Consider the following 112,697-nt stretch of genomic DNA (forward strand, 5'->3'; position numbering starts at 1 on the left):
GTAGTCGAGCTCGGTGAGCAGCGCGTGGATCCGGTCGAAGGTGCGGGCGATGGTGTTCGTCCGGCCCTCGATGCGCCGCTCCAGCTGCTGGGTGTCCCGCTTGAGGCGGTGGTAGCGCTCCGCCCAGCGGGCGTGGTCCTCGCGCTCGTCGCACCCGTGGCACGGGTGCGCCCGCAGCTCGGCCCGCAGCCTGGCGATCTCACGGTCGTCGGCCGCGGCCGCCCGGCCGCGCTTGTGCCGGTCCGGCGCTATGTGCCCGGCCTTGGCGCGCAGTTGGGAGGCCAGGTCCCGACGCGACTGCGGCGAGCGCTGGTTGAAGGTCTTGGGGATCCGCATCCGCTCGATGGCCTCGACCGGAACCGGGAAGTCGATCGCGGCGAGCCGCTTGACCTGCCGCTCCGCGGTGAGCACCAGCGGGCGCGGGCCCTCGGTGTACTCCTGGCCTCGGTGCCCGTTGACCCGCCCGGCCGGCATGCCCGGATCCAGCACCAGCGCCAGCCCGGCGAACTTGCCGGTCGGCACGTGGATGATGTCTCCCGGCTTGAGCCGCTCCAGCGAACCGGCCGCCTGCGCCCGGCGCTGCGCCGCGCCCTGCTTCGCCAGATCGGTCTCGCGGTCCTTGAGGTCGCGGCGCAGCCGCGCGTACTCCGCGAAGTCCCCGAGGTGGCAGGTCATGCCCTGCTCGTAGCCCTCCAGGCCCTCCTCGTTGCGCTGCACCTGCTTGGAGATCCCGACGACCGAGCGGTCGGCCTGGAACTGCGCGAAGGAGGTCTCCAGCAGCTCGCGCGAACGGTGCCGCCCGAACATCTGGACCAGGTTCACGGCCATGTTGTACGAGGGCTTGAAGCTGGACCGCAGCGGATACGTACGGGTACCGGCGAGCCCGGCCAGACCCACCGGGTCCATGCCGCGCTGCCACAGCACCACCGCGTGGCCCTCGACGTCGATGCCGCGCCGCCCGGCCCGGCCGGTCAGCTGCGTGTACTCGCCGGGGGTGATGTCGGCGTGCTGCTCGCCGTTCCACTTGACCAGCTTCTCCAGGATCACCGTGCGCGCGGGCATGTTGATGCCCAGCGCCAGGGTCTCGGTCGCGAACACGGCCTTGACCAGGCCCCGGACGAAGAGCTCCTCCACGACCTCCTTGAAGGTCGGCAGCATGCCGGCGTGGTGCGCGGCGATGCCCCGCTCCAGGCCTTCGAGCCATTCGTAGTACCCGAGGACGTGCAGGTCCTCGGTGGGGATGGAGGCGGTCCGCTCCTCGACGATGCCGCGCACCTTCAGGCGCGCTTCCTCGTTGTTGAGCCGCAGGCCCGCGTACAGGCACTGCTGGACGGCGGCCTCGCAACCGGCGCGGCTGAAGATGAAGTTGATGGCGGGCAGCAGGTCGTCGTTGTCGAGGCGGGCGATCACCTCGGGACGGCTCGGCGTCCAGATCCGGCTGCGCGAGCGCCGCTCGCGCTCGCGGTCGGCCTCGCGGACCATCTTGCCGCGCCGCCGGTCCTTCGGGTTGTACGTGCGGCTGTTCTCCTCGCGCGCCATGCGCAGCAGATCGGGGTTGACCTCCCGGCGGGCGGAGCCGCGGCCGCCGTGGTCGGACTCCTCCTCGAAGAGGTCGTACACCCGCCGGCCGGCCATGACGTGCTGCCACAGCGGGACGGGCCGCTCCTCGGAGACGATCACGTCGGTGTCGCCGCGGACGGTGTCCAGCCAGTCGCCGAACTCCTCCGCGTTGGACACGGTGGCCGAGAGGGACACCAGGGTCACCGACTCGGGGAGGTGGATGATCACTTCCTCCCAGACGGCGCCGCGGAAGCGGTCGGAGAGGTAGTGCACCTCGTCCATCACCACGTAGCCGAGGCCGCGCAGCGCCTGGGAGCCCGCGTACAGCATGTTGCGGAGCACCTCGGTGGTCATGACGACCACGGGCGCGTCCCCGTTGACGCTGTTGTCGCCGGTCAGCAGGCCCACCTTGTCGGCGCCGTAGCGCTTGACGAGGTCGGCGAACTTCTGGTTCGACAGGGCCTTGATCGGCGTCGTGTAGAAGCACTTGCGGCCCTGCGCGAGCGCCAGGTGCACGGCGAACTCGCCGACGATGGTCTTGCCCGAGCCGGTCGGGGCGGCGACCAGCACGCCCTTGCCTGCCTCCAGTGCCTTGCAGGCCTCGACCTGGTACGGGTCCAGGTCGAATTCGTACATCTCGCGGAAGGGGGCCAGGGCAGAGGCCTCTTCCGCGGCGCGGATCCGGGCAGCGGCGTACCGCTCGGCGGGTGAGAGTTCTTCGGTCATCTTGTAGTCGAGCCTACCCGCCGCCTCTGACAACAGTCGCGATCTTTATTCAGGAGGCCTTTACCCGGAATCAGGGCATCAGAAGCCTCAGGGCGGCGGGTACGCACTCGGCGGTCACGGGCAGCGGCCCCATCGGCTCGCCGTCCGCGTAGGCGGTGCTCCCGGCCGCCTCCAGCGTCACCTTCCGGGCCCGGTGGACGGTCACCTTCGGGTGGCTGAGATGGGTGCCCCGGTAGACGCGCGGGAACACCCGCAGGAGGGTGGCGCGGGTGCAGTCGCCGACCACCGTGATGTCGAAGAGCCCGTCGTCGGGCACCGCGTCAGCGCAGATGCGCATGCCGCCGCCGTACGAGGATCCGTTGCCCACCGCCACCAGCGTGGCCTCGGTCTCGATGACGGGGCCGTCGTCCAGGGTGATCCGGTACGGGAAGGGGCGGAAGGCGGCCAGCTCCGCGATCATGGCCAGGTCGTACGTGAAGCGCCCCGCGGGCAGCCGCATCCGGTTGCCCCGGTCGTTGACGCGCGAGTCGAAGCCGGAACACAGCACCGTCCCGTACCAGGTCCCGGAGCCGGTCCCGCCGGCCCGGTCGACGCGGCCCAGGTCGATCTCCCGGATCCGGCCCTCCTTGAGGGCCTCGCCGGCCAGCCGCCCGGCCCGCTCGGGATCCCGTACGGGCAGCCCCATGGCCCGCGCGAAGTCGTTCCCGGTGCCCACGGCGATCACGCCGAGCGGCACCAGCGTGCCCGCGAGGGCCTGGAGGGCGAGGGAGACCATCCCGTCGCCGCCGACGGCGAGCACCGCGCCGGTGCCCTCACGGACGGCGGTGCGCAGCTGGGCCAGCGCGTCCCCGGCGTCCGCGCCGGAGACGGTCCGCACGCAGAAGCCGGCGGCCCGGAGCGCGGAAGCGGCCGGCTGCGCGACCCGCGCGCCCCGGCCGCGTCCCGCGGTGGGATTGACGAAGAGGGTGATCTCGGCGCTCACCCGCCGGAATCTGCCGGTCAGGTCGCGTCGTCGTAACCGTTGATCCGCTGGCGCCCGCCGTCGTCCTGTCCGGGCAGCGCGTTCGGGGCCGGTACGGATTCGACGCCGCCGATCGGCGCGGGGGTGAGGTCCAGGTCGGAGGCCTCGTCGTCGTCGAGACCGGCGTCGGGGTTGGCACGGCTGCGACGGCGGTCGTTCAGCAGGCAGATCCCGAGGGCCAGGAAGTACAGGGCGACGATCGGGGAGGCCAGCGTCAGCATGGTGAGCGGGTCGCCGGTCGGGGTGGCGAAGGCCGCGAAGATCGTGATGCCGAGGACCATGGCCCGCCACCAGCTGCCCAGCCGCTTGGCGCTGAGCACTCCCGTGAAGTTCAGCAGGACCAGCATCAGCGGCAGCTCGAACGCGAGGCCGAAGACCACGACCATGCGCGTGACCAGGTCGAGGTAGTCGTCGACCGGGAGCAGGTTCTTGACGTGGTCGGGGGTGAAGCCGAGGAGGATCTCCGCGGTCTGCGGCAGGATCTTGTACGCGAGCACCGCGCCGGCGAGGAACAGCGGAGCGCCGACCGCGACGAAGCTCAGCGCGTACTTCTTCTCGTTCTTGTGCAGGCCGGGGGCGGCGAAGGCCCACAGCTGGTACAGCCAGACCGGGGCGGAGAACACGACGCCCGCGGAGAGTCCGACCTTGAGCGCGATGGAGAAGGGCGCGGTCAGGCCGTTCGTCGTCATCTCGGCGCAGGGCGCGCCGTTGCGCTGGAGGGTCGCGCCGGGGGTACAGCCGACCGAGGAGAGCATCGGCTCCAGCAGGAAGTCGATGATCGGCCTGTAGTAGTAGGCCGCGACGACGGTGATCACCACGATCGCCAGGACCGACTTCAGCAGGCGGTTACGCAGCTCACGCAGGTGCTCGACCAGAGGCATCCGCCCTTCGGCGTCCTTCACCTTCTGGACCTTCTGGTCCTGCTTCCCCTGCTTGCGGGCAGACTTGAGCAACCCACGTCCCTTGTCTCGTTGCAGATGACTGGCGTGACCTCGGCCGTGTGGCCGGGCCGGGGTCAGCCCTGGGTGGTGCGGTTCGGCTCGCTGACGGGCCGGGAGCTGGTCACGTCACCGGGCGCGGCCTGGATGGTGCGCGGGGCGACGGGCTGCTGCGGGGCCTGGTCGGCGACCGGAGCGGCGGCGGCGTCCTCCGCCTCGCCGTCCTTCTTCATCGCCTTGGCCTCGCTCTTGAGGATGCGCGCCGACTTGCCCAGGGAGCGGGCCATCTCGGGGAGCTTCTTGGCGCCGAACAGCAGCACGATGACAGCGATGATCAGAAGGATCTCAAGGGGCTTCATATTGCCGATCATGTGTGTCTTCCTTCTCACCGAAACGGCTGGTTGTGGAGGCGGCGGCCGGGGATGGTGATCCTGTGACCGCCTTGCAAAGGATCGTAACCCCCAGGGGTTAACGTCCGGCAATCCCCTCGGGTACCGCAGGGGTCCGAGCGTACGGCCCCGGCCTCGCGGTTTCTACGGCCGTACGGCGTTGCCCGCCCGCGCCAGATCGGCCGCGGCGCGCTCCAGATCACCCGATGCGTCGGTGATCCGGCGGCTGGCGTCGGCGACCTGTCCGGACAGCCGCCGCACCTCCAGCCAGACCCGCAGGGCGAGGACGGAGAGGACGGCGACCCCCAGGAACCCGAGGGCAATTGCGAGCATCGGCCAGAGCATGGGACCGAGCCTAGGCCACCGGCCGCCTCAGAGGCTGCGCAGGGTGCTCACGCCGCCACCGGTCAGGAGTTCCACGATCCGCTCACCCGCCGGTTTCCGGACAGGCACCCCGCACGCGGGGCAGGTGAAGGAGTAGAACGTGGTGCGCCTGCTGCCGCCGATCACCAGGCGCAGCGCGCCCGCCGCGAGCTCGAAGCGGCCCCGGCAGTCGGGGCACCCCGCCTTGAAGGTGACGGGCCCCGCCGGCTGCCCCGCACCGGCCGGGCCCCGGCCGGCCGCGCCCCGGCCCGCGGTCCCCCTGTCGGCCGTCCCCCTGGCGGCCGTCAGCCCCGGCGTCCCATCCGTCGGCGACATCACTCGGCGCTCCCCTCGGCCCAGCTCTCCGTAACCAGCCCAGCTCTTCGTACCCGCCCCGCCCGGCGGCCGGCGGCCGCCAGCGGCAAGGGCTCAGACCTGTTCCCCGTACCCGGCGAGCGCCTCGCGCGCCGCCTGCCGGGCGGCGTCAGCCAGCTCCACCGGCGCCACGATCCGGCCCTCCCGGCCCAGCCGCAGCGCGAGCCGGCGCAGCGAGGCCGGGTCCGGGCTGCGCAGCGTGATCCGCAGGCCGCCCTCCGCGAGCTCCTCCGCGCTGTCGTGGGGGTAGTACTCCGCGACCCAGCGGCCGCCGGGACCCACCTCGACCACGACCTCCGGGTCCTCGGCGGCCGGCTGGACCAGCCCCTCGGACAGGTCGCGCGGCTCGATCGCGGGCGGCTCGGCCCGCTCGTCGAGCAGCCGGATTTCAGCCACCCGGTCGAGGCGGAAGGTGCGCCGCGCCTCCGAGAGGTGGCACCACCCCTCCAGGTACGTGTGACCCACGGTGAACAGCCGGATCGGGTCGACGGTGCGCTCGGTGAGCTCGTCGCGCGCGGGCGAGTAGTAGCGCAGCCACAGCCGCCGCCGCTCCGAAATGGCCCGGTCCACGTCCGCGAAGACCCCGCCCTCGGCCTCGAAGGTCACCGACAGCCGGGAGCTGGCCCCGGCCGCCTCGCCCGCGGCCGCCTCCAGCTTCGCGGTCGCCCGCAGCAGCGCGTCCCGGTCGCTCTCGCGCAGCCCGGGCAGCGTCGCCACCGCGCGGGCGGCCACCAGCAGCGCGGTCGCCTCGTCGGCCGCCAGCCGCAGCGGCTCGGCGGTGGACTCCCCCGAGGCGTCGGGGTTGCGCCACCAGATGCGCTCCCCGTCGGTGTCGATGTCGAGCAGGTCACCGCCGCGGAAGCTGGTCCCGCACATGGGCAGCACGTCGAGGTCCGAGATCAGCTCGTCCTCGGTGATCCCGAAGGCGCGCGCCACGTCGGCGACGTGCGCCCCGGGCCGCTCGCGCAGATAGGTCACCAAGGACAGCATCCGGCGGGTCTGGTCAATGGCGTTCGCGGCCATGCTGGTACGTCTCCCCCTCAGGGCGTAACTCACGGATCTTGCGCGGTCGGTGCGCGGTCGGTCGGGTCAGCCCTTGGCGACGGCGCGCAGCCGGTCCACCACGTCCGCCCGCAGACCGGCCGGCTCCAGGACCACCACGTCCGGCCCGAACTCCACCAGCCAGGCGTCCAGCCCGTGCCCGTACGGGATCTCCAGCTCGTCCCAGCCGTCCCCGCACTCGCGCACGGCGGTGGCCTTGGCCCGCAGCGGGTACCCCGCCCCGGGGCGCAGCCGGATCAGCGCGGAGCGGTCCGCGCCCTCCCCGGCCCAGCTCGCCACGGTCTCCCGTACGGTCACCACGTCCGGGACCTCGGCGGTGTACTTCGCCGCCCGCGAGCGGACCTTGCCGGTGATCCGGGAGAGCCGGAACACCCGCTCCGCCCCTCGGTCGCGGTCGAACCCGGCCAGGTACCAGTGGCCGCGCCAGCACTCCAGCGCCCACGGCTCGACCTGCCGCGCCTCGGGCCGCGCGGCCGTGGACTTGCGGTAGTCGAACACCACCGGCCGGCGGTCCCGGCAGGCCAGCATCAGCGGCTCGAACGCCGCCTCGTGGACCGGGATGCGCGGCTCGATGGCACTGTGCTGGCCCTCGTACGGGTCCCCCGCCTCCGGCATCCCGCCCGCGCGCAGCTTCTGCAGGGCGCCGCTGGCCGCGCCCGCCAGCCGGGCCTGCTGCCAGACCTTGGCCGCCAGCCCCAGGGCCGCGGCCTCCTCGGCGTCCAGCGAGACGGGCGGCAGCCGGTTGCTGTCCCGGCGGGCCAGGTAGCCGGTCTCGCCGTCCAGGTTCTCCACCGTCTCGATGACCAGGCCGAGTTCGCGCAGATCGTCCTTGTCCCGCTCGAACATGCGGTTGAAGGACTCGTCGTTGCCGGCTTCCAGGTAGGCCTCGATGGAGCCGCGCAGCTCCCGCTTGCTGAGCGGCCGGCGGGTCCCCAGCAGACACAGCGCCAGATTCATCAGCCGCTCGGCCTTGGCAATCGCCATCGACGCCCTTCCGCCCTTCTCGACGTACACCCGAATGGACACACTCGTGACCGTTGACCGTACCGCCCCGGCGGTCGGGGACAAAAGCGAGGGCCCCTGCCTCACGGCAGGGGCCCCACGGCTGTCACAGCCCGACGGTCAGGCCGCCATCAGGTCGCAGACGAAGATCAGCGTCTCGCCCGGGGCGATCGCCTTGCCCGCGCCGCGGTCGCCGTAGGCGAGGTGCGCGGGGATCGTCAGCTTGCGGCGGCCGCCGACCTTCATGCCCTGGACACCCTTGTCCCAGCCGGCGATGACCTGGCCGACACCGAGCTGGAACTGCAGCGCGGAGCCGCGGTTCCAGGAGGCGTCGAACTCCTCGCCGGTGGAGAAGGCCACGCCCACGTAGTGGACGGAGACCCTGGAACCGGCCTTGGCCTCGGCGCCGTCGCCCAGCCAGATGTCCTCGATCACGAGGTCGGCGGGAACCGGGCCCTCGGGGAAGTCGATCTCGGGCTTTTCGAGCTTGTCGCTCACGGAACTGCTCCTCATACGTACGAACCGGTCAAGTGGAACGGAACAGTCTTACACTGCTCCGACGATGTCGACGACGAACACCAGGGTGGAGTTGGCCGGCAGGTCCTCACCCTTGGCCTGGTCCTTGTACGCCTGCCCCGGCGGGATCACCAGCAGCACGCGGCTGCCGACCTTCTTGCCCACCAGGCCCTTGTCCCAACCCTCGATGACCTGACCCTCACCGATCTTCGTCGAGAACGGAGCACCGGTCTTCCAGGACGTGTCGAACAGCTTCGCCGCGTCCTTGCCCTGGTTCGGCGCCCACGCCGCACCGCTGTACTGCATGTACACGGTCTGGCCGTTCTTGACCTCCGGGCCCTTGCCCTCGATCAGGACCTTGTCGACCAGCTCCTTCGGAGGGTCGCTCTTCGGGACCGTGATCGTGGCGGCCTCGTCCTTGTCCGCCTTCACCTGCGGCAGCTCCGACGGGATCGGCGCCTGCGTGCCCTCGGCCTTCTTCGGCATGACCGAGTCCAGGTCCAGGACGAAGATCAGGTTGTCGGTCGGGCCGACACCCAGCTGCGGCTGGCCCTGCGCACCGAACGCGGCCGCCGGCGGCGCGACGACCAGCACCCGGCTGCCGATCTTCTTGCCCAGCACCGCCTCGCTGAACATCGGGACGATCGTCGGCGAACCGGCCGGGACGACGAGCGGCGAGCCGTCCTTGTCATAGGACCCGGCCAGCTCCTTGCCGTCCTTCCAGATCTTGCCCGTGTACTTCGTGACGACGAGATCGTCCTTCTTGACCTCGGGGCCCGTGCCCTCCTTGAGCGTGTTCACCACGAACTTGCCGCTCGGCTCGCCCTTCGGCGCGGTGATCTCCGCCTTCTGGCCCACCTCGCCCTTCACCGCCGGCATCGGGTCAGCGGACGCGACCGCCTTCGGCACGTCCGGCTGGGAGGGGCTGGCCGACGGGGACGCGTCCTTCTTCTTCCCGGAGTCGTCGCCCCCTCCGCAGGCCGCGGTGAGCATCAGAGCCGGCACGATGAGCGCGGCAGCAAGTCGGCGTCGCACAGTGGTCCTCAGGGTCGCTGGAATGGTCCGTCCTAGCGGCCCACTCTACGGCCAACCCCCTCCGCGACAAGGCCGTGGCGTGCGAAAAGCCCCGTACACCACCGTGCACGGGGCCCTTCCACACCACGGCCCGACGCGGCATCACATGCCGGCGATGAGCTTCTCCACCCGGTCGTCCACCGACCGGAACGGGTCCTTGCACAGCACCGTGCGCTGCGCCTGGTCATTCAGCTTCAGGTGCACCCAGTCCACCGTGAAGTCCCGGCGCTGCTCCTGCGCCCGGCGGATGAAGTCACCGCGCAACCGCGCCCGGGTCGTCTGCGGGGGCACCGACTTGCCCTCGAAGATCTTCAGGTCGTTGCAGATCCGCGCCGCCTGCCCCTTGCGCTCCAGCAGGTAGTACAGACCGCGCCGACGGTGGATGTCGTGATAGGCGAGGTCTATCTGGGCGACCCGCGGGTTCGACATCGTCATGTCGTGCTTGGCCCGGTACCGCTCGATCAGCTGGTACTTCATGACCCAGTCGATCTCCGTGCCGATCCGGTCCAGGTCCTCCGACTCGATCGAGTCGAGGGTACGGCCCCACAGCTCCAGCACCTGGTCCACGACACCCGTACGGATGCCCCGGCGCTCGGCGAAGTCCACCGCCTTGTCGTAGTACTCCCGCTGGATCTCCAGCGCCGAGGCCTCGCGGCCACTGGCGAGGCGCACCTTGCGCTGGCCCGTGATGTCGTGACTGACCTCGCGGATCGCCCGGATCGGGTTCTCCAGGGTCAGGTCCCGCATCACCGTGCCCGCCTCGATCATGCGCAGCACCAGGTCGGTGGCACCGACCTTCAGCAGCATGGTCGTCTCGGACATGTTCGAGTCGCCGACGATCACGTGCAGACGCCGGTAGCGCTCCGCGTCCGCGTGCGGCTCGTCCCGCGTGTTGATGATCGGCCGGGACCGGGTCGTCGCCGAGCTGACGCCCTCCCAGATGTGCTCCGCCCGCTGGCTGACGCAGTAGACCGCGCCCCGCGGAGTCTGCAGCACCTTGCCCGCGCCGCAGATCAACTGCCGCGTGACAAGGAACGGAATGAGGATGTCCGCCAGGCGGGAGAATTCTCCGTGCCGCGCCACGAGGTAGTTCTCGTGGCAGCCGTACGAATTGCCCGCCGAGTCGGTGTTGTTCTTGAAGAGGTAGACGTCGCCCGCGATTCCCTCCTCGTGCAGGCGGCGTTCGGCGTCGACGAGCAGGCCTTCGAGAATGCGCTCGCCGGCCTTGTCGTGAGTGACCAGTTCGGTCAGGTTGTCGCATTCCGGTGTCGCGTATTCCGGATGCGAACCCACGTCGAGGTAGAGGCGGGCGCCGTTCCGCAGGAAGACATTGCTGCTGCGGCCCCATGACACAACACGGCGGAAGAGGTAGCGCGCCACTTCGTCAGGAGACAGTCGGCGCTGTCCCCTGAACGTGCACGTGACGCCGTACTCGTTCTCCAGCCCGAAAATGCGGCGGTCCATGACTGAACATTACGCCTTCTGCCCTCTTCTGAAACCGGGTTCGCGGGCGCGGTTCGATCAGATTCCCCACGAGCAGGCGAGAACCCGCCGGAAGAGCGCCGGAAAGCCGCCGCAACACGCACGGTCCGACACCTGTGCATACCCGGCCGGCCCCCCGCCGAAAACCCCTCCCCCGCCTCAGCCCTGACCCGCGGGGACATCCGCCGGCGCCGGCGCCGCACCGGAACCCGCCACCGCCCGCCCCGGAGCCACCACCGCCAGCACCCGCTGAGTGGCCATCAGGACCAGCAGCGCCGCCGCCCCGCCGACGCTCGCCACCCCGAAGCCCGCCGCCGTACCACCCAGTTCCACCACGGGCCCCGCCGCCGCCGTACCGATCGCCGCACCCACCCCGAAGAACGTCACCAGCCAGGAGAACGCCTCCGTCACCGTGCCCGCCGGAGCGTGCCGATCCACCACGATGAACGCGCACGCGATCGCCGGAGCCAGGAACACCCCCGCCAGCGCCGCCAGCGCCGTCATCGCCACCGGCCCCGGCACCAGCATCAGCGGCAGGTAACACACCGCCAGCAGCGCCACCAGCAGCCGCAGCCGCCGCTCCGGCGCCCCCGCCCACTGCCGGGCGCCGTACGCCACGCCGCCGGCCAGCGCGCCCAGACCCAGCGCCGCCATCAGCCACCCGTACACCGCCTGACCCCCGTGGTCATCGGCGTACGCCACCCCCGCCACCGTGATCGAACCCAGTGCCGTCCCCACGAAGAAGAACGCCCCCAGCAGCGCCAGCAGACCCCGGGAACGCAGCGCCCCCAGCCAGTGCGCCTCGCGCGGCGCCGACCGCCACGCCCGCGAAGGCTCCGAAACCACCACCGACAGCGCGCCCAGCACCCCGATCGCGTTGAGCGCCAGCAGCGCCCCGGCCGGCGACCACACCGCGACGAACAGCGTCACCAGCAGCGGGCCCACCGTGAACATGACCTCCTGCGCCACCGCGTCCATCGCGTACGCCTGGTGCACCCGCTCCTCACGGCCGCCCAGCACGCTCGGCCACAGGGCCCGCAGCCCGCCCTCCAGCGGCGGCGTGAACAACCCCGCGATCACCACGGCCGCGTACGCCACCGCGACCGACCCGGTGCCCGACAGCGCCAGCCACACCATGCCCAGCGCCGAGACCAGCGCCGCCGGCAGCTGCACCCGCGGCTGCCCGTACAGGTCCACGGCCCGCCCCAGCAGCGGCTGGCCCACCGCGTTGGCCACCCCGTACGCGGCGGCCAGCGCCCCCGCGAGGCTGTAGCTGCCGCCCTCGGCCCGCGTGAACAGCACGATCGCGATCGGCGCGGTGCCGTTCGGCAGCCGGCCGATCAGCGTGCCCACCAGCAGCCTCGCGGCGTGCCGGGTCCTGAGCAGTTCCGCGTATCCCGCGGCCATGTCCGCCCCCTTCCGCCCGGATCCCACCGGGGTAATACGTATAACTTGACTCGTCATACGTACCATGTCCGCAGCACGGGGGTCCACCCCGCGCACCCCGCCCCACCCCGCGACCTCGCACTTCAGGAGCCCCCTGTGACGAGACCCACCAGCCGCGACGTCGCCACCGCCGCCGGAGTCTCCCAGGCCACCGTCTCCCTCGTCCTCGGCGACAAATGGCGCGGCCGCGTCTCCGAACGCACCGCCGCCCTCGTCCGCGAAGCCGCCACCCACCTCGGCTACCGCCCCAACCTCGCCGCCCGCAACCTCCGCCTCGGCAGCACCCGCACCGCCCTCCTCGTCGTCCCCGCCCTCACCAACGAGTTCTTCGCCCGCGTCTACACCGGCGCCGCCCGCATCGCCGCCGAACACGGCTTCGGCGTCGTCCTCTACCCCTCCCCCGACGGCACCGGACCCGCCCGCGACCCCTTCGCCTCCGCCCGCGCCGCCCTCGACGGAGTCATCGCCTCCTCCATGGCCGCCGGCGCCCTCGACGCCATCGGCGGATCCGACCTCCCCCTCGTCATGCTCGACAGCGACCCCACCGCCGGCCGCGCCGCCGCCCACGTCAACCTCGCCATGGCCGAAGGCATGCGCCAAACCGCCGAACACCTCCTCGGCCTCGGCCACCGGCGCGTCCTGCACCTCGCCTCCGCCGTCGACTCCTGGACCTTCGACATCCGCGCCGAAGCCCTGGCCGCCCTCCTCGGCCCCCACGCCGAACTGCGCACCACCCGGTCCGCCCTCACCGTGGACGGCGCCCGTACGGCCACCGAGAGGGCCCTGACGGCCCCCCACGACCGCCCCACCGCCATCGTCTGCGACGACGACATCCTCGCCGCCGGCGCCTGCAAGGCCGCCCGCCGCCTCGGCCTGCGCATCCCCGAAGACCTCTCCGTCACCGGCTTCGACGACCTCGCCCTCGCCACCGCCGTCGACCCCGAACTCACCACCGTCCACCTCCCCGCCGAACGCGTCGGAGAACAGGGCATGACCGCCCTCCTCTCCGTCCTCGACGGCACCCCCTGGACCGCCCCCGACATCCCCGTCCACCTCGTCGTCCGCGACTCCACGGGCCCCGCACCCAGCTGAAACCCACAACCCCCTGAACGCGAAAAGGCCCCGACCCGCCCCACAGGGACGGACCGGGGCACCCCCCGTACGACGACCTACTCGGAATCCTCGGGCTCTTCGTCGTTCGACACGGCATCCGCCTGAGCCGCCGCCGGAACATCCGCCTCCAGCAACCGCGCCAGCTGCCGGCCCCGGATCCGCTTGAACTTCCGCTGCTGCGCCCGCGTCCGGTCCAGCACCGCGACCTCCAGCCGCTCCGCCGGAATCGCCTTGTCCGCACCGTTCGCCTGGCTCGACAGCGCCTGCACCGCCAGCTTCAGCGCCTCGGACAGGGTCATCCCGTCCTGATGCCGCTGATCCAGGAACGTACTGATCTGCTCCGCGTTCCCGCCCACCGCGACCGAGCCGTGCTCGTCCACGATCGAACCGTCGTGCGGCAGCCGGTAGATCTGGTCACCCGCGGCGGTCGTACCGACCTCCGCCACCACCAGCTCCACCTCGTACGGCTTCTCGCCCGCGCTGGAGAAGATCGTGCCCAGCGTCTGCGCGTAGACGTTCGCGAGCCCACGGGCCGTCACATCGTCACGGTCGTAGGTGTATCCGCGCAGATCCGCGTAGCGCACACCACCGATCCGCAGGTTCTCGTACTCGTTGTACTTGCCGGCGGCCGCGAAGCCGATCCGGTCGTAGATCTCGCTGAACTTGTGCAGGGCGCGGGACGGGTTCTCGCCGACGAACACGATGCCGTCGGCATACTGCAGCACGACAAGGCTGCGACCGCGGGCGATGCCCTTCCGGGCGTATTCCGCCCGGTCGGCCATGGCCTGCTGGGGTGAGACGTAGAACGGAGTCGACACCGGCTGTCCGTCCCTTTCTTCTGGGGCCTACAGGGCGACGGATGGTCAGAGCAGGGCGGCGCGCGGGCCGTCCGGCTGCTCCAGGCGACGGTTGGTGACCGTACGGGCGAGCTCCTGCGACTCCTCGTCGCTGAGCCTGCGGAATCCCTCGTCCGTGATGACGGTGACGATCGGGTAGATGTGGCGGTAGAGGTCCGGGCCACCGGTCGCCGAGTCGTCGTCGGCCGCGTCGTACAGCGCCTGCACGACCAGGGTGGTGGCCTGCTCCTCCGTCAGGTCGGGACGGTACAGCTTCTTCATGGAGCCGCGCGCGAAGATCGAGCCGGAACCGGTGGCGGCGAAGCCGTGCTCCTCGGAGCGGCCGCCGGTCACGTCGTAGGAGAAGATCCGGCCCTTCTCCTTGCCCTCGTCCCAGCCGGCGAACAGCGGCACGACCGCCAGCCCCTGCATCGCCATCCCGAGATTGCTCCGGATCATGGTGGACAGCCGGTTCGCCTTGCCCTCCAGGCTCAGCGTCGCCCCCTCCACCTTCTCGAAGTGCTCCAGCTCCAGCTGGAACAGCTTCACCATCTCCACGGCCAGGCCGGCCGTACCGGCGATCCCCACCGCGGAGTACTCGTCGGCGGGGAACACCTTCTCGATGTCCCGCTGCGCGATCATGTTCCCCATGGTCGCCCGCCGGTCACCGGCGAGCACGACCCCGCCGGGGAAGGTGGTGGCGACGATGGTCGTCCCGTGCGGCGCCTCGATGACACCCTCGGGCAGCTTCCGGTTCCCCGGCAGCAGCTCGGGCGAGTGCGCCCCGAGGAAGTCCATGAAGGACGAGGACCCCGGCGTCAGGAAGGCTGCCGGTAGACGCCCTGTGCTACGAGTGTTGGCTTCCACAGGTTTCCTTCCACGTAAGCGGCTGCACGCCTTATGACGTCCGGCCGATCCTTGAACTGCCCCAGCGCCGCGTTGCAGCTGAAGCACAGTACGCCTCGGACCTTACCCGTCTGATGATCGTGATCCACGTGCTCCGCGGGAGCCGTTCGGCAGAGCAAGCAGTTCCCGCCTTGCGCGGCGATCATCCCGTCGCGCTCGGCTTCGGTGATGCCGTATTTGCGTTTGAAGTAGCTGGCACGGTTGCGCTGCGCCCGACAGACACGGCAATAGCTGGCCCACCCGTCGGATGACGTCTTGTTCGGCTCCCATTCCGAGTAGGGCTTGATCTCCTCGCACTGGGGGCACCGCTTGTGGCCGGACGGCACGACGACCCTCGCCCGCACCGTCCGCCCCTTCGCTTCCTGGCGCACCCGGTGCTGCTCCGCCTGACACGCTCGGCAGTACGCCTGCAAGCCGTCCTTCATCGACCGATTGGCCGCGAATTCAGCCCGGGGCTTGCGCGTCTTGCAACGCGAGCAGCGCTTCGCCCCGTCGACAACGTCCATCCCCCACCCCCACACCCACCTTCAATTCGAAGGTGAATGCCCTTATTCGCCACCCTTTTGCACGAAGGACCTCACGAAATCCTCAGCATTCTCCTCCAAGACATCGTCAATCTCGTCCAGAACGGAGTCGACGTCGTCGGAGAGCTTTTCCTGTCGTTCCTTGAGGTCGGAGCTCGCCTCGGCGGTCGTCTCCTCGACCTCCTCGGTCGAGCGCGTCGCCTTCTGCTGTCCGCCGCCGGTGTCCTTGGTCGCCATGTCTACCTCACCCCGCTCGGTTCGCACGCTCATGTCGAGAGACCCCGGGTTCGGGATCTCCCAAGATCAGACCCTATGTCGGACCCTACAAGGAGGGTCCGACATTTGTACCCGCACTTTCGCAATGTGCGGCTGCCTTCATGATTCCCGGACCGGGGGCTTTTCAGCCCCCGCCCGGGATTCGGAATGGGCTCAGTTTCCGGACAGGACCCGGACCAGGTCCTCCGCCGTGCGGCAGCGGTCCAGGAGCTCCTTCACGTGGTTGCGGGTGCCCCGCAGCGGCTCCAGCGTCGGCACCCGCTGGAGCGAGTCACGGCCCGGGAGGTCGAAGATCACCGAGTCCCACGAGGCCGCCGCCACGTCGTCCGCGTACTGCTCCAGGCACCGGCCCCGGAAGTACGCCCGGGTGTCCTCCGGAGGCTTGCTCACGGCCCGCTCGACCGCCGCCTCGTCCACCAGCCGCTTCATCTTGCCGCGGGCCACCAGACGGTTGTACAGCCCCTTCTCGGGCCGTACGTCCGCGTACTGGAGGTCGACCAGGTGCAGCCGCGCCGCGTCCCAGTCCAGCCCGTCCCGCCGGCGGTAGCCCTCCAGGATCTCCCGCTTCGCGATCCAGTCCAGCTCCCCCGAAAGGCTCATCGGGTCGCTCTCCAGCCGGCCCAGCACGTCCTCCCACCGGGCGAGTACGTCCTTGGTCTGGTCGTCCGCGTCGGCCCCGAAGCGCTCGTCCACGTACTTCCTGGCCAGCTCGAAGTACTCCATCTGGAGTTGTACGGCGGTCAGCGTGCGGCCGCTGCGGAGCGTGATCAGGTGGTGCAGGTCGGGGTCGTGGGAGACCTGGTGCAGGGTGCGCACCGGCTGGTCCACGGCGAGGTCCACGTTGATGAACTGGTCTTCGATCATGGAGAGGACCAGCGCCGTCGTGCCGAGCTTCAGGTACGTCGAGATCTCGGAGAGGTTGGCGTCGCCGATGATCACGTGCAGCCTGCGGTACTTCTCGGCGTCGGAGTGGGGTTCGTCGCGGGTGTTGATGATGGGGCGCTTGAGGGTGGTCTCCAGGCCGACCTCGACCTCGAAGTAGTCGGCGCGCTGGCTGATCTGGAAGCCGTGCTCGCGTCCGTCCTGTCCGATGCCGATGCGGCCCGCTCCGGTGACGACCTGGCGCGAGACGAAGAAGGGGGTCAGGTGGCGCACGATCTCCGAGAAGGGGGTTTCCCGCTTCATCAGGTAGTTCTCGTGCGTGCCGTAGGAGGCGCCCTTGTTGTCGGTGTTGTTCTTGTAGAGGTGGATCGGCTGGGCGCCGGGCAGCTGGGCTGCGCGGACGGCCGCCTCGGCCATGATCCGTTCGCCGGCCTTGTCCCAGAGCACGGCGTCGAGCGGATTGGTGATCTCCGGCGAGCTGTACTCGGGGTGCGCGTGGTCGACGTAGAGCCGTGCGCCGTTGGTGAGGATGACGTTGGCGAGGCCGATGTCCTCGTCGGTGAGCTGGCTGTTGTCGGCGGCCTCGCGGGCGAGGTCGAAGCCGCGGGCGTCCCGCAGCGGATTCTCCTCCTCGAAGTCCCAGCGGGCGCGTCGCGCCCGGTGCATCGCCGCCGCGTAGGCGTTGACGATCTGGGATGAGGTGAGCATGGCATTGGCGTTCGGGTGCCCGGGGACGGAGATCCCGTACTCCGTCTCGATCCCCATTACTCGCCGTACGGTCATGCGGCCCTCCTTGCCCGGCGGCGCTCCCGTTCGGGAGCGGCGCTCAAGTACCGCTGGTGCTCCGGTGCGTGCTGTGCGGTGCCCGTCCCCGCACTGCGCGACCGGCGGTACGGAAGAGCCTAGAACCACTCCGCGCTGGTGGGGAGATCATTTCAGTCATTGACTATTCCCGTCTCCGGCTGAAATGCGGTCGGTAAAGCAGTCGGCTGCGGGTGCCCTGTGAGGGCATCCGCAGCCGCCCCGCTTTGTCAGAGGTACTGACCGGTGTTTGCCACCGTGTCGATGGAGCGTCCGGTGTCCGCGCCTTGCTTTCCGGTGACGAGGGTTCGGATGAATACGATCCGCTCGCCCTTCTTTCCGGAGATTCGGGCCCAGTCATCGGGGTTGGTGGTGTTGGGCAGGTCCTCGTTCTCCTTGAACTCGTCCACGCAAGCCTGGAGGAGGTGGGAGACGCGCAGGCCCTTCTGGTTGTGTTCGAGGAAGGCCTTGATGGCCATCTTCTTCGCACGGTCGACGATGTTCTGGATCATCGCGCCCGAGTTGAAGTCCTTGAAGTAGAGGACTTCCTTGTCGCCGTTGGCGTACGTGACCTCGAGGAAGCGGTTTTCCTCGGTTTCGGCGTACATCTGCTCGACGACCGTCTGGATCATGCTGTGGACGGTGCCGGCCGTGGAGCCCTGGTGTTCGGACAGGTCGTCCGAGTGGAGGGGCAGCGAGGCCTTGAGGTACTTGGCGAAGATGTCCTTCGCCGCCTCGGCGTCCGGGCGCTCGATCTTGATCTTCACGTCGAGCCGGCCGGGGCGCAGGATGGCCGGGTCGATCATGTCCTCGCGGTTGGAGGCGCCGATGACGATGACGTTCTCCAGGCCTTCCACGCCGTCGATCTCGGCGAGCAGCTGGGGGACGATGGTGTTCTCCACGTCCGAGCTGACTCCGGATCCGCGGGTGCGGAAGAGAGATTCCATCTCGTCGAAGAAGACGATGACGGGGGTGCCCTCGCTGGCCTTCTCCCGGGCACGCTGGAAGACGAGGCGGATGTGCCGCTCGGTCTCGCCGACGTACTTGTTGAGGAGTTCGGGGCCCTTGATGTTCAGGAAGTAGGACTTCCCGGCGGGCTGGCCGGTCACCTCGGCGACCTTCTTGGCAAGGGAGTTGGCGACGGCCTTGGCGATGAGCGTCTTGCCGCATCCGGGCGGGCCGTAGAGCAGGATGCCCTTCGGGGGCCGCAGTTCGTGTTCCTTGAAGAGGTCGGGGTAGAGGTACGGGAGCTCGACGGCGTCGCGGATCAGCTCGATCTGGTCGCCCAGACCGCCGATCTTGTCGTAGTCGATGTCCGGGACCTCTTCGAGGACGAGTTCCTCGACCTCGCTCTTGGGGACCACTTCGTAGACGTAGCCGGAGCGGGGTTCGAGCAGCAGGGCGTCGCCGGGACGGATGGTGATGTCCAGGAGCGGCTCGGCGAGCCTCACCACCCTTTCCTCGTCGGTGTGCCCGACGACCAGGGCGCGCTCGCCGTCTTCAAGGATTTCCTTGAGGGTGACGATGTCCCCGGCCCGCTCGTACTCCATGGCCTCGACCACGTTGAGCGCTTCGTTGAGCATGACCTCCTGGCCGCGCCGGAGGTCTTCCGGCTCGACGCTGGGGCTGACGTTCACGCGGAGCTTTCGGCCGCCGGTGAAGATGTCGACGGTGCCGTCCTCGTTCGCCTGAAGGAAGACACCGAACCCGGCCGGCGGCTGTGCGAGCCGGTCGACTTCTTCCTTGAGGGCCACGATCTGGTCGCGGGCCTCACGGAGGGTATTCGCCAGTCGTTCGTTTTGCGCGGAGACGCCGGCCAGATTCGTCTGGAGCTCGACGATCCGCTCTTCGAGAATCCTCGTGTGTCGCGGAGAGTCGGCGAGCTTGCGTCGCAGGACGGCGATTTCCTGCTCGAGATAGGCAACCTGGCCAGCGGGGTCCTCAGACCCTCGCCCGGGCCGGATGCCGCGGTTGATGTCGTCGTCGTGGGCTGCCACGGTCCTCACCTCCTCCAAGGGGAGCTGGACGCTTCCTGACCCTACCTGGGCTGGTGGTGATTGAAACCCCTAGATCACAAAGACGGTAGAGGTGTGTCCGATCTTCACCCTTGCGTACTCCCTCACGCCAAGGAAATACCCACCCATCAACATCGGAAAGCAGCCGGTTGTAAGGTCGAACTGTTCAACACCCGTCAGCGGTCGTGCGACTTGCCTTGAGTCGCGGCCGGGACGGGTCACTCAGCGCAGGGAACGGCAGGAGATATGACCGTGCAGCAGGAGGCTCCCACGGGCGGCGCCGGTGGGACCGGTGAGCCGCTTGAGGTCTGGATCGACCAGGACCTCTGCACCGGGGACGGCATCTGCGTGCAGTACGCCCCGGAGGTGTTCGAGCTGGACATCGATGGTCTGGCCTATGTGAAGAGCCCCGAGGACGAGCTTCTGGTGGAGGTGGGGGCGACCACTCCGGTTCCCCTGACGCTGCTCCAGGACGTGGTGGACTCCGCCAAGGAATGCCCGGGTGACTGTATTCACGTAAGGCGCGTTTCGGACAGGGTCGAGGTCTTCGGTCCGGACGCCGAGTAATGGCCTTGTGACGCTTCAAACCCGTGTGGGGGCCGAGTCCGTCAGCTCCTGGCGGAATTTCCCGTCGCTCCAGCGCCACTTGGCGAGGTGTTTCGTGTCGGGGCTGAAGCGCGGTATGTCCGGCGAGGAGTAGCCGAGGAGGCTCGCGGTGACGATCCCGTCGCGGACGGTGAGGTCGCTGACGGTCTGTCGCCGGGCGGTGTCGAGGAGGGTGGCGACGACGCGGGGCCGGGCGCCCTCGCCCCGGTCGCGGGTCACTACGTAGAGCGCGTGGGGCGGGGTCCCGGAGCCGGCGTCGCAGCGGACGGCGGCGACGGTCTCGGGGCGGCCGTCGCCGTCGAGGTCGCCCTGGGCGGTGTCGGTGACGACCTGCGGGGCGCCGTTGCAGTCGAGGGGGTACGAGAGCGCCCGCGCGTCGGGGGCGGCGGCCCGGGGGTCGTCGGCGGTGTCGGCGGGGGTGCCCGCGGAGGTCCGGGCGGTTTCTCCGGGTCCGGTGGCGGCGCCGGCGGAGGGCTGGAGGAGGCCCGCGGCGGCTATGACGGCGGCCATGGCGGATGCGGTGGCGAGCCAGTGGACGGCGCGGGTGTGGTGGTGCGCCAGGGTTTCCAACGTCGGCGCGAGCTCGGCGGCGGGGCTGTGCGGCACGCGGGGTGTCTCCTGTGCGAAGGGTGACGGGGAGCCAGCATCGTGCCACACCTCACACGGAGGTGGAACGGCTGGGTCCGGCCTGGGTGCGCGGCGGCCCGGAGGCAACGAAAAGGCGCTGCGGCGCAGTTCCCGGTCGGTCCGGGGAACTGCGCCGCAGCGCCTGCGTGTTGGTTGCCCGGGTGGGCTCGGCGGGTGGGGTCAGCCCCGGTCGCCGGAGGCGGCGGAGCCGCCGGACTGGCTGCCCGGTCCGTCGTAGTCCTCGCCGTAGGCGCCCTTGGCGGGGCGGCGGCGGCGCATCGGGGGCTCGACGCCGTCCGCGAGGCGGCGGGCGGTGACGAGGAAGCCGGTGTGGCCGATCATCCGGTGGTCCGGGCGGACGGCCAGGCCTTCGACGTGCCAGTTGCGGATCATCGATTCCCAGGGCTGCGGCTCGGCGTAGCAGCCGAACTCGCGGATGGATTCGACGGTGCGGGCGAGCTGGGTGGTGGTGGCCACGTAGCAGCACAGGATGCCGCCGGGGACCAGGGCCTTGGAGACGGCCTCCAGGCATTCCCAGGGGGCGAGCATGTCGAGGATCACGCGGTCGACGTCCGTGTCGGACAGGTTGTCCTGGAGGTCGCCGACGGTCAGCTGCCACGCGGGGTGGGGGCCGCCGAAGTAGCGCTCGACGTTGGCCGTGGCGATCTCGGCGAAGTCCGCGCGGCGCTCGTAGCTGTGGAGCATGCCCTGGTCGCCGATGGCGCGCAGCAGGAAGCTGCTCAGGGAGCCGGAGCCCACACCTGCTTCCACGACGCGGGCGCCGGGGAAGATGTCGGCGAAGGCCAGGATCTGGCCCGCGTCCTTGGGGTAGACCACGGCGGCACCGCGGGGCATGGACAGGACATAGTCGGGGAGCAGGGGACGCAGCGCGAGGTACGCGACGTTGCCCGTGGTACGGACAACACTGCCCTCGGGAGCACCGATCAGCTCGTCGTGCGGGAAGGAACCCTTGTGGGTGTGGAAATTCTTCCCGGCTTCGAGCGTGAACGTGTAGTGGCGGCCCTTGGGGTCGGTGAGCTGAACCTGGTCCCCGACCTCGAAGGGCCCGCGTCGGCGGGCGGCACCGGTCGGTTCGGACATGTGACCAGTGTATTGGCTTCAGGACTGGGGCCGCGCCATGGCCTTCACGAAGGCCTTTTCGACGTCGAGGGTGGACAGGACGCCGTAGATCTCGCCGCCGGTTTCGACGACGAGGTATTCGCTGGCGGGGGTGGCGCGGAGGTGTTCGAGGAGTTCTTCGCCGGTGAGTTCCGCTGAAACCTTCATGCCGTCGGTGAGGTCCTGGGCGAGGGTGCTGACGGCGACCCAGGGGCGGCGGTGTTCGGGGACGGAGGCGATGGCGCTCTCGCGGACGATGGCGGTGGGGTCGCCGTGTCCGTCGACGACGACGAGGGCGCGGGCGCCGGCTTCGTTGGCGCGGCGGAGGGCTTCGGAGAGCGGGGTGGCGTTCTCGACGGGGATGGCGCGCCGGGTGAGGGCGCGGGCCCGGAGTTCGGGGAGGTGTTCGCGCAGCCGGGCCATGCGGAGGCTGTTGCCGGCGCCGGTCCAGATGATGCCGGCGAGGATCGCGGCGAGGAGGGCGTCCATGACGGTGTTCATGCCGCCGATTTCGCTGCTGCGGTTGCCGAGGGTGCCGGTGTGGGTGAGCAGGGGCAGGCCGAGGAGGACGGCGACGGCGAGGCCTCGGCCGACCCAGGCGGCGGCGACGGTGCCGGTCATGGGTTTGCCGGTGATGCCCCAGATGACGGCGCGGAGCATGCGGCCGCCGTCGAGGGGGAGGCCGGGGAGGAGGTTGAAGGCGGCGACGAGGAGGTTGGAGATCATCAGGCCGGCGAGGAGGACGCCGGGGACGGTGGCGGGGTCGACGGCCTTCATGCCGAGGTAGAAGAGTCCGGCGAGGACGAGGGAGAGGAGGGGGCCGACGAAGGCGAGGACGAATTCGCGGCCGGGGGTCTCGGATTCCTTCTCGATCTCGGAGACTCCGCCGAAGAACTGGAGCTGGATGCGGCGCACGGGGAGTTTGAAGCGGAGGGCGGCGATGGTGTGCGCGAGTTCGTGGACGAGGACGGAGGCGTAGAAGGCGACGGCGAAGAAGAGGGAGACGAGGTAGCGGACGGGGCCGAGGTCGGGCAGGATCCGGTCGAGCTGGTCGCCGAAGACCCAGGTGATGAGGGCGGCGACGAGGAACCAGCTGGGCGAGACGTAGACGGGCACGCCGAAGGGGCGGCCCATGAGGAGTCCGCCGCCCGGGTCGGAGCGGCGGTTGGCGCGCTCGCCGGTCTGGTCGGTGTCTGCCACGGCTGTCCTTCGTTCGGTGCTGTCCGGCGGGTCGGTTCCGTCGGTGGTTCCCATTGTGGTTCCCGCGCGGTCGGGGTGCGGAACGGGGTCGTGTGGTGGCGCGGTGTGATGCTCCGATCATGCAGTGCGAGGGGGGTCGGCGTCGATGGTACGCACGGGCTGTCGGTGATGGGTCGTACTGTTTTGGGTATGACGACGCCCCCCGGTCCCGTTGCCGCCGCCGCTGCGGACGCTGCGGTGAGTGCTGCCCGGCCCTCTTCGCTGTCTCCTTCGCGGGCGGGTGATTTCATGCGGTGCCCGTTGCTGTACCGGTTCCGGGTGATCGACAAGCTGCCGGAGAAGCCGAGTGCGGCGGCGACGCGGGGCACGTTGGTGCACGCGGTGCTGGAGCGGCTTTTCGATCATCCGGCCGAGGAGCGGACGGCGCCGCGGGCGAAGGCGTTGATCCCGGGGCAGTGGGACCGGCTGCTGGAGGCGAAGCCGGAGCTGACGGAGCTGTTCCCGGAGGGTGACGAGGGGGCGGGGCTGGCGCGGTGGCTGACGGAGGCCGAGGCGCTGGTGGACCGCTGGTTCACGTTGGAGGACCCGACGCGGCTGGAGCCGGTGGAGCGGGAGTTCTTCGTGGAGACGGAGCTGGAGTCGGGGCTGCGGTTGCGCGGGATCATCGACCGGGTGGATGTGGCGCCGTCGGGTGAGGTGCGGATCGTCGACTACAAGACGGGCAAGGCGCCGCGGCCGGAGTACGCCGAGGGCGCGTTGTTCCAGATGAAGTTCTACGCGCTGGTGGTGTGGCGGCTGAAGGGGGTCGTGCCGCGCCGGCTCCAGCTGGTGTACCTGGGCAGTGGGGACGTGGTGACGTACGACCCGGTGGTGGCGGATCTGGAGCGGGTGGAGCGCAAGCTGCTGGCGCTGTGGGACGCGATCCGGGAGGCGACGGAGACGGGTGACTGGCGGCCGCGGCCGACGAAGCTGTGCGGCTGGTGTGATCATCGGGCGGTGTGTCCGGAATTCGGGGGGACTCCGCCGGTGTACCCGCTGGTGATCTCTCCGCGCCCCGAGCCGGTGGAGCCGGCTTAGCGGGTGGGGCCGGGGGCGGCGCCGGGGGTGCTCCCGGCGGGTTCTCGGTGGTCCGGCCAGGGCAGAATGGGCGGGTCTTGGAAGCCGTCCGACGAATACGAGGTATGACCCGTGGCGATCCGCGTCCTTCTGGTCGACGACCAGCCGCTGCTGCGCACCGGTTTCCGGATGATTCTGGAGGCAGAACCGGACCTGGCGGTGGTCGGTGAGGCCGGGGACGGTCTGCAGGCGCTGGACCAGGTGCGGGCGTTGCAGCCCGATGTGGTGCTGATGGACATCCGGATGCCGCGGATGGACGGGGTGGAGGCGACCCGGCAGATCACGGGGCCGGGGCGGGACGGGCCGGCGAAGGTGCTGGTGCTGACCACGTTCGATCTGGACGAGTACGTGGTGGAGGCGCTGCGGGCGGGGGCGAGCGGGTTCCTGCTGAAGGACGCGCCGGCCAATGAGCTGGTGCAGGCGATCCGGGTGGTGGCCGCGGGCGAGGCGATGCTGGCGCCGAGCATCACGCGGCGGCTGCTGGACAAGTACGCGGGGCACCTGCCGTCGGGTGAGGACAGTGTTCCGAACACGCTGGGGACGCTGACGGAGCGCGAGGTCGAGGTGCTGAAGCTGGTGGCCCGGGGGTTGTCGAACGCGGAGATCGCGGCGGACCTCTTCGTCAGTGAGACCACGGTGAAGACGCATGTGGGGCACGTGCTGACGAAGCTGGGGCTGCGCGACCGCGTGCAGGCGGCCGTGTACGCGTACGAGAGCGGTCTGGTCCGTCCGGGGGCGGGTCAGTAGGCGCGAGAACGGGCCGGCAGCCGCGTGGTGCGGCTGCCGGCCCGTTTTCAGTGGGTGCCGGGCGGGTCAGCCCTTCGCGATCTCCCAGAAGCGGAAGACGGTGGAGGCGTCCAGGGACCACTGGAGGCCGGTCACGTTCGGGCGGGTGACGGCGTACTGCTTGCCCTGCCAGAGCGGGAGGATCGGGATCTCCTCCGCGACGATGTCCTGGAGGCGGCCGTAGTCGACGGTCGCGGCCGTGCGGTCGGACTTGGCGGAGGTCGACGGGATGATGGTCCCGCTGATCTCCTTGTTGTCGTAGTTGTTGCCGAGGACGTTGTCCGGGCCGAAGAACGGCTGCGTGAAGTTGTCCGCGTCCGGGTAGTCGGGGACCCAGCCGAGCGCGTAGACGCCGTACTTGCCGGCCTTGATGTCCTTCTCGTACTGGTCGAAGGGCACCGACTGGACGTCGACCTCGAAGAGGCCGCTGTCGTTGAGCATCTTGGCGATGGCCTGGAACTCCTGGTCCATGGCCGGGCCGTAGCGGGTGGGCGTCGAGTGCAGGGTCAGCTTGACCTTGTCCTTGATGTTGGCCGCGCGCAGTACGGCCTTGGCCTTCTCGGGCTGCGGGGTGCCGCCGTAGCGGTCGAAGAAGGCGGTGTTGTGCGAGGCGATGCCGGCCGGGATGATCGAGTACAGGGAGGTCGCGGTGCCCTGGTAGACGCCCTGGACGAGGGCTTCGCGGTCCACGAGGTAGGCCATGGCCTTGCGGATGGGGAGCTTTCCGGCGACCGGGTCGCTCATGTTGAAGACGAGGTGCTGGACCTCGGCTCCGGTGCCCTGGATGACCTCGATCTTCTGGTCGCCGGTCTTGTTGGAGAGGTCGGCGATGTCCTTGGCGGCGAGGCCGCGGTAGGCGAAGTCGACGTCGCCGCTTTCCAGGACCTTCTTCAGGGCCGCCTGGTCGTCGGTGAAGAACTTCATGGTCACGCCGTTGTTCTTCGGCTTGGCCTTGCCGGAGTACGAGTCGTTGACCGAGAAGTTGGCGCTCTTGTCGTTGATCGAGTCGAGCTTGTAGACGCCGGAGCCGGTGGCCTTGCCGTCGGAGCGGAGCTTGTCGGCCGGGTACTCGGTGTGGTCGACGATGGAGCCGGCACCCGAGGCGATCTTGCTGGGGAAGGTCGCGTCGGACGTCTTGAGGTGGAAGACGACGGTCTTGTCGTCGGGGGCGTCGATGCTGGCGATCGACGAGAGCATGACGGCGGGGCCGTTCTCGTCGTTGATCTTCAGCGTGCGCTCGAAGGAGTACTTGACGTCCTTCGAGGTCAGGCTGTTGCCGTTGCTGAACTTCAGGTCCGAGCGCAGGACGCACTTGTACGTCTTGCTCTCGCCGCCCTCGAAGTTGCAGGACTGCGCGGCGTCGGGCTCCGGCGTCGTGCCGCCCTTGGGGAAGCTCAGCAGGGACTGGAAGACGTTGTTGAAGAGCAGCCACGAACCGGGGTCGTAGCCCGACGCGGGGTCGGTGGCCTTGACCTTGTCGGATATGCCCATGACCACGCCCTTGCCGCCGCCCGCGGCCGTGCCATCCTGCGAACCGCAACCGCTGAGCAGCGCGGCGGCGGTGGCTGCGCCGAGCGGGGCCGCCAACCACTGGTTACGTCTCATCACGCGAACGTCCTTCACAGTCGAACTGTTTCGTTGCGCCGGCCCGCGACATCCGCTGCCGGGTTGTTACCGGTCTCAGCCGCTTACGCCGCGGCCGAGTTCCCACAGCTGGAGGTCGGAGATGGCGTTGACAGACCACTCCACTCCGGTGATCCCGTCGCGTGCGGCGACGTACTGCTTGCCCTGCCACAGGGGCAGGACGGGCACGTCTTCGGCGACGATGTCCTGCATCTCCGAGATCGCGCCGGCGGCGACACCGCGGTCGGCCGCGCGACGGGATTCGGGGATGAGCTTGGTGCGCACCGTGGTGTTGGCGTACGGCGTGCCCAGGAAGTTGTCCTGCTCCAGGAACGGGGCGAGGAAGTTGTCGGCGTCCGGGTAGTCGGGGAACCAGCCGAGCCCGTAGGCGGCGTAGTCGCCCTTCTTCTGGGCGGGGCGGAATTCGGACCATTCCTTGCCCTGGACGGTGATGTCGAAGAGCTGGGTGGAGTTCAGCTGGGTCTTGAGGGCCTCGAACTCGGCGGCGGTGCCGTCGCCGTAGTGGTCGGAGGTGTAGCTCAGGGTCAGCTTGACCGGGGTCTTGATCCCGGCGTCCTTCAGCAGGGCGGCGGCCTTGGTGGTGTTGGCCTCGCCGTACTTGTTGAAGAACGAGTTGACGTGGCCGTTCACGCTGGCGGGGACCAGGGAGTACAGGGGCTGCGCGGACTTGCCGTAGACCTTGGAGATGACGGCGTTGCGGTCGACGGCGGCGGCGAGGGCCTGGCGTACTGCCTTGTCCTTGACGACCGGGGCTTCGGTGTTGAAGCCGATGTAGCGGATCTCCAGGCCGGGCAGGGGGGTCAGCTTGACGCCCTTGGGCGGCTTGGCGGAGAGCTCGGTGATCTGGGCGGGCGACAGGGTGCGGGAGACCATGTGGATGGATCCGGCGGCGAGGGCCTTGCCCATGGCGGCGGAGTCCTCGAAGGTGCGCAGTTCGACCTTGTCGTTCTGCAGCTTGATGTCGCCCTTGTAGTTCGGGTTCTTGGTGAAGACGGCGCGGACGAGGCGGCCTTCCTTGACTTCGGCCTTCATGGTGTACGGGCCGGAGCCGTCGATGCCGAAGCCCTCGCGGAGCTTCTTGGCGTCGTAGTCCTTCTCGCTGACGATGCCCGCGGCGGGGGTGGCGAGCTTGTACGGGAAGGTCGCGTCCGGGGTCTTCAGGTGGAAGACGACGGTGTCGGCGCCCTTGACCTCGACGGTGTCGAGGGTGGAGAGCAGCGAGGAGGGGCCGTTCTCGTCCTTGATCGCGATGACGCGGTCGATGGAGAACTTGACGTCCTTGGCGGTGAGGGGCTCGCCGCTGGCGAACTTCATACCGGGGCGCAGGACGCAGCGGTAGCTCTCGTTGCCGGTGTCGGTGAAGCGGCAGTCGGAGGCCGCTTCGGGGACGGGCTGGCCGCCGCCGCGCGGGGTGTGCATCAGCGTCTGGACGGTCTGGCGCAGTACGTTCCAGGCGCCGGCGTCGTAGGCGTAGGCCGGGTCGAACGGGGCGGGGGCGTAGTCGGCGGCCTCGAACCGGTCGGTGGTCCCGACGACGATCGCTCCGGAGCCCGCTCCTCCACCGGTCGCGGTGCCGCAGGCGGCCAGCGCGGGGGTGAGCAGTCCGGCCGCGGCCGTCAGCACCATGGTCTTGCGGTTCATGCTGGAAGTACTCCCTATACCGGCACTTGCTCAAAGCGGCGTAAAGGGCACTTCGCGACGGTCGCCCGTTCAGGGCGGAACGATCGGGCCGGTGTTGTGACGATCGGTCCACGCGATCCCGGCACGGTGGTGTGTGTCCGGGACTGCTGAGGTGCGGCGCGGTGCCCGGATTGACAGTAGTGGCCCTGAACGGGATGGCTGGAACTGCGCCGAGTTGGGGCGTAATCGCACGGTGATGGGCGGGGACTGCCTGTTCATCCCGGGGTGTCCGCAGATGGGGTCAGTAGCTGATCAATCCGGACACAAAGGAAGCCCCCGGGGGGTCCTGACAGGACCGCCGGGGGCTTCGCGCGTGACCAAGGTCACCTGGGACAATCGGCCCGGCGGAGGTGGAATTTCAGCCTCCGGGGCGTAGCACGGAAGATTCTTCCGCCGAGCGTGTTTTTATGCAGGTTCCGTTCGGTACGGAGCGTGTGCGGTCAGTTCATCGGAGTGATGAGGGAGCGCAGGAAGGACAGGTCCACGTCCTCCAGCGAGCGGACGATCGTACGGCCCGGGGCGGGCGGGATCACGCCGACCGAGGGGACGGCCACGACCCGGCAGCCGGCGGCCTCGGCGGCGGCGACTCCGGTGGCGGTGTCCTCGATGACGGCGCACCGCGAGGGGTGCGCGCCCAGGGTGCGGGCGGCGATCAGGTACGGGTCGGGGTGCGGCTTGGTGCGGGGCACCTCGTCCCCGGCGACGCTCAGCGCGAACCGCTCGGGGCCCAGGGCGCGCAGCACCCGGTCGATGACCCGGCGGTGCGAGGCGGAGACGAGGGCGGTGGGCACGTTGTGCCGGGCCAGCTCGGCCAGCAGGCGCTCGGCGCCGGGCATGAGCGGGACCTGGTCGGCGATGCGCGCCTCGAAGCGCTCGTTGAGCAGGACGCTCAGCTCCATCAGGGTGATGGCGGCGCCGGTGGACTCGATGAGGAAGGCGGCGCTTCGGGTCATGGGGCCGCCGACGACCACGTCGCGCCAGGCCTCGTCGAGGCGGTGGCCGAGCTCGCCGAAGACGTCCACCTCGATCTCCCACCAGAAACCCTCGGTGTCGACGAGGGTGCCGTCCATGTCCAGCAGCACCGCCTGGAGGGCATGTCCGTCGGCCGTGCGGGCGACGGGGGCGGGAACGGTGCTGGTCATCCGGCACACACCTCTCTGAGGGGACGAGAAGGCCGGTCACCTCTTCCCCATGGGCATTCCCCCGGGGAACAGGCGACCGGCCTGTATGGGACCGACAAGTGTACGTCGGTCCGCGTCAGCGTGCGTTGAAATACTTCGCTTCGGGGTGGTGGATGACGATCGCGTCGGTGGACTGCTCCGGGTGGAGCTGGAACTCCTCGGAGAGGTGGACGCCGATCCGCTCCGGCTGGAGGAGGTCGGCGATCTTGGCGCGGTCCTCCAGGTCGGGGCAGGCGCCGTAGCCGAGGGAGAAGCGGGCGCCGCGGTACTTGAGGTCGAACATGTCCTCGACCGCGGCCGGGTCCTCGCCGCCGAAGCCGAGTTCGGCGCGGACGCGGGCGTGCCAGTACTCGGCCATGGCCTCGGCGAGCTGGACGGACAGTCCGTGCAGCTCCAGGTAGTCGCGGTAGGAATCGGACTCGAAGAGCTTGGCGGTGGCCTCGCCGATCTTCGACCCGACGGTCACCACCTGGAGGCCGACCACGTCGGTCTCTCCGGACTCCTCCGGGCGGAAGAAGTCCGCGAGGCACAGGCGGCGGCCGCGGCGCTGGCGCGGGAAGGTGAAGCGGGTCCGCTCGTTCCCGGAGTCGTCGAGGATGATCAGGTCCTCGCCCTTGGAGACGCAGGGGAAGTAGCCGTAGACCACGGCCGCTTCGAGCAGGTTCTCGGTGTGCAGCTTGTCGAGCAGGCCGCGCAGCCGCGGCCGGCCCTCGTTCTCGACGAGCTCCTCGTACGTGGCGCCGCCGGCGCGGGCCTGCTTGAGGCCCCACTGGCCCTTGAAGAGGGCGCCCTCGTCGAGCCAGGAGGCGTAGTCCTTGAGGGGGATGCCCTTGACGACGCGGGTGCCCCAGAACGGCGGGGTGGGGACCGGGTTGTCGACGGAGACGTCGGAGCGGCCGCCCGGCTCCTGCTGTTCCTCCACTTGGAGGGCGGGAGTGTCGCGCTTGGCGACGCGGCGCTGCTTGAGCTCGGGGAGCGTGGCGCCGGGGACTCCGCGCTTGACGGCGATGAGGGCGTCCATCAGGCGCAGGCCCTCGAAGGCGTCGCGGGCGTAGCGGACCTCGCCCTCGTAGATCTCGTGGAGGTCCTGTTCGACGTAGGCGCGGGTGAGGGCGGCGCCGCCGAGGATCACCGGGTAGTCGGCGGCCAGCTTGCGCTGGTTCAGCTCCTCCAGGTTCTCCTTCATGATCACGGTCGACTTCACGAGGAGTCCGGACATCCCGATGACGTCGGCCTTGTGCTCCTCCGCGGCTTCGAGGATCGCGGACACCGGCTGCTTGATGCCGATGTTCACGACGTTGTAGCCGTTGTTGGTGAGGATGATGTCGACGAGGTTCTTGCCGATGTCGTGGACGTCGCCCCGGACGGTGGCCAGCACGATGGTGCCCTTGCCCTCGTCGTCGGTCTTCTCCATGTGCGGTTCGAGGTAGGCGACGGCCGTCTTCATGACCTCCGCCGACTGGAGGACGAAGGGGAGCTGCATCTGGCCGGAGCCGAAGAGCTCGCCGACGACCTTCATGCCCTCCAGGAGGGTGTCGTTGACGATGTCGAGGGCCGGGCGGGTCTGGAGGGCCTCGTCGAGGTCGGCCTCCAGGCCGTTCTTCTCGCCGTCGATGATCCGGCGCTGGAGCCGCTCGTCCAGGGGCAGCGCGAGGAGCTCCTCGGCGCGGCCGGCCTTGAGGGACTTGGTGTTGACGCCCTCGAAGAGGGCCATCAGCTTCTGGAGCGGGTCGTAGCCCTCCGCCCGCCGGTCGTAGATCAGGTCGAGGGCGGTGCCCACCTGCTCCTCGTCGAAGCGGGCGATGGGGAGGATCTTGCTGGCGTGGACGATCGCGGAGTCCAGGCCGGCCTTGACGCACTCGTCGAGGAAGACGGAGTTCAGCAGCACGCGCGCGGCCGGGTTGAGGCCGAAGGAGATGTTCGACAGGCCGAGGGTGGTCTGGACGTCCGGGTGGCGGCGCTTGAGCTCGCGGATCGCCCCGATCGTGGCGATGCCGTCCCCGCGGGACTCCTCCTGGCCGGTGCAGATGGTGAAGGTCAGGGTGTCGATGAGGATGTCCGACTCGTGGATGCCCCAGTTCCCCGTCAGGTCGTCGATGAGCCGTTCGGCGATGGCGACCTTGTGTTCGACACTGCGGGCCTGGCCCTCCTCGTCGATGGTGAGGGCGATCAGCGCGGCGCCGTGCTCCTGCGCCAGCCGGGTGACCTTGGCGAAGCGGGACTCCGGGCCGTCGCCGTCCTCGTAGTTGACGGAGTTGATGACGGCGCGGCCGCCGAGCTTCTCCAGGCCGGCCTGGATGACGGGAACCTCGGTGGAGTCCAGGACGATCGGCAGCGTCGAGGCGGTGGCGAACCGGCCGGCCAGCTCCCGCATGTCGGCGACGCCGTCGCGGCCCACGTAGTCCACGCACAGGTCGAGCATGTGCGCGCCCTCGCGGATCTGGTCGCGAGCCATCTCCACGCAGTCGTCCCAGCGGGCTTCCAGCATGGCCTCGCGGAACTTCTTGGACCCGTTGGCGTTCGTCCGCTCGCCGATCGCCATGTACGCGGTGTCCTGCCGGAACGGCACCGTCTGGTAGAGGGAGGAAGCGCCGGGCTCCGGTTGCGGCACCCGGGTGACGGGGCTCAGGTCACGGACCCGCTCGACGACCTGGCGCAGGTGCTCCGGGGTCGTGCCGCAGCAGCCGCCGACCAGGGACAGGCCGTACTCGCGGACGAAGGTCTCCTGGGCGTCGGCGAGCTCGCTCGCGGACAGCGGGTAGTGCGCGCCGTTCTTGCCGAGGACGGGCAGGCCGGCGTTCGGCATGCAGGACAGCGGGATCCGGGAGTTGCGGGCGAGGTAGCGCAGGTGCTCGCTCATCTCCGCGGGGCCGGTGGCGCAGTTCAGGCCGATCATGTCGATGCCCAGCGGCTCCAGCGAGGTGAGGGCCGCGCCGATCTCGGAGCCCAGCAGCATGGTGCCGGTGGTCTCGACGGTGACCGAGCAGATCAGCGGCACGCTGATGCCGAGGGCCTCCATGGCGCGCCGGGCGCCGATGATGGAGGACTTGGTCTGGAGGAGGTCCTGGGTGGTCTCGACGAGCAGCGCGTCGGCGCCGCCGGAGATCAGGCCCTCGGCGTTGGTCTGGTAGGCGTCGCGGATGGTCGCGTAGTCGATGTGGCCGAGGGTGGGGAGCTTGGTGCCGGGGCCCATCGAGCCGAGGACCCAGCGCTGCTGCCCGGTGGCGGTGGTGAACTCGTCGGCGACCTCGCGGGCGATGCGGGCGCCGGATTCCGAGAGCTCGAAGTTGCGCTCGGGGATGTCGTACTCGGCGAGGGCGGCGAAGTTGGCGCCGAAGGTGTTGGTCTCCACGCAGTCCACGCCGACGGAGAAGTACTCCTCGTGGACGGAGCGCACGATGTCGGGGCGGGTGACGTTGAGGACCTCGTTGCAGCCTTCGAGGTTCTGGAAGTCCTCAAGGGTGGGGTCCTGCGCCTGGAGCATCGTTCCCATGGCTCCGTCGGCGACGACCACGCGGGTCGCGAGCGCCTCTCGGAGGGCATCGGCCCGGTTCTGCGGGTCGGTGGGCAGGTTCGGCAACGAGGCCATGACTGAGCTCCCTGGAATGCGACGGCTGTCGGCTTTACACCCCTTCTGTGTCCAGGGTGCACGCGGTCAGGGTAACCGCGCGGCAACGGCCCCGGTGGAGGTGTCCCACGTGGCGGACTGCATTCTGGGCGTGGGGTCTTCCCGGCATGGCCGAAACCGGCTGTCCTGAAGAGCGGCACTTCGTGCGCGAGGTCGACATCGACCGATACTGTTCAGCATTGTCGAACTACGTCAGCAGGAGGCTGCACGATGGCACGGAACATCCAGTCGCTCGAACGAGCCGCTGCGATGCTGCGGCTCCTGGCGGGCGGCGAGCGCCGGCTGGGACTCTCGGACGTGGCGGGCGCCCTGGGCCTCGCCAAGGGCACCGCGCACGGGATCCTGCGCACCCTGCAGGCCGAGGGCTTCGTGGAGCAGGACCCCGCCTCCGGCCGCTACCAGCTGGGCGCGGAGCTGCTGCGCCTGGGCAACAGCTATCTGGACGTCCACGAGCTGCGGGCCCGCGCCCTGGTGTGGACGGACGACCTGGCCCGGGCGAGCGGCGAGAGCGTGTACGTGGGCGTGCTGCACAAGAGCGGGGTGCTGATCATGCACCACGTGTTCCGGCCCGACGACAGCCGCCAGGTGCTGGAGGTGGGGGCCATGCAGCCGCTGCACTCCACGGCCCTGGGCAAGGTGCTGTCGGCGTTCGACCCGGTGGCCCACACGGAGGCCGTGGAGGCGGAGCGCGAGGCGTTCACTCCCCGTACGGTCACGGACCCCGCCGGTTTCGAGGAAGTGCTGGACCTGACCCGGGCCCGCGGCTGGGCCTCGGACGTCGAGGAGACCTGGGACGGCATCGCCTCGGTGGCGGCGCCCATATACGACCGGCGCCGGATGCCCGTCGGCGCGGTCGCCGTCGCGGGGGCCGTGGAGCGGGTCTGCGGGGAGTCCGGCGAGCCCCGGCCGGCCCTGGTGGCCTCGGTCCGGGACTGCGCCCGGTCGGTTTCGCGCGACCTTGGCGCGGGCCGGTTCTGACCTTGCTTTGAGTGCACCCCTGGCCGATCCATGCGCCAATGGGGTGCATTTCGCCATTTTCTGATCATGGGATGGCCGATTTTGGGCGATCGTACCGTGTGGTAACGATCCGACTTTTGACCTGGTCAACCCTTGACGCGTTCTTCACCCGGGATGAAAACTGCCGTTCATCGGTCGGCATTGTCGAACAGCTACCGGCAATACGCGTTAGGCTGTGGCAAGGCCAAGGACCGGTGCAGCACTCACCGAGTGCGTGGACCACCGGAGGGACCCGGTGTCCGCCCACCCCTGGACGTAAGACAAAGGAGTCGCGGGTGTCCAGCTCCGACATCTTCATCGGCGAGACCATCGGTACCGCCCTGCTCACCCTGCTCGGTGGTGGCGTCTGCGCCGCCGTCACGCTGAAGAGCTCCAAGGCCCGGAACGCGGGCTGGCTCGCGATCACCTTCGGCTGGGGTTTCGCCGTACTGATCGCCGCCTACGTGTCCGCGCCGCTCTCCGGTGCGCACCTCAACCCGGCGGTCACCGTCGGCCTCGCCATCAAGAACAGCGACTGGAGCGACGTACCGGTGTACTTCGCCGGTCAGCTCCTCGGCGCCATGCTCGGCGCCGTCCTGATGTGGGTCACCTACTACGGCCAGTTCCTGGCGCACCTGTCGGACCCGGAGCACATCCGTGACGCCAAGCTCGGCCCGGAGGACCCGCACCCGCACGACCAGGCCGGCCCGGTGCTCGGCGTCTTCTCCACCGGCCCCGAGATCCGCAACGTCGTCCAGAACCTCGCGACCGAGATCATAGGCACCGCCGTCCTGGTCCTGGCGATCCTCACCCAGGGCCTCCAGGACGGCGGCAAGGGCCTCGGCGTCATCGGCGTCCTGATCACCTCCTTCGTGGTCGTCGGCATCGGCCTCTCGCTCGGCGGTCCGACCGGCTACGCCATCAACCCGGTCCGCGACCTCGGTCCGCGCATCGTCCACGCCCTGCTGCCGCTGCCCAACAAGGGCGGCTCGGACTGGGGATACTCCTGGATCCCGGTCGTCGGCCCGCTCGTCGGTGCCGTCATCGCCGGTGGTCTGTACAACATCGCGTTCGCCTGATCAGCATCGGCTCGTATCGCAAGATCCGCACCGCAGTCCTGATTCCGCCTACTTAGAGACCCTGCCAGGAGCAGCCACCATGACGCACAGCACCGGCCCCTTCATCGCCGCGATCGACCAGGGCACCACCTCCTCCCGCTGCATCGTCTTCGACCGCGACGGCCGCATCGTCGCCGTCGACCAGAAGGAGCACGAGCAGATCTTCCCGAAGCCGGGCTGGGTCGAGCACGACGCCACCGAGATCTGGACCAACGTCCAGGAGGTCGTCGCCGGCGCCATCGCCAAGGCCGAGATCACCGCCGCCGACGTCAAGGCGGTCGGCATCACCAACCAGCGCGAGACCACCGTCCTGTGGGACAAGAACACCGGCGAGCCGGTCCACAACGCGCTGGTGTGGCAGGACACCCGCACCGACGCCCTGTGCAGGGAGCTCGGCCGCAACGTCGGCCAGGACCGCTTCCGCCGCGAGACGGGCCTGCCGCTGGCGAGCTACTTCGCCGGCCCGAAGGCCCGCTGGCTGCTCGACAACGTCGAGGGCCTGCGCGAGCGCGCCGCCGCCGGCGACATCCTCTTCGGCACCATGGACTCCTGGGTCATCTGGAACCTCACCGGTGGCGCCCAGGGCGGTGTGCACGTCACGGACGTCACCAACGCCTCGCGCACCATGCTGATGAACCTGCACTCCCTGGAGTGGGACGCCAAGATCGCGGAGTCCATGGAGGTGCCGCTGGACATCCTCCCCGAGATCAAGTCCTCCGCCGAGGTCTACGGCCACGTCAAGGACGGCGTCCTCGCCGGTGTCCCGGTCGCCTCGGCGCTCGGTGACCAGCAGGCCGCCCTCTTCGGCCAGACCTGTTTCGCCGAGGGCGAGGCCAAGTCCACCTACGGCACCGGCACGTTCATGCTCATGAACACCGGCGACAAGGTCATCAACTCCTACAGCGGCCTGCTGACCACGGTCGGCTACAAGATCGGCGACCAGCAGCCGGTCTACGCGCTGGAGGGCTCCATCGCCGTCACCGGCTCGCTCGTCCAGTGGATGCGCGACCAGATGGGCATGATCAAGACCGCGGCCGAGATCGAGACCCTCGCGTCCTCGGTCGAGGACAACGGCGGCGCCTACTTCGTGCCGGCCTTCTCCGGCCTGTTCGCCCCGTACTGGCGCTCCGACGCCCGCGGTGTGATCGCCGGCCTCACCCGGTACGTCACCAAGGCGCACATCGCCCGTGCCGTCCTGGAGGCCACCGCCTGGCAGACCCGTGAGATCACCGACGCCATGACCAAGGACTCGGGCGTCGACCTCGCGGCCCTCAAGGTCGACGGCGGCATGACCTCCAACAACCTGCTGATGCAGACCCTCTCCGACTTCGTGGACGCCCCCGTGGTCCGTCCCATGGTCGCGGAGACCACCTGCCTCGGCGCCGCCTACGCCGCCGGCCTGGCCGTCGGCTTCTGGCCCGACACCGACGCCCTGCGCGCCAACTGGCGCCGCGCGGCGGAGTGGACCCCGCGGATGCCCGCCGAACAGCGGGACCGCGAGTACAAGAACTGGCTCAAGGCCGTCGAGCGGTCCATGGGCTGGATCGACGACGAAGACGCCAGCTGACCACACCAGCTGAGTCAATCGACGAGGAGCTAAGAGAGATATGAGCAGCCTGCAGAGCGTTCCCGCACTGGGTACGCACCCGACCGCCGGTGCCAACGCGAGCCGATCCGAGACCCGCGAGCAGCTGGCGAAGGCCACGTACGACCTGCTGGTCATCGGCGGTGGGATCCTGGGCACCTCGGTGGCCTGGCACGCCGCGCAGTCGGGTCTGCGGGTTGCCATGGTGGACGCCGGCGACTTCGCCGGCGCCACCTCCTCGGCCTCCTCCAAGCTCGTCCACGGCGGCCTGCGCTACCTGCAGACCGGCGCGGTCAAGCTGGTCGCGGAGAACCACCACGAGCGCCGGGTGCTGGCCAAGGACGTGGCCCCGCACCTGGTCAACCCGCTCACCTTCTACCTGCCCGTCTACAAGGGCGGTCCGGTGGGCGCGGCCAAGCTGGGCGCGGGTGTCTTCGCCTACTCCGCCCTCTCGGCCTTCGGCGACGGCATGGGCAAGGTCATATCCCCGGCCCGTGCCGTCGCCGACAACCCGGGTCTGAAGACGGACAACCTCAAGGCCGTCGCGGTCTACTACGACCACCAGATGAACGACTCCCGCGTCGCCGTCATGACGGTCCGCGCGGCCGTCGAGTCGGGCGCCGTCGTCCTCAACCACGCCGAGGTCACCGGTCTGCGCACGACGCGGGGCCGGGTCAGCGGTGCCGAGCTCAAGGACCGCCTCGACGGCACCGAGTTCGGGATCGACGCGCGCGTCGTGCTCAACGCCACCGGCCCGTGGGTGGACCACCTGCGGCGCATGGAAGACAAGCACTCGATGCCGTCGATCCGCCTGTCCAAGGGCGCGCACATCGTCATGAAGCGCAAGTCGCCGTGGAAGGCCGCCATGGCCACCCCGATCGACAAGTACCGCATCACCTTCGCCCTCCCGTGGGAGGACCAGCTGCTGCTCGGCACCACCGACGAGGTGTACGAGGGCGACCCGGCGGACGTGCGCGCCACCGAGGCCGACATCCAGCAGATCCTCGACGAGGCCGCCTTCTCGGTGAAGGACGCCGACCTGGACCGCTCGCTGATGACGTACGCCTTCGCCGGCCTGCGGGTGCTGCCCGGCGGCCCCGGCGGCGTCGAGAAGGCCAAGCGCGAGACGGTCGTCTCCGAGGGCGCCGGCGGCATGCTGTCGGTGGCCGGCGGCAAGTGGACGACGTACCGCCACATCGGCCGTGTGGTCATGGACAAGCTGGCCAAGCTCCCCGGCAGCCCGCTGACCGAGGACATGGAGCCGGTGAAGTCGCTCGTGCGCCGGATCGCGCTGCCCGGTGTCGCCAACCCGAACGCCGTGGCCCACCGCCTGCTGGTGGACCGCGAGCCGGGCTCCCGGATGGACCCGCTGACCGCCCGTCACCTGGCCTCCCACTACGGCTCGCTGGCCTTCGACATCGCGCGGCTCGCGAACGAGGACCCGGCGCTGGCCGAGCGGATCCACCCGGACGGTCCCGAGATCTGGGCGCAGGTCGCCTACGCCCGTGACAACGAGTGGGCCGAGACGGTCGACGACGTGCTGCGCCGCCGTACGACGGTGACGATCCGCGGCCTGGACGACGCCGATGTGCGCGGCCGGGTCGAGAAGATGCTGGGCGACAAGGCATAGCTCTCACGCAGGTGGGGAAGAGGGGCGGTTCCGAGGGGAACCGCCCCTCTGTCGTGGGCTGTGGCTGGTGTCGTCCCAAGGCTTAGGCTGGCCCACGTACACAAGGGAACTTCGGAAGGAGACCTGGGTGATCGAGCTTGAGGGCGTGCCCGAGCTGATCGACCCGGTCATGGTGGCCGCGTTCGAGGGCTGGAACGACGCGGGTGACGCGGCCTCCGGTGCGGTGGCGCACCTGGACCGGGAGTGGAAGGGCGAGGTCTTCGCGGCTCTGGACGCCGAGGACTACTACGATTTCCAGGTCAACCGGCCGACGGTGTGGCTGGACAACGGGGTACGGAAGATCACCTGGCCGACGACCCGGCTGTCGGTGGTGCGCATCGGCGGGGCCAAGCCGCGTGACCTGGTGCTGGTGCGGGGGATCGAACCCTCCATGCGCTGGCGGTCGTTCTGCAACGAGCTCCTCGGATTCGCGCACGAGCTGGGCGTGGAGATGGTGGTCATCCTGGGCGCGCTGCTCGGGGACACTCCGCACACGCGCCCGGTTCCGGTGAGCGGGGTGACCTCCGACGCGGATCTGGCGCGGACGATGGACCTGGAGGAGACCCGCTACGAGGGGCCCACGGGCATCGTGGGGGTGCTCCAGGAGGCCTGTACGCACGCGGGTGTTCCGGCGGTGTCACTGTGGGCGGCGGTGCCGCACTACGTGTCGCAGCCGCCGAACCCTAAGGCGACGCTGGCGCTGCTGAACCGGCTGGAGGACCTGATCGACATCCGGATCCCGCTGGGCGAACTCCCGGAGGACGCGCGGGCCTGGCAGCTGGGCGTGGACCAACTGGCGGCCGAGGACAGCGAGGTGGCGGAGTACGTCCAGACGCTGGAGGAGGCGCGGGACACTGCGGACCTGCCGGAGGCCTCGGGCGACGCGATCGCCCGGGAGTTCGAGCGGTACTTGCGGCGCCGGGACCCGGCCGGGCCGTCCTCGACGGAGCCGGGTGACGGTTCGTACCTGCGCGACACCTCGGGGGGCCTCCCCCGGCCCCCGAAGCGCAGGCCGGACCCCGAACCGGGCCCGTCGGGCGACAGCCCGGAGCCGGACGAGCCGGACACCCCGCCGGAGCCTGACGGGGCGTAGCCTCTCGGCGTCTCGTGGGGCTCGGCCCCACACCCCGGCGCCTCGAACGCCGACGGGGCTGAGAGATCAGCCCCGTCGGCGTTCGGGGCGCGGGGTTCCGGGGGCAGCGCCCCCGGAACCCGGCCCGCAGGCGGCTACAGGGCCACGCCCAGGAGGGCGTCGACCGTGCGGGAGACAAGGCCGGGGGCCGCCTCGTCGTCGCCGTCCGTGGCGATCTGCCGCTCGACCCAGCGGTCCACGGCCGCCAGCGCGGCAGGCGCGTCCAGGTCGTTCGCCAGGGCCTCGCGGACCTCCTCGACCATGGCGTCGGCGGAGATGCCGTCCGGGCGGGACACGGCCGCGCGCCAGCGCTCCAGCCGGGCCACGGCCTCGGCGAGGACCTCGTCGGTCCACTCCCAGTCGGCGCGGTAGTGGTGCGAGAGCAGCGCGAGCCGGATCGCGGCCGGGTCGACGCCCGCCCGCCGCAGCGTCGAGACGAAGACCAGGTTGCCCTTGGACTTCGACATCTTCTCGCCGTGCAGCGCGACCATGCCCGCGTGGACGTACGCCTTGGCCATCGGGAACTCGCCCGTCAGGACCTGTGCGTGCGAGGCGCCCATCTCGTGGTGCGGGAACGCCAGGTCGGATCCGCCGCCCTGGATGTCGAAGCCCATGCCGAGGTGGTCCAGGGCGATGGCGACGCACTCGATGTGCCAGCCGGGCCGGCCGCGGCCCAGCGATGCGCCGTCCCAGCTCGGCTCGCCCGGGCGGGCGGCCATCCACAGCATCGGGTCGAGGGGGTCCTTCTTCCCGGCCCGGTCGGGGTCGCCGCCCCGCTCCGCGGAGAGCAGCCGCATCGCCTGCGCGTCCAGGTTGGAGACCTGGCCGAAGTTCGGGTCGGATTCGACGGAGAAGTAGATGTCGCCGTCCAGCTCGTACGCCGCGCCGGCGTCGCGCAGCCGCTCCACCAGCGGCACGATGCCCGGTATGGCCTCGACGGCGCCGATGTAGTGCTGCGGCGGCAGCATCCGCAGGGCGGTCATGTCCTCGCGGAAGAGGGCGGTCTCGCGCTCGGCGAGCTCGGTCCAGTCCTGGCCGTCGCGCAGCGCCCGCTCAAGGAGCGGGTCGTCGACGTCCGTGACGTTCTGGACGTAGTGGACCTGCCGCTTGGTGTCGAGCCACACGCGCTGCACGAGGTCGAACGCGTTGTAGGTCGCCGCGTGACCGATGTGGGTCGCGTCGTACGGGGTGATGCCGCAGACATAGATACGGGCGACGGGACCGGGGGCGAGGGTGATCGTCCCCTGGGTCGCGGTGTCGTGGATCTTGAGGTCGCGGCCCTTGCCAGGAAGGGCGGGGACCTCGGAAGCGGGCCAGGCATGCATGTGTCGAGCCTAACCGGACGGGTGTTCCTAAAACGAACCGGACCTGCGCTGTTGGCGTGATGGAAGGTCTTGCGGTCCTGCCGGTTCTGTGCCTGTGGCGCCCGGCCGGTTCAGACCGGCGGCCAGGGAATGGCGGGCCACTGACCGGAGGGCCGCGGGTGCACTCCCGTGCGCAGCAGCTGCGCCACCCGGCCCCGTACGGCGGCCAGCTCGACGGGGGTGATCAGTTCGGCCAGCCGGGTGGCGAGGGGCTCCCCGTCGGCCAGCCGGGCGTCCAGCGAGGCCAGCACCTCGCGGGCCTCGTCGGTCAGCGGCTCCCCCGCCCACCCCCACAGGAGGGTGCGCAGCTTGTCCTCGGTGTGGAAGGTCACTCCGTGGTCGATGCCGTAGAGGCGTCCGTCGGGCGCGGGCAGCAGGTGGCCGCCCTTGCGGTCGCCGTTGTTGATCACCGCGTCGAGGACGGCGAGCCGGCGCAACCGGGGGTCGTCGGCGTGGACGAGGAGGGCGGTGCGGCCCTCGCCGACCTCGGCGAAGGCGACCGGCTTCCAGCCGTCGTCCGCCTCCTCGCCCTCGACGAGCGCGAGCAGTCCGGCCTCGGGGGTCTCGCCCGCCTCGATCCAGTGCTGGACCATGCCCTCGCCGTACGGGCCGTCGCGCAGCACGGTGGCGGGGACCAGGCCCCATCCGGTGGCCTCGGAGACGAGGTAGGCGGCGCGCTCGCGCTGGGCGAGGTTGCCGTCGGGGAAGTCCCAGAGCGGCCGCTCGCCCTTGACCGGCTTGTAGACGCAGTCGGCGCTGACGCCCTCGTACGTGACACTGCACAGCAGTACCGCGTTGGACGCCTCGCGGATCCGTCCGCGTACGGTGAGCTCACCTCGGGTGAGCAACTCCTCGATCGGGGTCACGGGGCTCACGCCTGGCGCCGGTACCCGTTCTGGCGCGGACACACGTGCCCCTCGGGGTCCAGCGGGAGGCTGCACAGCGGGCACGGCGGCCGGCCGGCGTTGACCACGTCCAGGGCCCGCTTGGCGAAGGCGCGGGCCTGGGCGCCGGAGAGGCGCACCCGCAGCATCGGCGGGCCGTTCTCCTCGTCCTGGAGCAGCCGCTCCTCGGCCTCGGCGAGGTCCTCCTCCGAGTCGGCGTCGACCTCGACCAGGGCCTGTGCCTCGACGATCATCCGCTGTTCCTCGCCGTCCCAGGCGAGGGCCATCGTTCCGACGCGGAACTCCTCCTCGACGGGCACGTCGAGCGGCGCGGTGTCGGCGGCCTCGGTGGAGGCCAGCGCGGGCACCGGGGCGTTGCCGCCGGTCCGCCGCACGACCTCGTCCAGCAGCTCGTCCATCCGCTCGGCCAGCGCCGCCACCTGGGTCTTCTCCAGGGAGACACTGGTGACCCGGGGGCCCGAGGACGCCTGTAGGAAGAACGTACGGCGCCCCGGCAGACCGACCGTACCGGCCACGAAGCGGTCCGGCGGGTCGTAGAGGAACACCTGACGGGGCACGTCCAGTCTCCAAGTCTCGGCGGCGAGGGCGGGGCTGCGCACTTGCGTGGGCCCGTCCACCCTACTGCGCCGTTCGATCACACCGCGCCCGCACCGCCTCCCACGACCGCGATCCCCCCGTCTTCGGCGGCTTTGTCGGCGGCCGGACCGGCGGCGGGCGGCTCGTCGCGGGGTACGAAGCCGGCGAAGTCCCCGGTGTCGCCGAGGCGGAGCACGAACGGGCGGCTGGGCGTGTAGCGGATCACGGTCACCGAGCAGGGGTCGACGTGGATCCGCTGGAAGAGGTCCAGGTGCATGCCCAGGGCGTCCGCGACAAGGGACTTGATGATGTCCCCGTGCGAGCACATCAGGAAGAGCGCGTCGGCGCCGTGCTCCTCCTCGATCCGCGCGTTCCACTCCCGTACGGAGTCGACCGCGCGGGCCTGCATGGCGCGCATGGACTCGCCACCGGGGAAGGCGGCGGCCGACGGGTGCTGCTGGACGATCTTCATCAGCGGTTCGTCGGAGAGCTCGGAGAGTTTGCGGCCCGACCACTCGCCGTAGTGGCATTCGCCGATGCGCTCGTCCGTGTGCAGCGCCAGTTCGGGGCGGGCGGCGAGCAGCGGCGCGAGGGTCTCCCCGCAGCGCTGGAGGGGGCTGGTGACGGCGGCGGCGAGCGGCACCCCGGCGAGCCTGGCGGGCAGCGCCGCGGCCTGCTCGGCGCCGCGCTCGTCGAGCGCCACTCCCGGGGTCCATCCGGCGAGCAGCCCTGCGGTGTTGGCGGTGGACCGCCCGTGTCGTACGAGGATCAGCGTGGCCATGGATCCACCCTAAGCGGTGGCACGGGTGTGCGGGTGGGCCCCGGGCAGGGAACAATGCCCAGGTGATTGTGGACTGCGCGATGTACCGGGACGGCCGTCGCTCGAACGCTCCCGAGGATTTCTCGGACGCCCTGGACGAGGCGCGGGCGACGGGCGACGCCTTCCTCTGGATCGGCATGCACGAGCCGACGGAGAAGGAATTCGAGCACGTCAGCCAGGAGTTCGGACTGCACCCGCTGGCGGTGGAGGACGCGCTGACCGCGCACCAGCGCCCGAAGCTGGAGGTCTACGACGACTCCCTCTTCGTCGTGCTCAAGCCCGTGTCCTACGACGAGGACCGGGACACGGTGACCGCCGGCGAGCTGATGGTGTTCATCGGAGACTCCTTCGTGGTCACGGTCCGGCACGGCGAGGGGGCCGCGCTGAGCGCCGTACGGCAGCGCCTGGAGCACGAGCCGAACGTGCTGCGGCACGGGCCGACGGCGGTGCTGTACGCGGTGTCGGACGCGGTGGTGGACCACTACATCGACGTCGCCGCCGAGCTCCAGGCGGACCTGGAGGAGCTGGAGGCGGAGGTCTTCGCCCCGAACGCCGCCGACACCAAGAACACCGCCGCCCGGATCTACGCCTTCAAGCGGCAGGTGCTGGAGTTCCGGCGCGCCACGACCCCGCTGCTGCTGCCGATGGACCGGCTCGCCTTCGGCGACGTGCCGTTCGTGCACGACCACGCGCGGCCGTTCTTCCGGGACGTCGCCGACCACCTGACCAAGGCGAACGAGTACATCGAGGGCCTGGACCGGCTGCTGTCGGACGCGCTGGCCGCGCACCTGGCGCAGATGGGCGTCCGGCAGAACGACGACATGCGCAAGATCTCGGCGTGGGCGGCCATGGCGGCCGTCCCGACGATGGTCGCGGGGATCTACGGGATGAACTTCGACCACATGCCGGAGCTCCGGCACGCGTGGGGCTACCCGGGCGTCATCCTGCTGATGGCGGGCGCTTGCCTCGGCCTGCACCGGATGTTCAAGAGCCGGGGCTGGCTGTAGCGCCGGTCGGCTGGGCGAATCCGGGCGCGGCCGTCGGTACGCCGCCGAGGGCGTCGCGCCGCTCGGGCATCCGCAGGCTGACCATGCGGTGCCAGCCGCTGAACCGCTCGTAGGCGTACATCCCGCGGATGCCGGCGGCGAGCAGGGCGGCCTTCGGCGCGGGCCAGCGCAGCAGCCGCCCCATGTGCCCCATGACGGCGAGGCTGACGTCCCGGTAGATGCCGATCTCGGTGAGCGCGCTCTCGCGCAGCACCCGCTGGATCGTCCGGCCGTGTCCCTCGCGGGCGAGCCTGAGCAGTTCCTCGTGGCAGTACGCGAGGTGGTTGTACTCGTCGTCGCTGATCATGCGGATGGCGTTGCCGAGTTCGGGGTGGTCCCCGAAGCACCTGACCAGCATCTCCATCTGGTCGGCGGCGCGCTGTTCGGTGACCCGGCTGTGCGCGAGGTAGACGACGACGTCCTGCTCGGTGAGGGGTTCCTCGCGGCGCAGCTTGTCGTGCGCGAGGCCGATGCCGCGCCGCTCCAGCAGCATCGTGTAGTCGGTCTCGGGCGGCACCGGTACGGGTTCCAGGCCGCGCTTGCGGAGCAGGGCGTTGAAGATCCGGCCGTGCTTGTCCTCGTCGGCGCCGTGCCGGACGATCTTGGGCCCGAGTTCGCGCATGGCCGCCGGGACCAGCGCCGCGATCCGGGCGTTTTCCCAGCCGCCCTGGGACTCCCCGCTGGCGGCAATGGAGCAGAACAGCTGGAAGGCGTCGTCGTGGTCGACGATCTCCTGGAACAGGCTGCGGGCAGAGAGCATGAACCGAGTCAAATGCTCTTTTACCGGACGGGCAACCGATACGTCGCACTACTCGGCCGAATGAACGAACCGAAGGGACGGCGCCGGAGGCGTAACCCGGCGGGCGCCCCGCGCGTTGTTGGCTGTGACGGCCGTGGCGGGGAAGACCCCCGAGCCCCCACCACGGCCGCAGAACCACTCCTCGGACCGCCCCCTTGAACCGGCCCTCGAACCGCCTCGCGCCGGGCGGGCCTTATGCCAGGCCGGCCCGCTCCAGGGCCTCCGTGCCGGCGCGCAGCGCGGTGAGCCGCTCTTCGAGGGTGAAGCCGGCCGGGGCCAGCGTGAGGGTGGTGACCCCCGCCTCGGCGTAGGCCCGCATCCCGTCGGCGATCCGCTCGACCGAGCCGAGCAGGGTGGTCGAGTCGATGAGGGAGTGCGGGACGGCCTGGGCCGCACCCGCCTTGTCGCCGCCCAGGTACTTGCTCTGGATCTCGGCGGCCTCCTTCTCGTACCCCATGCGCTGGGCGAGCTGGTTGTAGAAGTTCTGCTTGGGGCTGCCCATGCCGCCGACGTACAGGGCGGTGTACGGGCGGAACGTGTCCGCGAGCGCCGTGACGTCGTCGCCGACGGCCAGCGGGACGGTCGGGCAGACGTCGAAGCCGTCCATGGACAGCCCGGCCTTCTCCCGGCCCGCGCGGATGTGCCGCAGCGCGGTGTCCTCCAGGTGCGCGGCGGAGGGGAAGATCAGCAGGGCGCCGTCGGCGATCTCGCCGGTCTGCTCCAGGTTCTTGGGCCCGATGGCGGCGATGTAGAGCGGGATGTGCTCGCGCTCCGGGTGCACGGTGAGCTTGATCGGCTTGCCGGGGCCGCCGGGCAGCGGCAGGGTCCAGTGCTGCCCCTCGTACGAGAGCCGCTCGCGGCTCATGGCCTTGCGGACGATCTCCACGTACTCCCGGGTCCGCGCGAGCGGCTTGTCGAACTTCACGCCGTACCAGCCCTCGGAGACCTGCGGTCCGGAGACGCCGAGTCCGAGGCGGAAGCGGCCCTTGGTGAGGGAGTCGAGGGTGGCGGCGGTCATGGCCGTCATCGCCGGCTGGCGGGCCGGGATCTGGAAGATCGCGGAGCCGACGTCGATGCGCTCGGTCTGGGCGGCGACCCAGGCGAGGACGGTGGCGGCGTCCGAGCCGTAGGCCTCGGCGGCCCAGCAGACGTCGTATCCGAGGCGGTCGGCCTCCTGGGCGACGGCGAGGTTGTCGGCGTCCATGCCCGCACCCCAGTAACCGAGATTGATGCCGAGCCGCATGTGTCGTCCCCTTACCGGTTTACCGATCAGTAACGTTCGTTTCGGGGACTGTAGCGCGCCAAGGTCCGTTCCGTCAGCGCCCCAGTAGTCTCAGCGCTCATGGAGCAGAGGCATCTCGGCCGCACCGGCCTGCGCGTGTCCCGGATCGGCCTCGGCACCCTGACCTGGGGCCGTTCCGCGGGCGGACCGGACGAGGCGGGCGCCGCCGAGCAGATGAAGGCCTTCTGGGAGGCGGGCGGCACGCTCGTCGACACCGCCGACGTGTACGGGGGCGGGGAGGCCGAGTACGTCCTCGGGCAGCTGATGGACGGCCTGGTGCCGCGCCGCGACCTGGTGATCGCGACGAAGTCCGGATCGGTACGGGATCCGGACCGCCGCGTCGACTGCTCCCGGGGTCACCTGCTGGCCGCGCTGGACGACTCGCTGGCCCGCCTCGGCACGGACCACGTGGACCTGTGGCAGGTCCACGCCTTCGATCCGGCGACCCCGCTGGAGGAGACCCTCCAGGCGGTGGACCTGGCGGTGAGCAGCGGGCGGGCGCGGTACGCGGGGGTGGCCGGGTTCAGCGGCTGGCAGCTGGCGAAGGCGGCGACCTGGCAGCTCGCGGCGCCCGGGGTACGGACCCGGCTGGCGTCGACCCAGATGGAATACTCCCTGCTCCAGCGGGGCGTGGAGCGGGAGGTGCTGCCGGCGGCGCTGGACCTCGGCGTCGGGCTGCTGCCCTCCTCCCCGCTGGGGCGGGGGGTCCTGACGGGCAAGTACCGCGACGGCACCCCGGTGGACTCCCGGGCCGCGTCGTCGACCCTGTCCGCGTTCGTGGACCCGTACCTGGACGAGGCGGCGGGCCGGATCGTGGACGCGGTGGCGACGGCCGCGCAGGGCCTGGCCGTGACCCCGCTCCAGGTCGCGCTCGCGTGGATCCGCGACCGGCCGGGGGTGGTCGCGCCGGTCGTCGGCGCGCGGACCGCGGCGCAGCTCGGGGCGGCGCTGTCGGTGGAGGCCCTTAGTCTTCCGGAGGAGATCTGCCAGGCGCTGGACGACGTTTCGGCGCCGGTGCACCGCTACCCCGATCAGGACTGGAGCACGCTGTGAGCACGGACCGCCCGGACGCTTCCGCGGCCGACCCGACCACCCCCACCCCGGGTCCGTCCGCCCCGTCCCCGGACCCCGCCGCCTCCGGCCCAGCCGACACCGGATCCCCGGAAGCGGAACCCACCCCCACCGACTCCGCCGAAGCCGGGGCCGAGGCCGGGGACGGAGGCCCGGGGCCGGAACCCCAGACCCCCGACGCCGCGACGCGGCCCGACCCCGAGACGACGCCCGCCGACTCCGCCGAAGCCGGACCCGACGCCCCGGAGGCCGAGCCCGCCGCCGCACCGACGGCCGATGGCACCGAGCCGACGGTGGGCGACGCCCAGCCGGTGGACGGTGACACCGAGCCGGTGACGGCCGACGCCGAGCCGGCAGCCGACGGCGCCGAGCCGACGGTGGGCGACGCCCAGCCGGTGGACAGTGACACCGAGCCGGCGGCGGCCGACGCCCAGCCGACGGACGGCGACACCGAGTCGGCGGTGGGTGAAGCCGACGGAGTCGGGGACGAGGGGGCGGGGAAGAGTCCCGCGGGGGGTGAGACGCCCGCCGTGAGCGAGGCGGCGGCCGAGCTGGCCGCGCAGAAGGTCGAGCGCGAGCGCATCGCCCGCCGCAAGGCGGAGCGGCAGGCGCCCGTCGAGGCCGGCGGCAAGCTCAGCGGCAAGGCCGCCGACCTGCTGGCCGCCGTACGGGCCGTGGAGGGCGGCGAGAAGCCGCCCGCCCTGTACTTCGACGACGCACCGGCCGCGCCCCGCAAGGCCGTCGCCGCCACCGCTCCCCCGCCGCCCCGGAACCCGGAGCCCGCCGCCGGGCCCACGCCCGACGCCGTCGCCGCCGTGGAGGCCGTGCTCGCCCGCGGCGGAGCCCCCGCGGCCCTGGCCGGCGCCGCCGCGACCGCCCTCGGCGAGGACGCCGCCGACCTGCTCGCCGAAGACCCCTGGCGGCTCCTCGCCGTCGCCGGGGTCCGCCCCACCCAGGCTGACGGGTTCGCCCGCGCCCTGCTCGGCCCCGACACCGGCCCCGCCGACGAACGCCGCGCCGCCGCCCTCGTCGGCTGGCTGCTGGAGCAGGCCGCGCTCAAGGGACACACCGCCCTGGAGGCGCCCACCCTGGAGTCCGCCCTCGCGCAGTACGGCGTACCGGCACCGGCCGAGGCCCTGGAACGGGCCATCGGCGACGGCGCCGTGCTCGTCTTCAACGAGGGCGAGGAAGCGGAAGCCGAAGAGGCGGAAGAGGGCGAGGAGGCCGGGGAAGACGCCGGGCCCGTACGGGTGCTCGTGGGCCTGGAGGGGTACGCCCTGGCCGAGGAGAGCCTGGCCGACGGCCTCGCCCGGCTGGCCAACGGCTTCGACACCCCGGCGGACTGGGGCGACGGCTCCGAGCTGATCCGGGCCGCCGCGGGCCACGGCCTGGTCACCCACACCGGCGGCGAGGCCGCCCGCGCCGAGCCGCGGGCCCTGGCGGCGGCCGCCCGGGCGCTCGGCCTGCGCGTCTGCCTGGCGGCGCACGCCCCCGCCCCCGACGCCGTCACCACGGCCGGGCTGCTCGCCGGCACCGAGGGCCCCGGCCGCGACGCCGACGGACAGTTCGCGCTGGACCTGCTCATCGTCCTGGACGCCCCGCAGCTGGACGTGGAGACGGCGGCCGCGCTGGTCGAGTCCGTCCCCGACGGGGCCCGCCTGGTGCTCTCCGGGGACCCCGGAGTCCTCGGGTCCGCGGGGCCGGGGCGGGTGTTCGCCGATGTCCTGGCCGCCCGCGCCTGCCCCCAGGTGGTCTCCCGCGTCCCCGACCCCGGCCCGGTCGGCGAGCTCGTCTCCGGCATCGGGATCGGGGAGCTGAACCAGGTCGACGCGCCCGGCAAGGAGGTCGTCATCGTCCCGGTGCGCGACGCCGGGGAGGCCGTGCACCGCACCGTGCAGCTGGTGGCCGAGTCGGTGCCGCGCGCCTTCGGGGTCCCGGCGGACAGCGTCCAGGTCATCACCCCGGGCCACGGCGGTTCCGCCGGGACCCGCACCCTGAACACCGCCCTCAAGGAGCGGCTGAACCCCGGCCCGGGCCGGTTCGGCGGCTTCGACCCGGGTGACCGGGTGGTCCACGTACCGTCGCCCGGGCGGGCGGTCCCGGCGACGGTGGTCTCGGCCGACGCGCGGGGGCTGCACCTGGACGCCGCCGGCGCGCGGATCGTCGTACCGAAGGAGCGGGTGGAGTCGCAGGTCCGGCACGGCTGGGCCGTGACCGCGCACCAGGCGGTCGGCGCGCGCTGGCCGGCGGTGGTCGTCGTCCTGCCGGGGGACGCGGCGCAGGCGCTGTCGCGGGACTGGGTCTACACCGCGTTCGGGCGGGCCGAGCGGCACCTGTCCGTCGTGCACGGCGTGGACCAGGCGCTGGCGCACGCCGTCGCGCAGGTGCCGCCGAAGCCGCGCACGACCCGGCTCACGGGCCTGCTGAGCGCCCTGGCCGAGGCGGCGCGGGAAAAGCCCGGGGAGTGACGCGAGCGGCCCCCGCCCGGTGGGCGGGGGCCGCTCGCGGCAACGGCCGCCGGGCCGGGGCCGACGGGCCTCGAAGGGGGCCTAGGCGGGGGCGAGACCGGGCTCCACGGGCTCGTCGTCCTCCTCGTCCTCCTCCTCGGCCGCCTCGTCGTCCTCGTAGTCCTCCGACTCCTCGTCGAAGACGGAGCTCACGTCGAAGCGGTGCAGGACGTCCTGCGGATCGGTGTGCCCGAAGGGGGAGTTGAGCCACTCCCCCGGTTCCGCGACCTCCTCCGAGGTCGCGATCCAGAGCGTGGAATCGCCCTCCTCCAGACCGAACTCCTTGTACCGGGAGGCGATTTCATCGGGCTCGTACTCCCCGAAGAGCACCCCCAGCGCACCGGCGGAACCGGCGTCCTCATCGAGGTCGGCGTCGCGGTCGAGCGCGGTGAGGCGCTCGGCCTGGGCGATCAGCCGCTGCGGTTCCACGACGGCGTAGTCGCGGCGGATGAGCACGCTGAAGGAGGCGGGCTCGGCGGGCCCGGTGTACGGGACGGGGTCCTCGGGCGTGGGGATCTCGAACGGGGTGACCTCGTCGTACCGGTCGTAGAGGAGCTCGTCGTACTCCTCGGCGGCGGCGGCGAGTTCGTTGAACGCCGCGTAGACGGCCGGGTCCTCCTCCCCGGTCCTGCTCTCGACCGCGGCGAGGTGACGGTCGAGCGCGGCCTTGACCGCCTCGGCGGCGGCGCGTACCTCGGCAACAGTGGGCAGAGCGGCATCAGACATAGTGCAGACGCTATCCGTAGCAGGGCTCTGCTTGCACAATAGATGCGATGCCGGAATACGAATTCGTCGACGTGTACGTACCGCGCGGGGTTCCTCGCAAGGAGGCGACCCGCCTGCTGACCGATCATGCCGAGTACGGGAACTGGGAACTCGACCGGCTGAGCCTGCACCGGGACGGCAGCCGCCGGGTGCGGCTGCGCCGCCGGATCATCCGCCAGGTACGCGCCACCTGGTGACGCGGGCCCCGGGCGGGGCCCGCGTCGTACGAGCAGGTCAGGCGGCGTTGCGCGCCCGCCGGTAGAGCACGGTGCCGCCGAGCAGCAGGCCGCCGGCGAGCGGTACGCCCGCGCTGAGGACGTCACCGGCGCCGGTGGCCGCCAGCGACTGGCCGGGGGCCGTGGGGGTTACGGGCGTACTCGGAGTGGCCGGAGTGGCCGGAGTTCCCGGCGTGCCCGGCGTGCCCGGCTGCCCCGGAGTGCCGGGGTTTCCGGGGGTACCCGGGGTTTCGGGGGTACCGGGCGTGCCGGGGTTTCCGGGGGTGCCAGGTGTGCCGGGGTTCCCCGGGTGGCCGGGGTTCCCCGGGTGTCCCGGGTGGCTGGGGTGGCCCGGTGTACCGGGGTTCCCAGGGTGGCCGGGCTCATCGTCGTCGCAGGGCTCGTCCGGCTCATCGGGCTGGGCCGGGGTCCCGGGGGTACCGGGGTTCCCGGGGGTACCGGGGTTCCCGGGAGGGTTCGGCCTGTCCGGCCTCGTCGGCTGGGCGGTGTTCGCGCAGTGGTTGCCGAAGGCCGGGTTCAGCCCTCCCACCACCGTGACCGTGTTCCCGCAGGCGTTCACCGGCACGTCGACGGGCGCCTGCACATGGTTGCCGGACAGTAGGCCCGGCGAATTCGCGGCGCGCCCGGACGCCGCCGCGCCGGAGTCGGCGTGTGCGTAGCCCCCGCCCAGGGCGAGAACACCACCCGCCGCCGCCATCGTGACCAGCGTCTTCCTGGTGACCTGTCGCATCTGTACTCGTCCCCTGATGTGGTCGTTCGGTCGGCGTACCGGCCGTACCGGCTCCCCCGCGGCGCACGCCGAAAAGATCGGATTCCGGGCCTGAAAGCCCGGCGGCCCCGGAACGCTGGAATGCGCTCCGGGGCCAGAACTTCAGACGCGTCAGGCGTTGACGCAGGCGTTGCCGAAGGCCGGGTTCAGCAGACCGACGACGTTCACGGTGTTGCCGCAGACGTTGACCGGGATGTGGACCGGGACCTGAACGACGTTGCCGGACAGCACACCGGGGGAGCCGATGGCCGCACCCTGGGCACCCGCGTCGGCGGAAGCCAGGCCCGCACCAGCGAGCAGCAGACCACCGGTGGCAGCCGCAGCGGCGACAACCTTCTTGAGCATTGTTCCTCCTAGTAGGCAAGTGCGGTCCCAGCCGCGGACCGCACCACCTGTAACGAGGAGGGATCACCAGGGCTACGAGCGTATGAGCGCATTCACTCTTCTCAGTGGAATCCGCACACCCACCCGAATCTCAGGCGTTGTCAATGAATCGGTCGAGCACGCGCACGCCGAACTTCAGCCCGTCCAACGGAACGCGCTCGTCCACACCGTGGAACATCCCGGCGAAGTCGAGCTCCGGGGGCAGCCGCAGCGGCGCGAAGCCGAAGCAGCGGATCCCGAGGTCGTCGAAGGACTTCGCGTCCGTGCCGCCCGAGAGCATGTACGGGACCGCGCGCGCGATCGGGTCCTCGGCCTTGAGGGCGCCCTGCATGGCGTCCACGAGCCTGCCGTCGAAGTCCGTCTCCAGCGCCCGGTCCCCGTGGACGTCCTCCCGCTTCACGCGCGGGCCGAGGATCCGGTCGAGGTCGGCGAAGAACTCCTCCTCGTAGCCCGGCAGGAAACGGCCGTCCACGTGCGCGGTGGCCTGGCCGGGGATGACGTTGACCTTGTAGCCGGCCCCCAGCATCGTCGGGGCGGCCGAGTTGCGCAGGGTGGCGCCGACCATCTTGGCGATGCCGCCCAGCTTGGCGAGCGTGGCGTCCATGTCGTCGGGGTCGAGGGGGGTCCCGAGGGCGTCCGAGAGCTCGTCGAGGAAGGACCGTACGGTCTTGGTCACGCGCACCGGCCAGGTGTGGCGGCCGAGCCGGCCGACGGCCTCGCAGAGCTCGGTGATCGCGTTGTCGTTGTTCGTCATCGACCCGTGGCCGGCGGTGCCCTCCACCGTGAGCCGCATCCAGTGCATGCCCTTCTGCGCGGTCTCGACGAGGTAGAGCCGCAGGTTCTCGTTGACGGTGAACGAGAAGCCGCCGACCTCGCCGATCGCCTCGGTCACGCCCTCGAACAGCCCGGGGTGCTTGTCCACGAGGTAGCGGGCCCCGTGGATGCCGCCCGCCTCCTCGTCGGCGAGGAAGGCCAGCACGATGTCCCGCGGGGGCTTGCGGCCGCTGCGCATCCGGTCGCGCACGACGGCGAGCGTCATCGCGTCCATGTCCTTCATGTCGACCGCGCCGCGGCCCCACAGGCACCCGTCGGCGATCTCGCCCGCGAACGGGTCGTACGTCCAGTCCGCCGCGTTGGCCGGGACCACGTCGGTGTGCCCGTGGATGAGCAGCGCGGGCCGCGAGGGGTCCTCGCCCTCGATGCGCGCGATGGTCGAGGCGCGCCCCTTGTGCGATTCGAAGATCTGCGGCTCCAGGCCGACCTCGGCGAGCTGCTCGGCGACCCACTCGGCCGCCTTCCGCTCGCCGGGACCGGAATGGTCGCCGTAGTTGCTGGTGTCGATCCGGATGAGGTCCCGGCAGAGGTCGACCACCTCGTCCTCGCCGGATACGGTCCTGCCCGCGCTCGTCTCGCTCACGCTGCTTCCTCCCACTGATCGGTACCGGACTCCTCCCATCCTCCCGCTCCGGGCCGCTCTCCCCAAGGACGATCCCCGGCCGATGGGGGGTGTGATCGGGGCCCCGGAATGTTTGGTAATGTTTTCCACGTCGGAACGGCCAAGGGCCGCGAGACAGACACCTTGTCCGGGTGGCGGAATGGCAGACGCGCTAGCTTGAGGTGCTAGTGCCCTTTATCGGGCGTGGGGGTTCAAGTCCCCCCTCGGACACAGAAGAGAAGGACCCCGCTGCGGCGGGGTCCTTCTTCGTTGTGCCCGGAGCGCGGGCTGCCGGGGCTGCGAAAGGGCCCCCGGCTCGGGACGGATCCCGGCCCGGGGGCCCTTTCGCTGCCCGCTGCCGGGGTCAGCCGCGCGAGGCGGCGATCTCCGCGACGCGGCCGCGGACCAGGAACCAGCCTCCGACCAGGGCGGCGCCGATGACCGGGACGAAGAGGACGGTGGTGCGGCCGACCCCGCCGTCGCACCACATCAGGACCAGGACCGTCACGAGGAACACCAGGGTGACGATCTGCGTGTACGGGGCCCAGGGCAGCCGGTAGGACGGGCGTTCCAGGGTGCCCTGCTGCGCGCGGCGCCAGAAGTGGAGCGAGCAGAGCATGACCATCGCCCAGGTGCCGAGGATGCCGAGCGAGGCGAAGTTCAGGACGATTTCGAAGGCGTCCTTCGGCATGAAGTAGTTCAGGCCGACTCCGGCGATGCCGAAGGCGGCGGTGAACAGGACGCCGCCGTAGGGGACCTTGCCCTTGTTCATGACGCCGGTGAACTTCGGGGCGGAGCCGGACACGGCCATGGAGCGCAGGATGCGGCCCGTGGAGTAGAGGCCCGAGTTCAGCGAGGAGAGCGCGGCGGTCAGGACGACCAGGTTCATGACGCCGGCGGCGCCGGGGACGCCGAGCTTGTCGAAGACGGTGACGAAGGGGCTCTGGTCCCCGGAGTACGAGGTGTACGGGAGCAGCAGGGCCAGCAGGACGACGGAGCCGACGTAGAAGATGCCCACGCGCCACATGATCGAGTTGATCGCCTTCGGCATGATCTTCTCGGGGTTCTCGGTCTCACCGGCGGCGACGCCGCACAGCTCGACGGAGGCGTACGCGAAGACCACGCCCTGGATCACCAGGAGCATCGGCAGGACGCCGGAGGGGAAGAGCCCGCCGTTGTCGGTGATGTTGGCCAGGCCCGGGGTGTTGCCGCCGATGTCGTGGCTGGTGGCCACCAGGTAGATGCCGACGATCAGGAAGATCGCGAGGGCGGCGACCTTGACCAGGGAGAACCAGAACTCCATCTCGCCGAAGTACTTCACCGAGATCAGGTTCGCGGTGAGGACGACGGCGAGGGCGATGAACGCGAGGACCCACTGGGGGACGTCGGTGAACATCGACCAGAAGTGGGCGTACGTCGCGGCGGCGGTGATGTCGGCGACGGTGGTCGTGGACCAGTTGAGGAAGTACAGCCAGCCGGCCGTGTAGGCGCCCTTCTCCCCCATGAACTCGCGCGCGTACGAGACGAAGGCGCCGGAGGAGGGGCGGTACAGGACGAGCTCGCCGAGGGCCCGGACGACGAAGAAGGCGAAGACGCCGCACACCGCGTAGGCGATCGCGAGGGACGGGCCGGCTCCGGCGAGGCGGCCGCCGGCTCCGAGGAACAGGCCGGTGCCTATCGCTCCGCCGATCGCGATCATGTTGATGTGGCGGGACTTGAGGTCCTTGCTGTAGCCCTCGTCGCCGGCGTCGACATGGCGGGAAGACGCCGGGGCGGCGGCCTCGGTCAAGGTGCGGTCACTCATGTAGGGCTTCGCCTTCGTGGGTGGGACAGGCAGGTCGCGGACCGCCGCTCAGGGGAGCTCGGTGCTGTCCCCTGTGTCGCGTTCCGGTGGTTTTTATGCCCCAGGAGACCATGAGGCCCGCCCCTCGCCAAAACCCGGGCTGCGCATGCGGAAGCCCCCGGCGACCATGGAAACGGGTGCCGGGGGCCTCAGGGAAGCTGGAAAGCGTGGCGGTGCGGGCTATTCGGCCGGGTCGGATCCGGCGGCCTGGTCCAGGCGGAACGCCTCGTTCCCAAGGCCGATGCGGCCGTGTGCCGCCGGGTTGCGGCCGCGCAGCAGGAGACCGCTCACGAGGCCGGCGACGGCCGCCGCGGCGATGATCCCGGGGAGCACCCAGCTGAGCGCGGAGCCCCGCTCGGCGCCGACGAGGACGCCGAAGTCCTTGACGGTGTAGACGGCGATGCCGACGAGGGCGAGCCCGGAGAGGCCGGCCGCGACGAGCCGCCAGACCTGGGCGCCGGCGGTGCCGCGGCGGACGAAGAAGGCGATGACCGCGAAGGAGGCGGTGGCCATGAGGAGCGTCACACCGAGGGCGCCGACGCTGCCCATCCAGGTGAACAGGTGCAGGACGGGCGCGGTGGGGTCGCCGGCCGGCAGGTCGTCGGTGAGGGCGAAGGCGAGGACGACCACGGCGGCGATGCCGGTCTGCAGGAGCGAGCCGGTGCCGGGGGCGCCGGTGCCGGGGTTGGTCCGGCCGAAGGCGGCCGGGAGCAGCCCCTCGCGGCCCATGGCGAAGGCGTAGCGGGCGACGACGTTGTGGAAGCTGATCATGGCGGCGAACATGCCGGTGACGAAGAGCACGTGCAGGACGTCGGTGAAGGTGGTGCCGAGGCGGCTCTCGGTGAGCTGGAACAGCAGGCCGGGTCCGGCGTCCGCGGCGGTCTCGACCACCTCGGAGGGGCCGGTGGCGACGGTCAGGGCCCAGGCGCTGAGCGCGAAGAAGAGGGCGACGAAGCCGACGGCGAGGAACATCACGCGGGAGACGACGATGTGCGGCTTGCTGGTCTCCTCGGCGTAGACCGGGGACTGCTCGAAGCCGACGAAGGCGGCGATGCAGAAGCACAGGGCGGTGCCGAGGCCGGCGCCGCCGAGGGTGTCGGGGTTGAAGGCGTGCAGGGAGAGGCCTTCGGCGCCGGGCTTGGCGAGGGCGGCGAGGTCGAAGATGACGACGAGGGCGCACTCGATGAGGAGGAGGACGCCGAGCACCTTGGCGTTGAGGTCGATCTTCAGCCAGCCGAGGGCGCCGGTGGCGGCGACCGCGAGCAGGGCGGGGATCCACCAGGCGAGCTCCACGTTCAGGTAGGTGGCGAGGAGGCCGGAGATCTCGAAGCCGAGGATGCCGAAGACGCCGACCTGCATGGCGCTGTACGCGACGAGGGCGACGACGGAGGCGGCGGCGCCGGCGGTGGGGCCGAGGCCGCGCGCGATGTAGGCGTAGAAGGCGCCGGCGTTGTGGACGTGCCGGCTCATCTCGGCGTAGCCGATGCTGAACAGGGCGAGGACGGCGCCCAGGATGACGAACAGCAGGGGCTGGCCGACGATGCCCATGACGCCGAATGTGGTCGGCATGACCCCGGCGACGACCATGAGGGGCGCGCTGGCGGCCAGTACGGAGAGCAGCAGGCCGGCGGTGCCGAGGCGGCCCGCGCGCAGGGCCCGGTCCTCGCCCTTGTACGTGCGTATCTCGGCCGGGTTCGAGGCCGTGGTGGATCTGGCCGTCGGCATGGCGGCGTCCTTTCGCGGGGCGGTGGTTGCGGGGGCGGGCGGGGCTGACGCGGCCGGCGGTGGTGGAGCGGCGCCGGGGGCGGTCTGGGCGGGGCTAGGCGGAGCCGAGCGCGGCGTTGCGCGCGGCGAGGAAGGCCTTGTGCGGGTCGAGGTCCGGATAGGACCAGGGGGCGCGGGTGGCGTGGCGCCCGATGCGGTGGAACAGCGCGGCGGCCTCGGCGGGCCGGCCCTCGCAGAGTTTGGCGTGGGCGAGGAAGTTGAGGTCGACCCGGTTGCGGGGGTGGTCCTCGCGCTCCCACTCCAGCCACCAGTCGAAGGCGGAGCGCAGCACCTGGCGGGCGCGGCGGCCGGACCAGTGCTGGCCGGCGCTCTCGAAGGTGTGGCCGTGGGTCGCGGCGAGCACGCGGTAGCGCTCGGCGTGCGCGATGACGGGGAGCACGGCGAGCGGGGAGTCGGCCGGGGACTCCTCGGCGGCCCAGGCGGCGAAGTCGTAGACCTCGTGGAGCGGGTCGTGTCCGGCGGCGGGGGCGCGTTCGGCCAGCTTGGCGACCATCAGGTGGTGGGCGTGATGGTGCTCCCGGTGGCGGGCCCGGACCTGGTCGAAGTGGCGGCTGAACTCCTCCTCGGAGCCGAAGGCCCGGGAGAGCAGGAGCAGGCCGAGCCAGGGGGTGGGGTCCGCGGGGAGCAGGGCGGCGGCGCGGCGGCAGGCGTCCTCGGCGGCCTCGGGTGCGCCCTTGCCGCGCAGGGCGCCGAAGACGGTGGCGCAGGCGAGCAGGGTGGCGGCGTCGACGCTGTCGGGTTCGGCGAGCAGCCATTCGCGGGACCAGGCGGTGGCGGCGGGGGTTTCGGCGAGGGCGACGACGCGGTGCCCGCGGCGGTCCCAGTCGTCGGCGGTGGCGACGAGGAGGGCGCGGGCCTTGGACCACCGGCCCTGGGTGAACTGGCTTCTCACGTCGACCAGTTCGGTGTCACAGAGGGCGGAGTCGAAGAGCTGCGCGTCCCGCTTGCGGGCGCGCGGAAGGGGCGGCGGGGGCGGGGACACCGCGGGTTCCCTCCAGGACGCGGGCGCGGGCGGGCAAGAGGATCAGGCGGACGAGCGCATCCGGATGATCACGCACAGCAAAGCGGTACGCACAGCTCCGAGTCAAGGTCCAGGCCACCGGGTGGCGTGTTTCAACTGGTCCTCCGAGGGGGTGAGTTGGGAACCGCCGCAGGGCGCGGGGTCCGCGCGGGGGCGGGCGGGCGTCCGTCGTAAGGTCGACGGATGACCACCTACGAAGATCTCCCCCCGTTCCTGCTCGGCTTCCCCGGACCGCTGCGCGACCAGCTGGTGGCGGCGGTGCTGAGCGGCATGAAGACCGCGACGACGGGGCTGTTCCCCGAATACGAGGCCGAGGGCGAACCGCTGCCGGTGCCGGGTGAGCGCGGCCTCCTGCTGGATTCGGCGGAGCGGGCGGTGGCGGTGGTGGAGGTGACGGACGTACGGGTGGTGCGGCTCGCGGAGGTGGATCTGCGGCACGCGCTGGACGAGGGCGAGGGGTACGCGTCAGTGGCCGAATGGCGTACCTCGCACGAGCGGTTCTGGCACAGCGCGCCGGTGCGCGAGGCGCTGGGCGACCCGGAGTACACGGTGGACGACGACACGCTCGTGGTGATGGAACGGTTCCGGGTGCTCACCCGGCTCCCGGCGTCCTAGCCGTACTGCCCCTGCGAGGCCGGGGGCCCGGCCCGCGGGCGGGGCCTCCGGGCCGGCACCCGGCCCGGCTAGGAGACCGCTGCGGCGGCGGCCCGGCCGGCCGCGCGGCCGGAGAAGACGCAACCGCCGAGGAAGGTGCCCTCCAGCGCGCGGTAGCCGTGGACCCCGCCGCCGCCGAAGCCGGCCGCCTCGCCCGCCGCGTACAGGCCCGGCAGCGGTTCGCCGGAACCGGTGAGGACCCGGGAGGAGAGGTCGGTCTCCAGCCCGCCGAGCGACTTGCGGGTCAGGATCGAGAGCCGGACGGCGATCAGCGGGCCCGCCTTCGGGTCCAGGATCCGGTGCGGGGCGGCGGTGCGGATCAGCCGGTCGCCGAGGTACTTGCGGGCGCCGTGGATGGCCGTCACCTGGAGGTCCTTGGTGAAGGGGTTGGCGATCGCGCGGTCCCGGGCCACGATCTCGCCGCGGACGGTGGCCTCGTCGAGGAGGTCCTCGCCGGTGACCGCGTTCATGCCGCGCACCAGCGCCGTCAGGTTCCGCTCGACGACGAAGTCCGCGCCCTTGTCCATGAACGCCTTGACCGGCCCGGGCACCGCCTGCCGCGCGCGGTCGATGACGTCGCGGACGGACTTCCCGGTGAGGTCCGGGTTCTGCTCAGAGCCCGAGAGGCCGAACTCCTTGCCTATGACGCGCTGGTTGAGCACGAACCAGGTGTGGTCGTGGCCCGTCTTCATGATGTGGTCGAGGGTGCCGAGGGTGTCGAACCCGGGGAACAGCGGTACGGGCAGCCGCTTCCCGGTCGCGTCCAGCCACAGCGAGGACGGCCCGGGCAGGATGCGGATGCCGTGCTTGGCCCAGATCGGGTCCCAGTTCCCTATGCCCTCGGTGTAGTGCCACATCCGGTCCTTGTTGATGTGGCTGGCGCCCGCCTCCTCCGCGATGCCCAGCATCAGGCCGTCGACGTGCGCCGGGACACCGGAGAGCAGCCGGTCCGGCGGGGTGCCGAGGCGGGCGGGCCACTGCTTGCGCACCAGGTCGTGGTTGCCGCCGATGCCGCCGCTGGTGACGATCACCGCCTGGGCCCGGAGGGAGAACTCGCCGGTGCTCTCGCGGCCGCTCGCGGTACCCCGTACGGCGTCGGAGGGGGCGAGGACCTCGCCCGTCACGGTGTCCAGGGTGCCGGCGGTGCGTCCGAGGCCGGTGACCCGGTGACGGAAGCGGAGCTGGACCAGGCCGCGGGCCACTCCGGCGCGGACCCTGCGTTCGAAGGGCTCGACCAGGCCGGGGCCGGTGCCCCAGGTGATGTGGAAGCGGGGGACGGAGTTCCCGTGCCCGTTCGCGTCGTAGCCGCCGCGCTCCGCCCAGCCGACGACGGGGAAGAAGCGGATGCCCTGGGCGTGCAGCCAGGGCCGCTTCTCGCCGGCCGCGAAGTCCACGTAGGCCTCGGCCCAGCGGCGGGGCCAGGCGTCCTCCTCGCGGTCGAAGCCGGCGGTCCCGTACCAGTCCTGGAGGGCGAGTTCGCGGCTGTCCTTGATCCGCATCCGGCGCTGTTCGGGCGAGCCGACGAAGAAGAGGCCGCCGAAGGACCAGTGGGCCTGACCGCCGAGGGACTGTTCGGGTTCCTGGTCGAGCAGGATGACCTTGCGCCCCGCGTCGACGAGCTCGGCGGTGGCCACGAGGCCCGCCAGCCCGGCCCCGATCACGATCACGTCTGCGTCGTACGTCATGGGAACCCGTCCTCCGGTCGCTGTGGTGGGGCAGATCCTTTGCTACGGAGCGGTAACCAGTCAACAGCGGCGGTGGGAAGGCCGCGTGGTTGGATGACCGCCGTGAGTGCCGCTGATGAAGTACTGGACGTGGTGGACCGGGACGACCGGGTGACGGGACAGGCTCCGCGCGGGGAGGTGTACGCCCGCGGGCTGCTCCACCGGTGCGTGTTCGTGCTCGCCAGGAACGCCGAGGGGCGGATCTTCGTACACCGGCGGACGGCGTCGAAGCTGGTGTTCCCCTCGGCCTACGACATGTTCGTGGGCGGGGTGCTGGGCGCGGGCGAGGAGTACGCGCAGGCCGCGCTGCGCGAGGCCGAGGAGGAACTGGGGGTGACGGGGCTGGGGCAGCCGGAGCCGCTGCTGAAGTTCCTGTACGAGGGGCCGGGCGGGGCCTGGTGGTCGTACGTGCACGAGGTGCGGTGCGAGCTGCCGGTGTCCCCGCAGGTGTCGGAGGTGGCGTGGCACGCGTGGCTCACCGCGGAGGAGCTGGCGGCGCGGGTGGCGGGGGGCGAGTGGCCGTGGGTGCCGGACGGGCTGGAGGCGTACCGGCGGCTGCGCGCGCACCGGGAGTCCCGCCAGTAGATTGATCAGGTGATCGACTTCGTCAAGGACGTGCGGCTCTGGTTCGCGCCGCGGCTGCTGCGGGACGAGGGCGAGACTCCCGACTACCGGTTCTCGCTCGCCAACGAGCGCACCTTCCTGGCCTGGATCAGGACGGCGCTGGCGCTGGTGGGCGGCGGTTTCGCCGTCGACCAGTTCCTGCCGGACCTGCGCTGGGGCGTGCGGGTCGGGATGTCGCTCGCGCTGCTCGCGGTGGGCGCGGCCTGTGCGCTGCGGGCGGTGAACCACTGGGTGCGGTGCGAGCGGGCGATGCGGCGGGGCGAGGACCTGCCGCCGTCGCGGTTCCCGGTGCTGCTGAGCCTGGGGGTGGGGCTGGTCGCGGTGGCGATGATGGTGGTCGTCCTGCTCGGCTGGACGACGGGGCGGTGAGTTCCTCCGGGGCGGCGTCGCGGGATGCCGGGCTCCAGCCGGAGCGGACCCGGCTCGCGTGGCGGCGTACGACGCTGGCGTGCTCGGTGGTGGCGGTGCTGGCGCTGCGGCAGGCCCTGCGCGGGTCGGGCTCGCCGTCGGAGGTGGGCGGGGCGGCGGTGATCGCGCTGCTCTGGGTGGCGTTCCTGTGGGCGGCGCACCGGCGGATCCGGGAGCTGTCGGCGGAGCGGCCGCCGGGGCTGGCGCCGCGCGCGGCGCTGGCGGTGGTCGGGTGCACGGTGGCGCTGGCGGCGTTCGCGGTGGCGGTGATCCTCTGAACCGCTGATGTGATGGTCCGCCTTGTCGCGCGTGCCCGCGCCACTGGGGGACAGAACGGGCGATCTGGGGCAATCCGCACTAGCCTCGGCCGCATGACGACCTTGCACCACGAGCACCCCACGCACGAGCACGCGCACGGCCCCGGCTGTGGCCACACCGAGGTCGACCACGGCGACCACGTCGACTACGCGCACGACGGCCACCTGCACCGGGAGCACTCCGGGCACTGGGACGAGTGCGAGCCCTCGGGCCACACCGCCCACGAGGACCACGACCACGCCCACCGCCCGGGCTGCGGGCACGAAGCGGTCCCGCACGGCGACCACGTGGACTACGTGCACGACGGCCACCGGCACGCGGAACACGACGGCCACTACGACGACCACTGAGGACTCGCGACCCCGCACTCCCCCCGGCGTCGCGCGGGCTGGCAGGATGCCGACTGCCTGTCACAGCGAGCCGGGGAGAGCGCACATGACCGCCGATGAACCCTACGTCGTCCAGCCCGCCGCCGGGGTGTACGCCTACGTCCAGCCGGACGGCGGCTGGTGCCTCAACAACGCCGGCTTCGTGAGCGACGGCGGCCGGACGCTGCTGATCGACACAGCCGCCACCGAGCGGCGGGCGCTGGCGCTGCGTGACGCGGTGCTGGCGGCCGGGGTGCCGCTGCCGCGCACGGTGGCCAATACCCACCACCACGGCGACCACACCTACGGCAACGGCGTGTTCGCCCCCGGGGCACTGATCCTCGGCCACGACAACGCACGGTCCGAGCAGCTCGCCGCCGGGCACCAGCTGGAGATGATCTGGCCCGCCAACGACTTCGGCGCCGTGGAGATCACCCCGCCCGATCTGACGTACAGCGACCGCACGACCCTGCACCTCGGGGACACCGAGGTACGGGTCCTCCACCCGGGCGTCGCGCACACCACCGGGGACTCCGTGGTGTGGCTGCCCGAGCGGCGGATCGTGTTCACCGGGGACCTGATCTTCGCCGGGGGCACTCCGTTCCTGGCGATGGGCTCGCTGTCCGGGTCGCTGCGGGCGCTGGAGCTGCTGCGCTCGCTGGGCGCGGAGACCGTCGTACCGGGGCACGGACCGCTGACCGACCCCTCGGCCTACGAGTCCACCGAGCGCTACCTGCGGTACGTGGCCGAGCTGGCCGGGGAGGGCCGGGCGAAGGGCCTGACCCCGCTGGAGGTGGCCCGGCGGGCGGAGCTCGGCGAGTTCGCGGCCTGGCGGGAGAGCGAGCGCCTGGTGGCGAACGTACACCGGGCGTACGCGGAGCTGGCCGGGGAGCCGGAGGGGGCCCCGCTGGACATCGCGGCGGTGCTGAAGGACATGACCGTGATGAACGGCGGGACGCCGATCCTCTGCCACGCCTGAGCCCCGCGCCCGAGCAAGACGCCCGAGCATCACGCCTGATCCCCGCCCGTCCGGGCCGGACTCCCGCGGCGCGCCCGCCGCGGGGGTCCGGAACTCTTCCGGCCGAACCCTCTGGACGACATACCGACTGGTCGGCATGATGGCTTCCGTCCGTTCGTCATCGTCAACTCCGCACGGAGGCGCGCCCATGACCCCAGCGACAGAAGCCGGCCCGGCCGGCCCCCGCGGCCTCGACCCGGAGCGGCTGCGCGAGCACCTCGACGCCGCCCGGCCGGGGCTCGTCACCGGGGCACTGACCGGCCGGCTGATCGAGGGCGGCCGGTCGAACCTCACGTACGAGGTCACCGACGGCGCCTCCCGCTGGGTGGTGCGCCGCCCGCCGCTGGGCCATGTCCTGGCCACCGCGCACGACATGCGGCGCGAGCACCGGGTCATCGCGGCCCTGCACGGCACCGCGGTACCGGTGCCGCGACCGCTCCTGCTGTGCGAGGACGAGTCGGTGCTCGGCGCGCCCTTCTACGTCATGGAGTACGTGTCCGGGACGCCGTACCGGACGGCCGACGAGCTGGCCGCCATCGGCCCGGAGCGGACCCGGCGGGCGGTGCTGGGCCTCGTCGACACCCTGGTCGAGCTGCACGCGGTGGATCCGGAGGCGGTGGGCCTCGGCGACTTCGGCCGGCCCGAGGGCTTCCTCGACCGGCAGCTGCGGCGCTGGGGCAAGCAGCTCACGGCCTCGCGCGGCCGTGAGCTGGCCGGGATCGACGAACTGCACGGCGCGCTCGGCCGGACCCTGCCGCGCTCCCCCGCCCCGACGGTGGTGCACGGGGACTTCCGGCTCGACAACGTGCTGATCGGCGGCCCGGACGACACGATCCGGGCGGTGCTGGACTGGGAGATGTCCACGCTCGGCGATCCGCTGACCGACCTCGGGCTGCTGGTGATGTACAGCTCGGACCTGGGCCTGACCGATTCCCCGGTCAGCACGACGAGCGCGGCGCCCGGCCACCCGGCGCCGGCCGAGCTGATCGAGCGCTACGCCGCCCGCTCGGGGCGGGACACCGGGGCGATCGCCTGGTACACGGCCTTCGCCTGGTTCAAGCTCGCGGTGATCCTCGAAGGCATCCACTACCGCTACACGCTCGGACAGACGGTGGGCGCGGGCTTCGACCGGATCGGCGAGCTGGTCCCGGTCTTCATCGAGCACGGCCTGACCACCCTCAACGAACTCCAGGAAGGCTGAGACACACCCATGGACTTCGCATTCGACGCCCGGACCGAGGAACTCCGCGAGCGGCTGCTCGCGTTCATGGACGAGTACGTGTACCCGGCGGAACCCGTGGCCGCCGAGCAGCGCGCGCGGCTGGCCTCGCCCTGGGACACCCCGGCCGTCTTCGGTGAACTGAAGGCCGAGGCGCGCCGTCAGGGCCTGTGGAACCTGTTCTTCGTGGACGAGCACGGCTCGCCCGGAGCGGGACGGGGCGCGGGGCCCGGCGCGGGGCTGACCAACCTCCAGTACGCCCCGCTCGCCGAGATCACCGGCCGCAGCCCGCACCTGGCACCGATGGCGACGAACTGCGCGGCCCCGGACACCGGGAACATGGAGCTGCTCGCGCAGTTCGGCAGCGAGGAGCAGAAGAAGCAGTGGCTGGAGCCGCTGCTGGCGGGGGAGATCCGCTCCGCGTTCGCGATGACCGAGCCGGACGTGGCCTCCTCGGACGCGACGAACATCGAGACCCGCGTGGAGCGTTCGGCGAGCGGGGACGCGTACGTGGTCACCGGCCGCAAGTGGTTCATCTCCGGGGCGATGAACCCGGACTGCAAGGTCTTCATCGTGATGGGCAAGACCGACCCGGAGGGCGCCGATCCGCGCCGCCAGCAGTCGATGGTCCTGGTGCCCCGGGACACCCCGGGCGTCGAGGTGCGCCGGGCGATGACGGTGTACGGGTTCGAGGACCACGAGCACGGCGGCCACGCCGAGGTGGTCTTCGACGGGGCCCGGGTCCCGGTGGCGAACCTGATCGGCGAGGAGGGCGCCGGCTTCGCCATCGCCCAGGCACGGCTCGGCCCGGGCCGGATCCACCACTGCATGCGGCTGATCGGCATGGCGGAGCGGGCGATCGAGCTGATGTGCCGGCGCGCGATCGGCCGTACGGCGTTCGGCAAGGAGCTGGCCGCACAGGGCGTCGTACAGAACTGGATCGCGGACGCCAGGGTCACGGTGGAGCAGCTGAGGCTGCTGGTGCTGAAGACGGCCTGGCTGATGGACACCGTCGGCAACCGGGGCGCGCACACCGAGATCCAGGCGATCAAGATCGCGACGCCGCGGGCGGTGGTGGGGATCCTCGACCAGGCGGTGCAGCTGCACGGCGCGGGTGGTGTGAGCCAGGACTTCCCGCTGGCCGAACTGTGGGCGGCGGCGCGGACGTTGAGGCTCGCGGACGGACCGGACGAGGTGCACCAGCGCTCGCTGGCCCACCGGGAACTGAAGAAGTACGCGGAGCTCCGGTGAACGTGTGGGAATCGTGCGGGAGTTCGGGTGAACAGGTGTGCGCGGTGAAGGCGGTGCGGGGGGCCTTTTAAGAAACCTTGTTGAACGAGCCCGAACCGCCGGTACGTTCTTGATTTGCGCCTGTCAATCGGAACAGGGTTCTCCAGAAGCTTGACGCCCCACACGTCAACACGAGGAGAACTCTCCACAATGGCAACTCACAAGCGCTCCCGCGGTTTCCGGTACGCGACGATCGGCACGGGTGTCGCCGCCGCGGCCGCCATGGCCTTCATCGCCACCCCGTTGGCGGGAGCCGCCACACCGGCCGAAGGCACGGTGTACGGACTGGGCGCACCCGGCGCCATCAGCGGTAGCTACGTCGTCATCCTCGACGCATCCGCGAACAAGGAAAAGCTCGCCGACAAGTACGGCGGCGAGCTGCAGCGCAGCTATTCCTCCGGGGTCAACGGGTTCTCGGCCTCCGGGCTGAGCGAGACCGAAGCCAAGCGGCTGGCGGCGGATCCGGCCGTTGGCAAGGTCGTGCAGAACAAGAAGTTCACCATCAACGCCACCCAGGACAACCCGCCCTCGTGGGGCCTGGACCGGATCGACCAGACGGCCACGGCGGGCGACAAGAAGTACGACTACCCCGACAGCGCCGGCGAGGGTGTCACGGCGTACGTCATCGACACCGGCATACGCGTGACCCACAAGGACTTCGGGGGCCGCGCGACCTCCGGCTTCGACGCGGTGGACAACGACGACAGCGCCGACGACGGCAACGGCCACGGCACGCACGTGGCCGGCACCATCGCGGGGGCCTCGCACGGCGTCGCCAAGAAGGCGAAGCTCGTCGCGGTGCGGGTGCTGGACAACAACGGCTCGGGCTCCACGGAGCAGGTGGTCGCCGGGATCGACTGGGTCACCAAGAACCACTCGGGACCCTCGGTGGCCAACATGAGCCTGGGCGGCGGCGTGGACGAGGCGCTCGACGAGGCGGTGAAGCGGGCGATCGCCTCGGGCGTCACCTTCGCCGTCGCGGCGGGCAACGACTCGAAGGACGCCGGCCAGGGCTCCCCGTCCCGGGTTCCGGAGGCCATCACGGTGGCGTCTAGCACCATCGACGACGAGCAGTCCTCGTTCTCCAACTTCGGTTCGGTGGTGGACCTGTACGCGCCGGGCTCGGACATCACGTCCGACTGGAACGACAGTGACACCGGCACGAAGACCATCTCCGGCACCTCCATGGCCACTCCGCACGTGGCGGGCGCCGCGGCCGTCTACCTGGCCGGGCACCCGTCCGCGACCCCGGCGCAGGCCGCGTCCGCCCTCACGGCGGCGGCGACCTCGGGTGCGGTGACCAACCCGTCGGCGGGCACGGTGAACAAGCTCCTGAAGGTCATCCCGTAACCCCCGCGTAGCTCCTCCCCGCATCGGCCCGCTCGGCCCGCCCCCCGCACGCCCCCACCAGGGGCGGACGGGGGGCGGGCCGTCTCGGTCGCGGGTCGCGGGTCGCGGCCGGAGTCCTGGCGGCCCCCTCAGGGGCGCAGGGCTCGCAGCAGCAGGTCGGCGAGGTGGTCGGCGACCTGCTGGGGGGTGAGGGGGCCGTCGGCGCGGTACCAGGTGGACAGGTGGTGGACGGAGCCGAAGTGGTAGTCCACCACCAGGTCCGCCGGGGTGGCCGTGGAGAACACCCCGGCCTTCTGGCCCTCCTCGACCAGAGCGCGGAAGCGCTCGTGGTAGCGCCGGCGCTCCGCCCGCACCTGCTTGAACTTCTCCGGGCTCAACTGGTGCATCGAGCGGAAGAAGATCGCCGCGTCGTCGAGGTTCTCGATGGTGGTCACGACCACGTCGGCGGCCGCGGCCCGCAGCCGCTCCTCGACGGGGGCGTCGGAATCGGCCACCGCGTCCAGCCGCTGCTGCTGGAGCCGCAGCATCCGCGCGTACACCTCGTGCAGCAGGTCGTCCTTGGACCCGAAGTAGTGGTACAGCGCGCCCTTCGTCACTCCGGCCGCCTCGACGATCTCCTGTACGGAGGTGCGGTCGTACCCGCGCTCGGCGAAAAGCCTGGTGGCGACGGCGAGCAGCCGCTGCGGTACCGGGGCCTCGTGCGTGCCTTCGGTCTCCGTGGTGGTCCTGGCGGCCATGGCGCTCACCTTCCTTGTCTGATCCCTCGCCTGTACGGCGACCCGCGCGGGCGTCCGGCTGTTTTCAGCCACGCTCGCGCAGTTCCCGTCGCAGGATCTTGCCACTGGTCGTCTTCGGCAGAACAGGCAGGATCTCCACTTGTCGCGGGTATTTGTACGCGGCGATGCGCTCGGCGCAGTACGCGGACAGCTCCGCCGGCTCGGCGTGGACCCCGGGGCGCAGGCTGACGTACGCCTTCACGCTCTCCCCGCGGTAGGGGTCGGGGACCCCGACGACGGCCGCCTCGCGGACGGCGGGGTGGGTGTAGAGGACGTCCTCGACCTCGCGCGGCCAGACCTTGAAGCCCGACGCGTTGATCATGTCCTTCTTGCGGTCGACGACGTAGAGCCAGCCGTCGGCGTCCATGAACCCGACGTCCCCGGTGCGCAGTTCGCCGTCCGGGAAGGTCCGCGCGGTCTCGGCGGGCAGCCCCCAGTAGCCGGGCACGACCTGGGGGCCGCGGACGACGATCTCGCCGGTCTCGCCGAAGGGCAGCTCGGCGCCGTGCTCGTCGAGGACGCGCACGACGGTGTCGGCGCCCGGGACGCCGACGGAGAGGGTGCCGGAGACCGGGTCGACGGGTGCCTCGCGGTGCGCGGGCACGGTGGCGCAGGCCGCGGTGGACTCGGTGAGGCCGTATCCGCCCCGCAGGTAGAAGCCGAAGGCGGCGCGCAGCCGTTCCACGAGGGCGGGCGGGAGCGGGGCTCCGCCGCTGGAGAGCACCCGGAACGAGGCGAAGTGGTCCGGGGTGACGTCCGGGTGGGCGGCGAGGGCCATGAACGCGGTCGCCGGGCCGACGGCGTAGTCGGGGCGGTGTTCGAGGAAGGCGTCGAGGACGACGCCCGCGTCGAAGCGGTGGGCCAGGACGAGGGTGCCGGCGTTGGTGAAGCAGGCGGCGAGCTCGCAGACCATCCCGGTGATGTGGAAGAGCGGGGCGAGGGCGAAGTAGCGCGCGCCCTCGGGGATCGGGTGGCCGGTGACCTGCCGCAGGGCGTTGTGGGTGAGCGCCCCGTGCGGGTTCATCGCGCCCTTGGGGGTGCCGGAGGTCCCGGAGGTGTAGCTGATGAGGGCGGTGTCGGCGGCGGTGAGGCCCGGGTCCGGCGGGGCCGGGTGGCCGCGCCGGGCCACCGAGACGAGGTCGTCGGCATCGGAGTCGGCGTCGGAGTCGGCGCCGGCGGGCCGGCCCGGCGGGCCGAGCGCGAGGACCCGTATGTCGTTGCGGCTCTGGAAGTCCAGGTCGGAGGCGGTCAGCGTGGTCCGCAGGGCGGTCCCGTACGCGGCCTCGCGCAGGTAACCGGCCCAGGCGCGGGCCTCGCAGACCAGCGCGGCGGCCCCGGAGTCGCGCAGGATGTGCCCCACTTCGGCGGATTTGTACATCGGGTTGAGCGGGACGACCACCGCCCCGGCCTTCCACGCGCCGAGCACGGCGAGCGCGAAGTGCGGGGTGTTCTGGAGCATGACCGCGACCCGGTCGCCCCGGCCGATCCCCCGGCCGGCCAGGTGTCCGGCGACGGAGTCGGAGAGGGCGTCGGCCTCGGCGTAGCCGATCCGGCCGTCGAAGTAGGCCAGCGCGGTGCGCTCGGGGGCCCGGGCGGCGGCGGCCCGGAAGGCGTCCAGCACGCTGGGCGGGGGTGCGACGGGGGCCAGCTGGGCGGGACTGAGCCGCCCGAGCCAGGGCTTCGCCCCGTACCGGGACGGCGCGGCGGCGGTCACGGCCCCGGCCTCGGCGGCGGTCACGGCGGCACGCTCGGTCACGGGGTCTCCCAGGTGCGCTGGAGGCGGTTCATTCCGCTGAGCCAGCGGTCCGGGTCGGTCGCGCGGGCGGCGTAGAAGTCCGCGACCTCGGGGTGCGGGAGGATCAAGAACCGGCCCTTCTCCATGCCGTCGAACAGCGCGTCCGCGACCGCTTCCGGCTCGATCGCGGTCGGCGCCAGGACGAGGTCGCCCGCCGAGCCCGCGGCGGTCAGCATGTCGGTGCGCACCCCCTGCGGGCAGATCGCGTGGACCTGGACGCCCCGGTGGCGGTAGGTCAGCGAGAGCCATTCCGCGAAGGCGAGGGCACCGTGCTTGGTGACACTGTACGGCGCGGCCCCGATCATGGTCAGCAGCCCGGCGGCGGAGACGGTGGACACGAAGCGGCCGCTCCCCCGCTCCAGCCAGTCCGGCAGCAGTGCGCGGGCGGCGCGGACATGGGCCATGACGTTGACGTCCCAGGCCGCCTCCCACACGGCCTCGTCGGCGAACGCGTCGCCGCCCGAGGCGAGTCCGGCGTTGGCGCAGTAGACGTCCACCCGGCCGTCGAGGGCCTCGCGGGCCTCCCCGACGATCGCGGAGGCGTCACCGGGCACGGCGATCGCGCGGGCGCCGATGTCACCGGCGACGGAGGCGGCCTTGGCGGGGTCGAGGTCGTTGACCACGACGGTGGCCCCCTCGGCGGCGAAGCGCCGCGCGAGGGCGGCGCCGATGCCGCCGCCCGCTCCGGTGACGACGACTCGCTGGTCCTGGTACGCGCTCACGGGATCACCTTTCGGGGGCTGCTGCCGGATTCCCGGGCAGACTAACCAGTCGGTATGTCGGGGCGGAAGGGGGCTGCGCCCTAGCGTGACGGGATGACTCTGTCGCGACGGGGATTGCTGGGACTGGCGGGAACCTCGGGGGCCCTTGGGGCGATCGGGGCGACTTCCGCCGGCCCGGCAGCCGCCGGCACCGGGGCCGCGGCCCCCGTGATCGCGACCCCCGTGACCACGGCTCCGGAGGCCACGGCGCCGGATGTCGGCCGGGTGCGGACCGGGTTCGAGCGGCTCGCCGCCGACGGGTACGGCGTACTGGCCGGACAGCGGATCGGGGTGGTCACCAACCCGACCGGGATCACGGCCGACGCCCGGCACCTGGTCGACGTACTGCACGCGGACGAGCGGGTGGACCTGGTCGCGGTGTTCGGCCCGGAACACGGGTTCCGGGGGACGGCTCAGGCCGGCGGGTCGGAGGGCGCCGCGCGCGATCCGGCGACCGGCCTGCCGGTGCACGACACGTACGGCAAGAGCGGGCAGCAGCTCGCGGACGTGTTCACCGCGGCCGGGATCGACACGGTCGTCTTCGACATCCAGGACGTCGGGGCGCGCTTCTACACCTACATCTGGACCCTCTACGACTGCATGCGCGCGGCCGCGCTCGCCGGCAAGGCGGTGGTGGTCCTGGACCGCCCCAACCCGGTGGGCGGCCGACGCGCGGCCGGGCCGGTGCTGGAGCGGCCGTACGCGAGCTTCGTGGGCCGGGAGCCGATCGCGCTCACGCACGGGATGACGGCGGCGGAGCTGGCCCTGCTCTTCAACGGCGAGTTCCTGGCCGCGAACCCGGTCGCGCTGCGGACGGTACGGATGAGCGGCTGGCGGCGGGACCTCCACTTCGGTGCCACCGGCCTGCCGTGGGTGCCGCCGAGCCCGAACGTGCCGACGCCGGACACGGCCCTCGCGTACGCCGGCACCTGCCTGTTCGAGGGCACGAACCTGTCGGAGGGCCGGGGTACGACCACGCCCTTCGAGGTGCTGGGCGCGGAGGGCCTGGACCGGCGCTGGGCGGAGGCGGCGAACGCGCTGGAGCTGCCGGGGGTGTGGTTCCGGGAGGCGTACTTCACTCCGACCTTCTCCAAGTTCACGGGGAAGCCGTGCGGCGGGGTACGGCTGCTCGTGCACGACCGGGCGGCCTTCGATCCGGTGCGGGCGGGGATCGGGCTGCTGGTCACCGCGCGGCGCGGCTGGAGCGGTTTCGCCTGGCGCGCGGACCACTGGATCGACCGGCTGACCGGCTCGGACCGGGTGCGCACCCTCGTGGACGCGGGGGCCGGGGTGGAGGAGATCGCGGGCGACTGGGCGGCGGGGCTGGAACGTTTCGCGGCGGTGCGCGAGCGGTACCTCCTCTACCCGTGACGCGTTCACAGCACCGGTCACGTCACGGGGCTGGCAGGGCGGGCGCGGCAGCGGGATGCTGACCGCACCGGAGGCGCGGCGTGGAGGGGGACGTCATGGCGGACATCGGGGTCGGGGTCGGGGTCGGGCCTTACGAGGAGCTGACGTTCGACGCCGAGGGAGACGTGGACGGGGGCACCCGGGACGCGGTCGCCCGGATCGACGCCACCGACCTGGTGGTCTTCGCGCACGGCTGGAACAGCGACCGGTCCACCGCCACCCGGCTCTTCGACCGGTTCTTCGCCCCCTTCCCGGAGCTGGTGGGGCCTGCGGTACGACTGGGATACGTGGGGGTCGTCTGGCCCTCGATCCGGTTCTCGGACGAACCGATCCCGGACTTCGACGACCCGGGAGCGCTCGCCGAGCCCGGCTACGGGGCGGCGTTGGACCCGGCCACCCGGCGGGCGCTCGGCGCGTTCTGGCCCGGGCGGGAGGCGGAACTGGACCGGGTCGCCGAACTGCTGGAGGAGCGGCCCGAGTCGGAGTCGGCGCTCATCGAATTCGGGGCCCTGGTCAGGGAACTAGCGGGGGTGGACGCGGTGGACGCCGTGGATGCCGTCGGCGCCGTCGCCGGCGGCAGCGGCAGCGGTCTCGGCGTCGGGGTGCCGGCGATGTTCGCCGAGGACGCGCTGAGCGTGTTCCGCGCCTTCGCCGAGGCGCTGGCCTCGGCCGGCGGCCCCGCCGGGGACCCGGGATTCGCGGCGGGCGCCCCCCTGCGCGCCCTGTGGGGCGGGGCGAAGGAGGTGCTGCGGCAGGCGACGTACTACGAGATGAAGAAGCGGGCCGGTGTCGTCGGCGAACGCGGGCTCGGCCCGGTGCTGACGCAGCTCGCGGGCCGCCGCCCCGGCCTGCGGATCCACCTGATCGGCCACAGTTTCGGCGGCCGGGTGGTCTCGTTCGCCCTGCGCGCGGTGCCGGACGGGGCCCGGTACGTGAAATCGCTGACCCTGCTCCAAGGGGCCTTCTCGCACTACGCCTTCGCCGACCGCCTGCCGCACGACAAGGGCCGGGGCGGCGCCCTGCGCGGCCTCCAGCGGCGGGTGGACGGCCCGGTGGTGGCCTGCCACTCCCCGTACGACACCTCGCTGAAGCTCTTCTATCCGCTGGCCTCGCGGATGGCGCGGGATTCGGCCGGTCTGTTCGGCTTCGACGAGCGGTGGGGCGCGATCGGGCACGACGGGGTGCAGGCGGTGGCGGGCGCACCGCGCCTGGACCTCGCCGAGGTGCTGCGGGCGGGGCTGCCCGGGAGCGGGTGCGTCAGCGTGGACGCGGGCTCCGTGGTCCGCCGCGGCGGTGCCCCCTCGGGGGCGCACAGTGACGTCTGCCACGAGGAACTGGCCCGGGTCGTGGTTGCCGCGGGGCGCATGGGGCGGTGAGTTCCGGCCATGTGCCACCCGTACGCCTCGACCGCCCCCGCATGCGCCCACATCTTGCCGGGCATGTTGGGCACGTCGGAGCGTGTGGCGTCGTTCGACGTAGTACGACGCCGCGGTGCGGGCGTAGGCGTGGCATGGCGGAGGTGAAGGTGTGATGGCGGGTTTCCGGAGTCTGGCGTACCAGGTGCGTGACGCGCGGAACGACCGTGCCTTGCGGCGCCACTCGCTGCGCCGTTGTCTGGAGCGGTTCGCTCCGTACGGGCACCGGGCGACGTGGTGGCATCTGTGCGATCGGCACGGGATCGCCCCCGAGGACCGGGGCGCCGATCCGCTGCGGCTGGTCGCGGCGCTGGAGGAGCTGGAGGAGGCGCGGGCCGTCTGGCTGGAGTACGAGCGCCAGTTCGCGGCGCGGCGCAGGCGCGAGAAGCACGACGGGCTGCGCCGGCCCGATTGGGCGTGGGGCGGCACCGGGGACGCGGTGGTGCGCTGCGCCGATCCGGGGGTGCGGCCGGACGGGGCGCTGGGCGAGGTGCTGCGGCGGCTGGTGCGGGCCTTGGAGTCGGAGCCGGGGACGGCGTGCCCGGTCTGCGGGGAGCGGGAGCTGCGCTGGCCGGCGCCGGGCGCGGGGCGCGGGCGGTGGGCCGCCACGGCCGGGGCCTGGGCGTGGGACGGGCCGCTGTGCGGGGGCTGCGGGATCGTGGTGCCCAGACCGGCGCTGGCCGACGCGCTGACGCACACTCCTTCGGCGGGGGCGGCATGAGGCCTCCGCTCCAGGTGTCGTTGAACGGCTCGCGGGACGCGGCCGAGGGTGCCGCCGTGCCGATGTCCCCGGAGGATCTTGTAGAGGCCGCGCTGGCGGCGGTCGCCGCCGGGGCCGGGGAGGTGCTGGTCCACCCGAGGACCCCGTGCGGGCGGGAGAGCCTGTCGCCCCGCGTGGTGGGTCCGCTGCTGGAGGCGCTGCGGGGCGCGGGGATCGGCGTGCCGGTCGTGGTGCCGGCGGGGGTCGGGACCGAGCCGGATCCGGCCGGGCGGCTGGAGCGGGTCCGCTCCTGGGAGGTGCTGCCCGACCGGGCGGCGGTGCACTTCGGGGAGCCCGGAGCGGAGGAACTGGCGCGGACCCTCCTGAACCGTGGCGTGGCGGTGGACGCGGTGGTCCCCCTGGGCAGCGGGGTCGGCGGCGCCGGCAGCCCCGGTGCGGCCGGAGGCGGGACGGCCGGAAGAGGGACGGGCGAGGTGGAGCCGTTGGTGCGGTTCTTGGCCTGGCCGGCTCCGGACCACGCGCGGGTGCGGCTGGTGGCGGAGCCGGCGGCGGCCGATCCGGCGCTGGTGGCGGGGTTGCGCTGGCTGCCGCCGGTGCCGGTGCTGCTGTGCGGGCGGGAGGCCGCCGCCTGGCCGGTGCTGCGGCTGGCCGCCCGGTGCGGCGCGGGCGCGCGGATCGGCCTGGGGGACGTACGGCACCTGCCGGACGCGCGGCCGGCCCGGTCCAACGCGGAGCTGGTGGCGGCGGCCGTGGCGGAACTGGCCGCCACCGCGGCCCCGGCCGGCGCCGCTACAGCCGGGAGCCGGTGAGGCGTTCGCCGAAGACGTCGTCCGGGTTGGACAGCGCGCAGTTCTCCAGCGAGAGGCAGCCGCAGCCGATGCAGTCCGTCAAATGGTCTCTCAGGCGCCCGAGTTGCGTGATGCGCTGGTCGAGTTCGGCGCGCCAGGCCTGGGAGAGCCGGGCCCAGTCCTCGCGGTTGGGCGTGCGCTCCTCCGGCAGCTGGGCGAGGGCGTCGCGGATGCTGGCGAGCGGGATCCCGACGCGCTGCGCGGCGCGTACGAAGGCCACCCGGCGCAGCGCGTCGCGGCTGTAGCGGCGCTGGTTGCCGGAGGTGCGGCGGCTGGCGATCAGACCCTTCGCCTCGTAGAAGTGGAGCGCGGAGACGGCCACGCCGCTGCGCGCGGAGAGCTGGCCGACGGTGAGTTCGTGGATTTTTTCGGGAATCTGCGGCACCCGGCCGAGCGTAGTCGGAGGGCCGGGAATCCGTTGACAGATACATGTGGCCCCACCATGCTGAGCAGGCGCTGAGCAAGCGCTTATTCGTCCGGGAGAGGGAGACGACGCATGGTCGAGCCGAGGATCTTCACGTCCGCCGACGAGCTGAGCGCGGGGGTCGGCGCACCGCTCGGCCCCAGCGGGTGGCTGGAGGTGGACCAGAAGCGGATCGACCTCTTCGCGGACGCCACCGGCGACCACCAGTGGATCCACGTGGACCCGGAGCGGGCGGCCGCCGGACCCTTCGGCTCCACCATCGCGCACGGCTATCTGACGCTGTCGCTGCTGCCCAGCCTGGTACCGCAGATCATGCGGGTCGAGGGCATGAAGATGGGCATCAACTACGGGGTGAACAAGGTGCGTTTCCCGGCTCCGGTACCGGTCGGGTCGCGACTGCGGGCCACCGCGGTGATCACGGAGGTGACGGAGGCGGGCGGCGGCGTCCAGGTCGCGGCCACCGTCACCGTCGAGTGCGAGGGTGCAGCGAAGCCGGTGTGCGTGGCGGAGTCGGTGTCCCGCTACTACTTCTGAGCTCCGCCGGCGGGGGCGTCCGTCAGGCTGCCGACGGGGCGGGCGCCCACCATGCGGAGCACGAGGTCGGCGTAGAGCGCTCCGACCTCGTCGGGCGTGCGCCGTCCGTCCACGCTGAACCAGCGGGCGACGTCGATGCAGAGCGAGAGCACGGCGAGGGTGGTGCCGGGCAGGTCGGGGACGTCGAACTCCCCGGTGCCCACGCCGTCGGCCAGGATGCGGCGAACGGCGGCGTCGCTCCGGCGGCGCAGCGCCACGATCTCGGCGCGGTGTTCCGGAGCGAGGGCGTCGAGCTCGTACTGGACCACCCGCGCGGTGGTGTGGTGGGCCGCGTGCCACCCCACGAAGGAGCGCACGGCCGCGTCGATCCGCTCGGCCGCGCCGCCCGAGCCGGAGGCGGCCGTCTCCAGGATCTCCAGCGCCTTGTCGTGACCGATCCGGCTGATCCGGTGGAGCAGCTCTTCCTTGGTCTTGTAGTGGATGTACAGCGCGGCCGGGCTCATGCCCGCCCGTCCGGCGATGTCACGTGTGGTGGTCGCGTGGTATCCGCGCTCCGCGAAGGCGTCGACGGCCGCGACGAGCAGCCGCCGGGCCGCGTCGGGGGTGACCTCGGACCACGGCTGATAGCCGCCGGTCTCCGCCGCGCTCTCCATCGCTCGCTCACCCTCTTCGCCGTGTAGGAAAGGAACACCCTACCGGAGGGTGAGCAAGCGCTTAGCGTTCTTGCCGATCGCGGATCACCTTGGCGAGGGTGAAGGCGGAGGTGGTCAGGTACAGCACCCCGACGCCGAGGAAGGCGCGGACCCAGCCGTCCGCGTCCAGCCGGTAGATCCCGATGGCGACCGCCGCGACGGCGATGCCGAAGGAGGCGACGGCCTGACCGTAGTACGCCCCCGTGTTCTGCTGCTTGGCCGGTGTCTCGTTCATGGGTCCAGCATCCGGCGGGGGTGGCCCCGGTCACATCCGCGCGGGTACTCGGGTACGTACTCAAGCGCGCGGGCCGCGGGCAGCGTTCCGTACCCGGGGCTCAGAAGGCGGAGACCCCGGTACGGGCACGGCCGATGAGCAGCTTCTGGATCTGACTGGTGCCCTCGTACAGGGTCATCACCCGGGCGTCGCGCAGCAGCTTCCCGGCCGGGTACTCGTCGATGTAGCCGTATCCGCCGTGCACCTGGAGGGCGTTGCTCGCGGCGCGCACGGCGGCCTCGGAGGCGAAGAGCTTGGCGGTGGAGGACTCCGTGGCGAAGGGCAGGCCCCGGTCGATGAGGTCGGCGACGCGCCAGGTCAGCAGCCGGGCGGCGTCCACGTCGACCGAGATGTCGGCGATCAGCTCCTGGACCAGCTGGTGGTGGGCGATGGGCTTGCCGAACTGCTCGCGCTGGGCGGCGTACGAGACGGCCGCGTCGAGCGCCGCCTGAGCGATGCCGACGCAGCCGGCGGCGACCGACATCCGGCCCTTGGCGAGGGCCGACATGGCGACGGAGAACCCCTTGCCCTCCGGGCCGAGCATCGCGGAGGCGGGCACGCGGACGCCGTCGAGGACGAGTTCGGCGGTGGCCTGGCCGCGCAGGCCGAGCTTGCCGTGGATCTCGCGGCGGGTCAGGCCGGGGCTGTCGGTGGGGACCAGGAAGGCGGAGACCCCGCGGTGGCCGGGCTCGTCGTTGGTACGGGCAAAGAGGAGGACCACATCGGCCCAGGTGCCGTTGGTGATGAACATCTTGCTGCCGCTGAGGAGGTACGCGTCCCCGTCGCGCACGGCGCGGGTGTCGAGGTTGCCCGCGTCGGAGCCGGTGCCGGGTTCGGTCAGGCCGAAGCAGCCGAGCGCGTCGCCGGAGCACAGGCGCGGCAGCCAGGCGCGCTTCTGCTCCTCGGTGCCCCAGGCGGCGATGGTCTTGGCGACGAGGCCCAGGGAGACGGAGACGATGCCGCGCACGGCGGAGTCGCCGCGGCCGAGCTCCTCGGTGACCAGGACGTACGCGAGGTGGTCGCCGCCGGAGCCGCCGTACTCCTCGGGGACGGTCAGGCCGAGGAAGCCGAGGGCGCCGAGCTTCTTCACGATGGCCCGGTCCACGCTCTCCGCGCGGTCCCAGTCGGCGGCGTACGGGACGACCTCGCGCTCGGTGAACGCGCGGGCGAGCCGGCGTACGGCCTCCTGCTCCTCGCTCAGCTCCAGGTTCACCGGGCACCTCCGTGGGTCCGGCGCGGGGTCAACAGCGGGGTTAACTAGCGCCGGTAGTTTATGGCGGGCAGGCCCTACTATGTGGCGCATGGCCAGACCGCGCAAGCCCCTCCTCAGCAGAGACCTCATCGTCGAAGCGGCGGGCACGCTGGTGGACGCCGAAGGGCTGGAGGCCGTGTCGACGCGGCGGCTGGCGGCCGCGCTGGGGGTCAGCGGACCGTCGCTGTACAACCACTTCCGCACCAAGGACGAGATCCTGGAAGCGGTGGCGGACGCGGTGAGCGCCCGGGTCGACTTGTCGATGTTCGACGCGGCCGACGGCCGGGGATGGCGGGCCGCGCTGCACGACTGGGCGCACTCCTACCGCGGCGCCCTGTCCGACCATCCGAACATCGTGCCGGTGCTCGCGCGCGGCCCGGGCCGGCGCCCGGCCGGCCTGCGGGTGGCGGACGCGGTGTTCGGGGCGATGACGGCGGCGGGATGGCCGCCCGCCCAGGCGACCCGGATCGGCGCGCTGATGCGGTACTTCATCCTGGGGTCGGCGGTGGCCTCCTTCGCCAGGGGCTTCGTGGACGACGAGGCGGCGTACGACCCGGCGGACTATCCGCACCTGGGCCGGGCCCACCTGCTGGCGGAGCGCCAGCGCGAGGTGGACGAGGGCGCGTTCGAGACGGGGCTGGCGGCCCTGCTCGACGGACTGGCCCTCCAGTACGCGGCGCTGCCGGAGCCCTGACCCCTGGCGTGACCCGGCCTGACCCGGCCTGCGGCGGCGCCTTGCGGCGATCCCCGGGGCGTCGGCGTTCTAGGGCTGGAAGACGACCAGCGACCGGCCGCCCTTGCCGGCGAGCATCGCGTCGAAGGCGGCCGGAATGCCTTCGAGGGTGATGCGGTCGGTGACCATGGCGCTGAGGTCGAAGCGGCCCGCGCGGACGTGGTCCGCGATCACCGGGAGGTCGCGCGCGGGGTCGCTGTTGCCGTACACGCAGCCCGTGAGGGTGCGGGCGAAGTGGAAGATCTCCAGCGCGTGGAAGGTGACCTGCTGCTCCTTGCCGCCGATGCCGACGACCGTGGTGCGCCCGCCGCGGCGGCTGGACTCCCAGGCCGTACGGATGGTGTCCGCCCGGCCGACGCACTCGACGGCCACGTCCACGCCCTGGCCGGCGGTGAGCGCCCGGATCTCCTTGGCGGTGGTGTCGGAGGCGAGGACGAACGCGGTGGCTCCGGCCGCCCGCGCCAGTTCCTCCTTCGCCGGGGAGACGTCGACGGCAACGATCGGGCCCGCCTGGGCGATCCGGGCAGCCTGGATGGCGGCCAGGCCGACGCCGCCGACGCCGAAGACGGCCACCGACTCGCCGGGGCGGACCTGCGCGCTGTGGTGCACGGCCCCGTAGCCCGTCAGGACGGCGCAGCCGAGGAGGGCGGCCTCGGCCAGCGGGATCCCGGCGGGTGCGGGCAGCACGCAGTTGGCCGCGACGACCGTCTCCTCGGCGAACGCGGCCACGTTCAGCCCGGGATGCAGCTCCGTGCCCTCGGCGTCGTGGGCGTAGACGGCGCCGACCCCGGCGAGGGCCTTGGCGCAGAGCCAGACCTCGCCGATCCGGCAGTGGTGGCACTCCCCGCAGGACGGGGCCCAGTTGAGCACCACCGCGTCGCCGGGAGCGACATGGGTGACGCCCTCGCCGACGGAGAGGACCGTGCCCGCGCCCTCATGGCCGAGGACGGCAGGGACGGGGACCCTCATGGTGCCGTTGGTGAGGGAGAGGTCGGAGTGGCAGACCCCGGCCGCGGCGAGCCGCACCCGGACCTGCCCGGGGCCGGGCTCGGGCAGCACGATCTCCCTTACCTCCAGCGGGGCTCCGACGGCGGGCAGTATCGCGGCGCGGACCATGGTCGTCGTCTCCGTGTTCGCTGGGGTCGTGTGGTGCGGGGTGATGCGGGCCGTACGGTGCGGGGGCCGGGGCGGGACCGGTCAGGCCCGGCGGCCGGTGGCCGGCGGCGGCCGGCGGGTCAGAACTGGAGCGACTTGGTCTGGAGGTACTCCGCCAGACCGTGCGGGCCCAGCTCGCGGCCGACGCCCGACTGCTTGTAGCCGCCGAAGGGCGCGAGCGGGTTGAAGCGGCCGCCGTTGATGTCGACCTGGCCGGTGTCCATACGGCGGGCGAACGCGACGGCGGTCTCCTGGTCCGCCGCCCAGACGGCGCCGCCGAGCCCGTACACCGTGCCGTTGGCGATGCGCAGGGCGTCGTCCTCGTCCTCGTAGCGGAGGATCGAGATCACCGGGCCGAAGATCTCCTCCTGCGCGATGGTCATCTCGGGCGTGACGTCGGCGAACACGGTCGGGGCGATGAAGTACCCGCGTTCGCGCGGCGCGTCGGGGCCGCCCGCGACCAGGCGCGCGCCTTCCTCGATGCCCTTGACGATGTAGCCGCGCACCCGGTCGCGCTGCTTGGCGTTGATGACGGGGCCGATGCGGGTGGCCGCGTCGAGGGGGTCGCCGGCGGGGTACGCGGCGACGGCGGCGGCCGCGAGCGAGACGGCCTCCTCGTACTGGTCCCGGTGGACGAGCATCCGGGTGAGCGCGTTGCAGCTCTGGCCGGTGTTGTTCATGACGTGGCCCACGCCAGTCGCGACGGCCTTGGCCAGGTCGGCCCCGGGCAGGATGACATTGGCCGATTTTCCGCCCAGCTCCAGGGCGACGCGCTTGACCGCGGCGCCCGCGGTGGCGCCGATCTGCCTCCCGACGGCGGTGGAGCCGGTGAAGGAGACGAGGTCGACTCCCTCGTGCGCGGCCAGCGCCTGACCGGCGACCGGGCCGGTACCGGTCACCAGGTTGAAGACACCGGCCGGGATGCCCGCCTCGTGCACGGCCTCGGCGAAGAGCTGTGCGGTCAGCGGGGTGTCCTCGGCGGGCTTGAGGACGAGGGTGCATCCGGCGGCGAGAGCGGGCGCCACCTTTGCAACGACCTGGTGCAGCGGGTAGTTCCAGGGGGTGATGGCCCCGACCACGCCGACCGGTTCCAGCAGCACGGTGGAGTTCCCGAGCCGCTCCTCGAAGCTGTACGAGGCCGCCAGTTCGGCGAAGGAGGCGGCCACGGCGATCGGCGCCCCGGCGTGGACCTTCTCCGAGAAGCCCAGCGGGGAACCGAGCTCGGCGGTGATGGTCTCGGCGATCTCGCTCCTGCGGGCGATCAGCACGTCGCGGAGGGCTCCGATGAAGGCGGCCCGCTCGGCAGGCGGGGTCGCCGCCCAGCCGGGGAAGGCCGCCCGGGCGGCGCGTACGGCCTCGTCCACGTCCTCGGCGGTGCCCGCCGGGACCCCGCCTATGACCTGCTCGTCGGCCGGGTTCACGACCGCGATCCGCTCGCGTCCGGCGGCGGGGCGCCACTCCCCGCCGATGTACATCCCGTCGTGGGCCTTCATCGCATTCCTCCCGAGCACGCGCGAGCGCATTGACCGACCTGGTAGCCGCCGCTCCACCAGCCTACAAACTAGCGTCGGTAGTTTTGGGTGCGCCAGGGGCGGCGGCGGTCAGATGATGCCGAAAACCATCCCTGCCGCGAGGACGACGAGGCAGGTGAGGGCCGCCCATTTCACCGTGAAGCGGGTGTGGTCGCCGAACTCGACCTTGGCCATGCCGACGAGGACGTACACGGCGGGAACCAACGGGCTGGACATGTGCAGGGCCTGGCCGACCAGGGAGGCGCGGGCGATCTCCAGCGGGGAGACGCCGTGCGCGGCACCGGCCTCGGCGAGCACCGGCAGCACGCCGAAGTAGAAGCCGTCGTTGGACATGAAGTAGGTGAGCGGCAGGCTGAGCAGGCCGGTGACCAGGGCCATGTGCGGGCCCATGCCCTCGGGGATGGCGCCGACCAGCCAGTCGGCCATGTGCTTGACCATGCCGGTGCCGCTGAGGACCCCGGTGAAGACGGCGGCGGCGAAGACCATGCCGGCGACGTTCAGGACGTTGTCGGCGTGGGCGGCGATGCGGGCCTTCTGGTCGGGCATGTGGGGGAAGTTGACGGTGAGGGCGAGGGCCGCGCCGAGCAGGAAGAGCACCGGGATGGGCAGCAGCTCCATGATCATCGCGGTGAGCAGGGCGACGGTCAGGCCCGCGTTGAACCAGTACAGGCGGGGGCGGAGGGTGGCGCGCTGCGGGTCGAGCCCCTGGAAGCCCTCCTCCCCCGCGTCCCCTCCGGAGGCCGGCGCTCCGGAGCCGGCCGCGGGCACGGCCGTACCGGCCGGCACCTCGGCGGAGCCGGACCCGGCCGCCGTCCCGGCTGTGGTCCCAACCCCGGCTGCGGTCGCGGCAGTGACCCCAGCCCCGGCTCCGGTCCCGGTCCCCACGGTGACCAGCTCGGGCTCCTCGTCGGCCCCGGACGGGAGGACGAGCGTGCCGACGCGGCGGCGCTCCTTGAGGCCGAGGACGTACGCGAGGACGAACACGCTGAGCAGTCCGACGGCGAGCGCCGGGATCATCGGGACGAAGATGTCGGCGGCGTCGAGCTTGAGCGCGGTGGCGGCCCGGGCCGTGGGGCCGCCCCAGGGCAGGGTGTTCATGACGCCGTTGGCGGTGGCGGCGACGCCCGTCATGACCACCAGGCTCAGGCCGAGCCGCTTGTAGAGCGGGTACATGGCCGAAACGGTGATCATGAAGGTGGTGGAGCCGTCGCCGTCGAGGGAGACGATCGCGGCGAGGACCGCCGTGCCGACCACGACCCGCATGGGGTCGGCCTTGCAGAAGCGCAGGATGCCTTTGACGATCGGGTCGAAGAGTCCGACGTCGATCATCACGCCGAAGTAGACGATGGCGAACATCAGCATGGCGGCGGTCGGCGCGAGTTTGCCGACGCCGTCGATGACGTAGTCGCCGAGGTGGGCGCCCTTTCCGGCGAACACGCAGAACAGCGCGGGGATGAGGACGAGCGCCGCGATGGGCGACATTTTCTTCAGCATGATCAGGACCAGGAAAGTGGCGATCATGGCGAAGCCGAGGAAGGTCAGCATGGAGGGAACGTAGGGGCCGCGTCCTGGCGCCAACAAGACGTCAAGGCGTGAGCAATACGAGCAAAACCCCAGCTCAGGGCAGGGGCGCCAGTTCGACGGGGAATCCGTTGAGCACCGCCGTGCCGGAGAGCGGGTCGAGCCGGGTGCCGTCGAGGAGCTGGTTGACGTTGACGCCGGGCTCCGCGGAGGCCACCGAGAGCCGGGAGCCGGCACGGTCGTGGCCCCAGCCGTGCGGGAGGCTCACGACGCCGCGGCGGACCGCCTCGGTGACCTCGACGGGCACCTCCAGGCTGCCGCCGTCCGCGGTGACCCGGGCCCGGCCGCCGTCGGCGAGACCGAGCCGGCCGGCGTCCTCCGGGTGGACCTGGAGGGTGCAGCGGTTGGAACCTCCGATGAGGGCCGGGACGTTGTGCAACCAACTGTTGTTGGAGCGCAGATGGCGGCGGCCCACGAGCACCAGGGCGGCGGGGCGTTCGGCGAGCGCCGCGCGCAGCCTGGGGAGTTCGGCCGCGATCGGCTCCGGCAGCAGCTCGATCCTGCCGCTGCGCGTTTTCAGCACGCCGGGGAGCCGGGGCCGCAGCGGGCCCAGGTCGATGCCGTGCGGGTGCTGCCCGAGGTCTTCGAGGGTCAGGTCGTACGGTCCGAGGCGGAGCATCATGTCGAGCCGCCGCTCCGGCCCGGTGCGGCCGGACAGCATGCGGGCCCGCAGCCGCGGGTCGTCGCCGAAGAGCGGTGAGTGGGAATCGGCGGCGGCCCGGGCGAGGGTGTCGGCGATGACGCGGTCGTCGACGGCCTCGGGCGGAGCGCCGTGCTGCCCGGACACGGCGAGGATCAGGCGCGCGTGGATCTCACACTCGTCCATCCGCCCTTCCTCCAAGGGGACGGCGGGCGGGGAGTAGCGGGCCTGGTTGCGGACGGCGAAGGCGTTGAAGGCGAAATCGAAGTGGGCGCTCTGCGCGGGCGGCGGCGGGGGCAGGACGACGTGGGCGTGGCGCGCGGTCTCGTTCAGGTACGGGTCCACGCTGACCATGAAGTCCAGGCCGGCGAGGGCGGCGTCGAGCCGCCGTCCGTCGGGGGCGGACAGTACGGGGTTCGCCGCGATCGCGATCAGGGCGCGGATCCGCCCCTCCCCCGGGGTCTCGATCTCCTCGGCCAGGGCGGCGGTGGGGAGTTCGCTCTTGGCCTCGGGGTGGCCGCTGACCCGGCTGTGCCAGCGGCCGAGGGCGAACCCCTTGCCGGGGCCGGCCGGCCGGGGTGCGTGGTCGGTGGCGGAGAGCGGGAAGAGGGCTCCGCCCGGCCGGTCGAGGTTGCCGGTGAGGATGTTCAGTACGTCGACCAGCCAGCTGGTGAGCGTCCCGTACTCGGTGGTGCAGCTGCCGATCCGCCCGTAGACGGCGGCGGTCGGCGCGGCGGCGAGCTCGCGGGCGAGGACGCGGATCTCGGCGGCGCTGAGGTCGCAGGCGGGGGCTACGGCCTCAGGGGTGAAACGGTCGAGGGCGGGGCCGAGTTCCCCGATGCCCTCGGTCCACCGCGCCAGCCGGTCAGGGTCGGTGAGTTTCTCGTCGAGCAGGGTGTGCGCGAGGGCGGCGAGCAGGAGCGCGTCGCTGCCCGGCCGTGGCGCGAGGTGCCGGTCGGCGAGCCGGGCGGTGCGGGTGCGGCGCGGGTCGACCACCACCAGGGTGCCGCCGCGTGCGCGGAGGGCCCGCAGCCGCCCGGGGAAGTCGGGGGCCGTGCACAGGGAGCCGTTGGACTCGACCGGGTTGGCGCCGAGGAGCAGCAGGAAGTCGGTGCGGTCGAGATCGGGCACCGGGATGGCGAAGGGGTCGCCGAAGAGCAGGCCGCTGGAGACGTGCTTGGGCATCTGGTCCAGGGTGCTCGCGGTGAACAGGTTGCGGGTGCCGAGGGCCTTGAGGAGGAGCGGCGGGTAGAGGGCGCCGGCCATGGTGTGGGTGTTCGGGTTGCCCAGGACGACGCCGACGGACTGGGGGCCGTACTCCCGGACCAGGGCGGGGACCGCGGCGGCGACGGCCACGTACGCCTCCTCCCAGGTGGCTTCCCGGAGCCGGCCGGCTCGGCGGACGAGGGGGGTGCGCAGCCAGTCGGGGTCCCCGTCGACGGCGCCGAAGGCGGCGCCCTTGGGGCAGATGAAGCCGCGACTGAAGACGTCGTCGCGGTCGCCCCGGGCTCCGGTGACGGCGGAGCCCTCGATGGCGAGGGTGAGGCCGCAGGTGGCTTCGCAGAGGGGACAGACGCGCAGGGCGGTGCGGGGCATGGGCCCTCCCGGGGAGGCGGACTGCGACACGGGCACGCGGCAGCCCCGAGCATACCGACCGGTAGGCACGGCGGGGAGACCTGACGGGAGGGTCTGCGGGAAAGTCCGGCGGGCCTGCGGAAACTTCGGCGGGTCGGCGGGAACACCGGCGGGTCCGCGGAGACTCTGGCGGGGCGACGGGTCGACGGGTCGACGGAACCTCGGTCAGTCCAGGACGCGCGCCAGGTAGGCGTGCATCATCGCGCGGGTCTCGGCGACGATGTCGGGATCCCCGGCCGGATCGACCCGGAAGGCCAGCTTGGTCAGCGCGTCGGTGGCCTCGACGGCGACGAGGACGGCCCGGGCCAGCGCGGGGTCCGCGACGAGGCCGAGGTGCGCGGTGAGCAGTTCGGTGAGCCGGCAGGCGACCAGGTGGTTGGGGTCCGCGCCGGGGCCCTCGGCCGGGGGCGCGGGCACCCCGAAGTCGATGAGGGCGAAGCCGGGCACGCCCCGCTTCATGACCAGGTACTCGTCCAGTACGGCGTCCACGACGGGCCGCCACTCGGTGGCCGGGAGCTCGGCGAGCCGGCTCTCGATGCCGTCGGCGTAGCGGTCGAGGTTGCGGTGGGCGAGCGCGAGGGCCATGGCCCGCTTGTTCCCGAAGAAGCGGTAGACCGAGCCGATGGGCACTTCGGCGCGCGCCGCGACCGCCCGGGTGCTCAGGTTCTCGTACCCGGTCTCGTCCAGGAGTTCGGCGCAGGCGTCGAGGATCCGGGCGAGCCGGTCGGCGCTGCGCTGCTGGATCGGGGTCCGGCGCAGGGGGTGGGCTGGGGACACGGGGTCCATCATGCCGCTCCCGGCCGCGCGGTTCGGCGGCGGTCTCAATTCAGCAGGAGACCGATCCCCCCGATGGTGTACGTGATCATGAGCGCCAGCAGCGGGAGCTGGCCGGCCACGGCCCTGGCGGGCGGGAAGAGGCGCACGGAACGGTCGTGGGCGGCGATGACTCCCAGTACGTGCCCCGTGACGACGGCGGTGACCTGGAGGGTGGCCAGAGCCCCGGGGCCCAGTGGGGACAAGGGTTCTGGGGCGGTGTCAGTGCCGAGTGCCATGATTACCGTGCGTGGTCCTTCGGTGACGAAAAGGGAGAAGTAATGGGCGATGAGATAGCCGAGCGCGATCGGCACGAGTGAGTGCGCGAAGGCGGTCAGCGGGCCGGGGTGCGGGCCGCAGACGAGGCGGGTGGCCGCCGCGCACAGGCAGTACAGGGCGGCGACGAGGGCGACGGCGCCGAGGAGTCCGAGCGTGGCCGCGGGGGTGCGGCCGAGGGGGGAGGTCTGTATCGAGTTGATCCAGGCGGGGTTGTCGGAGAAGCCGTCGTACGCGGTGGATCCGAGCAGGACGCAGACGGTGGCGACGAGTCCGGGCCGCTCGGGCGTCGCGTCGAGTCCGTGGAAGGGGTTACGGAGGACCAGGCGGCCGTCGTCGCGGCGGCCGAGGGGGGAGAGCCGGGCGAGGAGGGCGGAGTAGGCCTCGAAGGCGTCTCCGTCGGCGAACCAGCGCTCGCCGAAGCGGGCGGCGAGCAGGAGTTGGGCGGCGGCGTAGGCGCCGAGGGCGATCAGGAGGGTGGTGGTGGATGCGGGATCAGGAGAGACGAGTTCGAGCCAGGTGAAGCCGAACAGCCCGACCGCGGCGGGCCATTGGCCGAGCCGGGCGGGCAGGGGGCGGGCCGCGGGGCGCCAGACCCCGGCGAGCAGGCGGTGCAGGGCGCGGAGCGGGCTGAGGAGGCGCCAGACGGGGCCGAGGAGGAGGGAGGCGGGCACGAGACCGACCCAGAGCAGGACGTAGACGGCGCCGGGAGCGGGGTTGCGGGCGGGGTCGTCGGGACCGAGGAGGAGGCAGAGCAGGACGGCGAGCGCGGCCGCGAGGCCCAGCCCGCGCAGGGTGGTGCGGGTGGCAGGCGCGTCTGCCACCCGCTGGAGCCCGGCGGGCAGGGCGAGGCCGGAGCGGTCGCCGCGGAACCGGGAGGTGGACCAGAGCAGGCCCAGGGCGAGGAAGGAGACGAACAGCGCGGCGAAGGCACCCGCGAAGGCGTAGAAGGGAGAGATGGGCAGATCGTGCTGGGACCCGATCCCGTGTGCGAGGGCGGTGAGCGGATCGGCCGGGTGAAGGACCACGCCCTGGCCGATGCCGCCGGCGCCCGCGCCGGGGGCGGGACCCGGCCCGGCCGGGGTCATCGGACGAGGAGCTGGGTCAGGACGAGGCCGGACTCATGGGTCTCGACCTCGAAGAGGCCGGTGCGGTCGGCCGTCAGGGTCAGGGTGGCCTCCTGCCCTGCCGGCAGGGCGAGTTCCTTGTCGTAGCCGTGGACGTGCAGGGTGTCCGCCCGGTCGCTGGTGACGCGGAGCGCCACGCGTTCCCCGCGCCGCAGCTCGGTGCGGCCCGGGGCGGGGGTGACCTTGCCGCCCCGGATCGCGATCGTGACCGTGCGGTCGGCCTGCGGGCTCTCGGCGGACGCGGTCCCGCCCGGTGGGGACGAGGCGGGCGGGGCGGGTGCGTGGGTATGGGCGCCCGCGCCCTGGCCCGGGGGGCCTCCGGTGAGGGGGACGGCGGCCTCGACGGGCTTGCCGGCGACCGCCCAGGCGGTGTGGTCGTCCGCGTAGAGGCGGACGGTCAGGGTGTGCGCGCCCTCGGGCACCTGCGCGGCGGGCAGGTGGAACCAGGGGCCGTACAGCCGGGCCAGCTTGCGTCCGTCCAGCTCCAGGTGGGCGTGGCCCGCGCCCGGGAGGGCGGCGCCGCCGGTGCTGTCGGGGGTGAAGCGGAAGTTTCGCACCGTCAGTTGCAGGTTCCAGCCGTCTTCGGTGTCGGGGCGGGCGCTGACCCGTACCTCCGGCGCGCCCTCGGCCGGGACCTCGCGGAGCCGGTGGCCTGCGCCGTCCTCGGTTTCGAGCAGGGTGCCCACGCTGCCGGAGGCCTGCTCGTGGCTGGTGCCGGGTTTGTGGTGGGTGGTCGCCCTGCCGCCGCAGCCCGTCGCGGCGCCGCCCGCCAGGAGCAGGAGGACGGCGACCAGGGCAGCGGTGCGCAGGGCCCGGCGGGGCCCGTGGGCCGCGCTGGGCGGCGTACCGCAGGCGTCGCACCAGGTACGGCCGCCTGCGGAGTCGACGGGGCCGACGGGGTTGGCGGGGGCAGCGGGGTAGGCGGGGCCAGAGGGACCGGCAAGGCCAGAGGGGGCGGCCGGGCCAACGGATCCGACGGGGCCAACGGGACCGGCAGGGCCGACGGGGTCGGCGGGGTCGGCGGGGTTGGTACGGCCGACGGGACCGGCTGGGTCGGCCGGGCCAGAGGGGTTGGCGGGGTTGTGCGGCAGGTCTTGGGTGGGGTCGGGGGTCATCGGGGGTCTCCCGCGGTGGCTGGGGGTTCGGGGGTGGCGGCCGTGCTCAGCGCCGGGGCGGGGCCGTCCGGGGCGGGGGCGCGGTCACCGTCGGGGTCGCCGCCCGGGCCGGCGGGGCGGGCCGGGGTGCCCGGCCGGGCCGAGGCGATCACGGCCCACAGCACCCAGAGCACGGCGACCAGGCCCCGTATCCAGGCCGGGCCGACGGGGATCCACGGGATCATCAGGACGGCCTTGTCGAAGGCGTCCAGCAGGGTCAGCCCGCCCAGCAGCAGGGTCAGGCGGGCGAGCCACGGGCGGTCGGGGCGCAGGGTCAGGCCGACGCCCGTCCACCACAGACCCGTCAGCAGCAGCGCGAGCGCCGGGACGGGGGTGGCGGTCAGCGGCATCGTGGAGCCCGCCACGTCCAGGACCAGCCCCGCCAGGCCCAGCAGGGACGCGGCCGTGCCCAGCCGGGACCCGCGCAGCCGGCGCCACCACAGCACCCCGCCGACCAGCAGCAGCACCGCCGCGACGGCCGCCGCCAGCTGGGTCTCCACCCGCGCCGCGCCACGCGCGCCGTACCAGTCGCAGCCCGCCGGGAGTTTGCGCGCCTGGACGTTGTAGTCGGCGCAGACCAGCAGCTGGGCGAGCTTCACCGGCTCGCCCACCAGGCGGGCGGAGGCGCCGGACACCGCACCCCGGCGGTCACCGCACTGCGGGACGGTGCCCGGGGTGGAGCCGTCGGGTCCGTCCTGCCAGCAGTTCGCGCGCCCCTGGCCGTCCCACCACACGTCCATGCCGTTGGGACGGGACGCGCCGGACTTGTCCTTGCCCAGCACGTTCCCGGCGTAGCGGTTGTGGTGGGAGGTGTCGGTCTGCTTGCCCCAGTCCTCCTCGCCGCGGATGAAGGCGGGGACGGCGCTGAGGAAGAACCCGGCGCGCCGGTGCCCGTACACCCAGTTGTTCTCGTACAGGTTCCAGTTGCCGCCCGCGGTGATGATGCCGGTGCCCGGCGGCATCGAGATCTGCGGGCAGACCACGCCCTGCTCGTAGCCGCGCTCGATGGGCGGCTTGGCGCAGGTGCCGTCGGCGACGAAGGGGTAGTAGTCCTGGTTGTTGTCGTGGATCAGGTTCCGCTCGAACTTGGCGTGGTTCTGCGGGAGTCCGGGGTGCCCGGGGAAGGCGCTGTCCATCGAGGCGCCGCCCATGTTCTGGTCGAACTCGTTGTCGTGCACCCACACCGAGTCGCCCGCGGTGCCGGAGTAGCCGACCATGTTGTGGTGGCTGCGGCAGCCGGTGATCTCGATGGAGTAGCGCGGGACCTCGTAGCCGCGGCCGTCGTTGATGTTTGAGGCGCTGCCGGGGTAGATGCCGGAGTCGCCGTTGCCGTAGGACTCGCAGTTCTTGTAGAGGCCGTGGTCGCTGGCGAAGGTCAGGAACCCGTACTCGTCGTTCCAGCGGGTCAGCACGTCGTCGATGACGAAGCCGTCGCCGGCGAGCACGTACAGCGAGTTGAAGGTGGTGCGCTGCGCGGTGAAGTTGCGGAAGTAGATGCCGTTGGACTTGTCGGCGCGGATGGCGTTCAGCTTCTGGTACTTGGCGTCGATGACCACGTCCAGCCGGGAGGCTCCGGTGCCCTCGATCTGGAGGTCGGTCTTACCGAGGATGGCCACGAGGTTCTGGTTGTGGCGGCAGGCGAGCTGCTGCTCGTAGCTGAGGATCTGGTAGCCGAGCGCGGAGTTGGGCGCCTTCAGCTCGGCGCACTCCCCGGTCGGCTTGGGGAGCGAGGGCTCCTCCTCGTACAGGCCGGGGAGGATGGCGATGTTCATCGCCGGCCGGTCCACGGCGTCGACGGCCTCCTGGAGGTGCCGGTAGCCGTTCTTCTCGCAGTGTTCGAAGAGGGCGAGGTTGCGCTGCTTCAGCTCCTCGGGGAATCCGGCGATACGGCGCTCGAAGGCGGGCCGGTCGGTCTTGCAGACGACCAGGTCGGGCTCGGCGTCGCGGTGGCGCGGGACCGATCCGGTGCCGTCCGGGAGGGCGACGGGCCGCTCCTCGTGGGCGCTGGCGGGGGGCGCGGCGACGAGCAGGGACAGGAAAGCGAGGAGGGCGGTGAGGGCGGCGAGGAGCGCCGCCGGCACGGCAGGGAACCTGCGGGTCCACGACATGCGCGTGAGAGTAGAGCAATGTTCATCTTTTCGGATCCCCTCTCGCAGCACGAAATACGGCGGAGGCCGGAGCCCGCGCCGGGCGGGCGGTCAGGGACCCCAGGCAGAAGCCCCAGCCGGAGCGACCGACCAGGGCGACCGACCAGAGCAGCCGAGTGGGTCGGCTGACCGAGACGACCGACCGGAGCGACCGACCGGAGCGGCTGGCCGGAGCGGCTGGCCGGAGCGGCTGGCCGGAGCGGCTGGCCGGGGCGCCCGAGTGGGGCAGCCGAGCGGAACGGACGCCCGACGAAGACGACCGAGCGGAGCGACCAACCAGGGCAGCCGAGCGGGCGACCGAGCCGGTCGGCTGACCGAGACGACCGACCGGAGCGGCCAAGCGGAGCGGCTGACCGGGGCGCCCGAGCGGGCAGCCGAGCGGAACGGCCGCCCGGGGCGACCGAGGGGGGCGGCCGAGCGGAACGGCCGCCCGACGAGGACGACCGAGGGGGGCGGTCGAGCGGGACGCCCGACGAGGACGACCGACCGGGTCGACCGAGCGGAGCGACCAAGCGGAGCAGCCGAGCGGGACGGCCGGGCGGGACGGCCGGCGGGACGGCCGGGCGGCGCGACCGAGCGGGACGGCCAAGCCGGACGGCCGGGCGGCGCGACCGAGCGGGACGACCGGGCGGAGCGACCGACGGGGGTGGCCGAGGGGGCGGGGAGGCTGGGCGGCCGGAGGGCCCCGTTGACGGGCGGGGCTGGGAATCCTACTGTCACCCATAGGATTCCTTCGACAGAGCGGGAGCAGCGATGAGCGAGCAGGCCAGGAAGACGGCGGAGGCGCTGGAGTACCTCACCGGCTTCGGCAACGAGCACAGCTCGGAGGCCGTCCCCGGCGCGCTCCCGGTCGGCCGGAACTCCCCCCAGCGCTCCCCCCTCGGCCTCTACGCCGAGCAGCTCAGCGGCAGCGCCTTCACCGAGCCTCGGCGCCACAACCGCCGCTCCTGGCTCTACCGGATCCGCCCGTCGGCCGCGCACCCGCCGTTCACCCGCGTCGACAACGGCGCGCTGCGCTCCGCGCCGTTCACCGAGGCCCCGGCGGACCCGAACCGGCTCCGCTGGAACCCGCTGCCCGACCCGGCCCCCGGCACGGACTTCCTCGCCGGTCTCTGGACCCTCGGCGGCAACGGCGACGCCGCCCAGCGCGCCGGCATGGCGATCCACCTCTACTCCGCCAACGCCTCCATGACCGACCGGGTGTTCAGCGACTCGGACGGCGAGCTGCTGATCGTCCCCGAGCGCGGCGCACTGCTGCTGCGCACCGAGCTCGGCCTGCTCGCCGCGCGCCCCGGCGAGGTCGCCCTGATCCCGCGCGGCGTCCGCTTCCGCGTGGAGCTCCTCGACGAAGACGCCCGCGGGTACGTCTGCGAGAACTACGGCCGCCCCTTCGAGCTGCCCGACCTGGGCCCGATCGGCGCCAACGGCCTCGCCGCCGCGCGGGACTTCCGGGCCCCGGTGGCCGCGTACGAGGACAGCGAGCGCCCGACCGAGGTGGTCAACAAGTTCTGCGGCAACCTCTGGTCCGCGACCTACGACCACTCCCCGCTCGACGTCGTCGCCTGGCACGGCACCCACGCGCCGTACGTGTACGACCTGCGCAAGTTCAACGTCATCGGCTCGATCAGCTACGACCACCCGGACCCGTCGATCTTCACCGTGCTGACCTCGCCCTCCGACACGGCGGGTCTGGCGGGCGTGGACTTCGTGGTCTTCGCCCCGCGCTGGCTCGTCGGCGAGGACACCTTCCGCCCGCCGTACTTCCACCGGAACGTCATGAGCGAGTACATGGGCCTGATCGAGGGCGCCTACGACGCCAAGGCGGAGGGGTTTGTTCCGGGCGGCGGCTCGCTGCACAACATGATGTCGGCGCACGGCCCCGACCGGGAGACCTTCGACAAGGCGAGCGCCGCCGAGCTGAAGCCGCAGAAGATCGACGACGGCCTGGCCTTCATGTTCGAGACCCGCTGGCCGATCTCCGCCACCGCCCAGGCGGCCGGCGCGGACCACCTGCAGCGCGCGTACGACGACGTCTGGCAGGGTCTGGAGCGCCACTTCCGGGCCTAACATGCGCTGAGCGTGCCGCCGACCCCACCCCGGCCGCCCCGGCCCCACCCCGGCCGCTCCGCCCGCCCCGCCGACGTCCATCCGTACGGAGAACGACCCGTGACCGCCTTCGCCCCCGACTCCCTGGTACTGAACCGGAAGCTGCCGCTCTGGTACCAGGTGTCACAGTCACTGCGCGCCTCGATACTGGGGCGCACCCCGGACGCCTCGCTGCGCCTGCCCACCGAGGAGCAGCTGGCCGAGCACTACGGGGTGAGCGTGCTGACCATGCGGCAGGCGCTCAAGGAGCTGGAGGGCGAGGGGCTGATCAGCCGCCACCGGCGGCGCGGCACGTTCATCGAACCGGGAGCGATGCGCGGCGCTCCCGTCCGGCTGCTGGGTTCGGTCGACGCGATCGTCGCCCAGCAGTCGGGCGACCGGACGACGGTCCTCGGCCAGGAGACGACGGCGGTGTCCGGGGAGCTGCTGGAGCACTTCCCGGACACGCCCGAGGTGGTCACGTACCGGCGGCTGCGCCACGACAGCGAGAGCGGCGAGCCGACCAACTGGGCGGAGAACGCGGTGCGCCCGGAGCTGGCGGGGGCCATCGATCTGGCCGATCTGGCGCGCTGGCCGATGACCAAGGTGATTCGGGACATCGTGGGCGTGAAGATCAGCCGGATCACCGACACCGTCGAGGCGCGGCTCGCCGACCCGGTGACGGCCGAGCTGCTCCAGGTGCCGCTGCTCAGCCCGATCCTGCACTACACGGGCGTGACGTACGACGAGGGCGGCCGGGTGGTGGACGTGGCGCGGATCCGGTACCGCGGCGACCGGTTCTCCTTCACGGTGACGGTCGACGCGCACTGACCCGACGGTCGACGCGCACTGACCGCACGACCGGACGGCCCGACGACCGGACGGCGCGACGGCCGGCCGGGCAGTCGGACGGCCGGAGGTCAGGCCTTCTCGTCCTCGTCCGTGCGGCGCTCGCCCTCCGCCTGCGAGGGCGTCGTCCGCATCGTCGCCGGGTGCCGTTGCGTCTTCTGGCTCTCGTCCATGTCCTCGTCGAGCCGCTCGCCCTCGGCCTGGGACGGAGTGGTGTATTCGTCGTACTGACTCATGGCCGTCTCCTCACGCGTACCGGGGCATACCCCTCTCTATGGAGCGTAACGCTTCGGCCTGGACAGGGCCCGGCCGCCGGGACCCGTCGCTACCATCGGCCGGGTGAGCGCTGACCCCACTCCGCCGAACCTGCCGCTGGACGACCTGATGCCGTGGTCCGTGGGCGCGCTGCGCCTGGGCCGGGACTGGGTGGCGGCGCCCGATCCGGCGATGCTGCGGGCCCGCTGGTCGGCCCTGACCGGCGCGGCGGGCCCCGACCGGGACCGGCTGTTCCGCCCCACGAGGACCCGTACGCCGACCGCCGGCGCCGCCGCGCTGCCCGGCCGGCGGGCCGGCTCCACGGCCCGGTTCGCCGACTCCCCCGGCGCGTTCCCCGAACCCGTACGGGTGCTGCGCGAGCCCTTCGACGAGCAGTGGCTGCTCCCCGACCAGCGGCTCATCGACCTGGCCCGCCCCGAGCTGTGGCGGGTCCGGGACGAGCACCAGTTGTTCGCCGTCGAGACCCCGGAGCTGCTGGTCACCGCGCATCTCCCGGCGGGCCGGCCCGGCCGGATCCGCCCCCTGCACCGGCGCCCCGGCGGCGCCGAGCCCAATCTCGCGCCCGGCCTGCTGCCGCTGCTCGGCGAGCGGTACGGGGGCTGGGCCACCCCGGAGGACGTGCTGTGCTGGATCCTCGCCGCGGGCCGCCCCGGGCCGCGCGGGTACGAGGTGCCGCTCGCGGCCGATCCCGAGCGCTGGCGGGCGGGCCTGGAGCTGGGGCACCGCCTGCTCACCGTCCAGTTGCGCGGGGCGCGCGGCGGCGAGCCGCCCCGGCTGCCCGGCGGCCGCAGGCCCTACGTCCGCTCCGCGCTGCCGGCCTGGCCGCGCGAGCTCGCGTACGACCCGCAGACGCAGACGCTGAGCCTGGGGAGCGGGGCCGTCTCCCCCGTCCCGGTCGGCGCCTGGGAGTACGAGGCGAACGGGGCCCGGGTGCTGGAGGCCTGGTTCGCCGCCCGGCAGGCGCACCGCGCGCCCGATGCCGACGGGCTGGAGGCGCTGGGGCCCGCCGAGTGGCCGCAGGCCTGGACCTCGGAGCTGCTGGCGCTGGTCACGACCCTGGCCCTGCTGGCCGATCTGGCGCCGGAGCGGGCGGCGTTCGAGGCCGGTCCGACGCTGACCGCCGAGGCGCTGGGGGCCGCCGGGGTGCTGCCGGCGCCGCGCTGGGCCCGGCGGCCGGCGTCGGTCCTGGACCATCAGGAGGAGGGCCCGGGCGGCCAGTTCGTACTGCTGTGACCCCCGGCTAGGGCGTGTGCGCCGGCTGCTCCCACGCCCCGAGCAGCCGGGAGACCGAGCGGTCGAACACGGCGTCCATGTCCGCCTCCGCCTCCGCCACCGGGTGTCCGCCGGTGAGCGCGGCCGTCAGCAGCGGGTACTCCCCCGTCGCCAGCCGAGAGCCCAGCCAGGCCGTCCGTACGCCCTGTTCGGCGGCCTCGCTCCAGGGCAGGGACCGGGTCCGCTCGGCCAGGGCCAGTTCGGCGGCGACGAAGGTCGCGACCGAGCCGTTGACGGCGGCGACGAGCTCCAGCTTCTCGCCGCCCGGGACGCCGAGGGGCGCCAGGCAGGCCAGGCAGTGCTCCAGGTAGCGCAGGGCGTTGGGGCCGAACCCGTACACCGGACTGAGCAGCCGGGGCAGCCAGGGGTGCCGGTGCATCAGCTCGCGCGTGCGGTGGGCGAGGGCCAGCAGATCGGCCCGCCAGTCGCCGCTGGGCGGGGTGAACTCGTACTCCCCGCTGACCGCGTCGACCATCAGCTCGTACAGGTCCTCCTTGCGCGGCACGTAGTTGTACAGGGACATCGTCCCGGCCCCGATCCCGGTCGCCACGCGACGCATGGAGACGGCCTCGATCCCCTCGGCGTCGGCGATCCGCACCGCCTCGGCCGCGATCGAGTCGCGGCTGTGCGCGGGGCGGGGGCCGCGGCCCGCGCGCTGCGGGCGGGCCCAGATCACTTCGGGTTCAGCGGAGCGGCCGCTGGGTGTCATCGCTCATCACCTCGTCCATCGCCACCATCCTAGTTACGTACACCGTACGGAGTCAGGTAGGGTTCCGCACATGACAACTACGTACGCTGTACTTAGCGAGGGTCTGGAGAAGAACTACGGGGAGGTCCACGCCCTGCGCGGGCTGGATCTCGCGGTGCCGGAGGGCACGGTCTGCGGTCTCCTCGGCCCGAACGGCGCGGGCAAGACCACCGCCGTACGGATCCTCACCACCCTCACCGGGCCCACCGCCGGCCGCGCCCGCGTGGCCGGCCACGACGTCACCCGCGAGCCCGCCGCCGTACGCCGGGCCATCGGGGTCACCGGCCAGTACGCCTCCGTGGACGGCGACCTGACCGGCCGGGAGAACCTGCGGCTCTTCGCCCGGCTCGCCGGACTGCGCGGGCGCGCCGGGCGGGCCCGCGCCGAGGAGCTCCTGGAGCGCTTCGGGCTGACCGAGGTCGCGGGGCGGGTGACCTCCACCTGGTCGGGCGGGACCCGGCGGCGCCTGGACCTGGCCGCCGGGCTCCTCACCCGCCCCCGGGTGCTGTTCCTCGACGAGCCGACCACCGGCCTCGATCCGGCGGCGCGCGAGCAGATCTGGGCGGCGGTACGGACGCTGGCCGACGAGGGCGCCACCGTACTGCTCACGACCCAGTACCTGGAGGAGGCCGACCGGCTCGCCGACGACATCGTGGTCATCGACGGGGGCCGGGCGATCGCCACCGGGACCCCGGCCGGCCTCAAGGCCCGGATCGGCTCCCGCGCCGAGGTCACGGTCGACGCCGCCGAGGCCCTCCCGCGCGCGGCCGCCGTGCTCGACCGGCTGACGGGCGGCCGGCCCGCGCTGGACGAGGAGCGGCGCACGGTCGGCGTCACCGTCTCCGACGCCGGACTCACCCTGCCCGGCATCGTCCGCGCGCTCGACGCCGCCGGGGTCCCGGTGACCGACGCGAGCCTGCGGCAGCCCACCCTCGACGAGGTGTTCCTGCGCCTCACCGGAACGGCCCCGGCCGCGACCCAGGCCGCACCCGCCACGCCGACCGCACCCGCCACACCGGCCACGCCGGCCACGCCGGCCACGCGCAAGGAGCACGCCGCATGAGCACCCTGCTGTCGGACGGCGGCGCCGTCCTCACCCGCCAGCTGCAGAAGGCCCGGCACGCCCCGGCGCTGCTGGTCCTCACCCAGACGATGCCGATCACCATGCTGCTGTTCTTCGGGTACGTGTTCGGCTCCGCGCTCGCCATGCCGGGCGCGGAGTACCGCGAGTTCCTGGTGCCCGGGCTGCTCGCCGCGACCGCCGCGGGCGGGCTGATGACCGGCATGTTCACCGCCGCGCAGGACGCGCACCGCGGGGTGACGGACCGGTTCCGGACGCTGCCGATGAGCCGGGCCGCGGTGCCGCTCGGGCAGACCGCGGCCGATCTGCTGACCACGGCGGCCGGCACCGTCCCGCTGATGCTGGTGGGCCTGGCGATGGGCTGGCGCGTCGAGAACGGGTGGGCGGGCGCGCTCGGCGCCTTCGGCGTGCTGCTGCTCTTCCGGTTCGCGATGGCCTGGGTCGGGACGTACCTGGGCCTGATCAGCGCGAGCGAGGAGGCGGCCGGGCAGCTCGGCAGCGCGACGTTCGTACTGCCGCTGCTGTCCAGCGCGTACCTCCCGACCGCGGGGATGCCGTCGTGGCTGCGGGCGGTCGCCGAGTGGAACCCCATCAGCGCCGTCGCGACGGCGGTACGGGAGCTCTGCGGGAACGCGGGCGCCGAGGCGGCGGCGGGCGCGGCCTGGCCGGCGGCGCATCCGGTGGCCGGGTCGGTCGCCTGGTCGCTGGCCCTGCTGCTGGTGTTCGTCCCGCTGGCCACGCGCCGCTTCGCGCGCGGCCGGGGCTAGGGCCTGCCTTTCGGATCATGCCGGGCTCGCCGCGCGAGGCGCCTCGGGCGCGGTGGCGGGTTTCGGGGCCCCGCCTGGTGACAGGGCGGGGTCCGAGCAGGTAGGGAGGCTGTCATGATCCCTGACACGCACCCCGCAGAGCCGCTGCCCCTCGACGGAGTCACCGTCATCGCCGTCGAACAGGCCGTCTCGGCCCCCTTCGCCACCCGCCAGCTCGCCGACCTCGGGGCCCGGGTCGTCAAGGTCGAGCGCCCCGACGGCGGCGACTTCGCCCGCGGCTACGACACCGCCGCGCACGGCCTCGCCTCGCACTTCGTGTGGTGCAACCGCGGCAAGGAGTCGATCGCCCTCGACCTGAAGGACCCGCGCGGCCTCGCGGTCCTGCACGGGCTGCTCGACGGCGCGGACGTGTTCGTGCAGAACCTCGCGCAGGGCGCCGCCGCCCGCCTCGGGCTGGACTCGGCGGTGCTGTGCGCCCGTTACCCGAGGCTGGTCGCCGTCGACATCTCCGGGTACGGCGCCGAGGGCCCGTACGCCCACAAGCGCGCCTACGACATGCTCGTGCAGTGCGAGGCGGGGCTGGTCTCGGTGACCGGCACCCCGGAGCAGCCCGTCAAGGCGGGGATCCCGGCCGCCGACATCGCGGCGGCCATGTACGCCTTTTCGGGGGTGCTCGCCGCCCTGCTGCGGCGCGGGGTCACCGGGCGCGGCGGCCGCGTGGAGGTGTCGATGCTGGACGCGCTCGCCGAGTGGATGGGGCACCCGCTGCACCACACGATGCACGGCGGGGAGCAGCCCGTGCGCACGGGCCTCGCGCACGCCGTCATCGCCCCGTACGACGCCTACCCGACGGCGGACGGGGACCGGGTGCTGCTGTCGGTGCAGAACGACCGGGAGTGGCGGCGCCTCGCCGAACAGGTGCTGGAGCGGCCGGAGTTGGCGCTGGATCCGGCGTACGCGACGAACGCGGCGCGCACCCGGGGCCGGAAGGAGACCGACGCGGTGGTGGCCGGGGCGCTGGGCCGGCTGGACGCGGACGAGGCGGTGGCGCGGCTGGAGGCGGCGGGGATCGCCTGCGCGCGGCTGAACTCGGTGGCCCGGCTGGCGGAGCATCCGCAGCTGACGGCCCGGGACCGCTGGCGGGAGGTGGGTTCACCGGCCGGACCGCTGCGCGCGCTGCTGCCGCCGATCGGGCTGCCGGGCGGCGCGGAGCCGGTCATGGGCGCCGTGCCCGCGCTCGGCGAGCACACGGAGGCCCTGCTGCGCGCCCTGGGGATGACGGGCGCGCAGATCACAGCACTGCGCCGGGACGGTGTGGTCGCCTGAGGCCGGGGATACCCCAGGGTGCGCGAACGAGGGGCCGGGTGCGGGCGTAGCCGGCGAACCGGCAGCCCTGCGGGGGCAGTTACGAGCGGCGGCTGCCGAAGAGCGTGCGCCGCAGCCGGCGCAGCGGCGCGAAGAGCGCGACCCGCGCGCTCCGGCTCCGCAGCACGTGCGTGTGGTCGCGGGATGTGAGCTCGCGCATCAGCAGGGTCGCCTCGGCCGCCTCGTGGTGCGGGACGGCGGGGCCGCCCAGCACGGCGAGATGGCGGTCGAGGCGCGAGCTGGTCGCGCTGCTGCCGCAGGTGATGGCAGGCACGCGAGGCGGCCTACTGCGCATTGCTATCTGTTCCATGTCTCTCCCCACCCGTACGAGGGCACCCGGCCCGGGCAGGTTAACCCTATCGCCCCCGCGTCGCGCCCGGGTATCCCGGTGGTGTGAATTACCCCTGCTTATACGGGGAGTTGACGATTACTCAGTGGAGTCATTCGTTACTCTCCGCACAAATCGGGCCCTCTGGGGACGGGTGCGGCGAACCGCGCCGTCCTGGGGGCCGAAAAGCCCGCTCTGCGCTAACTTGGAGTGATCGCCCGGTGGCACACATGGGGGTCTCGCGTGACGGAAGACATGGCTGGCGGCGGGCGTGTCATCGCCGGCCGGTACCGGTTGCTGGGCCCGCTGGGCCGCGGCGGCATGGGCATCGTGTGGCGGGCCCGGGACGAGGTCCTGGGCCGGGAGGTCGCCGTCAAGGAGGTCCGGGCGCCCGCCGGACTGGATCAGGCCGAGGTGGCCCGGATGTACCGGCGCCTGGAACGCGAGGCCTGGGCGGCCGCCCGGGTCTCGCACCGCGGTGTGGTCACGGTCTACGACGTGGCGACCGAGGACGGCCGGCCCTGGATCGTGATGGAGCTGGTGCGCGGGCTCTCGCTGGCCGACGTGCTGGAGGCCGAGGGGCCGCTCACCCCACAGCGCGCCGCGCACTTCGGGGAGCAGGTGCTGGCGGCGCTGCGCTCGGCGCACGAGGCGGGGGTGCTGCACCGGGACGTCAAGCCCGCCAACGTCCTGGTGGCCAATGACGGACGGGTGGTGCTCAGCGATTTCGGGATCGCGAGCCTGGAGGGCTCCTCGGCGATCACGATGACCGGCGAGGTGATCGGCTCCCCCGAATTCACGGCGCCGGAGCGGGCGTTGGGACGCGATCCGGGTCCCGAGTCGGACCTGTGGTCGCTCGGGGTGATGCTGTACCAGGCCGTGGAGGGGGTGTCCCCCTTCCGGCAGGACACCCCGCTGTCCACGCTGCGCGCGGTGGTGGACGAGGAATTGCCGCCGCCGCGCCGCGCCGGGCCGCTGGAGCCCGTACTGGAGGGGCTGCTGCGCAAGGACCCGGCCGAGCGGTTGTCCGCGGCGGAGGCGTCCCGGATGCTGCGGATCATCGGCGCGGGCGGGGACGTACGGACCCTGGGCGGGGCGGCGTCCGGTCCGGACTCGCCGACCGCCGTCGCCCGCCACCCGCAGGGCCGGGACCCGTACGGGACGCCGCGCGGCGCGGTTCACGGCGGGCCCACGGAACCGGTGCCCGCGCCCCCGTTCCCCCCGCCGCCCGCCGCCGGGCCGCGGGGCCAGGGGCGGGCCGGGGTGCTGCTGACCGTCGGGATCGTGGTGCTGCTGCTGGTACTGGCGCTGCTGGGGTGGCTGCTGTTCAGCGGCCGCGACGGCGGGGGCGCCGGCTCGACGGACGGGGCCGGCAGCCCGCGGTCCGCCCCGGAGAGCCCCTCGCAGTCCCCGTCGGACACCGCGTCCGACGCGCCGTCGGAGTCGGCGTCCGCGTCGGCGTCGGCCTCCGCGTCCGAGAGCGGGTCCGCGCAGCAGGTCGCGCTGTACGTCCACACCGTGCGCGACGGCTACCGCGGCGGCTGCCCGCCGCCCGCCGCGCAGGCGCCGGCCTTCGCGGCCACCATCGAGGTCACCCGGCTCCCGGTCGTGCTGGAGTACCGCTGGGCGGCGCGCTCCGGGGGCGCCTCCGGGCCGGGCTGGCAGTCCGTCACCTTCGAGGAGGGCGGGCCCAGGAGCCGGCAGCTGGAGCACACCGAGCCGGCCCACCACACCGGCGGCACCTTCGAGGACGCGGTCCGGCTGGAGGTACGGGCGCCCGAGCGGGCGGTGTCGGACTGGCTGGAGTTCTCCGTGACGTGCGAGGAGGAGACCCCGACGGGCGGGGCCTCCTCCCCCGGCGCGAGCGGTTCACCGGAGCCGAGCCCGTCCGGCGGCGGGGCGTCGAGCCCGGACCCGGAGACCAGCCCGTAGCCCAGCGCGTAGGCCGACCCGTAGTCCGACCCGCCCGGACCGGCGCGTGAGCTGATGCGCTGAGGGCCCGGCCCGTGCCGGACGCTGTTGGTCAATTCGGTCCTTGCTGTGCCCCGTCGAGCGTCAGCTCGGCGGGGCACAGTGCTGCGAAGTGGCTGGTGCGGGTGGGGGCTCGTGGTGTGTCGGTGAGGTGGGCGTCGATGCGGGCGAGGTTGATCGCAGCCGCGGTGAGTTGGTGCTGGAGGCTGGTCTTGGTCAGGCCCCGGTAGCGTGATCTGCGCAGGCCGCAGCGTCCTACGGCTTGGGAGATGGTTCCTTCGACGCCGGCGCGGATCTTGTAACGCTCTTTCCAGGCGTCGGTCTGTTGCTCGGCTCGCACGGTGCGGATGGTGTCGTGTTCGGCCTGCTGCTGTCGCAGCATGAGTTCCCTGCGGCGGCCGGTGGCCGAGCTGACACATGAGCGCAGGTCGGGGCAGTTTCCGCAGCGGCTGGCGGGGAACCGCACACGGATGACCGGCAGACCCTTGGAATCGGTGCGGGGATACCAGTCCGTGGCGGTGACCCCGCTGGGGCAGGACACATGCCGACGTTCCCAGTCGATGGTGAACGCGTCCAGCCCGAAGGCGCCCTTGGCCTGGGACGAAGTGTTGCCGGCCAGCGGCCCGTGCAGTGCGATGCCGTGCCCGGTGCGGGCGGCAAGGATGTGGGCGGCGGTGGGATACCCGGCATCCACCCAGTGCTCGGCGGGCAGGCAGCCCCGTGCGGCGAGGGACGTGTGGATCTCCTCGTTCATCGCGCTGTCCGCGACCGTGGCCACGGTGGTTGCCACGTTGGTGACCAGGTTCGGGGCGTCCTCGCCGCAGGACTCGGTGAGGTGGACCTTGTATCCGTCCCACAGGGTGTCCCGTTTGATCCCGGTGCGGGCGTCGGGGTCATAGGGAGTGAGCAGGCGCATCGAGGCCGACGCCCGGTCTTTTGGGCCCCGGCGCATCACCTCGCCGTCCACCTGGTGGAAGTGCTGGACCCAGACCTGACGCAGCGTCTCCACCTCCGCGAGCGCGCGCAGGGCCGGCGGGGCATCGGTGGCGAAGACCGCTGCCAGCAGGCGCGTCCCGTCCCGGCCGATCCGTGAGCCCACCGCGTCGCGTTTGGCGTGGGCCTTGGGGAACCGGGAGTCCTCGGCCCTCGTGGCGTAATGCTTGAACCAGTCCGGCTCCGCGATGCCCGCCAGCCAGTCACCAGCGGCCCGGGCGAGCGCGTTCAGCGCCGAGCGCAGGGTCTCGGCCACCATCTCCAGCCAGGACAGCTCGCGCGCCGACGAGAGCACATGCGTGGCATCGGTGCGGGCCCGGCCCGCCGTCTTGAGCAGGCCCTTCTCCCGGGCCGCACTCAGGACGCCGTCCAGCACCCGCCGCCCGGCATCCACCTCCACCAGCCGGTCCCGGAACTCCGACAGCACCGAGAAGTCAAACCCCGGATCGTCCAGCTCCAGGCCGAGGGCGTACTTGAAGTCGATCCGCGCCCGCACCGCCTCTGCGGCCTGCCGGTCGGTCAGCCCCTCGACGAACTGCAGCACCAAAACCAGCGCGAGTCGCCCAGGCGACCAGGCGGGCCTGCCCCGGGCCGCGAACAGGTCCGCGAATCCCTCGTCCGTGAACAGCGGCCCCAGCTCGTCCCTGACCCGGATCGCAAGACTCCCCTTCGGGAACGCAGCCCCCGCCACCCGCACCGTCTCCGCCGGAATCTTCCCCGAATCCTTCGGCTGCATCGACACCCGCACCCACCCCAAATAACAACGTCGGCCTTCAAGACCACAACCGGGTCTTGAAGGCCGACGTCACGCGAAGGGCCGAATTAACCAACAGCGTCCGGTGCCCCGGACCGGCCCCCCTCGGCGCGCGTCAGGCCGCGCTGGTGAACACCGGCAGGTAGCCGCCGGACTGCCCGGCCGCGGTCGGGTGGTAGGACTCCCCGATGTTGAGCCAGTTGACGCTGTGCAGCCACGCGCTGCCGGAGCAGATCTCGTGACCGGTGAAGGCGCCGGCGACCGAGGCGAAGGTGAAGCCGTGGTCGGCGGCGCGTTTGGCGATGGCGGCGTTGAGGTAGTCGGCGGCTCCGTTGATGGCGGAGCGTTCGCCCTCGGTCAGGCCGGTGACGCAGGTGCCGTTCAGCTTGTAGAAGCGGGGATAGCCGATGACGACGACCCGGGCGCCGGGCGCGCGGCCGTGGATGGCGTCGTAGACCTGGTCGAGCTTGCCGGGGAGGGTGGAGTCCACGTAGCCCTTGGCCTGGTTGACGCGGCCCACGCAGGTGGATTCGGACTGGAGCACGCACGTCGTCATGACGTCGGAGAATCCGGCGTCGTTGCCGCCGATGGTGATGCTGACCAGGTCGGTGCCGGAGTTCAGCGGGCCGAGCTGCCCGGAGAGGACGTCACCCGTACGGGCGCCCGAGCAGGCGGTGAAGGAGAAGCTCTGCGGGGAGTGCGCGGCGGCCCACAGGGCCGGGTAGGCGCGGCTGGTGCGCTTGCAGTCGCCGCTCCCGCTGTCGTAGTTGCCGGCGCCGACGCCGGAGGAGTAGGAGTCACCGAGGGCGACGTAGCCGAAGTCGGCCTGGGCGGCGGAGGCCTGGCCGGCACCGAACAGGGCGGCGGAGGCGGCGAGTAACAGGGAGGAGGTCAGGGCAGCGAGGCGCGGCATGTTCAAGCTCATGTGTGCGGCTCCTTGTGGGGGTTACTCCTGAGTCCGTGGTACAAGCAGCCGCGCTTGGCCGGAAGTGTTCATGCCAAGAATATTCGGGGTGGAGTTGTGGCCGGAATCTTCACTCCGACGGTGTTTCAAGAGGGAACTTGGGCACCCGATCCAGCGAAACACGGGTGCATGAGGACAGTTCGTGCCGGATCATGGGCGCCATGTCAGCCACCGCGGACGACCCGCACCACGCGCTGCCGATCCGGCTCAACGTCGATGACAGCGATTCGCCCTCGGATGTCGTCGACGCGCTGTTCCTCGGCCGGTTCGCGTCCGGCGAGCAGCCGTACTCGCGCAGCGTGACGATCGAGCGGGTGAAACCGGAAGCGACCCTGCTGCCGCCCGACGCCACCGTGCTGCGCTCGGCGCGCGACAGCGACCGCAGCGCCACGCTCGCCGAGGGCGAGGGCTGGACCATGCTGGTCTCGCGCTGGAGCCGCGGCGCGGACGTCACGGTGACGGCGGTCAGCGACGAACTCGCCTCCGGAGTGCTCGGCCAGGCCACGGACGGGGTGCAGGACGAGCCCGAACCGCAGCCGGAGAACGTCACGATGGGCTTCTGGTACGTCTCCCCGCGCCGCGGCCCGTACCGGACGACCCGCCAGATCGCGGCCGGGACCTGGGCGGAGGTGCGGCCCAACTACACCGCGCCGGTGGCCGGGGCGATGGACCGGCTGATGAAGGTCACCCCGGACGACATCGCGGGCCGGCTGCTGTTGCTGCACGGGCCGCCGGGGACGGGGAAGACCTCCGCCCTGCGCACGCTGGCCCGGTCGTGGCGGGACTGGTGCCAGGTGGACTGCGTACTGGACCCGGAACGGCTCTTCAACGACGTCGGCTACCTGATGGACATCGCGATCGGCGAGGACGAGGGCACCGCCAAGGGGCGCTGGCGGCTGCTGCTGCTGGAGGACTGCGACGAGCTGATCCGCGGCGAGGCCCGGCACACCGCCGGGCAGGCGCTGTCCCGGCTGCTCAACCTGACGGACGGACTCCTGGGGCAGGGCCGCAACGTCCTGGTCGGGGTCACGACCAACGAGGACCTGGAGCGGCTCCACCCGGCGGTGGTCCGGCCCGGCCGCTGCCTGGCCCGGATCGAGGTGGGCCGGCTGACGCACGACGAGGCGGTGGACTGGCTCGGCACCGACGAGGGCGTCTCCCGCGAGGGCGCCACCCTGGCCGAACTGTTCGCGCTGCGGCGCGGTACGGGGCCCGCGGCCCTGCTGCCGCCGCAGGGTCAGCCGAGCGAGGCGGGGCTGTACTTGTAGGGGGCGCGGGGAACGGCGGGGGGTGCCGTCCCGCGGGTCCCGCCGGGCACGCCGGGCACGCCGACGACAATGGGCCACGGCCGAAGGCCCCGTCCGGCCCCGCGCGCCACCGCGTACCGCCCCGCACCGCCGAACCTGGAGAGTCCACCGTGCCCGAACCGGCGCAGCAGAACCCGTACCCCGACAGCCACGTCCTCGGCGAAGGCCCCGAACCGCACCCGCAGCTCCGGCCGGTGCTGCCCCTGCTGGGGCGCTGGCACGGCCGCGGGCGCGGCGAGTACCCGACCCTGGAGCAGGGCTTCCGGTACGAGCAGGAGATCACCTTCAGCCACGACGGCAGGCCGTTCCTGCGCTACGAGTCGCGCGCGTGGCTGATCGACGAGTCGGGCACCGTCCTGCGCCCGTCGGGCCGGGAGTCCGGGTGGTGGCGGATCATGCCCGACGCCTCCGTGGAGGTCACCCTCGCCCACCCCACCGGCATCGTGGAGACGTACGTCGGCCGGGTGTCCGGTACGGAGATCGAGATCGCGACGGACAACGTGGCGCGCACGCCCCGCGCCAAGGAGGTCACCGGCATGCGGCGCCGGTACACCGTCCGCGACGGGGAGCTGACGATCACCCAGGACATGGCGGCGATGGGACTGCCCATGACCCACCACCTCAGGGCGGAACTGCGCCGGCACGGGGACTGACCCGGGGGCGGGGGGCTGCTTCCCGCTTCCTGCTTCCTACTTCCCGCCTCCCGCCTCCCGCCTCCCGCTTTCTACTTCCCGTACCGCGCCCGCAGGCCGTCGAGGGCGGCCGCCGTGGCCTCCTCGAAGCTGAGCCCCAGCCGCCGCGCCCGCTCCGCGTAGGCCTGCGCGGCGGCGGCCGCCTCCCGGGCGGCGGAGTCGCCCGCCGCAGCGACGAAGGTGCCGTTGCGCCCGCGCGTCTCGATCACCCCGTCGCCCTCCAGGGCCCGGTACGCCTTGGCGACCGTGTTCGCCGCAAGGCCCAGTTCCTCCGCGAGCCCGCGTACCGTCGGGAGCTTGTACCCCACCGGCAGCCGCCCCGCCCGCGCCGCCTCCGCGATCTGTGTGCGCAGCTGCTCGTACGGGGCGGCGGCGCCCGCCGAGCCGTCCATCCGGATGTTCAGGTTCGTCGAGGTCACGCCCCCGATTCTCCCCCATCGGCCACGGCCGCCGCGAAATTCGGCGGCGCTCGGGCGCCGCCCGGCCTACGGTCGGTCGCATGACCGCATCCCACACCATCGCCGTCACCCTTACGAAGGCCGGCCGCACCAAGATCCGCTACCCGGCCGAGCTGCTCACCGACACCGGCGACCGGGTCACGGTCCGCGCGCCCTGGGCGGCCGAGGGCGTACGGGACTTCGGCTTCGTGCGCTTCGAGCCGGGCGACGTGTTCACCGAGCACTTCTGGCGGAGCCGCTGGTACGCGATCAAGGAGGTCCGCACCGCCGGGGGCGTCCTCAAGGGCTGGTACTGCGACATCACCCGCCCGACGGTGGTGGCCGAGGGCGGGATCCTCGTGGAGGACCTGGACCTCGACCTCTGGGTCTCGGCGGGCGGCGCGACCGTGATCCGTCTCGACGAGGACGAGTTCGCGGCGAGCGGCCTCCCGGAAACCGACCCGGCGGCCGCGGCAGCGGCCCTGGCCGCCCTCATCGCCCTCGACGAACAGGCCCGCACCCCCGCCGGCCTCCCCGCGCTCCTCGCCTGACCGGCGGCGCCCGGAGCCAGGACATGCGCGGGGCCCGGGGCGCCCTTACGGTGAAGGGGCAATGTGCCGGTGCGTTGTGCGCGCCGGCTCCGTATCCGCACCGTAAGGCGGTCCGCGCATGGCCACTGCCTCTGACGCACCTGTCCTTGAGACGCTCGCCGCGATGACCCTGGACTCCATCGAGCACTGCACCATGGACCGGGAGACGCTGATCATCACCCGCATCGCCGCGCTCGTCGCGATGGACGCACCGGCGATCTCGTACCTGGCCCACATGGATCCCGCGATCAAGGCCGACATGACGGTGGAGAAACTGCAGGACGTGCTGGTCGCGATCGCTCCGGTCGTGGGCACCGCCCGCGTCATGTCCGCCGCGGGCCACATCGCCCAGGCGTTCGGCGTCGCGATCGCCATGGCCGAATCCGAGGCCGAAGCCATGGCCGAAGCCGGCTCCCGGAGCCGGGAAGGTTCCTGAGCGGCTCCGCTCCACTGACAACCCCGTTGGCCCCGCCGTCATGACGACGGCGGGGCCAACGGCGTTGTCAGTGGCTCCTCCTAGTGTGGAGACATCACTCGGGGAGCTGCGGAGAAGGAGCACAACCATGTCCACCAACAAGATCCAGCACAAGGTGAACCACGTCGCGCTGGTCGTGGACAGCTCGGGTTCCATGTATCAGCACCAGAGCCAACTCATCCGTGTCGTGGACGAGTTCGTGGCGGGCCTGAAGGCCGAGTCGGACAGCCTCGGCCATGAGACCCGGATCAGCCTCTACTCCTTCGACCACAGGGTGGAGAACCTGGTCTGGGACATGGACGTGAAGCACCTCCCGTCCATGCGGGGCCTGTACAAGGTCAACAACGGCGCCACCGCCCTCATCGAGGCATCCCTGAAGTCGCTGGAGGACCTGGGCCACATCTGGGAGGAGTACGGCGAGCACAGCTTCCTCCAGATCGTGGTGACGGACGGCGAGGAGAACGCCTCCGGCGGCGACAGGCGGCACGACGGCGACATGACCGTCCTGGGCCCCTGGCTCGACAAGATCGCGGCGAAGATGGGCGCGCTCCCGGGCCACTGGACCTCCGCGATCCTCGTCCCGAACTCCCTGGCGAAGCGCACCGCCCAGAACTACGGCTTCCCGGCCGGGAACATCGCCATCTGGGACGCGGATTCCAAGGAGGGCGTCGAGGAGGCCATCGGCACCGTGCGCGCCGCCGCCACCAGCTTCCTGCGCGGCCGCGAGAAGGGCGTGCGCGGCACGAAGAGCCTGTTCGCGGTCGGCCAGGACCTGTCCGTCGACGACGTCCGCGCGAACCTCGAACCGGTCCCGGCCGACAAGTACCGCCTGCTGGAGGTCGACGCGGAGGTCGCGATCCGGCCCTTCGTCGACTCGCAGCCGGATGTCACCTACGCGCGCGGCGCGTGCTACTACCAGTTGGGCACCAGGGTCCAGGTCCAGCCCGACAAGGAAGTCATAGTGGTCGAGAAGGACACCGACCGCGCCTACACGGGCGACGCGGCGCGCAGCCTCCTGTTCGGCGCGGGCATCCAGGGCACCGTCTCCGTGAAGGCGGGCCACAACCCCGCTCTGGAGGTCTACGTACAGAGCCGCTCGGTCAACAGGAAGCTCAAGCCGAAGACCCGCCTGCTCATCATGCTCTGACCCCCCGAGCGACCCCCTCCGCAGTCGTGTGGACTCTGTTTCTGAGGTGGCGCTTGTCCCTGGCTTAAGGGGAGCCTAAGGATCGGGGCGGGGGGCGGGAACGCGGCTGGGAGGGGGCGGGCGGCGGTTAGTTTGGCCGGGCCAGGGAGGGCTGGAGGTGGCGTCGGGACCCGTGAGGGCGGCGCCGCGCAGTCCGATTCCGTCTGTGAGGAGATCCACCCATGCCCGCACGCCGTACCGTGACCCGAATCGCCGCCGTTGGCCTCGCCCCGCTCGCGGTGGCCGCGTACGCCGCCGCGCCGGCGGTCGCGCACGGGTCGATGACGGACCCGGTCAGCCGGGTCGCGGCGTGCTACGCGGAGGGTCCGGAGTCGCCGAAGTCGGCCGCCTGCAAGGAGGCCGTCAAGGCGAGCGGCGCCCAGGCGTTCTACGACTGGAACGCGGTCAACATCGCCAACGCGGCCGGGAAGCACAAGGCGTTGATCCCGGACGGGAAGCTGTGTTCCGCCGGGAACGACAAGTACCGGGGGCTCGACCTCGCCCGCGGCGACTGGCCGTCGAGCCCGATGAAGGCCGGGGAACACACCTTCCGCTACAAGGGCACCGCCCCGCACAAGGGCTCGTTCGAGCTGTACGTGACGAAGGACGGCTATGACCCGTCCAAGCCGCTGAAGTGGTCGGACCTGGAGCCCGCGCCGTTCGCCAAGGTCACCGACCCGGGCATGCAGAACGGGGACTACGTGTTCAAGGGGACCGTCCCGAAGAAGTCCGGCCGGCACCTGATCTACAGCATCTGGCAGCGGTCGGACAGCCCCGAGGCCTTCTACACCTGTTCCGACGTGGTGTTCGGGAAGGACAGCGGGGGCACCGGTAGCGGGGGGGTCGTCGCGCCGAGCGCGAAGGCGAGCGCCGCGCCGTCCGCCGCGACGTCTGCCGCGCCGACCGCCGAGGCGCCCACCGCCGAGGCGCCGACCGAGCAGCAGATCGCCGCCGGGACGAGCAAGTCCTCCGTGGAGCACGGCGGGCACGGCGACAACGACCCCAAGACGAACGGGGAGTCGGCGCCGTCCCCGCTCGGCGAAGCGCCGTCCGAAGCCCCGGCGCAGGCCCCGGCGCGGTCCGGCAACCTCGCCGAGACGGGTGGCAGCGGCGTCACCCCGATGATCGCGATCGCCGGGGCCGGGACGCTGGGTGTCGGTGCCACCGTGCTGTTCGCGCTGGCCCGTCGCCGTGCGACGACGACGGGCCGGGGCGGCCGCTAACCGAGGGGTCGCATCGGCGGCCGCCTGCGCCTCGCCGGCTTCAGCTGAAGACCGAGGCGCAGGTGGTCCGTTCGGCGTGGGCGGGGTCGAGGGCGTTGAGGGCCTCGTGCCAGGCGATCCGGTCGGTCAGGGCGATGGTCACGTGCTCGGAGAGGTCCAGGGCGCACAGGTCCTGGAGGACGACATTGTGTACGTTCGACCCGCTGAGGAAGGCGCTCCGGTACGGGGTGACCACCTCGTCGTACCTGGTCGCGATCACCGTGTACTTCACGCCGGGCACGGTGTCGCCGCCCGCGTTCAGCTTGGTGACGAAGGCGGATCCGGCGATCTGGTCGGCCAGCCCCGGGGTCGACGCGCTGATCAGGTCCTCGGCGCCGGGGAAGTACGGGAGCAGCTGGGTGAGTCCGCTCAGGGTGGTGCCGTGGTTGTCGGGGGCGAACCCGATCAGGGCGTTGACCTTGGGTCCTCCGCCGAGGAACTTCAGGTAGTAGTTCGGCATCATGCCGCCCTGGGAGTGCCCGACGATGTCGGTCTTCGCGGCTCCGGTGGAGGCGAGCACCTTGTCGACGAAGACGCCCAGCTGGCCGGCCGACTTGTCGATGGGCCCGAGCCCGTGGAAGAGCGGCACGCCCGGCAGTTGGCCGTAGTCGAGGGAGTAGACGCAGTACCCCCGGTGGACGAGGTAGGGCGCGAAGCCGAGCCAGTTGTCGACCGAGTTCCCCAAGGTGCCGTGCACGAGGACGACGGGGCGGGGGTGGGCGGCCGACGGCTTGCAGGACCAGTTGTTCCAGCCACTGCTCGGGGCGGAGGCGGCATGCGCGGCGCCGGTGGGGACGACGAGCGCGGCGGCGAGGGAGAGGACGGCCAGCGGGCGGAGCAGGCGTCGCCAGGGCAGCATCGATTGTTCTCCTTGCGGTCAGGGACATACGTGGGGGTTCATCCCGTGATCCGGATCACAAGGGGTGCTGCTGTGGCTAAATTACGGGCGGGTAGTAAAACTTGGAAGTTACGCGTCAGTAAAAAATGCGTGTCGAGGACGCCCGGCCCCGCGCCGCCCCGGGACAATCCCCCCTCGGCACCGGACGCGGCGGTACGGGGCCCTCGACTACCCGCCGAAGTGGCGTGCGGGGCAGCGGAGTTGCCGACCTCGCGCCCGGCCCCGCACGACGACACACCCCCGGGCGGCTCGGCTGGGGGATCCGAATTGCCTGAGCACTCCGACCTGGGACGTTGCGGTAGTCGAGCCAACCCGGCGGAGCAGGGGTCCAGGCCCGTAGCGGTCACTACGCTGCTGGAATGACCGAACAGGCGCCCGAACCACTGACCCTTGACCTCGCACGGGACCTCCAGAACACGCTCCGAGCCGAGATCGCCCCTGGCCTCAGCGAGCGGGAACTCGACGCGGTCGAGGCACGATTCGGCTTCACCTTCTCGGCGGACCACAGGGTCTTCCTTGCCGCCGGGCTCCCGCACGGGTCGCGAAGCTGGCCCGACTGGCGCAACGGCGACCCCGAGGACCTGGCCGAGCGGCTCTCCCAACCGGTCGAGGGTGTGCTCTTCGACGTGGAGCACAACGGCTTCTGGCACCCCGCCTGGAGTCCGAGGCCCGCAGGGACATCCAACGCCCTGCAGATCGCACGGTCCGAGTTGGCGGCCGTTCCTCAGCTGGTCCCCGTCTACAGCCACCGCTACCTACCTGGCACAGCAGGCGAATGCGGCCACCCCGTACTGTCCGTCCACCAGACCGACATCATCATCTACGGGAACGACCTCGCCGACTACATACGAAACGAGTTCACCGGCCGGGCCAGCAGCCTCCCCGCCCGCGCGACCGTCGGCTTCTGGTCGTACGTCGTCCACGGCGGTCCCGGCACCGACGTCGCCGCGCCCACCCCGTACACCCCCTACGCCATGAGCGCGCAGGAGGCTGCCGAGCACCTGCGGATGCTGGCACTGGAGCGCCTGATCGGCCGACAGCACTACCCGCACCAGCTGATCGAGGCAGGGCTCACGGCACTGGTCCTCGACGTCGAGACGGAGTCGCTCCCGCTGCTCGCCGGCCTGTCGCGCACTGAGCATGAGAACGCCGATGCGCTCTTCGAGCAGGTACTGGCTGAGCTGGCTCTGACCGGGGGCCTTCCCTCCGATGACACCGACACTCCCTGGGAGACGGCACGCTGGGAACTCGTGCGCTGGTGGCTCCGGCTGATCGTGAACGGGAGTCTGGCCCCCGGGGCCGGCGGTGACGTGATCACGTACGAGGGCTGGGGCGCACTGGCCCGGCCCCAGTCGCTCCGGCCGCTGGTCGACAAGGTCGATGCGTACAACGACTGGGGGGTGATCCGGCACGGCACACGCGAGCAGCTGGCCGGAGCGATCGTCGCGGAGGCCGAACGCCTGCTCGCCGGTCCCTGGCCCCCGCTGGACTGATCTTCCGGAGAGTCGGGGTTCCGGACTGCCGAACTACCCGACATCGCTGATGTACCGCCGAGATACGAGCTCGATGGCTCCGGTCCGCTCACGCGGCCGCCGGTGCCCGGCGGAACGTGGCGGCCGGGCGGACCGTGCCCGGGCCGAAGCGGGCGTTGGCGCGGTCGATGGCCGACTCCACCGTCAGGCGGGCCTCCCGGACCGGATCCAGCGTGAGCTGCCGGGCCGCCCGTT

At 72.1% G+C, this 112,697-nt stretch carries 104 protein-coding genes and 1 tRNA gene (2 of these 105 running past the window's edge); 43 read left to right on the forward strand and 62 right to left on the reverse strand.

Going from position 1 to position 112,697, the window contains the following annotated elements:
• The 12 genes from EES41_RS09115 to EES41_RS09170 all read right to left on the reverse strand — a co-directional run.
• Window positions 1-2,286: the 5' portion of an RNA helicase gene (locus EES41_RS09115; protein WP_123077134.1), read on the reverse strand. The gene continues 549 nt to the left of window position 1, outside the view; the window shows 2,286 of its 2,835 coding nt (coding positions 1-2,286); the start codon lies at window positions 2,284-2,286; its stop codon lies beyond the left edge, outside the window.
• Between the two features lie 70 nt (window positions 2,287-2,356).
• Window positions 2,357-3,268: a diacylglycerol kinase gene (locus tag EES41_RS09120; RefSeq protein ID WP_123077136.1), complete on the reverse strand. Its 912-nt coding sequence runs from the start codon at window positions 3,266-3,268 to the stop codon at window positions 2,357-2,359.
• A gap of 17 nt (window positions 3,269-3,285) precedes the next feature.
• Window positions 3,286-4,260 carry a twin-arginine translocase subunit TatC gene (tatC, locus tag EES41_RS09125; protein ID WP_073774661.1) on the reverse strand — a complete coding sequence of 325 codons (975 nt, stop codon included), beginning with the start codon at window positions 4,258-4,260 and terminating at the stop codon, window positions 3,286-3,288.
• A 62-nt stretch (window positions 4,261-4,322) separates the two neighbouring features.
• The gene (gene tatA, locus EES41_RS09130; RefSeq protein ID WP_123077138.1) at window positions 4,323-4,616 is read right to left on the reverse strand and encodes a Sec-independent protein translocase subunit TatA; all 294 of its coding nucleotides are present in this window, start codon (window positions 4,614-4,616) and stop codon (window positions 4,323-4,325) included.
• Between the two features lie 162 nt (window positions 4,617-4,778).
• Window positions 4,779-4,979, reverse strand: a complete 201-nt coding sequence (locus tag EES41_RS09135; protein WP_008741904.1) for a hypothetical protein — start codon at window positions 4,977-4,979, stop codon at window positions 4,779-4,781.
• A gap of 27 nt (window positions 4,980-5,006) precedes the next feature.
• Complete coding sequence (locus tag EES41_RS09140; protein ID WP_254211386.1) at window positions 5,007-5,333, reverse strand: hypothetical protein; 327 nt, start codon at window positions 5,331-5,333, stop codon at window positions 5,007-5,009.
• Between the two features lie 93 nt (window positions 5,334-5,426).
• Complete coding sequence (locus EES41_RS09145) at window positions 5,427-6,395, reverse strand: YafY family protein (RefSeq protein WP_008741906.1); 969 nt, start codon at window positions 6,393-6,395, stop codon at window positions 5,427-5,429.
• A 66-nt stretch (window positions 6,396-6,461) separates the two neighbouring features.
• Window positions 6,462-7,418, reverse strand: a complete 957-nt coding sequence (locus EES41_RS09150) for a YafY family protein (protein WP_123077142.1) — start codon at window positions 7,416-7,418, stop codon at window positions 6,462-6,464.
• Between the two features lie 138 nt (window positions 7,419-7,556).
• Window positions 7,557-7,949 carry an FKBP-type peptidyl-prolyl cis-trans isomerase gene (locus EES41_RS09155; RefSeq protein WP_123077144.1) on the reverse strand — a complete coding sequence of 131 codons (393 nt, stop codon included), beginning with the start codon at window positions 7,947-7,949 and terminating at the stop codon, window positions 7,557-7,559.
• Between the two features lie 33 nt (window positions 7,950-7,982).
• On the reverse strand, window positions 7,983-8,987 hold the full coding sequence (locus EES41_RS09160) for an FKBP-type peptidyl-prolyl cis-trans isomerase (protein WP_123077146.1): 1,005 nt from the start codon (window positions 8,985-8,987) through the stop codon (window positions 7,983-7,985).
• A gap of 141 nt (window positions 8,988-9,128) precedes the next feature.
• Window positions 9,129-10,490, reverse strand: coding sequence for a Pup--protein ligase (pafA, locus tag EES41_RS09165; protein WP_008741910.1), 1,362 nt, complete (start codon window positions 10,488-10,490; stop codon window positions 9,129-9,131).
• Between the two features lie 177 nt (window positions 10,491-10,667).
• On the reverse strand, window positions 10,668-11,915 hold the full coding sequence (locus tag EES41_RS09170) for an MFS transporter (RefSeq protein ID WP_123077148.1): 1,248 nt from the start codon (window positions 11,913-11,915) through the stop codon (window positions 10,668-10,670).
• A 135-nt stretch (window positions 11,916-12,050) separates the two neighbouring features.
• Between EES41_RS09170 and EES41_RS09175 the strand changes: the two genes are divergently transcribed.
• Window positions 12,051-13,046: a LacI family DNA-binding transcriptional regulator gene (locus EES41_RS09175; protein ID WP_123077150.1), complete on the forward strand. Its 996-nt coding sequence runs from the start codon at window positions 12,051-12,053 to the stop codon at window positions 13,044-13,046.
• 77 nt (window positions 13,047-13,123) lie between these two features.
• Here EES41_RS09175 and prcA read toward each other — a convergent pair whose 3' ends face one another.
• From prcA to arc, 6 genes are all read right to left on the reverse strand, one after another.
• A complete protein-coding gene (gene prcA / locus EES41_RS09180) occupies window positions 13,124-13,885 on the reverse strand; it encodes a proteasome subunit alpha (protein ID WP_008741914.1) in 762 nt (253 codons plus the stop codon).
• A gap of 45 nt (window positions 13,886-13,930) precedes the next feature.
• A complete protein-coding gene (gene prcB / locus EES41_RS09185) occupies window positions 13,931-14,770 on the reverse strand; it encodes a proteasome subunit beta (RefSeq protein WP_123077152.1) in 840 nt (279 codons plus the stop codon).
• Entirely contained in the window at window positions 14,722-15,315 is a 594-nt protein-coding gene (locus EES41_RS09190) for an endonuclease VII domain-containing protein (protein ID WP_123082358.1), read from the reverse strand. The genes prcB and EES41_RS09190 overlap by 49 nt, the downstream gene beginning before the upstream one ends.
• Window positions 15,316-15,357: 42 nt before the next feature.
• Complete coding sequence (locus EES41_RS09195) at window positions 15,358-15,570, reverse strand: ubiquitin-like protein Pup (protein WP_030759619.1); 213 nt, start codon at window positions 15,568-15,570, stop codon at window positions 15,358-15,360.
• Window positions 15,571-15,762: 192 nt separating this feature from the next.
• Complete coding sequence (gene dop, locus EES41_RS09200; RefSeq protein ID WP_123077154.1) at window positions 15,763-17,274, reverse strand: depupylase/deamidase Dop; 1,512 nt, start codon at window positions 17,272-17,274, stop codon at window positions 15,763-15,765.
• Window positions 17,275-17,522: 248 nt separating this feature from the next.
• The gene (gene arc, locus EES41_RS09205) at window positions 17,523-19,289 is read right to left on the reverse strand and encodes a proteasome ATPase (protein ID WP_008741919.1); all 1,767 of its coding nucleotides are present in this window, start codon (window positions 19,287-19,289) and stop codon (window positions 17,523-17,525) included.
• 264 nt (window positions 19,290-19,553) lie between these two features.
• On the opposite strand from arc, the gene EES41_RS09215 reads away from it, so the two are divergent.
• Entirely contained in the window at window positions 19,554-19,874 is a 321-nt protein-coding gene (locus tag EES41_RS09215; RefSeq protein WP_123077156.1) for a ferredoxin, read from the forward strand.
• A gap of 15 nt (window positions 19,875-19,889) precedes the next feature.
• Here the strand turns inward: EES41_RS09215 and EES41_RS09220 are convergent, their stop codons facing one another.
• The 3 genes from EES41_RS09220 to EES41_RS09230 form a co-directional block, all read right to left on the reverse strand.
• Window positions 19,890-20,423 carry a hypothetical protein gene (locus EES41_RS09220; protein ID WP_250568981.1) on the reverse strand — a complete coding sequence of 178 codons (534 nt, stop codon included), beginning with the start codon at window positions 20,421-20,423 and terminating at the stop codon, window positions 19,890-19,892.
• Window positions 20,424-20,720: 297 nt separating this feature from the next.
• Window positions 20,721-21,641 (reverse strand): tRNA (adenine-N1)-methyltransferase, encoded by a 921-nt coding sequence (locus tag EES41_RS09225; RefSeq protein ID WP_008741922.1) that lies wholly within the window; start codon window positions 21,639-21,641, stop codon window positions 20,721-20,723.
• 18 nt (window positions 21,642-21,659) lie between these two features.
• The gene (locus EES41_RS09230) at window positions 21,660-22,793 is read right to left on the reverse strand and encodes a site-2 protease family protein (protein ID WP_123082359.1); all 1,134 of its coding nucleotides are present in this window, start codon (window positions 22,791-22,793) and stop codon (window positions 21,660-21,662) included.
• 255 nt (window positions 22,794-23,048) lie between these two features.
• Here EES41_RS09230 and EES41_RS09235 point away from each other — a divergent pair, with 255 nt between their 5' ends.
• A complete protein-coding gene (locus EES41_RS09235) occupies window positions 23,049-23,936 on the forward strand; it encodes a RecB family exonuclease (RefSeq protein WP_250568979.1) in 888 nt (295 codons plus the stop codon).
• 111 nt (window positions 23,937-24,047) lie between these two features.
• Window positions 24,048-24,722 carry a response regulator transcription factor gene (locus EES41_RS09240; protein WP_123077162.1) on the forward strand — a complete coding sequence of 225 codons (675 nt, stop codon included), beginning with the start codon at window positions 24,048-24,050 and terminating at the stop codon, window positions 24,720-24,722.
• A 66-nt stretch (window positions 24,723-24,788) separates the two neighbouring features.
• Here the strand turns inward: EES41_RS09240 and EES41_RS09245 are convergent, their stop codons facing one another.
• The 4 genes from EES41_RS09245 to metH form a co-directional block, all read right to left on the reverse strand.
• Window positions 24,789-26,366 carry an ABC transporter substrate-binding protein gene (locus tag EES41_RS09245; protein WP_123077164.1) on the reverse strand — a complete coding sequence of 526 codons (1,578 nt, stop codon included), beginning with the start codon at window positions 26,364-26,366 and terminating at the stop codon, window positions 24,789-24,791.
• 75 nt (window positions 26,367-26,441) lie between these two features.
• The gene (locus EES41_RS09250) at window positions 26,442-28,046 is read right to left on the reverse strand and encodes an ABC transporter substrate-binding protein (RefSeq protein WP_123077166.1); all 1,605 of its coding nucleotides are present in this window, start codon (window positions 28,044-28,046) and stop codon (window positions 26,442-26,444) included.
• A gap of 479 nt (window positions 28,047-28,525) precedes the next feature.
• Window positions 28,526-29,227 carry an HAD family phosphatase gene (locus EES41_RS09255; RefSeq protein ID WP_123077168.1) on the reverse strand — a complete coding sequence of 234 codons (702 nt, stop codon included), beginning with the start codon at window positions 29,225-29,227 and terminating at the stop codon, window positions 28,526-28,528.
• Between the two features lie 115 nt (window positions 29,228-29,342).
• A complete protein-coding gene (gene metH, locus EES41_RS09260) occupies window positions 29,343-32,855 on the reverse strand; it encodes a methionine synthase (protein WP_123077170.1) in 3,513 nt (1,170 codons plus the stop codon).
• 249 nt (window positions 32,856-33,104) lie between these two features.
• On the opposite strand from metH, the gene EES41_RS09265 reads away from it, so the two are divergent.
• From EES41_RS09265 to EES41_RS09285, 5 genes are all read left to right on the forward strand, one after another.
• Complete coding sequence (locus tag EES41_RS09265) at window positions 33,105-33,872, forward strand: IclR family transcriptional regulator (protein ID WP_073796019.1); 768 nt, start codon at window positions 33,105-33,107, stop codon at window positions 33,870-33,872.
• Window positions 33,873-34,186: 314 nt separating this feature from the next.
• Entirely contained in the window at window positions 34,187-34,969 is a 783-nt protein-coding gene (locus EES41_RS09270; protein ID WP_008741931.1) for an MIP/aquaporin family protein, read from the forward strand.
• A gap of 79 nt (window positions 34,970-35,048) precedes the next feature.
• Window positions 35,049-36,575, forward strand: a complete 1,527-nt coding sequence (gene glpK, locus EES41_RS09275) for a glycerol kinase GlpK (RefSeq protein WP_174261661.1) — start codon at window positions 35,049-35,051, stop codon at window positions 36,573-36,575.
• A 40-nt stretch (window positions 36,576-36,615) separates the two neighbouring features.
• Window positions 36,616-38,223, forward strand: a complete 1,608-nt coding sequence (locus tag EES41_RS09280) for a glycerol-3-phosphate dehydrogenase/oxidase (protein WP_008741933.1) — start codon at window positions 36,616-36,618, stop codon at window positions 38,221-38,223.
• 127 nt (window positions 38,224-38,350) lie between these two features.
• Window positions 38,351-39,355, forward strand: coding sequence for a PAC2 family protein (locus tag EES41_RS09285; RefSeq protein WP_123077172.1), 1,005 nt, complete (start codon window positions 38,351-38,353; stop codon window positions 39,353-39,355).
• A 134-nt stretch (window positions 39,356-39,489) separates the two neighbouring features.
• On the opposite strand, the gene mshC is transcribed toward EES41_RS09285, so the two are convergent.
• From mshC to EES41_RS09305, 4 genes are all read right to left on the reverse strand, one after another.
• Window positions 39,490-40,719, reverse strand: a complete 1,230-nt coding sequence (gene mshC, locus EES41_RS09290) for a cysteine--1-D-myo-inosityl 2-amino-2-deoxy-alpha-D-glucopyranoside ligase (protein ID WP_123077174.1) — start codon at window positions 40,717-40,719, stop codon at window positions 39,490-39,492.
• 110 nt (window positions 40,720-40,829) lie between these two features.
• Complete coding sequence (locus tag EES41_RS09295) at window positions 40,830-41,624, reverse strand: SCO1664 family protein (RefSeq protein WP_123077176.1); 795 nt, start codon at window positions 41,622-41,624, stop codon at window positions 40,830-40,832.
• 5 nt (window positions 41,625-41,629) lie between these two features.
• Window positions 41,630-42,220, reverse strand: a complete 591-nt coding sequence (locus tag EES41_RS09300) for a DUF3090 domain-containing protein (protein ID WP_008741937.1) — start codon at window positions 42,218-42,220, stop codon at window positions 41,630-41,632.
• Between the two features lie 77 nt (window positions 42,221-42,297).
• Window positions 42,298-43,020, reverse strand: a complete 723-nt coding sequence (locus tag EES41_RS09305; RefSeq protein WP_073774697.1) for a histidine phosphatase family protein — start codon at window positions 43,018-43,020, stop codon at window positions 42,298-42,300.
• A 62-nt stretch (window positions 43,021-43,082) separates the two neighbouring features.
• On the opposite strand from EES41_RS09305, the gene corA reads away from it, so the two are divergent.
• Entirely contained in the window at window positions 43,083-44,066 is a 984-nt protein-coding gene (corA, locus tag EES41_RS09310) for a magnesium/cobalt transporter CorA (RefSeq protein WP_164495795.1), read from the forward strand.
• Here the strand turns inward: corA and EES41_RS09315 are convergent.
• Both EES41_RS09315 and EES41_RS09320 read right to left on the reverse strand, forming a co-directional pair.
• Window positions 44,044-44,865, reverse strand: a complete 822-nt coding sequence (locus EES41_RS09315; RefSeq protein ID WP_123077180.1) for a ferritin-like domain-containing protein — start codon at window positions 44,863-44,865, stop codon at window positions 44,044-44,046. The genes corA and EES41_RS09315 overlap by 23 nt on opposite strands.
• Window positions 44,866-45,097: 232 nt before the next feature.
• On the reverse strand, window positions 45,098-46,147 hold the full coding sequence (locus tag EES41_RS09320; RefSeq protein WP_123077182.1) for an LLM class F420-dependent oxidoreductase: 1,050 nt from the start codon (window positions 46,145-46,147) through the stop codon (window positions 45,098-45,100).
• A 99-nt stretch (window positions 46,148-46,246) separates the two neighbouring features.
• On the opposite strand from EES41_RS09320, the gene EES41_RS09325 reads away from it, so the two are divergent.
• Both EES41_RS09325 and EES41_RS09330 read left to right on the forward strand, forming a co-directional pair.
• Window positions 46,247-47,239 carry an aldo/keto reductase gene (locus EES41_RS09325; protein WP_123077185.1) on the forward strand — a complete coding sequence of 331 codons (993 nt, stop codon included), beginning with the start codon at window positions 46,247-46,249 and terminating at the stop codon, window positions 47,237-47,239.
• Window positions 47,236-49,725, forward strand: a complete 2,490-nt coding sequence (locus EES41_RS09330) for a helix-hairpin-helix domain-containing protein (protein WP_123077187.1) — start codon at window positions 47,236-47,238, stop codon at window positions 49,723-49,725. The genes EES41_RS09325 and EES41_RS09330 overlap by 4 nt, the downstream gene beginning before the upstream one ends.
• Before the next feature lie 81 nt (window positions 49,726-49,806).
• Here the strand turns inward: EES41_RS09330 and EES41_RS09335 are convergent, their stop codons facing one another.
• On the reverse strand, window positions 49,807-50,490 hold the full coding sequence (locus EES41_RS09335) for a hypothetical protein (RefSeq protein WP_123077189.1): 684 nt from the start codon (window positions 50,488-50,490) through the stop codon (window positions 49,807-49,809).
• Window positions 50,491-50,537: 47 nt separating this feature from the next.
• Here EES41_RS09335 and EES41_RS09340 point away from each other — a divergent pair, with 47 nt between their 5' ends.
• The gene (locus tag EES41_RS09340) at window positions 50,538-50,726 is read left to right on the forward strand and encodes a DUF5703 family protein (protein WP_073774709.1); all 189 of its coding nucleotides are present in this window, start codon (window positions 50,538-50,540) and stop codon (window positions 50,724-50,726) included.
• A 37-nt stretch (window positions 50,727-50,763) separates the two neighbouring features.
• Here EES41_RS09340 and EES41_RS09345 read toward each other — a convergent pair whose 3' ends face one another.
• The 3 genes from EES41_RS09345 to EES41_RS09355 all read right to left on the reverse strand — a co-directional run bounded on the left by EES41_RS09345 (window position 50,764) and on the right by EES41_RS09355 (window position 53,335).
• Window positions 50,764-51,495, reverse strand: a complete 732-nt coding sequence (locus tag EES41_RS09345; RefSeq protein WP_123077191.1) for a chaplin family protein — start codon at window positions 51,493-51,495, stop codon at window positions 50,764-50,766.
• Between the two features lie 150 nt (window positions 51,496-51,645).
• Complete coding sequence (locus EES41_RS09350; RefSeq protein WP_123077193.1) at window positions 51,646-51,879, reverse strand: chaplin; 234 nt, start codon at window positions 51,877-51,879, stop codon at window positions 51,646-51,648.
• Window positions 51,880-52,009: 130 nt separating this feature from the next.
• Entirely contained in the window at window positions 52,010-53,335 is a 1,326-nt protein-coding gene (locus EES41_RS09355) for a M20/M25/M40 family metallo-hydrolase (RefSeq protein WP_037797276.1), read from the reverse strand.
• A gap of 164 nt (window positions 53,336-53,499) precedes the next feature.
• Here EES41_RS09355 and EES41_RS09360 point away from each other — a divergent pair.
• A tRNA-Leu gene (locus EES41_RS09360) sits at window positions 53,500-53,584 on the forward strand.
• Window positions 53,585-53,717: 133 nt separating this feature from the next.
• Here EES41_RS09360 and EES41_RS09365 read toward each other — a convergent pair.
• The 3 genes from EES41_RS09365 to EES41_RS09375 all read right to left on the reverse strand — a co-directional run bounded on the left by EES41_RS09365 (window position 53,718) and on the right by EES41_RS09375 (window position 57,963).
• Window positions 53,718-55,157 (reverse strand): amino acid permease, encoded by a 1,440-nt coding sequence (locus EES41_RS09365; protein ID WP_123077195.1) that lies wholly within the window; start codon window positions 55,155-55,157, stop codon window positions 53,718-53,720.
• A 219-nt stretch (window positions 55,158-55,376) separates the two neighbouring features.
• On the reverse strand, window positions 55,377-56,921 hold the full coding sequence (locus EES41_RS09370; protein ID WP_123077197.1) for an APC family permease: 1,545 nt from the start codon (window positions 56,919-56,921) through the stop codon (window positions 55,377-55,379).
• 94 nt (window positions 56,922-57,015) lie between these two features.
• On the reverse strand, window positions 57,016-57,963 hold the full coding sequence (locus EES41_RS09375; protein ID WP_100582369.1) for a hypothetical protein: 948 nt from the start codon (window positions 57,961-57,963) through the stop codon (window positions 57,016-57,018).
• Between the two features lie 222 nt (window positions 57,964-58,185).
• On the opposite strand from EES41_RS09375, the gene EES41_RS09380 reads away from it, so the two are divergent.
• Window positions 58,186-58,617, forward strand: coding sequence for an ASCH domain-containing protein (locus EES41_RS09380; protein WP_123077199.1), 432 nt, complete (start codon window positions 58,186-58,188; stop codon window positions 58,615-58,617).
• A gap of 68 nt (window positions 58,618-58,685) precedes the next feature.
• Here the strand turns inward: EES41_RS09380 and EES41_RS09385 are convergent, their stop codons facing one another.
• Entirely contained in the window at window positions 58,686-60,341 is a 1,656-nt protein-coding gene (locus EES41_RS09385) for an FAD-binding dehydrogenase (RefSeq protein WP_123077201.1), read from the reverse strand.
• 102 nt (window positions 60,342-60,443) lie between these two features.
• Here EES41_RS09385 and EES41_RS09390 point away from each other — a divergent pair, with 102 nt between their 5' ends.
• The 8 genes from EES41_RS09390 (at window position 60,444) to EES41_RS09425 (ending at window position 66,975) form a co-directional block, all read left to right on the forward strand.
• Entirely contained in the window at window positions 60,444-60,965 is a 522-nt protein-coding gene (locus tag EES41_RS09390) for an NUDIX hydrolase (RefSeq protein WP_123082361.1), read from the forward strand.
• A gap of 9 nt (window positions 60,966-60,974) precedes the next feature.
• Window positions 60,975-61,373 (forward strand): YidH family protein, encoded by a 399-nt coding sequence (locus tag EES41_RS09395; protein WP_073774723.1) that lies wholly within the window; start codon window positions 60,975-60,977, stop codon window positions 61,371-61,373.
• Window positions 61,370-61,690 (forward strand): DUF202 domain-containing protein, encoded by a 321-nt coding sequence (locus EES41_RS09400; protein WP_123077203.1) that lies wholly within the window; start codon window positions 61,370-61,372, stop codon window positions 61,688-61,690. The genes EES41_RS09395 and EES41_RS09400 overlap by 4 nt, the downstream gene beginning before the upstream one ends.
• 93 nt (window positions 61,691-61,783) lie before the next feature.
• Window positions 61,784-62,080: a hypothetical protein gene (locus tag EES41_RS09405; protein ID WP_123077205.1), complete on the forward strand. Its 297-nt coding sequence runs from the start codon at window positions 61,784-61,786 to the stop codon at window positions 62,078-62,080.
• A gap of 85 nt (window positions 62,081-62,165) precedes the next feature.
• Complete coding sequence (locus EES41_RS09410) at window positions 62,166-63,077, forward strand: MBL fold metallo-hydrolase (RefSeq protein ID WP_123077207.1); 912 nt, start codon at window positions 62,166-62,168, stop codon at window positions 63,075-63,077.
• A gap of 187 nt (window positions 63,078-63,264) precedes the next feature.
• A complete protein-coding gene (locus EES41_RS09415) occupies window positions 63,265-64,317 on the forward strand; it encodes a phosphotransferase family protein (RefSeq protein ID WP_123077209.1) in 1,053 nt (350 codons plus the stop codon).
• A gap of 9 nt (window positions 64,318-64,326) precedes the next feature.
• Entirely contained in the window at window positions 64,327-65,586 is a 1,260-nt protein-coding gene (locus EES41_RS09420) for an acyl-CoA dehydrogenase family protein (protein ID WP_123077211.1), read from the forward strand.
• A gap of 189 nt (window positions 65,587-65,775) precedes the next feature.
• A complete protein-coding gene (locus EES41_RS09425) occupies window positions 65,776-66,975 on the forward strand; it encodes a S8 family peptidase (protein ID WP_123077213.1) in 1,200 nt (399 codons plus the stop codon).
• A 128-nt stretch (window positions 66,976-67,103) separates the two neighbouring features.
• Here EES41_RS09425 and EES41_RS09430 read toward each other — a convergent pair whose 3' ends face one another.
• The 3 genes from EES41_RS09430 to EES41_RS09440 all read right to left on the reverse strand — a co-directional run bounded on the left by EES41_RS09430 (window position 67,104) and on the right by EES41_RS09440 (window position 70,268).
• The gene (locus EES41_RS09430; RefSeq protein WP_123077215.1) at window positions 67,104-67,712 is read right to left on the reverse strand and encodes a TetR/AcrR family transcriptional regulator; all 609 of its coding nucleotides are present in this window, start codon (window positions 67,710-67,712) and stop codon (window positions 67,104-67,106) included.
• A 64-nt stretch (window positions 67,713-67,776) separates the two neighbouring features.
• Window positions 67,777-69,507 (reverse strand): class I adenylate-forming enzyme family protein, encoded by a 1,731-nt coding sequence (locus tag EES41_RS09435; RefSeq protein ID WP_254211388.1) that lies wholly within the window; start codon window positions 69,505-69,507, stop codon window positions 67,777-67,779.
• Window positions 69,504-70,268, reverse strand: coding sequence for an SDR family oxidoreductase (locus tag EES41_RS09440; RefSeq protein WP_123077217.1), 765 nt, complete (start codon window positions 70,266-70,268; stop codon window positions 69,504-69,506). The genes EES41_RS09435 and EES41_RS09440 overlap by 4 nt, the downstream gene beginning before the upstream one ends.
• A 93-nt stretch (window positions 70,269-70,361) precedes the next feature.
• On the opposite strand from EES41_RS09440, the gene EES41_RS09445 reads away from it, so the two are divergent.
• The 4 genes from EES41_RS09445 to EES41_RS09460 all read left to right on the forward strand — a co-directional run bounded on the left by EES41_RS09445 (window position 70,362) and on the right by EES41_RS09460 (window position 74,662).
• Window positions 70,362-71,678 (forward strand): exo-beta-N-acetylmuramidase NamZ domain-containing protein, encoded by a 1,317-nt coding sequence (locus EES41_RS09445; RefSeq protein ID WP_123077219.1) that lies wholly within the window; start codon window positions 70,362-70,364, stop codon window positions 71,676-71,678.
• Window positions 71,679-71,773: 95 nt separating this feature from the next.
• On the forward strand, window positions 71,774-73,093 hold the full coding sequence (locus EES41_RS09450) for a serine-threonine protein kinase (RefSeq protein WP_123082363.1): 1,320 nt from the start codon (window positions 71,774-71,776) through the stop codon (window positions 73,091-73,093).
• Between the two features lie 154 nt (window positions 73,094-73,247).
• Entirely contained in the window at window positions 73,248-73,853 is a 606-nt protein-coding gene (locus EES41_RS09455; RefSeq protein WP_008743972.1) for a hypothetical protein, read from the forward strand.
• Window positions 73,850-74,662: a 3-keto-5-aminohexanoate cleavage protein gene (locus EES41_RS09460; protein ID WP_123077221.1), complete on the forward strand. Its 813-nt coding sequence runs from the start codon at window positions 73,850-73,852 to the stop codon at window positions 74,660-74,662. The genes EES41_RS09455 and EES41_RS09460 overlap by 4 nt, the downstream gene beginning before the upstream one ends.
• On the opposite strand, the gene soxR is transcribed toward EES41_RS09460, so the two are convergent.
• Complete coding sequence (gene soxR / locus EES41_RS09465; RefSeq protein WP_037797301.1) at window positions 74,643-75,086, reverse strand: redox-sensitive transcriptional activator SoxR; 444 nt, start codon at window positions 75,084-75,086, stop codon at window positions 74,643-74,645. The two genes, EES41_RS09460 and soxR, sit on opposite strands and share 20 nt — an antisense overlap.
• A 111-nt stretch (window positions 75,087-75,197) precedes the next feature.
• Between soxR and EES41_RS09470 the strand changes: the two genes are divergently transcribed.
• Window positions 75,198-75,659: a MaoC family dehydratase gene (locus EES41_RS09470; RefSeq protein ID WP_008743969.1), complete on the forward strand. Its 462-nt coding sequence runs from the start codon at window positions 75,198-75,200 to the stop codon at window positions 75,657-75,659.
• Here the strand turns inward: EES41_RS09470 and EES41_RS09475 are convergent.
• The 3 genes from EES41_RS09475 to EES41_RS09485 all read right to left on the reverse strand — a co-directional run bounded on the left by EES41_RS09475 (window position 75,650) and on the right by EES41_RS09485 (window position 77,838).
• Complete coding sequence (locus EES41_RS09475; RefSeq protein ID WP_123077223.1) at window positions 75,650-76,312, reverse strand: TetR/AcrR family transcriptional regulator; 663 nt, start codon at window positions 76,310-76,312, stop codon at window positions 75,650-75,652. The two genes, EES41_RS09470 and EES41_RS09475, sit on opposite strands and share 10 nt — an antisense overlap.
• A gap of 61 nt (window positions 76,313-76,373) precedes the next feature.
• Window positions 76,374-76,586, reverse strand: coding sequence for a YiaA/YiaB family inner membrane protein (locus EES41_RS09480; RefSeq protein WP_123077225.1), 213 nt, complete (start codon window positions 76,584-76,586; stop codon window positions 76,374-76,376).
• Between the two features lie 100 nt (window positions 76,587-76,686).
• Complete coding sequence (locus EES41_RS09485) at window positions 76,687-77,838, reverse strand: acyl-CoA dehydrogenase family protein (protein WP_100582361.1); 1,152 nt, start codon at window positions 77,836-77,838, stop codon at window positions 76,687-76,689.
• Window positions 77,839-77,926: 88 nt separating this feature from the next.
• On the opposite strand from EES41_RS09485, the gene EES41_RS09490 reads away from it, so the two are divergent.
• Window positions 77,927-78,571, forward strand: a complete 645-nt coding sequence (locus EES41_RS09490; RefSeq protein WP_123077227.1) for a TetR/AcrR family transcriptional regulator — start codon at window positions 77,927-77,929, stop codon at window positions 78,569-78,571.
• Window positions 78,572-78,640: 69 nt separating this feature from the next.
• Here EES41_RS09490 and EES41_RS09495 read toward each other — a convergent pair whose 3' ends face one another.
• The 8 genes from EES41_RS09495 to EES41_RS09530 all read right to left on the reverse strand — a co-directional run bounded on the left by EES41_RS09495 (window position 78,641) and on the right by EES41_RS09530 (window position 90,631).
• The gene (locus tag EES41_RS09495) at window positions 78,641-79,726 is read right to left on the reverse strand and encodes a zinc-binding dehydrogenase (protein ID WP_123077229.1); all 1,086 of its coding nucleotides are present in this window, start codon (window positions 79,724-79,726) and stop codon (window positions 78,641-78,643) included.
• A gap of 119 nt (window positions 79,727-79,845) precedes the next feature.
• On the reverse strand, window positions 79,846-81,258 hold the full coding sequence (locus EES41_RS09500; RefSeq protein WP_123077231.1) for an aldehyde dehydrogenase family protein: 1,413 nt from the start codon (window positions 81,256-81,258) through the stop codon (window positions 79,846-79,848).
• Between the two features lie 108 nt (window positions 81,259-81,366).
• Window positions 81,367-82,842, reverse strand: a complete 1,476-nt coding sequence (locus EES41_RS09505) for a CitMHS family transporter (RefSeq protein WP_123077233.1) — start codon at window positions 82,840-82,842, stop codon at window positions 81,367-81,369.
• Between the two features lie 73 nt (window positions 82,843-82,915).
• Window positions 82,916-85,114, reverse strand: a complete 2,199-nt coding sequence (locus EES41_RS09510; protein ID WP_123077235.1) for a molybdopterin oxidoreductase family protein — start codon at window positions 85,112-85,114, stop codon at window positions 82,916-82,918.
• 204 nt (window positions 85,115-85,318) lie between these two features.
• Window positions 85,319-85,939, reverse strand: coding sequence for a TetR/AcrR family transcriptional regulator (locus EES41_RS09515; protein WP_123077237.1), 621 nt, complete (start codon window positions 85,937-85,939; stop codon window positions 85,319-85,321).
• A gap of 35 nt (window positions 85,940-85,974) precedes the next feature.
• Window positions 85,975-87,330: a hypothetical protein gene (locus EES41_RS09520; protein ID WP_254211389.1), complete on the reverse strand. Its 1,356-nt coding sequence runs from the start codon at window positions 87,328-87,330 to the stop codon at window positions 85,975-85,977.
• Complete coding sequence (locus tag EES41_RS09525; RefSeq protein ID WP_174261801.1) at window positions 87,327-88,163, reverse strand: hypothetical protein; 837 nt, start codon at window positions 88,161-88,163, stop codon at window positions 87,327-87,329. The genes EES41_RS09520 and EES41_RS09525 overlap by 4 nt, the downstream gene beginning before the upstream one ends.
• 317 nt (window positions 88,164-88,480) lie before the next feature.
• On the reverse strand, window positions 88,481-90,631 hold the full coding sequence (locus tag EES41_RS09530; RefSeq protein WP_123077239.1) for a right-handed parallel beta-helix repeat-containing protein: 2,151 nt from the start codon (window positions 90,629-90,631) through the stop codon (window positions 88,481-88,483).
• Between the two features lie 792 nt (window positions 90,632-91,423).
• Here EES41_RS09530 and hmgA point away from each other — a divergent pair.
• Together hmgA and EES41_RS09540 are read left to right on the forward strand one after the other, a co-directional pair.
• Complete coding sequence (gene hmgA / locus EES41_RS09535) at window positions 91,424-92,737, forward strand: homogentisate 1,2-dioxygenase (protein WP_123077241.1); 1,314 nt, start codon at window positions 91,424-91,426, stop codon at window positions 92,735-92,737.
• A gap of 99 nt (window positions 92,738-92,836) precedes the next feature.
• Window positions 92,837-93,586 carry a GntR family transcriptional regulator gene (locus EES41_RS09540; protein WP_123077243.1) on the forward strand — a complete coding sequence of 250 codons (750 nt, stop codon included), beginning with the start codon at window positions 92,837-92,839 and terminating at the stop codon, window positions 93,584-93,586.
• Between the two features lie 89 nt (window positions 93,587-93,675).
• On the opposite strand, the gene EES41_RS41340 is transcribed toward EES41_RS09540, so the two are convergent.
• A complete protein-coding gene (locus EES41_RS41340; RefSeq protein ID WP_164495796.1) occupies window positions 93,676-93,840 on the reverse strand; it encodes a hypothetical protein in 165 nt (54 codons plus the stop codon).
• 148 nt (window positions 93,841-93,988) lie between these two features.
• Between EES41_RS41340 and EES41_RS09545 the strand changes: the two genes are divergently transcribed.
• On the forward strand, window positions 93,989-95,113 hold the full coding sequence (locus EES41_RS09545) for a type ISP restriction/modification enzyme (RefSeq protein WP_164496099.1): 1,125 nt from the start codon (window positions 93,989-93,991) through the stop codon (window positions 95,111-95,113).
• 7 nt (window positions 95,114-95,120) lie between these two features.
• Here EES41_RS09545 and EES41_RS09550 read toward each other — a convergent pair whose 3' ends face one another.
• Complete coding sequence (locus EES41_RS09550) at window positions 95,121-95,861, reverse strand: TetR/AcrR family transcriptional regulator (RefSeq protein ID WP_123077247.1); 741 nt, start codon at window positions 95,859-95,861, stop codon at window positions 95,121-95,123.
• A gap of 70 nt (window positions 95,862-95,931) precedes the next feature.
• On the opposite strand from EES41_RS09550, the gene EES41_RS09555 reads away from it, so the two are divergent.
• From EES41_RS09555 to EES41_RS09565, 3 genes are all read left to right on the forward strand, one after another.
• The gene (locus EES41_RS09555) at window positions 95,932-96,963 is read left to right on the forward strand and encodes an ATP-binding cassette domain-containing protein (protein WP_123077249.1); all 1,032 of its coding nucleotides are present in this window, start codon (window positions 95,932-95,934) and stop codon (window positions 96,961-96,963) included.
• On the forward strand, window positions 96,960-97,748 hold the full coding sequence (locus EES41_RS09560) for an ABC transporter permease (protein ID WP_073774773.1): 789 nt from the start codon (window positions 96,960-96,962) through the stop codon (window positions 97,746-97,748). Before EES41_RS09555 ends, EES41_RS09560 begins: the two co-directional genes overlap by 4 nt.
• A gap of 114 nt (window positions 97,749-97,862) precedes the next feature.
• Window positions 97,863-99,074 (forward strand): CaiB/BaiF CoA-transferase family protein, encoded by a 1,212-nt coding sequence (locus EES41_RS09565; RefSeq protein ID WP_123077251.1) that lies wholly within the window; start codon window positions 97,863-97,865, stop codon window positions 99,072-99,074.
• 79 nt (window positions 99,075-99,153) lie between these two features.
• Here the strand turns inward: EES41_RS09565 and EES41_RS09570 are convergent, their stop codons facing one another.
• Window positions 99,154-99,423: a hypothetical protein gene (locus tag EES41_RS09570; RefSeq protein WP_073774777.1), complete on the reverse strand. Its 270-nt coding sequence runs from the start codon at window positions 99,421-99,423 to the stop codon at window positions 99,154-99,156.
• 273 nt (window positions 99,424-99,696) lie between these two features.
• On the opposite strand from EES41_RS09570, the gene EES41_RS09575 reads away from it, so the two are divergent.
• A complete protein-coding gene (locus EES41_RS09575) occupies window positions 99,697-101,373 on the forward strand; it encodes a serine/threonine-protein kinase (RefSeq protein ID WP_123077253.1) in 1,677 nt (558 codons plus the stop codon).
• Window positions 101,374-101,464: 91 nt separating this feature from the next.
• Here EES41_RS09575 and EES41_RS09580 read toward each other — a convergent pair whose 3' ends face one another.
• Both EES41_RS09580 and EES41_RS09585 read right to left on the reverse strand, forming a co-directional pair.
• The gene (locus EES41_RS09580; protein ID WP_123077255.1) at window positions 101,465-103,147 is read right to left on the reverse strand and encodes an IS1182 family transposase; all 1,683 of its coding nucleotides are present in this window, start codon (window positions 103,145-103,147) and stop codon (window positions 101,465-101,467) included.
• A 127-nt stretch (window positions 103,148-103,274) separates the two neighbouring features.
• Window positions 103,275-104,078 carry an SGNH/GDSL hydrolase family protein gene (locus EES41_RS09585; RefSeq protein WP_123082366.1) on the reverse strand — a complete coding sequence of 268 codons (804 nt, stop codon included), beginning with the start codon at window positions 104,076-104,078 and terminating at the stop codon, window positions 103,275-103,277.
• A 206-nt stretch (window positions 104,079-104,284) separates the two neighbouring features.
• Between EES41_RS09585 and EES41_RS09590 the strand changes: the two genes are divergently transcribed.
• Together EES41_RS09590 and EES41_RS09595 are read left to right on the forward strand one after the other, a co-directional pair.
• Window positions 104,285-105,391 carry a DUF5925 domain-containing protein gene (locus tag EES41_RS09590; protein WP_123082367.1) on the forward strand — a complete coding sequence of 369 codons (1,107 nt, stop codon included), beginning with the start codon at window positions 104,285-104,287 and terminating at the stop codon, window positions 105,389-105,391.
• 149 nt (window positions 105,392-105,540) lie between these two features.
• Window positions 105,541-106,083, forward strand: coding sequence for an FABP family protein (locus EES41_RS09595; protein ID WP_123077257.1), 543 nt, complete (start codon window positions 105,541-105,543; stop codon window positions 106,081-106,083).
• A gap of 71 nt (window positions 106,084-106,154) precedes the next feature.
• Here EES41_RS09595 and EES41_RS09600 read toward each other — a convergent pair whose 3' ends face one another.
• The gene (locus EES41_RS09600; RefSeq protein WP_123082368.1) at window positions 106,155-106,514 is read right to left on the reverse strand and encodes a GntR family transcriptional regulator; all 360 of its coding nucleotides are present in this window, start codon (window positions 106,512-106,514) and stop codon (window positions 106,155-106,157) included.
• 107 nt (window positions 106,515-106,621) lie between these two features.
• On the opposite strand from EES41_RS09600, the gene EES41_RS09605 reads away from it, so the two are divergent.
• From EES41_RS09605 to EES41_RS09620, 4 genes are all read left to right on the forward strand, one after another.
• Window positions 106,622-107,110, forward strand: coding sequence for a DUF402 domain-containing protein (locus EES41_RS09605; protein ID WP_123077260.1), 489 nt, complete (start codon window positions 106,622-106,624; stop codon window positions 107,108-107,110).
• Window positions 107,111-107,228: 118 nt separating this feature from the next.
• Window positions 107,229-107,585, forward strand: a complete 357-nt coding sequence (locus tag EES41_RS09610; protein WP_123077262.1) for a carboxymuconolactone decarboxylase — start codon at window positions 107,229-107,231, stop codon at window positions 107,583-107,585.
• A 127-nt stretch (window positions 107,586-107,712) separates the two neighbouring features.
• Window positions 107,713-108,771: a vWA domain-containing protein gene (locus EES41_RS09615; RefSeq protein WP_123077264.1), complete on the forward strand. Its 1,059-nt coding sequence runs from the start codon at window positions 107,713-107,715 to the stop codon at window positions 108,769-108,771.
• A gap of 221 nt (window positions 108,772-108,992) precedes the next feature.
• Window positions 108,993-110,033, forward strand: a complete 1,041-nt coding sequence (locus tag EES41_RS09620; protein ID WP_123077266.1) for a lytic polysaccharide monooxygenase — start codon at window positions 108,993-108,995, stop codon at window positions 110,031-110,033.
• A gap of 40 nt (window positions 110,034-110,073) precedes the next feature.
• On the opposite strand, the gene EES41_RS09625 is transcribed toward EES41_RS09620, so the two are convergent.
• The gene (locus EES41_RS09625; RefSeq protein WP_123077268.1) at window positions 110,074-110,931 is read right to left on the reverse strand and encodes a triacylglycerol lipase; all 858 of its coding nucleotides are present in this window, start codon (window positions 110,929-110,931) and stop codon (window positions 110,074-110,076) included.
• Window positions 110,932-111,329: 398 nt separating this feature from the next.
• On the opposite strand from EES41_RS09625, the gene EES41_RS09630 reads away from it, so the two are divergent.
• Entirely contained in the window at window positions 111,330-112,463 is a 1,134-nt protein-coding gene (locus tag EES41_RS09630) for a hypothetical protein (RefSeq protein ID WP_123077270.1), read from the forward strand.
• 88 nt (window positions 112,464-112,551) lie between these two features.
• Here the strand turns inward: EES41_RS09630 and EES41_RS09635 are convergent, their stop codons facing one another.
• Window positions 112,552-112,697 carry the end of a hypothetical protein gene (locus EES41_RS09635; protein WP_367995774.1) on the reverse strand. Its footprint extends 1,075 nt past the window's final position, so 146 of the gene's 1,221 nt are visible here — the last part of the coding sequence; its start codon lies beyond the right edge, outside the window; it ends in the stop codon at window positions 112,552-112,554.

The organism is Streptomyces sp. ADI95-16 (assembly GCF_003721495.1).
In the GTDB taxonomy this organism is placed as follows: domain Bacteria; phylum Actinomycetota; class Actinomycetes; order Streptomycetales; family Streptomycetaceae; genus Streptomyces; species Streptomyces goshikiensis.

Excerpts from the sequence above, each read along its gene's own strand:
- mshC (WP_123077174.1), bottom strand. The coding sequence starts at position 40,719 with ATGCATGCCTGGCCCGCTTCCGAGGTCCCCGCCCTTCCTGGCAAGGGC.
- EES41_RS09280 (WP_008741933.1), top strand. The coding sequence starts at position 36,616 with ATGAGCAGCCTGCAGAGCGTTCCCGCACTGGGTACGCACCCGACCGCC.
- EES41_RS09190 (WP_123082358.1), bottom strand. The coding sequence starts at position 15,315 with ATGGACGTTGTCGACGGGGCGAAGCGCTGCTCGCGTTGCAAGACGCGC.
- EES41_RS09320 (WP_123077182.1), bottom strand. The coding sequence starts at position 46,147 with ATGCGGCTCGGCATCAATCTCGGTTACTGGGGTGCGGGCATGGACGCC.
- EES41_RS09150 (WP_123077142.1), bottom strand. The coding sequence starts at position 7,418 with ATGGCGATTGCCAAGGCCGAGCGGCTGATGAATCTGGCGCTGTGTCTG.
- EES41_RS09385 (WP_123077201.1), bottom strand. The coding sequence starts at position 60,341 with ATGACGTACGACGCAGACGTGATCGTGATCGGGGCCGGGCTGGCGGGC.
- EES41_RS09615 (WP_123077264.1), top strand. The coding sequence starts at position 107,713 with ATGTCCACCAACAAGATCCAGCACAAGGTGAACCACGTCGCGCTGGTC.
- EES41_RS09350 (WP_123077193.1), bottom strand. The coding sequence starts at position 51,879 with ATGCTCAAGAAGGTTGTCGCCGCTGCGGCTGCCACCGGTGGTCTGCTG.
- EES41_RS09335 (WP_123077189.1), bottom strand. The coding sequence starts at position 50,490 with ATGTCTGATGCCGCTCTGCCCACTGTTGCCGAGGTACGCGCCGCCGCC.
- EES41_RS09305 (WP_073774697.1), bottom strand. The coding sequence starts at position 43,020 with ATGGCCACGCTGATCCTCGTACGACACGGGCGGTCCACCGCCAACACC.
- EES41_RS09430 (WP_123077215.1), bottom strand. The coding sequence starts at position 67,712 with ATGGCCGCCAGGACCACCACGGAGACCGAAGGCACGCACGAGGCCCCG.
- EES41_RS09410 (WP_123077207.1), top strand. The coding sequence starts at position 62,166 with ATGACCGCCGATGAACCCTACGTCGTCCAGCCCGCCGCCGGGGTGTAC.
- EES41_RS09560 (WP_073774773.1), top strand. The coding sequence starts at position 96,960 with ATGAGCACCCTGCTGTCGGACGGCGGCGCCGTCCTCACCCGCCAGCTG.
- EES41_RS09425 (WP_123077213.1), top strand. The coding sequence starts at position 65,776 with ATGGCAACTCACAAGCGCTCCCGCGGTTTCCGGTACGCGACGATCGGC.
- EES41_RS09235 (WP_250568979.1), top strand. The coding sequence starts at position 23,049 with ATGACGACGCCCCCCGGTCCCGTTGCCGCCGCCGCTGCGGACGCTGCG.
- EES41_RS09380 (WP_123077199.1), top strand. The coding sequence starts at position 58,186 with ATGACCACCTACGAAGATCTCCCCCCGTTCCTGCTCGGCTTCCCCGGA.
- EES41_RS09415 (WP_123077209.1), top strand. The coding sequence starts at position 63,265 with ATGACCCCAGCGACAGAAGCCGGCCCGGCCGGCCCCCGCGGCCTCGAC.
- pafA (WP_008741910.1), bottom strand. The coding sequence starts at position 10,490 with ATGGACCGCCGCATTTTCGGGCTGGAGAACGAGTACGGCGTCACGTGC.
- EES41_RS09255 (WP_123077168.1), bottom strand. The coding sequence starts at position 29,227 with ATGACCAGCACCGTTCCCGCCCCCGTCGCCCGCACGGCCGACGGACAT.
- EES41_RS09505 (WP_123077233.1), bottom strand. The coding sequence starts at position 82,842 with ATGCTGACCTTCCTCGGCTTCGCCATGATCGCCACTTTCCTGGTCCTG.
- EES41_RS09365 (WP_123077195.1), bottom strand. The coding sequence starts at position 55,157 with ATGAGTGACCGCACCTTGACCGAGGCCGCCGCCCCGGCGTCTTCCCGC.
- EES41_RS09145 (WP_008741906.1), bottom strand. The coding sequence starts at position 6,395 with ATGGCCGCGAACGCCATTGACCAGACCCGCCGGATGCTGTCCTTGGTG.
- hmgA (WP_123077241.1), top strand. The coding sequence starts at position 91,424 with ATGAGCGAGCAGGCCAGGAAGACGGCGGAGGCGCTGGAGTACCTCACC.
- EES41_RS09225 (WP_008741922.1), bottom strand. The coding sequence starts at position 21,641 with ATGTCCGAACCGACCGGTGCCGCCCGCCGACGCGGGCCCTTCGAGGTC.
- EES41_RS09545 (WP_164496099.1), top strand. The coding sequence starts at position 93,989 with ATGCCGTGGTCCGTGGGCGCGCTGCGCCTGGGCCGGGACTGGGTGGCG.
- EES41_RS09550 (WP_123077247.1), bottom strand. The coding sequence starts at position 95,861 with ATGACACCCAGCGGCCGCTCCGCTGAACCCGAAGTGATCTGGGCCCGC.
- EES41_RS09140 (WP_254211386.1), bottom strand. The coding sequence starts at position 5,333 with ATGTCGCCGACGGATGGGACGCCGGGGCTGACGGCCGCCAGGGGGACG.
- EES41_RS09345 (WP_123077191.1), bottom strand. The coding sequence starts at position 51,495 with ATGCGACAGGTCACCAGGAAGACGCTGGTCACGATGGCGGCGGCGGGT.
- EES41_RS09475 (WP_123077223.1), bottom strand. The coding sequence starts at position 76,312 with ATGGAGAGCGCGGCGGAGACCGGCGGCTATCAGCCGTGGTCCGAGGTC.
- EES41_RS09135 (WP_008741904.1), bottom strand. The coding sequence starts at position 4,979 with ATGCTCTGGCCGATGCTCGCAATTGCCCTCGGGTTCCTGGGGGTCGCC.
- EES41_RS09500 (WP_123077231.1), bottom strand. The coding sequence starts at position 81,258 with ATGAAGGCCCACGACGGGATGTACATCGGCGGGGAGTGGCGCCCCGCC.
- EES41_RS09630 (WP_123077270.1), top strand. The coding sequence starts at position 111,330 with ATGACCGAACAGGCGCCCGAACCACTGACCCTTGACCTCGCACGGGAC.
- EES41_RS09470 (WP_008743969.1), top strand. The coding sequence starts at position 75,198 with ATGGTCGAGCCGAGGATCTTCACGTCCGCCGACGAGCTGAGCGCGGGG.
- EES41_RS41340 (WP_164495796.1), bottom strand. The coding sequence starts at position 93,840 with ATGAGTCAGTACGACGAATACACCACTCCGTCCCAGGCCGAGGGCGAG.
- EES41_RS09215 (WP_123077156.1), top strand. The coding sequence starts at position 19,554 with ATGACCGTGCAGCAGGAGGCTCCCACGGGCGGCGCCGGTGGGACCGGT.
- EES41_RS09515 (WP_123077237.1), bottom strand. The coding sequence starts at position 85,939 with ATGGACCCCGTGTCCCCAGCCCACCCCCTGCGCCGGACCCCGATCCAG.
- EES41_RS09480 (WP_123077225.1), bottom strand. The coding sequence starts at position 76,586 with ATGAACGAGACACCGGCCAAGCAGCAGAACACGGGGGCGTACTACGGT.
- EES41_RS09590 (WP_123082367.1), top strand. The coding sequence starts at position 104,285 with ATGTCAGCCACCGCGGACGACCCGCACCACGCGCTGCCGATCCGGCTC.
- EES41_RS09230 (WP_123082359.1), bottom strand. The coding sequence starts at position 22,793 with ATGGGCCGCCCCTTCGGCGTGCCCGTCTACGTCTCGCCCAGCTGGTTC.
- dop (WP_123077154.1), bottom strand. The coding sequence starts at position 17,274 with ATGACCGTACGGCGAGTAATGGGGATCGAGACGGAGTACGGGATCTCC.
- EES41_RS09405 (WP_123077205.1), top strand. The coding sequence starts at position 61,784 with ATGACGACCTTGCACCACGAGCACCCCACGCACGAGCACGCGCACGGC.
- EES41_RS09325 (WP_123077185.1), top strand. The coding sequence starts at position 46,247 with ATGGAGCAGAGGCATCTCGGCCGCACCGGCCTGCGCGTGTCCCGGATC.
- EES41_RS09170 (WP_123077148.1), bottom strand. The coding sequence starts at position 11,915 with ATGGCCGCGGGATACGCGGAACTGCTCAGGACCCGGCACGCCGCGAGG.
- EES41_RS09455 (WP_008743972.1), top strand. The coding sequence starts at position 73,248 with ATGGCGGGTTTCCGGAGTCTGGCGTACCAGGTGCGTGACGCGCGGAAC.
- EES41_RS09370 (WP_123077197.1), bottom strand. The coding sequence starts at position 56,921 with ATGCCGACGGCCAGATCCACCACGGCCTCGAACCCGGCCGAGATACGC.
- EES41_RS09565 (WP_123077251.1), top strand. The coding sequence starts at position 97,863 with ATGATCCCTGACACGCACCCCGCAGAGCCGCTGCCCCTCGACGGAGTC.
- EES41_RS09490 (WP_123077227.1), top strand. The coding sequence starts at position 77,927 with ATGGCCAGACCGCGCAAGCCCCTCCTCAGCAGAGACCTCATCGTCGAA.
- EES41_RS09420 (WP_123077211.1), top strand. The coding sequence starts at position 64,327 with ATGGACTTCGCATTCGACGCCCGGACCGAGGAACTCCGCGAGCGGCTG.
- EES41_RS09520 (WP_254211389.1), bottom strand. The coding sequence starts at position 87,330 with ATGACCCCGGCCGGGCCGGGTCCCGCCCCCGGCGCGGGCGCCGGCGGC.
- EES41_RS09600 (WP_123082368.1), bottom strand. The coding sequence starts at position 106,514 with ATGGACGGCTCGGCGGGCGCCGCCGCCCCGTACGAGCAGCTGCGCACA.
- EES41_RS09575 (WP_123077253.1), top strand. The coding sequence starts at position 99,697 with ATGGCTGGCGGCGGGCGTGTCATCGCCGGCCGGTACCGGTTGCTGGGC.
- EES41_RS09570 (WP_073774777.1), bottom strand. The coding sequence starts at position 99,423 with ATGGAACAGATAGCAATGCGCAGTAGGCCGCCTCGCGTGCCTGCCATC.
- EES41_RS09495 (WP_123077229.1), bottom strand. The coding sequence starts at position 79,726 with ATGGTCCGCGCCGCGATACTGCCCGCCGTCGGAGCCCCGCTGGAGGTA.
- tatA (WP_123077138.1), bottom strand. The coding sequence starts at position 4,616 with ATGATCGGCAATATGAAGCCCCTTGAGATCCTTCTGATCATCGCTGTC.
- metH (WP_123077170.1), bottom strand. The coding sequence starts at position 32,855 with ATGGCCTCGTTGCCGAACCTGCCCACCGACCCGCAGAACCGGGCCGAT.
- EES41_RS09555 (WP_123077249.1), top strand. The coding sequence starts at position 95,932 with ATGACAACTACGTACGCTGTACTTAGCGAGGGTCTGGAGAAGAACTAC.
- EES41_RS09620 (WP_123077266.1), top strand. The coding sequence starts at position 108,993 with ATGCCCGCACGCCGTACCGTGACCCGAATCGCCGCCGTTGGCCTCGCC.
- EES41_RS09195 (WP_030759619.1), bottom strand. The coding sequence starts at position 15,570 with ATGGCGACCAAGGACACCGGCGGCGGACAGCAGAAGGCGACGCGCTCG.
- EES41_RS09250 (WP_123077166.1), bottom strand. The coding sequence starts at position 28,046 with ATGAACCGCAAGACCATGGTGCTGACGGCCGCGGCCGGACTGCTCACC.
- EES41_RS09220 (WP_250568981.1), bottom strand. The coding sequence starts at position 20,423 with ATGGCCGCCGTCATAGCCGCCGCGGGCCTCCTCCAGCCCTCCGCCGGC.
- EES41_RS09510 (WP_123077235.1), bottom strand. The coding sequence starts at position 85,114 with ATGCCCCGCACCGCCCTGCGCGTCTGTCCCCTCTGCGAAGCCACCTGC.
- EES41_RS09605 (WP_123077260.1), top strand. The coding sequence starts at position 106,622 with ATGACCGCATCCCACACCATCGCCGTCACCCTTACGAAGGCCGGCCGC.
- EES41_RS09340 (WP_073774709.1), top strand. The coding sequence starts at position 50,538 with ATGCCGGAATACGAATTCGTCGACGTGTACGTACCGCGCGGGGTTCCT.
- EES41_RS09625 (WP_123077268.1), bottom strand. The coding sequence starts at position 110,931 with ATGCTGCCCTGGCGACGCCTGCTCCGCCCGCTGGCCGTCCTCTCCCTC.
- EES41_RS09610 (WP_123077262.1), top strand. The coding sequence starts at position 107,229 with ATGGCCACTGCCTCTGACGCACCTGTCCTTGAGACGCTCGCCGCGATG.
- EES41_RS09530 (WP_123077239.1), bottom strand. The coding sequence starts at position 90,631 with ATGTCGTGGACCCGCAGGTTCCCTGCCGTGCCGGCGGCGCTCCTCGCC.
- EES41_RS09315 (WP_123077180.1), bottom strand. The coding sequence starts at position 44,865 with ATGCTCTCTGCCCGCAGCCTGTTCCAGGAGATCGTCGACCACGACGAC.
- EES41_RS09245 (WP_123077164.1), bottom strand. The coding sequence starts at position 26,366 with ATGAGACGTAACCAGTGGTTGGCGGCCCCGCTCGGCGCAGCCACCGCC.
- EES41_RS09155 (WP_123077144.1), bottom strand. The coding sequence starts at position 7,949 with ATGAGGAGCAGTTCCGTGAGCGACAAGCTCGAAAAGCCCGAGATCGAC.
- EES41_RS09450 (WP_123082363.1), top strand. The coding sequence starts at position 71,774 with ATGGCGGACATCGGGGTCGGGGTCGGGGTCGGGCCTTACGAGGAGCTG.
- EES41_RS09445 (WP_123077219.1), top strand. The coding sequence starts at position 70,362 with ATGACTCTGTCGCGACGGGGATTGCTGGGACTGGCGGGAACCTCGGGG.
- EES41_RS09460 (WP_123077221.1), top strand. The coding sequence starts at position 73,850 with ATGAGGCCTCCGCTCCAGGTGTCGTTGAACGGCTCGCGGGACGCGGCC.
- glpK (WP_174261661.1), top strand. The coding sequence starts at position 35,049 with ATGACGCACAGCACCGGCCCCTTCATCGCCGCGATCGACCAGGGCACC.
- EES41_RS09265 (WP_073796019.1), top strand. The coding sequence starts at position 33,105 with ATGGCACGGAACATCCAGTCGCTCGAACGAGCCGCTGCGATGCTGCGG.